The 115343-nt window shown below is 62.8% G+C and carries 102 protein-coding genes (2 of these 102 running past the window's edge); 46 read left to right on the top strand and 56 right to left on the bottom strand.

From position 1 onward, the window contains the following. Positions 1–817: the 5' portion of a succinate--CoA ligase subunit alpha gene (gene sucD, locus G4Y73_RS05110; RefSeq protein WP_164230126.1), read on the bottom strand. It extends 56 nt beyond the left edge of the window; the window shows 817 of its 873 coding nt (coding positions 1–817); the start codon lies at positions 815–817; the stop codon falls past the left edge of the window. Positions 818–828: 11 nt separating this feature from the next. Then, the gene (sucC, locus tag G4Y73_RS05105) at positions 829–1992 is read right to left on the bottom strand and encodes an ADP-forming succinate--CoA ligase subunit beta (protein ID WP_164230124.1); all 1164 of its coding nucleotides are present in this window, start codon (positions 1990–1992) and stop codon (positions 829–831) included. 230 nt (positions 1993–2222) lie between these two features. Between sucC and G4Y73_RS05100 the strand changes: the two genes are divergently transcribed. From G4Y73_RS05100 to egtD, 4 genes are read left to right on the top strand one after another with little or no spacing between them, the layout of a single operon-like run. Then, positions 2223–3875: an ATP-binding protein gene (locus tag G4Y73_RS05100; RefSeq protein ID WP_164230121.1), complete on the top strand. Its 1653-nt coding sequence runs from the start codon at positions 2223–2225 to the stop codon at positions 3873–3875. Positions 3876–3906: 31 nt separating this feature from the next. After that, on the top strand, positions 3907–5328 hold the full coding sequence (locus G4Y73_RS05095) for a sigma-54 dependent transcriptional regulator (protein WP_164230119.1): 1422 nt from the start codon (positions 3907–3909) through the stop codon (positions 5326–5328). Further along, positions 5328–6683, top strand: a complete 1356-nt coding sequence (gene egtB / locus G4Y73_RS05090; protein WP_164230117.1) for an ergothioneine biosynthesis protein EgtB — start codon at positions 5328–5330, stop codon at positions 6681–6683. Before G4Y73_RS05095 ends, egtB begins: the two co-directional genes overlap by 1 nt. Beyond that, on the top strand, positions 6680–7636 hold the full coding sequence (egtD, locus tag G4Y73_RS05085) for an L-histidine N(alpha)-methyltransferase (RefSeq protein WP_164230115.1): 957 nt from the start codon (positions 6680–6682) through the stop codon (positions 7634–7636). Before egtB ends, egtD begins: the two co-directional genes overlap by 4 nt. A gap of 675 nt (positions 7637–8311) precedes the next feature. Here the strand turns inward: egtD and G4Y73_RS05080 are convergent. From G4Y73_RS05080 to G4Y73_RS05055, 6 genes are all read right to left on the bottom strand, one after another. Continuing rightward, complete coding sequence (locus G4Y73_RS05080) at positions 8312–9508, bottom strand: heme biosynthesis HemY N-terminal domain-containing protein (RefSeq protein ID WP_164230113.1); 1197 nt, start codon at positions 9506–9508, stop codon at positions 8312–8314. Further along, positions 9505–10707 carry a uroporphyrinogen-III C-methyltransferase gene (locus G4Y73_RS05075; protein WP_164230111.1) on the bottom strand — a complete coding sequence of 401 codons (1203 nt, stop codon included), beginning with the start codon at positions 10705–10707 and terminating at the stop codon, positions 9505–9507. The genes G4Y73_RS05080 and G4Y73_RS05075 overlap by 4 nt, the downstream gene beginning before the upstream one ends. 45 nt (positions 10708–10752) lie before the next feature. Beyond that, positions 10753–11517 (bottom strand): uroporphyrinogen-III synthase, encoded by a 765-nt coding sequence (locus G4Y73_RS05070; protein ID WP_164230109.1) that lies wholly within the window; start codon positions 11515–11517, stop codon positions 10753–10755. A gap of 275 nt (positions 11518–11792) precedes the next feature. Then, a complete protein-coding gene (hemC, locus tag G4Y73_RS05065) occupies positions 11793–12707 on the bottom strand; it encodes a hydroxymethylbilane synthase (protein ID WP_164231208.1) in 915 nt (304 codons plus the stop codon). Then, positions 12707–13432: a LytTR family DNA-binding domain-containing protein gene (locus G4Y73_RS05060; RefSeq protein ID WP_346426827.1), complete on the bottom strand. Its 726-nt coding sequence runs from the start codon at positions 13430–13432 to the stop codon at positions 12707–12709. The genes hemC and G4Y73_RS05060 overlap by 1 nt, the downstream gene beginning before the upstream one ends. Continuing rightward, the gene (locus tag G4Y73_RS05055) at positions 13429–14109 is read right to left on the bottom strand and encodes an alpha/beta fold hydrolase (protein WP_164230107.1); all 681 of its coding nucleotides are present in this window, start codon (positions 14107–14109) and stop codon (positions 13429–13431) included. Before G4Y73_RS05055 ends, G4Y73_RS05060 begins: the two co-directional genes overlap by 4 nt. Here G4Y73_RS05055 and G4Y73_RS05050 point away from each other — a divergent pair. The 12 genes from G4Y73_RS05050 to G4Y73_RS04995 all read left to right on the top strand — a co-directional run bounded on the left by G4Y73_RS05050 (position 14108) and on the right by G4Y73_RS04995 (position 22720). Next, positions 14108–14269: a lipoprotein gene (locus tag G4Y73_RS05050; protein WP_164230105.1), complete on the top strand. Its 162-nt coding sequence runs from the start codon at positions 14108–14110 to the stop codon at positions 14267–14269. The genes G4Y73_RS05055 and G4Y73_RS05050 overlap by 2 nt on opposite strands. Beyond that, positions 14266–15132, top strand: coding sequence for a diaminopimelate epimerase (gene dapF / locus G4Y73_RS05045; protein ID WP_164230103.1), 867 nt, complete (start codon positions 14266–14268; stop codon positions 15130–15132). Before G4Y73_RS05050 ends, dapF begins: the two co-directional genes overlap by 4 nt. Next, entirely contained in the window at positions 15099–15779 is a 681-nt protein-coding gene (locus G4Y73_RS05040) for a DUF484 family protein (RefSeq protein ID WP_164230101.1), read from the top strand. Before dapF ends, G4Y73_RS05040 begins: the two co-directional genes overlap by 34 nt. Positions 15780–15786: 7 nt before the next feature. Then, positions 15787–16680, top strand: coding sequence for a tyrosine recombinase XerC (gene xerC, locus G4Y73_RS05035; RefSeq protein WP_164230099.1), 894 nt, complete (start codon positions 15787–15789; stop codon positions 16678–16680). Positions 16681–16913: 233 nt separating this feature from the next. Continuing rightward, positions 16914–17456, top strand: a complete 543-nt coding sequence (hslV, locus tag G4Y73_RS05030) for an ATP-dependent protease subunit HslV (protein ID WP_164230097.1) — start codon at positions 16914–16916, stop codon at positions 17454–17456. Between the two features lie 3 nt (positions 17457–17459). After that, positions 17460–18800, top strand: coding sequence for an ATP-dependent protease ATPase subunit HslU (gene hslU, locus G4Y73_RS05025; protein WP_164230095.1), 1341 nt, complete (start codon positions 17460–17462; stop codon positions 18798–18800). Between the two features lie 212 nt (positions 18801–19012). Continuing rightward, positions 19013–19831: an ABC transporter ATP-binding protein gene (locus tag G4Y73_RS05020; protein WP_164230093.1), complete on the top strand. Its 819-nt coding sequence runs from the start codon at positions 19013–19015 to the stop codon at positions 19829–19831. Next, positions 19828–20595 carry an MlaE family lipid ABC transporter permease subunit gene (locus tag G4Y73_RS05015; RefSeq protein WP_164230091.1) on the top strand — a complete coding sequence of 256 codons (768 nt, stop codon included), beginning with the start codon at positions 19828–19830 and terminating at the stop codon, positions 20593–20595. Before G4Y73_RS05020 ends, G4Y73_RS05015 begins: the two co-directional genes overlap by 4 nt. 8 nt (positions 20596–20603) lie before the next feature. Continuing rightward, positions 20604–21071: an outer membrane lipid asymmetry maintenance protein MlaD gene (gene mlaD / locus G4Y73_RS05010; RefSeq protein WP_164230089.1), complete on the top strand. Its 468-nt coding sequence runs from the start codon at positions 20604–20606 to the stop codon at positions 21069–21071. Next, positions 21068–21676 (top strand): ABC transporter substrate-binding protein, encoded by a 609-nt coding sequence (locus G4Y73_RS05005; RefSeq protein ID WP_164230086.1) that lies wholly within the window; start codon positions 21068–21070, stop codon positions 21674–21676. The genes mlaD and G4Y73_RS05005 overlap by 4 nt, the downstream gene beginning before the upstream one ends. After that, the gene (locus G4Y73_RS05000) at positions 21669–21989 is read left to right on the top strand and encodes an STAS domain-containing protein (RefSeq protein WP_164230084.1); all 321 of its coding nucleotides are present in this window, start codon (positions 21669–21671) and stop codon (positions 21987–21989) included. The genes G4Y73_RS05005 and G4Y73_RS05000 overlap by 8 nt, the downstream gene beginning before the upstream one ends. After that, complete coding sequence (locus G4Y73_RS04995; RefSeq protein WP_164230082.1) at positions 21986–22720, top strand: VacJ family lipoprotein; 735 nt, start codon at positions 21986–21988, stop codon at positions 22718–22720. The genes G4Y73_RS05000 and G4Y73_RS04995 overlap by 4 nt, the downstream gene beginning before the upstream one ends. A gap of 51 nt (positions 22721–22771) precedes the next feature. Here the strand turns inward: G4Y73_RS04995 and rpoH are convergent, their stop codons facing one another. After that, positions 22772–23629, bottom strand: coding sequence for an RNA polymerase sigma factor RpoH (gene rpoH / locus G4Y73_RS04990; protein WP_164230080.1), 858 nt, complete (start codon positions 23627–23629; stop codon positions 22772–22774). A gap of 388 nt (positions 23630–24017) precedes the next feature. Next, positions 24018–25322 (bottom strand): FAD-binding oxidoreductase, encoded by a 1305-nt coding sequence (locus G4Y73_RS04985; RefSeq protein WP_164230078.1) that lies wholly within the window; start codon positions 25320–25322, stop codon positions 24018–24020. A gap of 55 nt (positions 25323–25377) precedes the next feature. Between G4Y73_RS04985 and phhA the strand changes: the two genes are divergently transcribed. The 8 genes from phhA to G4Y73_RS04945 all read left to right on the top strand — a co-directional run bounded on the left by phhA (position 25378) and on the right by G4Y73_RS04945 (position 33759). Next, positions 25378–26178: a phenylalanine 4-monooxygenase gene (gene phhA / locus G4Y73_RS04980; protein WP_164230076.1), complete on the top strand. Its 801-nt coding sequence runs from the start codon at positions 25378–25380 to the stop codon at positions 26176–26178. Between the two features lie 2 nt (positions 26179–26180). Then, positions 26181–26519 (top strand): 4a-hydroxytetrahydrobiopterin dehydratase, encoded by a 339-nt coding sequence (locus G4Y73_RS04975; RefSeq protein ID WP_164230074.1) that lies wholly within the window; start codon positions 26181–26183, stop codon positions 26517–26519. Then, positions 26512–27465, top strand: coding sequence for a MoxR family ATPase (locus G4Y73_RS04970; RefSeq protein WP_164230072.1), 954 nt, complete (start codon positions 26512–26514; stop codon positions 27463–27465). Before G4Y73_RS04975 ends, G4Y73_RS04970 begins: the two co-directional genes overlap by 8 nt. Further along, positions 27465–28436, top strand: coding sequence for a DUF58 domain-containing protein (locus tag G4Y73_RS04965; RefSeq protein ID WP_164230070.1), 972 nt, complete (start codon positions 27465–27467; stop codon positions 28434–28436). Before G4Y73_RS04970 ends, G4Y73_RS04965 begins: the two co-directional genes overlap by 1 nt. Positions 28437–28441: 5 nt before the next feature. Then, positions 28442–30421: a DUF3488 and transglutaminase-like domain-containing protein gene (locus G4Y73_RS04960; protein ID WP_164230068.1), complete on the top strand. Its 1980-nt coding sequence runs from the start codon at positions 28442–28444 to the stop codon at positions 30419–30421. A 34-nt stretch (positions 30422–30455) separates the two neighbouring features. Further along, positions 30456–31019, top strand: a complete 564-nt coding sequence (locus tag G4Y73_RS04955) for a Slp family lipoprotein (RefSeq protein WP_164230066.1) — start codon at positions 30456–30458, stop codon at positions 31017–31019. 36 nt (positions 31020–31055) lie between these two features. Further along, positions 31056–31676: a transcriptional repressor LexA gene (lexA, locus tag G4Y73_RS04950; protein WP_164230064.1), complete on the top strand. Its 621-nt coding sequence runs from the start codon at positions 31056–31058 to the stop codon at positions 31674–31676. Between the two features lie 79 nt (positions 31677–31755). Then, positions 31756–33759 (top strand): prolyl oligopeptidase family serine peptidase, encoded by a 2004-nt coding sequence (locus G4Y73_RS04945; protein WP_164230061.1) that lies wholly within the window; start codon positions 31756–31758, stop codon positions 33757–33759. A 715-nt stretch (positions 33760–34474) separates the two neighbouring features. Here G4Y73_RS04945 and G4Y73_RS04940 read toward each other — a convergent pair. The 3 genes from G4Y73_RS04940 to icd all read right to left on the bottom strand — a co-directional run bounded on the left by G4Y73_RS04940 (position 34475) and on the right by icd (position 39575). Then, positions 34475–37402: a TonB-dependent receptor gene (locus tag G4Y73_RS04940; protein WP_164230058.1), complete on the bottom strand. Its 2928-nt coding sequence runs from the start codon at positions 37400–37402 to the stop codon at positions 34475–34477. Between the two features lie 109 nt (positions 37403–37511). Beyond that, positions 37512–38315, bottom strand: a complete 804-nt coding sequence (locus G4Y73_RS04935) for a nitrilase-related carbon-nitrogen hydrolase (RefSeq protein WP_164230056.1) — start codon at positions 38313–38315, stop codon at positions 37512–37514. Positions 38316–38321: 6 nt separating this feature from the next. After that, positions 38322–39575, bottom strand: a complete 1254-nt coding sequence (icd, locus tag G4Y73_RS04930; protein ID WP_164230053.1) for an isocitrate dehydrogenase (NADP(+)) — start codon at positions 39573–39575, stop codon at positions 38322–38324. A 91-nt stretch (positions 39576–39666) separates the two neighbouring features. Here icd and G4Y73_RS04925 point away from each other — a divergent pair, with 91 nt between their 5' ends. Further along, on the top strand, positions 39667–40344 hold the full coding sequence (locus G4Y73_RS04925; protein ID WP_164230051.1) for a hypothetical protein: 678 nt from the start codon (positions 39667–39669) through the stop codon (positions 40342–40344). Here G4Y73_RS04925 and G4Y73_RS04920 read toward each other — a convergent pair. Together G4Y73_RS04920 and G4Y73_RS04915 are read right to left on the bottom strand one after the other, a co-directional pair. After that, positions 40332–42575, bottom strand: coding sequence for a transketolase C-terminal domain-containing protein (locus G4Y73_RS04920; RefSeq protein WP_164230048.1), 2244 nt, complete (start codon positions 42573–42575; stop codon positions 40332–40334). The genes G4Y73_RS04925 and G4Y73_RS04920 overlap by 13 nt on opposite strands. Before the next feature lie 206 nt (positions 42576–42781). After that, complete coding sequence (locus tag G4Y73_RS04915; RefSeq protein ID WP_164230045.1) at positions 42782–43945, bottom strand: acyl-CoA dehydrogenase family protein; 1164 nt, start codon at positions 43943–43945, stop codon at positions 42782–42784. A gap of 118 nt (positions 43946–44063) precedes the next feature. Between G4Y73_RS04915 and G4Y73_RS04910 the strand changes: the two genes are divergently transcribed. The 3 genes from G4Y73_RS04910 (at position 44064) to G4Y73_RS04900 (ending at position 45286) form a co-directional block, all read left to right on the top strand. Further along, entirely contained in the window at positions 44064–44456 is a 393-nt protein-coding gene (locus G4Y73_RS04910) for a hypothetical protein (protein ID WP_164230042.1), read from the top strand. A 153-nt stretch (positions 44457–44609) separates the two neighbouring features. After that, complete coding sequence (locus G4Y73_RS04905) at positions 44610–44948, top strand: c-type cytochrome (RefSeq protein WP_164230040.1); 339 nt, start codon at positions 44610–44612, stop codon at positions 44946–44948. Further along, positions 44945–45286, top strand: coding sequence for a cytochrome c (locus G4Y73_RS04900; RefSeq protein ID WP_164230038.1), 342 nt, complete (start codon positions 44945–44947; stop codon positions 45284–45286). The genes G4Y73_RS04905 and G4Y73_RS04900 overlap by 4 nt, the downstream gene beginning before the upstream one ends. Positions 45287–45939: 653 nt before the next feature. On the opposite strand, the gene G4Y73_RS04895 is transcribed toward G4Y73_RS04900, so the two are convergent. From G4Y73_RS04895 to G4Y73_RS04785, 23 genes are all read right to left on the bottom strand, one after another. Beyond that, entirely contained in the window at positions 45940–46515 is a 576-nt protein-coding gene (locus tag G4Y73_RS04895) for a NifU family protein (RefSeq protein WP_164230036.1), read from the bottom strand. 46 nt (positions 46516–46561) lie between these two features. Continuing rightward, the gene (locus tag G4Y73_RS04890; RefSeq protein ID WP_164230034.1) at positions 46562–47620 is read right to left on the bottom strand and encodes an alpha/beta hydrolase-fold protein; all 1059 of its coding nucleotides are present in this window, start codon (positions 47618–47620) and stop codon (positions 46562–46564) included. 16 nt (positions 47621–47636) lie between these two features. Beyond that, complete coding sequence (locus G4Y73_RS04885; RefSeq protein ID WP_164230032.1) at positions 47637–49529, bottom strand: nucleoside-diphosphate sugar epimerase/dehydratase; 1893 nt, start codon at positions 49527–49529, stop codon at positions 47637–47639. Then, positions 49526–50548 carry a glycosyltransferase family 4 protein gene (locus G4Y73_RS04880; protein ID WP_164230030.1) on the bottom strand — a complete coding sequence of 341 codons (1023 nt, stop codon included), beginning with the start codon at positions 50546–50548 and terminating at the stop codon, positions 49526–49528. Before G4Y73_RS04880 ends, G4Y73_RS04885 begins: the two co-directional genes overlap by 4 nt. Next, entirely contained in the window at positions 50548–51717 is a 1170-nt protein-coding gene (gene lapB / locus G4Y73_RS04875) for a lipopolysaccharide assembly protein LapB (RefSeq protein ID WP_164230028.1), read from the bottom strand. Before lapB ends, G4Y73_RS04880 begins: the two co-directional genes overlap by 1 nt. Beyond that, positions 51710–51982, bottom strand: a complete 273-nt coding sequence (locus G4Y73_RS04870) for a lipopolysaccharide assembly protein LapA domain-containing protein (RefSeq protein WP_164230026.1) — start codon at positions 51980–51982, stop codon at positions 51710–51712. The genes lapB and G4Y73_RS04870 overlap by 8 nt, the downstream gene beginning before the upstream one ends. Before the next feature lie 7 nt (positions 51983–51989). After that, complete coding sequence (locus tag G4Y73_RS04865; RefSeq protein WP_164230024.1) at positions 51990–52283, bottom strand: integration host factor subunit beta; 294 nt, start codon at positions 52281–52283, stop codon at positions 51990–51992. Positions 52284–52351: 68 nt separating this feature from the next. After that, complete coding sequence (rpsA, locus tag G4Y73_RS04860; RefSeq protein ID WP_276207520.1) at positions 52352–54073, bottom strand: 30S ribosomal protein S1; 1722 nt, start codon at positions 54071–54073, stop codon at positions 52352–52354. Positions 54074–54158: 85 nt separating this feature from the next. Beyond that, complete coding sequence (cmk, locus tag G4Y73_RS04855; RefSeq protein ID WP_164230020.1) at positions 54159–54887, bottom strand: (d)CMP kinase; 729 nt, start codon at positions 54885–54887, stop codon at positions 54159–54161. Between the two features lie 113 nt (positions 54888–55000). After that, positions 55001–56296, bottom strand: a complete 1296-nt coding sequence (gene aroA, locus G4Y73_RS04850) for a 3-phosphoshikimate 1-carboxyvinyltransferase (protein ID WP_164230018.1) — start codon at positions 56294–56296, stop codon at positions 55001–55003. 3 nt (positions 56297–56299) lie between these two features. Then, positions 56300–57421 (bottom strand): histidinol-phosphate transaminase, encoded by a 1122-nt coding sequence (hisC, locus tag G4Y73_RS04845; RefSeq protein ID WP_164230016.1) that lies wholly within the window; start codon positions 57419–57421, stop codon positions 56300–56302. A gap of 186 nt (positions 57422–57607) precedes the next feature. Further along, the gene (gene pheA / locus G4Y73_RS04840; protein WP_240451131.1) at positions 57608–58753 is read right to left on the bottom strand and encodes a prephenate dehydratase; all 1146 of its coding nucleotides are present in this window, start codon (positions 58751–58753) and stop codon (positions 57608–57610) included. Further along, positions 58716–59789: a 3-phosphoserine/phosphohydroxythreonine transaminase gene (serC, locus tag G4Y73_RS04835; RefSeq protein ID WP_164230012.1), complete on the bottom strand. Its 1074-nt coding sequence runs from the start codon at positions 59787–59789 to the stop codon at positions 58716–58718. Before serC ends, pheA begins: the two co-directional genes overlap by 38 nt. Beyond that, positions 59789–61072, bottom strand: coding sequence for a serine--tRNA ligase (serS, locus tag G4Y73_RS04830; RefSeq protein WP_164230011.1), 1284 nt, complete (start codon positions 61070–61072; stop codon positions 59789–59791). The genes serC and serS overlap by 1 nt, the downstream gene beginning before the upstream one ends. 195 nt (positions 61073–61267) lie before the next feature. Next, entirely contained in the window at positions 61268–62551 is a 1284-nt protein-coding gene (locus tag G4Y73_RS04825) for an adenylosuccinate synthase (RefSeq protein WP_164230009.1), read from the bottom strand. A 34-nt stretch (positions 62552–62585) separates the two neighbouring features. Beyond that, the gene (gene hflC, locus G4Y73_RS04820; protein WP_164230007.1) at positions 62586–63449 is read right to left on the bottom strand and encodes a protease modulator HflC; all 864 of its coding nucleotides are present in this window, start codon (positions 63447–63449) and stop codon (positions 62586–62588) included. Position 63450: 1 nt separating this feature from the next. Further along, positions 63451–64605: an FtsH protease activity modulator HflK gene (gene hflK / locus G4Y73_RS04815; RefSeq protein WP_164230005.1), complete on the bottom strand. Its 1155-nt coding sequence runs from the start codon at positions 64603–64605 to the stop codon at positions 63451–63453. 106 nt (positions 64606–64711) lie between these two features. Next, positions 64712–65965, bottom strand: coding sequence for a ribosome rescue GTPase HflX (gene hflX, locus G4Y73_RS04810; RefSeq protein WP_164231206.1), 1254 nt, complete (start codon positions 65963–65965; stop codon positions 64712–64714). A gap of 50 nt (positions 65966–66015) precedes the next feature. After that, positions 66016–66258 carry an RNA chaperone Hfq gene (gene hfq / locus G4Y73_RS04805; RefSeq protein ID WP_164230003.1) on the bottom strand — a complete coding sequence of 81 codons (243 nt, stop codon included), beginning with the start codon at positions 66256–66258 and terminating at the stop codon, positions 66016–66018. Between the two features lie 26 nt (positions 66259–66284). Continuing rightward, complete coding sequence (gene miaA / locus G4Y73_RS04800; RefSeq protein ID WP_164230001.1) at positions 66285–67298, bottom strand: tRNA (adenosine(37)-N6)-dimethylallyltransferase MiaA; 1014 nt, start codon at positions 67296–67298, stop codon at positions 66285–66287. Next, entirely contained in the window at positions 67288–69048 is a 1761-nt protein-coding gene (gene mutL / locus G4Y73_RS04795) for a DNA mismatch repair endonuclease MutL (protein WP_164229999.1), read from the bottom strand. Before mutL ends, miaA begins: the two co-directional genes overlap by 11 nt. Before the next feature lie 189 nt (positions 69049–69237). Then, positions 69238–70548: an N-acetylmuramoyl-L-alanine amidase gene (locus G4Y73_RS04790; RefSeq protein WP_164229997.1), complete on the bottom strand. Its 1311-nt coding sequence runs from the start codon at positions 70546–70548 to the stop codon at positions 69238–69240. A 138-nt stretch (positions 70549–70686) separates the two neighbouring features. Next, positions 70687–71136 carry an Rrf2 family transcriptional regulator gene (locus G4Y73_RS04785; protein ID WP_164229995.1) on the bottom strand — a complete coding sequence of 150 codons (450 nt, stop codon included), beginning with the start codon at positions 71134–71136 and terminating at the stop codon, positions 70687–70689. A gap of 50 nt (positions 71137–71186) precedes the next feature. Between G4Y73_RS04785 and G4Y73_RS04780 the strand changes: the two genes are divergently transcribed. From G4Y73_RS04780 to G4Y73_RS04770, 3 genes are all read left to right on the top strand, one after another. Continuing rightward, positions 71187–72845 carry an acyl-CoA dehydrogenase family protein gene (locus G4Y73_RS04780; RefSeq protein WP_164229993.1) on the top strand — a complete coding sequence of 553 codons (1659 nt, stop codon included), beginning with the start codon at positions 71187–71189 and terminating at the stop codon, positions 72843–72845. 84 nt (positions 72846–72929) lie between these two features. Continuing rightward, a complete protein-coding gene (locus tag G4Y73_RS04775; RefSeq protein WP_164229991.1) occupies positions 72930–73394 on the top strand; it encodes a peptidylprolyl isomerase in 465 nt (154 codons plus the stop codon). A gap of 102 nt (positions 73395–73496) precedes the next feature. Beyond that, entirely contained in the window at positions 73497–76127 is a 2631-nt protein-coding gene (locus tag G4Y73_RS04770; RefSeq protein WP_164229989.1) for an HAD-IC family P-type ATPase, read from the top strand. Here the strand turns inward: G4Y73_RS04770 and G4Y73_RS04765 are convergent. Beyond that, on the bottom strand, positions 76124–77326 hold the full coding sequence (locus G4Y73_RS04765) for an MFS transporter (RefSeq protein WP_164229987.1): 1203 nt from the start codon (positions 77324–77326) through the stop codon (positions 76124–76126). The genes G4Y73_RS04770 and G4Y73_RS04765 overlap by 4 nt on opposite strands. A 196-nt stretch (positions 77327–77522) precedes the next feature. Here G4Y73_RS04765 and G4Y73_RS04760 point away from each other — a divergent pair, with 196 nt between their 5' ends. Beyond that, complete coding sequence (locus G4Y73_RS04760; protein ID WP_164229985.1) at positions 77523–79619, top strand: bifunctional diguanylate cyclase/phosphodiesterase; 2097 nt, start codon at positions 77523–77525, stop codon at positions 79617–79619. Here G4Y73_RS04760 and G4Y73_RS04755 read toward each other — a convergent pair. From G4Y73_RS04755 to G4Y73_RS04740, 4 genes are all read right to left on the bottom strand, one after another. Next, a complete protein-coding gene (locus G4Y73_RS04755; protein WP_164229983.1) occupies positions 79606–79983 on the bottom strand; it encodes a S4 domain-containing protein in 378 nt (125 codons plus the stop codon). The two genes, G4Y73_RS04760 and G4Y73_RS04755, sit on opposite strands and share 14 nt — an antisense overlap. A gap of 166 nt (positions 79984–80149) precedes the next feature. Beyond that, a complete protein-coding gene (locus G4Y73_RS04750) occupies positions 80150–80962 on the bottom strand; it encodes an ion transporter (protein ID WP_164229981.1) in 813 nt (270 codons plus the stop codon). Continuing rightward, on the bottom strand, positions 80946–82838 hold the full coding sequence (gene htpG, locus G4Y73_RS04745; RefSeq protein ID WP_164229979.1) for a molecular chaperone HtpG: 1893 nt from the start codon (positions 82836–82838) through the stop codon (positions 80946–80948). The genes G4Y73_RS04750 and htpG overlap by 17 nt, the downstream gene beginning before the upstream one ends. Positions 82839–82970: 132 nt before the next feature. Continuing rightward, positions 82971–84707, bottom strand: a complete 1737-nt coding sequence (locus tag G4Y73_RS04740) for a Zn-dependent hydrolase (protein ID WP_164229977.1) — start codon at positions 84705–84707, stop codon at positions 82971–82973. A gap of 123 nt (positions 84708–84830) precedes the next feature. On the opposite strand from G4Y73_RS04740, the gene G4Y73_RS04735 reads away from it, so the two are divergent. Together G4Y73_RS04735 and G4Y73_RS04730 are read left to right on the top strand one after the other, a co-directional pair. Continuing rightward, the gene (locus tag G4Y73_RS04735; RefSeq protein WP_164229975.1) at positions 84831–85784 is read left to right on the top strand and encodes a M23 family metallopeptidase; all 954 of its coding nucleotides are present in this window, start codon (positions 84831–84833) and stop codon (positions 85782–85784) included. Next, the gene (locus G4Y73_RS04730) at positions 85688–86140 is read left to right on the top strand and encodes a polymer-forming cytoskeletal protein (RefSeq protein ID WP_164229973.1); all 453 of its coding nucleotides are present in this window, start codon (positions 85688–85690) and stop codon (positions 86138–86140) included. The genes G4Y73_RS04735 and G4Y73_RS04730 overlap by 97 nt, the downstream gene beginning before the upstream one ends. An 85-nt stretch (positions 86141–86225) precedes the next feature. Here G4Y73_RS04730 and rplS read toward each other — a convergent pair whose 3' ends face one another. The 4 genes from rplS to rpsP all read right to left on the bottom strand — a co-directional run bounded on the left by rplS (position 86226) and on the right by rpsP (position 88187). Then, positions 86226–86597: a 50S ribosomal protein L19 gene (gene rplS, locus G4Y73_RS04725; protein WP_164229971.1), complete on the bottom strand. Its 372-nt coding sequence runs from the start codon at positions 86595–86597 to the stop codon at positions 86226–86228. A gap of 72 nt (positions 86598–86669) precedes the next feature. Continuing rightward, a complete protein-coding gene (trmD, locus tag G4Y73_RS04720) occupies positions 86670–87419 on the bottom strand; it encodes a tRNA (guanosine(37)-N1)-methyltransferase TrmD (RefSeq protein ID WP_164229969.1) in 750 nt (249 codons plus the stop codon). Then, complete coding sequence (gene rimM, locus G4Y73_RS04715; protein WP_164229967.1) at positions 87416–87925, bottom strand: ribosome maturation factor RimM; 510 nt, start codon at positions 87923–87925, stop codon at positions 87416–87418. Before rimM ends, trmD begins: the two co-directional genes overlap by 4 nt. 4 nt (positions 87926–87929) lie before the next feature. After that, complete coding sequence (gene rpsP, locus G4Y73_RS04710) at positions 87930–88187, bottom strand: 30S ribosomal protein S16 (protein ID WP_164229965.1); 258 nt, start codon at positions 88185–88187, stop codon at positions 87930–87932. A gap of 190 nt (positions 88188–88377) precedes the next feature. On the opposite strand from rpsP, the gene G4Y73_RS04705 reads away from it, so the two are divergent. Together G4Y73_RS04705 and G4Y73_RS04700 are read left to right on the top strand one after the other, a co-directional pair. Beyond that, a complete protein-coding gene (locus G4Y73_RS04705) occupies positions 88378–89412 on the top strand; it encodes a putative sulfate exporter family transporter (RefSeq protein WP_164229964.1) in 1035 nt (344 codons plus the stop codon). 14 nt (positions 89413–89426) lie between these two features. Next, positions 89427–90377, top strand: a complete 951-nt coding sequence (locus tag G4Y73_RS04700) for a homoserine kinase (protein WP_164229962.1) — start codon at positions 89427–89429, stop codon at positions 90375–90377. A 148-nt stretch (positions 90378–90525) separates the two neighbouring features. Here the strand turns inward: G4Y73_RS04700 and G4Y73_RS04695 are convergent, their stop codons facing one another. The 5 genes from G4Y73_RS04695 to G4Y73_RS04675 all read right to left on the bottom strand — a co-directional run bounded on the left by G4Y73_RS04695 (position 90526) and on the right by G4Y73_RS04675 (position 97647). Further along, positions 90526–92580, bottom strand: a complete 2055-nt coding sequence (locus tag G4Y73_RS04695; protein WP_346426826.1) for an NADPH-dependent 2,4-dienoyl-CoA reductase — start codon at positions 92578–92580, stop codon at positions 90526–90528. 83 nt (positions 92581–92663) lie between these two features. Further along, positions 92664–93596 carry a DnaJ C-terminal domain-containing protein gene (locus G4Y73_RS04690; protein ID WP_164229958.1) on the bottom strand — a complete coding sequence of 311 codons (933 nt, stop codon included), beginning with the start codon at positions 93594–93596 and terminating at the stop codon, positions 92664–92666. A gap of 53 nt (positions 93597–93649) precedes the next feature. After that, positions 93650–96292 (bottom strand): serine/threonine-protein kinase, encoded by a 2643-nt coding sequence (locus G4Y73_RS04685; RefSeq protein ID WP_164229956.1) that lies wholly within the window; start codon positions 96290–96292, stop codon positions 93650–93652. A gap of 3 nt (positions 96293–96295) precedes the next feature. Next, the gene (locus G4Y73_RS04680) at positions 96296–96868 is read right to left on the bottom strand and encodes an ECF-type sigma factor (protein WP_164229954.1); all 573 of its coding nucleotides are present in this window, start codon (positions 96866–96868) and stop codon (positions 96296–96298) included. Positions 96869–97167: 299 nt separating this feature from the next. Continuing rightward, positions 97168–97647, bottom strand: coding sequence for a GNAT family N-acetyltransferase (locus tag G4Y73_RS04675; protein ID WP_164229952.1), 480 nt, complete (start codon positions 97645–97647; stop codon positions 97168–97170). 188 nt (positions 97648–97835) lie between these two features. Here G4Y73_RS04675 and G4Y73_RS04670 point away from each other — a divergent pair, with 188 nt between their 5' ends. Next, complete coding sequence (locus G4Y73_RS04670; protein ID WP_164229950.1) at positions 97836–98600, top strand: hypothetical protein; 765 nt, start codon at positions 97836–97838, stop codon at positions 98598–98600. A gap of 249 nt (positions 98601–98849) precedes the next feature. Here G4Y73_RS04670 and G4Y73_RS04665 read toward each other — a convergent pair whose 3' ends face one another. Next, positions 98850–100982: an EAL domain-containing protein gene (locus G4Y73_RS04665; RefSeq protein ID WP_164229949.1), complete on the bottom strand. Its 2133-nt coding sequence runs from the start codon at positions 100980–100982 to the stop codon at positions 98850–98852. 271 nt (positions 100983–101253) lie between these two features. Between G4Y73_RS04665 and G4Y73_RS04660 the strand changes: the two genes are divergently transcribed. From G4Y73_RS04660 to G4Y73_RS04625, 7 genes are all read left to right on the top strand, one after another. Continuing rightward, positions 101254–102603: a nucleotide sugar dehydrogenase gene (locus tag G4Y73_RS04660; RefSeq protein ID WP_164229947.1), complete on the top strand. Its 1350-nt coding sequence runs from the start codon at positions 101254–101256 to the stop codon at positions 102601–102603. Between the two features lie 15 nt (positions 102604–102618). Continuing rightward, positions 102619–103494, top strand: a complete 876-nt coding sequence (locus G4Y73_RS04655; RefSeq protein WP_164229945.1) for a glycosyltransferase family 2 protein — start codon at positions 102619–102621, stop codon at positions 103492–103494. Next, entirely contained in the window at positions 103491–104615 is a 1125-nt protein-coding gene (locus G4Y73_RS04650) for a DegT/DnrJ/EryC1/StrS family aminotransferase (RefSeq protein ID WP_164229943.1), read from the top strand. Before G4Y73_RS04655 ends, G4Y73_RS04650 begins: the two co-directional genes overlap by 4 nt. A gap of 75 nt (positions 104616–104690) precedes the next feature. Then, positions 104691–105995, top strand: coding sequence for a polysaccharide pyruvyl transferase family protein (locus G4Y73_RS04645; protein ID WP_164229941.1), 1305 nt, complete (start codon positions 104691–104693; stop codon positions 105993–105995). A 1-nt stretch (position 105996) separates the two neighbouring features. Then, positions 105997–106710, top strand: coding sequence for a WbqC family protein (locus tag G4Y73_RS04640; RefSeq protein WP_164229939.1), 714 nt, complete (start codon positions 105997–105999; stop codon positions 106708–106710). A 631-nt stretch (positions 106711–107341) separates the two neighbouring features. Then, complete coding sequence (locus G4Y73_RS04630) at positions 107342–108358, top strand: glycosyltransferase (protein ID WP_164229935.1); 1017 nt, start codon at positions 107342–107344, stop codon at positions 108356–108358. 14 nt (positions 108359–108372) lie between these two features. After that, a complete protein-coding gene (locus G4Y73_RS04625) occupies positions 108373–109320 on the top strand; it encodes a sulfotransferase (protein ID WP_164229933.1) in 948 nt (315 codons plus the stop codon). Here G4Y73_RS04625 and G4Y73_RS04620 read toward each other — a convergent pair. Further along, positions 109311–110153 (bottom strand): polysaccharide deacetylase family protein, encoded by an 843-nt coding sequence (locus G4Y73_RS04620; protein ID WP_346426825.1) that lies wholly within the window; start codon positions 110151–110153, stop codon positions 109311–109313. The genes G4Y73_RS04625 and G4Y73_RS04620 overlap by 10 nt on opposite strands. A 195-nt stretch (positions 110154–110348) precedes the next feature. Beyond that, entirely contained in the window at positions 110349–111650 is a 1302-nt protein-coding gene (locus G4Y73_RS04615) for a flippase (protein ID WP_164229931.1), read from the bottom strand. A gap of 149 nt (positions 111651–111799) precedes the next feature. On the opposite strand from G4Y73_RS04615, the gene G4Y73_RS04610 reads away from it, so the two are divergent. Both G4Y73_RS04610 and G4Y73_RS04605 read left to right on the top strand, forming a co-directional pair. After that, complete coding sequence (locus G4Y73_RS04610; RefSeq protein WP_164229929.1) at positions 111800–112951, top strand: UDP-N-acetylglucosamine 2-epimerase; 1152 nt, start codon at positions 111800–111802, stop codon at positions 112949–112951. A gap of 417 nt (positions 112952–113368) precedes the next feature. Then, on the top strand, positions 113369–115333 hold the full coding sequence (locus G4Y73_RS04605; RefSeq protein ID WP_164229927.1) for a hypothetical protein: 1965 nt from the start codon (positions 113369–113371) through the stop codon (positions 115331–115333). Here the strand turns inward: G4Y73_RS04605 and G4Y73_RS14165 are convergent. After that, a protein-coding gene (locus G4Y73_RS14165) for a pilin (RefSeq protein WP_346426824.1) crosses the window boundary here: on the bottom strand, positions 115330–115343 show its 3' portion. The gene runs 409 nt beyond the window's last position; the window shows 14 of its 423 coding nt (coding positions 410–423); its start codon lies off the right edge, out of view; the stop codon is at positions 115330–115332. The two genes, G4Y73_RS04605 and G4Y73_RS14165, sit on opposite strands and share 4 nt — an antisense overlap.

Below are 115343 nucleotides of genomic sequence, written 5' to 3'. Positions count from 1 at the left end.
TCACACCAGCCTCTTCCAGCGCCTCGTACTTGGCCTCGGCCGTGCCCTTGCCGCCAGCGATGATGGCGCCGGCGTGGCCCATGCGCTTGCCCGGGGGCGCGGTTACGCCGGCGATGTAGGCGGCCACCGGCTTGGTGACGCGATCAGCGATGAACTCGGCCGCTTCTTCCTCGGCCGAACCGCCGATTTCGCCGACCATGATGATGCCCTCGGTCTCGGGATCTTCCTGGAACAGCGACAGACAGTCGACGAAACTCATGCCCTGGATCGGGTCACCGCCGATGCCGATGCAGGTCGACTGGCCCAGGCCCACCTGGGTGGTCTGAAATACGGCTTCGTAGGTCAGTGTCCCCGAACGCGAAACGACGCCGATCTTGCCCTTCTTGTGGATCTGGCCCGGCATGATGCCGATCTTGCACTCATCGGGCGTGATGATGCCCGGGCAGTTGGGCCCGATCAGGGTCACGTCGTCATAGTTGTTGAGCGCAGCCTTGACGCGCATCATGTCGAGCACCGGGATCCCCTCGGTGATGCACACGATCACGCGCACGCCCGCATCGGCCGCCTCGAGAATCGCGTCGGCGGCGAACGGCGGCGGCACGAAGATCATCGAGGCATCGGCCCCGGTTTCCTCGACCGCCTGGTCGACGGTATTGAATACCGGCAGGCCCAGGTGTTCCTGGCCGCCCTTGCCCGGCGTAACGCCACCGACCATGCGCGTACCGTAGGCGATGGCCTGTTCGGAATGAAAGGTGCCCTGGCTTCCGGTAAAGCCCTGGCAGATGACCTTGGTCTTCTTGTCGATCAATACACTCATTACTGGTTCCTTCAGGCGCCGGCCGCGTCCACGACCTTGCGCGCACCGTCATTGAGATCGTCGGCTGAAATGATGTCAAAACCGCTGTTAGCCAGCAGTTCCTTACCCTTGTCTACGTTGGTGCCTTCCAGGCGCACGACCAGGGGCACATCCATGTCGACATCCTTGACCGCGTTGATGATGCCCTCGGCAATGGCGTCGCAGCGCACGATGCCGCCGAAGATGTTGACCAGGATGGCGTCGACGTTTTCGCCGGCAAGGATGAGTTTGAATGCTTCCTTGACGCGCTCTGCATTGGTACCGCCACCGACGTCAAGGAAGTTGGCCGGCTCACCGCCGGCAAGCTTGATCACGTCCATGGTCGCCATGGCCAGCCCGGCGCCGTTGACCATGCAGGCGATATTGCCGTCGAGCGTGACGTAGTTGAGATCATGCTTGCTGGCTTCCAGCTCGGTCGGATCTTCCTGCGACTCGTCGCGCATTTCTGACAGGTCCTTGTGCCGGAACAGCGCGTTGTCGTCTGTATTGAGCTTGGCATCCAGAGCACTCAGGTCACCATTGCCGTCAATGATCAGCGGGTTGACCTCGATCAGGCTGATGTCCTTTTCCATGAACAGGCGGTAAAGGCCGTCCATGATCCTGACCAGCTGCCGGACCTGCTTGGCGTTGAGCCCCATGCGAAAACCGATCTGGCGGGCCTGGTATGGCATGAAACCGGCCGCGGTGTCGACCGGCACGGTGATGATTTTCTCCGGCGTTTCCGAAGCAACCTGCTCGATATCGACGCCGCCGGCGGCCGAGCCCATGAAAACGACCGACTTCTGCGCCCGATCGACCAGGGCACCGAGGTAGAGCTCCTGCTTGATGTCGGTGGCTTCCGCGACCAGTACCGAATTCACCGGCAGGCCACGACCGCCGGTCTGGTAGGTCTCGATGCTCATGCCGAGCATCTTGTCGGCGGCTTCGCGCACTTCCTCGAGGCTGGAGACCAGCTTGACGCCGCCGGCCTTGCCGCGCCCGCCGGCATGCACCTGGGCCTTGATTACCCACTCGCTACCGCCGAGCTTTTCAGCCGCCGCAACGGCCTCCTCGGCTGTAGTTGCCAACTGCCCGCGCGGTACGGGGATACCATACTGCTCGAACAGCTCCTTGGCCTGATACTCATGAAAATTCATGCTTGGAAAACCCGTTCTTTGGTTGGATGAATTCGAACCCTGAAGCCCGGCAACTACGCTGTAGCGGATTGGTCGCCGGAACCGGCGTATTCTGGATCATGCCAAGGCATTTATCAAACCGACTGATCGCTTATACTCGCGCGGGAGAGGACGAAAAAGGCCTTTTTCTCAATGCCCAGTGGAGTTCCGGGAATGTTCCCGCGCTGGATCCGGTACCGAAGGAGATTTAATTGAAAACGTTCGGTACATTGGTCGCCGATGAAGAGATCGTGGGTCGGGCTCTCCACTATCTCAACGGATTTCGCCTGGCAGCCGCGCTGGTCGCCCTGGTGGCCGCATTCAGCCCCCTGGCTGCCGAAATCGACGTCGGTTATCGCGTCATTCTCGCGCAGGCGGCCGCCCTGACCTACGTGTTCGCCGCGATCACCTTCATCATCCTGCGCGTGCGCAAAACGGTGTCGGTCGCCGAGTTGGCCTCGTTTTCGCTGATGACCGACCTGATTCTGATCGGCCTGATCCTGCATGCCTTCGGCGGCACCGAATCCGGCCTGGTCATTCTGCTGCTGTTCACGATCGGCATCGCCGGCCTGATCCTGGACCTGCGCACGGCCCTGCTGTTTGCCGCGATTATCGCGCTCGGCCTGCTGGCCGATGCCTTCCTGGCCCGGCACGGACCGGTTCAGGCCGGAATGCTGTTTCAGGCCGCGCTCTATGGTATTGGCGCGTTCGGCATTGCCATCGGCGCCTCCCTGCTCGGCCGCTGGGGCCGGGAATACAAACTTCTGGCCGAACGACGTGGCCTGGATCTGGCCAACCTGGGTCACATCAATGAACTGATCATCCACAAGCTGCGTTCGGGCGTACTGGTCGTCGATTCGCAGGACCGAATCCGCCAGATGAACGAAGCGGCCTGGTATCTGCTTGGCAATCCACCGGTCAGCGAACGCAACCTGCGCAAAATCGCACCCCCTTTGGCCGACAGGCTCGAGCGCTGGCGAAGCTCGGGCAAGACCGAGGACGAAGGCCTGCTGCTGCAGTCCACGCAGGCCGCCGTGGTGCCAAGCATGCTCACCATGCCGGGCATCCACGACAGCGACGCCACGCTGATCTTCCTCGAGGACACTTCGGTGGTGACTCGTCGGGCACGCGACCTGGCACAGGCCTCGTTGGCGCGCCTGTCGGCCAGCATCGCCCACGAGATCCGCAATCCATTGGGGGCGCTCAGCCACGCCGCTCAACTGCTCGAGGAATCCGATGAACTGAGCAAGCCCGACCGCAAGCTGGTCAACATGATGCTCAACCACGCCACCCGCATGAACGACATCGTCGAAAACGTGCTCAAGCTCTCCAGGCGCGAACGGGCACGCATCGAGTCGGTCAATCTGATCAGCTGGCTGCGCAAACTGGCCTCCGACTTCCGGCGCTACCACAAGCTTGAGCCCGGTCGCGTTGGACTGGAGTTGCCCTCGGCGTCGATCATGGTCCTGGTTGATGCCAGCCAGCTCGGTCAGGCGGTATGGAACCTGATGGAGAATGCCCTCAAGCATGCCGGCGGCGACGACCGGGAAGTCGTCATCACCCTGCGCGTCAGTCCGATTCGCGGACACCGTGAAATTGCGCTGGATATCATCGACAATGGTCCCGGAATCCCGCTGGAGAAGCGCTCGCAGGTGTTCGAACCATTTTTCACTACACACAAGCAGGGTTCCGGCCTGGGGCTTTACCTGGCCCGACAGCTCTGCGACGCAAATCAGGCCCCGCTCGAATATGTTCAGGTTCCCAACCGCGGCGCCTGTTTCCGGATTCTGCTCAGACGTCCGGAGTCGGGAACGATTTCTGCGGACGCCAAACCACAGACGCGCAAGGAACGGAAAGCCACATGATGCCGGCCGACTGCAGCAAGCGAGGATATCGATGAGCGATCTGCGTGCCCTGGTGGTGGACGACGAACCCGATCTGCGGGAGCTGCTCGACATGACGCTCACCCGGATGGGGCTCGAGGTCGACACCGCCGAAGACCTGTCGGCTGCACGCCGCCTGCTGTCGGAGGGCGGCAACTACGCCTTCTGCCTGACCGACATGCGGCTGCCCGACGGCAACGGTCTGAGCCTGATCAAGGAAGTCGCCCGCGATCATCCCGAACTCCCGATTGCCATGATCACCGCCTACGGCAAGGTCGACGACGCGGTCACGGCCCTCAAGTACGGCGCCTTCGACTTCGTGTCCAAGCCGGTCGATCTCGAAGTTCTGCGAAACATGGTGCGCACCGCACTCAAGCTTCGCAGCGAAGAAGACGAGAACGGGGAAGCGCGATTGCCGCGTGAGCGTGAGCGGGAACCGGCCCCGGTACAGTCCGCCACAGCGGGCACGCCGCGTGCGGAAAACCTGCTGCAGCAACGGCTGGTGGGCCGATCACAGGCCATGGACCAGGTTCGCCGGACGATCAACAAGCTGGCGCGCAGCCAGGCGCCCGTGCTGATCAGCGGCGAGTCGGGCACCGGCAAGGAGCTGGCAGCACAACTGATCCATGACCTCGGCCCGCGCGCCGACCGGCCCTTTGTCGCTGTCAACTGCGGCGCCATTCCGTCCGAACTGATGGAGAGCGAATTCTTCGGCCACATGAAAGGCAGTTTCACCGGCGCCGACGCCGACAAGGAAGGCCTGTTCCAGTCGGCCACTGGCGGCACCCTGTTTCTTGACGAGGTCGCTGACCTGCCCCTGAACATGCAGGTCAAACTGCTGCGCGTGATCCAGGAAAAGACCGTCCGGCCGATTGGCGGCCGACAGGAAATCAAGATCGACGTGCGCATCCTGTCGGCCTCGCACAAGACGCTCAAGCCGCTGGTCGAGTCCGGCGACTTCCGCAACGACCTCTATTACCGGCTTAACGTGATCGAGCTGCCCATGCCGAGCCTGCGCGAGCGCCGCGGCGACATTCGCCTGCTGGCCGAGCATTTTCTCAAGGTCATCGGCGAGCAGTGGGGTGAACCGCCACGCAAGCTCAACACCGCGGCCATGGATACCCTGCAGAACCACCGTTTTTCCGGAAACGTGCGCGAGTTGGTCAATATCCTGCAACGTGCCGTGACCATGTGCGAAGGCGATGAGATCACCGTCGAGGATCTCGACATCGAGCAGTCGGTACTCGACGAGGACAATATCGAAGTCAGCCCGCCGGAGGATCGCAGTCTCGACGACTACATGGAAGATATCGAAAGGCGTATTCTCGAGAAGGCGCTGGTCGAGGCCAAGTACAACAAGACCGAGGCCGCGCGCCAGCTGGGCATTTCGTTCCGCTCCCTGCGCTACAAGCTCAAGAAGTACGACATCGACTGATGAGCAGCCTGCGCCATCCTGGAGAACGCGACCAGCACAGCGCCGCGGTGGCCGCTGCACCGCTGTGCAATGGCCTGACGGCAGACGTGATCGATCGAACCTTGCTGGCCGATGACTTCCGCGCCGTGCGCCAAACCACCGAGTCGCTGGCCGCCAATCTCTCTCCCGAAGATCAGAACCTGCAGTCGATGCCCGAGACCAGTCCGGTCAAGTGGCACCGCGCGCACACCACCTGGTTTTTCGAGACCTTCGTACTCAAACCGCACGATCGTAACTGGCGTGAAATCGACCCGATCTGGAACTACCTGTTCAACTCTTATTACAACGGCGTGGGCGAACAGTATCCGCGGCCCCAGCGCGGCCTGATCTCGCGCCCGGACGTGGCCGAGATCGCCGATTATCGATGCCGCGTCGACGAGGCCATGCTTGAACTGATCGAGCATTCGGCCGAAGCCGGCTGGCAGGAGCTGGCCGCCATCATCCGGCTGGGCCTCAACCACGAGCAGCAACACCAGGAACTCATTGCCACCGACCTCAAGCACGGCTTCAGCCGCAATCCGCTGCATCCGGCCTGGACCGAGTGCCCGTCGACAGCACCGGCCGGAGCAGCACCCCTCGACTGGCTGGGCTTCGACGAACGGATTGCCGAGATCGGTGCCGCCGACGACGGACGCTTCTGTTTCGACAACGAAACGCCGCGCCATCGCCAGCTGGTCGAGGCCTTCGAACTGGCATCGCGTCCGGTGACCTGCGGCGAGTACCTGGCCTTCATGGAGGACGGCGGCTACGACGAGCCGGACCTCTGGCTTTCTGACGGCTGGGCCTGGCTGCAGGAATCCGGTACCCGCACGCCACTGTACTGGCGCAACGGTGAGGACGGCCAATGGTGGCTCTACACCCTCGGTGGCCTGCGGCGCGTCGACCCGCATGAGCCCGTCGTCCACGTCAGTTTCTACGAGGCCTGCGCCTATGCGCAGTGGTCCGGCGCCCGGCTGCCGACCGAAGCCGAATGGGAACTCGCCGCCACTTCGGCGAACCATCTGGACGGCCCGTTCGCCGACGACCGCCGCTACCACCCGTCCGCCGCCGATCCGGACCTGCCAAACGACACCCTGACCGGGCTATTTGGCAACGTCTGGGAATGGACCGCTTCGAGCTACGCTCCCTACCCGGGCTTCGAGGCCCATCCCGGCGCCGTGGGCGAATACAACGGTAAGTTCATGGCCAACCAGATGGTGTTACGTGGCGGCAGTTGCGCCACACCGGCCGGTCATGTCCGCGCGACCTACCGCAATTTCTTCTATCCGCCGGATCGCTGGCAGTTCAGCGGCATTCGTCTGGCACGGCGGCCGTGAGCGAAACCAGCGAGCCCGATGTCGATACCTTCAGGACCGACGTGATCAACGGCCTGTCAGCCAGACCGCGCGCCATTTCCTGCAAGTATCTTTACGACACCCGCGGCTCGGAGCTGTTCGAGCGCATCTGCCACACCCCCGAGTACTACGTCACGCGGGCAGATCTGGCCCTGCACGAGTCGCACCTGAACGACATCGCTGCCCGGATCGGTCCGGATGCGCATGTCATCGAGCTCGGTTCGGGCGCCGGCATCAAGACCCGACAACTGCTCGCCAGCCTGCATTCGCCCCGCGCCTACACGCCAATCGAGATTTCCGCCGCGGCACTGACCCGGTCCTCGCGTGAACTGGAAGCCGCCTTTCCCGACATCGAGATCGTGCCGGTCCAGGCCGACTACACGCAGCCCATACCCGCCGAGGCCTTCGCCCTGAATCCGCCAGCCAAGCGCCGTATCGTCTATTTTCCGGGATCGACAATCAGCAATTTCGAGTCCGACCAGGCCGTCCACTTTCTCCAACGCCTGGGCCGCATTGCCGGTCCTGACGGTGCGGTACTCGTCGGCGTCGACCTGGTCAAGCCGGCCGATCAGCTGATCAAGGCCTATGATGACGCCGATGGCGTCACCAGCGAGTTCAACCGCAACCTGCTCGTGCGTATGCAGCGCGAACTCGGCGCCGACATCGATCTCGAGGCCTTCACGCACGAAGCCCGCTGGAACGAAGCCCACTCACGCATCGAGATGCACCTGGTGGCTCGCCGTCCCACCACCATCGTGATCGATGGCCACCAATTCGCGTTCGAGGCGGGCGAGTCGATTCATACCGAGAACAGCCACAAGTATTCGGTTGAATCGTTTCAGGCCTTGGCAGCCCGGGCCGGGCTGCAGTCAGATATGGTCTGGTTCGATCCTGACGGGGTGTTTTCGATGCATTGGTTGGTTGCTGATGCCTGATTCCGGCGGCGCCGGGGCTTCCGCTAGAGTGGCTGATGCCACGGGTCGCCGTGGGGGCCTCGACAAGTCAACTTCTGTTTCGCCCGCCTGCTTCGCAGGCTGATGGCGAGTAACTTTTTTCCCGCGCGAAAAAAGTCACCAAAAAACGCGCTTAAAATCAGTCGGTTACGCCTCTAAAATCTCGCCGCCGAGTGGCTTCACAGACTGTGGCTGGGGCTTCGCTTGGGCCCGGCTGCGGAACATGCTGGCTTGCGATAACGCCTGCAGTGGCCCGCATCTCGCACTACGGCTTCGAGTGGCGTTCCACCCCCGATCTCTGTCCTAACCTTAACCGAAGCCGACCCCGATCGAGGCCGTGCTGTTTGGGTGCGGGCTACGCCAAGCCTTTATCGAAAACGCCATGTTTCACGACCGAGCACTAGCGAAGGCAAGAACGGTATCTCCGTTAAGCCCTGAAGCCATCTAGTCCTGCGGAACAACCGCGTCTTCTAAGAGCGCTTTTGGTTCCTTTTGTCGCGACTGACAAAAGGAACTCGCCCAAAGAGCTTGCGAAGCAAGCCGGGCGAAACCGCATTTGACGTGTCGAGGCCAGCCAGCCTGACGGTAGCAACACACTGCCCAGCGGCACACGAATCGATGAGCCAGCCTGCGAAGCAGGCGGGAACGCAATCCCGGCTACGCCGGATGCGACGGCGCCGGCAGCGGCTCCACTCCGCGTCCGTCCCGAAGCCGCAGGGCATTGCGATAACACTGCGCCGCGGCCTCCAGCTTGCCAGCCCGGTCGAGCACGCGGCCGAGGGCGGCATAGGCGCGGCTGTTGGGTCGTTCCCGCACGACGCGCTCGAGGCAGGCCTGGGCGCGATCATACTGTCGATCATCGAGATAGAGCAGGCCGAGGGTCTGCTGCAGGCCGATATGATCGGGATGATTCTCCAGCCAGCGCTCGCACTGGCGAATCCGGTGTGTGCGCTCACCCTCGTCGGCCGCTGCGTAGAGGGCCAGCAACTCATCGTCGGGCGCCTGCGCCAGTTCACGCTCGAGCAGATGCCCGGCCGCCGAGATCCGGCCCAGCTCGGCGGCACGACCGGCATAGGCTGCCACCAGCTCGCGCCGCTTGCGCATTTTGCGCGGCAGTTCCTTCCAGCTGGCGTCGAGGCGGTCGATGTCGATCGCGGCCGCCAGTTCTCGCCGCGCGGCCAGCACGGCCAGCTCTTCGGCACGATCTCGATCGACCACCCCGGCACGGCGTAACGCCGGGGTCAGCAGCCGGAGATCGCGCCAGCGCTCCAGCTCCTGGTAGCTTTCCAGCAGCAGGCGCAACACGCCCGTGTGTCGGGGCTTGCGCAGGTGCAGTTTTTCAAGCACGACCACGGCTTCATCGCTGCGGCCTTCGGCCGACAGCAGCCGGGCCCGCGCCAAGCCGGTCACGAAATGCCGCCGGCCGAAGCGGCTGTCCGCCTGCTCCAGCCAATGATCTCGGCCAACCCCGTCGCCGCGGCCCTGGGCGGCACGAGCGGCAGCCAGGTAACCGGCGGTCGAGTCTCGATAGCGCAGGGATTTCTGCAAGGCCCGCTCGGCACCAGGCCAGTCGCCCTCGGTCAGGGCGAGGAAACCCTTTTCAAGCTGACGCCGCGAGCGCTGCTCGCGCGCCTGTCGGACCATGCGACCCGGCATGCGAAACAGGCCCACCAGTGCAGATAAGCCGATCCAGATCAGCAGCACCGCGCCCGCCAGCGCCAGCGCCGACATTTCTATTCGCCAGGGCCCGAAATCGAGCCGGACGTAACCGGGGTCCTCGGCCAGCCAGGGGGCCAGCAGCGCCGTGGCCACCAGCGCGATCGCAACCAGGACAATGATCAGCAGCCGTTTCACGAGGCGTCCAGCTGCCGCTCGATCTCGTCCAGGGCGGCTCCCAGTTCAGGCCAGCGGGCTTCGTCCTTTACGTCGTCGGCGGCCTCGAGGCTCGCCAGCGCTTCGCTCACAAGCGGGTGCGAGACGTCGTAACCGCGTTCGATCAGCGCACGAGCCTGCGCCAGGTGCCCGGTCAGGGAATCGGCATCCCGGCGCTCGACCGCAACGCGGGCCGCCAGCAGGTGCAGGCGCAGCCGCTCGGCCAGGGTCTCGAAGACTGCGGGCGACAGTGCAGCCTCATCGCGCGGGCTGACCCGCACAAGCTTGCCCATCGACTGACGAACCCCTTGCCACCAGCTTTCGGTTTCCTCGATTTCCGCCTCGGGGGCAGACAATGCCTCCGATTCGGCACCGGGCCAGTCTGAAACCCCGTCCTCGAGCGCTTCGAGACGTTCGGACACCGCATCCCACTCCGGCAACTGCATGGATTCGAGTGCCGCCAGTTCGTCGGCCACCAGATCGCGCAGCCGACCGAGGCCGGCCCCTTCAGCGCCCTCCAGACGCTCGGACGCCCGGCGATAAGCCGCAACAGCCCCGGAACGATCATCGGCCAGCTCGGCTCGGGCCTGCCCGAGACGCAATAGGGCAGCGACCTCGATCAGCGCCAGGCGACGCTCGAGGCGCTCAAGATCAGGTGCGGACGACTCAGAACCGGTCGGCTGCTCATTGATGCGTTCTTCCAGTCGGTCGAAGCGTTGGTCAATCGTTGACGAAAGCGATTCGAGACGGCGCTCCTGATCGGCCATCTCATCGTCGCTTGCGCGCAGCTCGTCGCGAATCGACCTCAGGGCCTGGTCATGCGCCGACACGGTGTCCGCCAGTTCGGAATCGCGCCCGTCCAGGGCATCGAGCCGTGAACCGAGTCGATCGAGCTGGTCCGACAGGCTGTCGATACGCTCCGCCTCAGCCTCGAGTCGCTCCTGGCCGGGCGATTCATTCCCGGCAATCCGATCCTGCCACCACTGCCAGCCCGCCAGGGCCCCGGCGCCCAGGGCGAGCAGCACGGCCAGCCAGGCCACCCCCTGTCCGGATCGCGACGTCCGTTTCGCGCCGGCTGCACTGTCTTCGACCGGATCACTGTCGCGATCCTGGTTCACGGGTTCCAGATCGGAAGCCGATTCAGCTTCTTCAGAATCGGGCGCTTCATTGCGTTCAGTCATGAAGATTCACACGGACCAGGGATTTTGGTTTCGATGCAAACGAGATTAACGCAAATCGCGAGCCGATATCAGCCGGGCCAGGGTGCTGATCATGGCATCAGCGCTCGCGCCGGTCGCCAGTCGGCAGTGCTTGAACCCGAGTTCAGCGGCGTGGCGCGCAACCCGCTGCGATGGCGCGATCAATGGGGCGGCAAGCACCCGGCTACGCGCTGCCTGACCCAGTGCTTCGACCAGGCCGGCAACCGCCTCCCAGCTCGCTCCCAGCGTGACCAGCTGCCGCGATTGGCAGATTCTCTCGTCAAGGTCCTCCGGCAACGGACGGGACACGCGCGAATAGACGTGAATGCGTTCGACGCTCGCGCCGCGACGCTCGAGCACTTCCCCCATCAAGCCGCGCCCGCCAGCCGCGGCCAGAACCAGCACGTCCAGCCCCTCGACATCGCGCAACTCGGGCATGGAAAGCATGGCCTCACTGGTACCGTGCCGTTCCGGATAGACCACGTTATCGAGACCAAGCTCGCGCGCAACGGCCGCCGTCCCCTGCCCCGGAACGATCACGAGCGATCGACTGAAGCACGCGGCACCCACCAGGTCAACAGCCCGACGAACGGCTTCCTGGCTGGTCAGAATCACCCGGTCGGCCGGCAGCGCCGCGTTCAGGTCACTCGCCACAGCGGCAGAATCGGCCGGCCCCTCGAGCTGGAAAGGCGCGCATTCGAAAGGTTCGCAGTGGAGCTCGGCCACGCGCTCGACCAGCTGGCGAGCGGCCGGCTGGGTGCGCGTAACCAGGACGAGGATGGGTTCAGTCATGCGGTTTTCTTCGACCCATGACCGGAAAAGAAAAAGCCCGCCGAGACGGCAGGCTTTTCAAGGTTAGAATCCGGGCGTCTAGCGCAACCTGCCAAAGTGCTGGGGGCTTGCGTGTTGGCGTTGGCAGTAGGGGGACGCACCTCAACAAGTTGAGCCGTGGATGACGCCCGGAAATCAAATCGTCGCAATCCCGCTTGGGTTCCACCTTTTGAAAATACTCTGACACAGTTGCCAGGCGATGTCCAGCCGGAACCAACACAAAATTTCACGCGGCCTCAAAAATGTGATATAAGTCTCATTCCTCCCTTTTCCAGCAAAATCCGCGCGGCCTGCCGGCCGAGCGATTCGGCGTCTCCCTTGTCGCCAGCGACACTGGCATCGAGCACTTCGGTGCCGTCCGGACTGGCCAGGCGCGCATCAAGGCTGAGCTGATCGGCTTCCAGTCGGGCAAAGGCTGCCAGGGGCATGCGGCAATCACCACCCAGCTCGGCCACCACGGCCCGTTCGGCGGCCATGGTGACGACCGTTTCTTCACAGTTGAGCGGCCGCAACAAGCGGGCGACCTCGCGGTCTTCAGCGCGACACTGGACGACGATCACGCCCTGCCCGGCCGACGGCAGGAAGCCGGGCGGCTCGAGCGGCAAAACGTGCTGGCGCCTGATTTCCAGTCGCTGCAGGCCGGCTGCGGCCAGGATCAGGCCGTCGACCTCGCCGGCATCGAGCTTGGCCAGCCGGGTCTGAACGTTGCCACGGACCGGCACCACCTCGAGATGCGGACAGCTCGCCAGCAGCTGGCTCTGCCGACGCAGGCTGGCCGTGCCCACGCGCGAACCGGTCGGCAGGCTCTCCGGGGTGTGACCGTCGCGGGTGATCCACCAGTCGTGCCAGTCGGCACGCGGCAGGAAGGCTGCCAATTCGAAGGCTTTTGGCGATTCGGCCGGCACATCCTTGAGCGAGTGCACGGCAATGTCGGCCTCGCCATCAAGAATGGCGCGCTCGAGTTCCTTGAGGAACAGACCCTTGCCGCCAATCTCGGCCAGAGAGCGATCGAGGATTTCATCGCCGCGGGTGCTCAGCGGCACCAGCGTCACTTCGATCCCGGGATGCTGTTTACGCAGTTGCTCGGCAACGTGCTCGCTTTGCCACAGCGCCAGCAATGACTTGCGGGTGGCGATTCGGATCGGCTTCATCACTCGGGCAGCTCCGTTTCGGGTTTGTCATCGAGGGCCTGTCGCACCAGGGTCAGGTTGCGCCGGCTCACCGGTGGTCTGCAGTTGCAGCCGTCGAGTTCCACGCGCTCCTGCCCATCCGCGTCACGATAAAGCCCGCGCAGGTAACGGCGCGCCACCAGGGCCTTGCGATGGACGCGAATGAAGTGCCGGCCGAAGCGCTGCTCCAGCGTCACCAGGGAATCATCGACCAAGGCCTCGCCCTGGTCGAAGTGCACGACGGTGTACTTGTCTTCGGCGATCAGGGCGCGAATCTCGGACACCGGTATGGCAAGTACGCGCTCGCCCAGGCGGCTGCGCAAGGTCACTCCGGGGCCGAGCGGGCGATTGCGCGCGCGTTCCAGCGCCCGGGCCAGACGCTCGGCCCGCACGGGCTTGACCAGATAGTCCACCGCAGCCAGCTCGAAGGCGTCGACGGCGTATTGCTCGAAGGCGGTCACGAACACCACCGCTGGCGGCGGCGAGAGGCGACGCAGCCGGCGCGCCAGGTCGATACCGTCGATGCCCGGCATTTCCACATCGAGCAGCACCACGTCGGGCTGGTGGCTGCGGCAGGCATCGACAACGGTTTCGGCCTCGGCGATGCTGGCGCACACACTCGTACCCGCCAGGCCGTCGACCAGGCGTGCGAGGCGATCGCGGGCCGGCGGCTCGTCATCGACGATCATGACGCGCTGATCGCTCACGACCAGCGTTGTTCCAGCCAGCGATCAATGGCTTCGATCTCTTCGGGGCAAACCGCGTGCGGCATCGGCCAGCTCTGCCATTCGACGGCGCAGCCGGCCGCTTCCAGGTGTCGGGCGCTGTCTTTCCCGAGGCCGATCGGAACGATCGGATCCTGGCTGCCGTGGCCCATGAAGATGGGCGCGCGCAGCCCGGCCTGACTGGCCCAGTCCGCCAGCGAGCCGGCCTCGGGCAGGTAGGTCGAGAGACCAATCAGCCCGGCCAGCGTGGTCTTGCGTGCCAGTCCGCAACGCAGGGCAATGGCTCCGCCCTGCGAAAAACCGGCGAGCACCAGCCGGTCAGCCGCAATGCCGCCGGCCAGTTGCTCGTCGATCAGGGCATCGACCGCGGCCACGGAAGCGTGAATACCGTCCAGGTCGGAGGCACGGTCGATGTCGACGCCGCGGATATCGAACCAGGCACGCATGGCCATGCCACCGTTGATGGTGACCGGCTGCACCGGGGCGTGCGGGAAGATGAAGCGCACCGCGCGGCGGGCGGCGCAGTTGAGCTGCGGTACAATCGGCTCGAAATCGTGCCCGTCGGCCCCCAGGCCATGCAGCCAGATGACGGCATGATCGGGGTTTTCCCCCGTGTCGCGCACCACGCGTTCAAGTTTCGGTTCAGTGGAGTCGTTCATGCCTGCAAGTTTAACCGCCCTCGCCCGCTGCCTGTTGGTCGCGATGGTACTCGGCGTCAGCGGCTGCGGTCTCAAGGGGGATCTCTACCTGCCGGAAGCCGAACCGCCCGCAGCCGAGACACCCGACGAGGACCGCGAGGGCGAAGACAGCGGCTCATGAGCACACCGCACGCCCTGCCCTTCAGCAAGCTCGAAGCCCTGGGCAACGACTTCATGCTGGTCGACGCCCGCAGCCGCCCGTTTGATCCGGACGCGGCCACTATCCGGACCTGGGCCGACCGTCACCACGGTGTGGGCTTCGATCAGTTGCTGATCCTGCGCCCGGCAGACGACCCGGACCCGATCTGCCGGATCGAAATCCGCAACGGCGACGGCGGCGAGGCCGAACAATGCGGCAATGGCATGCGCGCCGTGGCGCTGTGGCTGCACGACCGCGGCGAGGCCCGCCATCACTTCGCGCTGGAAACGCTCGGCGGCCCGATTGAGATCCGCATGGACGGGCCCGATGTCATCAGCGCCTCGCTCGGCCTGCCCGATTTCACCCCTGCTGCGGTCGGCCTGCGACAGGTCGATGCCTTTCCCTGGCAGGTCGACGTCGACGGACATGCCGTCGAGGCTTACGGTGCCTCCCTTGGCAACCCGCATCTGCTGGTGCTGACCGACACGGCGCCTGACGCGGCCGACCTGGTCCGGCTCGGCGAGCGGCTGGGCAGACACCAATTGCTCGAACGCGGCGCCAATGTCGGCCTGGCCCGGGTCGAATCTCCCGATCGCGTCCTGTTGCGGGTTTTCGAACGCGGCGCCGGGCCCACACTCGCTTGCGGCAGCGGCGCAGCAGCGGCAGCTGCCATGCTGATCGAGCTTGGCCGCGTCGATTCACCGGTCGAGATCGTGCAGCCGGGCGGAAGCCTTGTAGTAAACTGGCCGGGAAATGGGCAGGCGATCAGTGCCACCGGTCCCGCCCGTCATGTGTTTGAAGGAGTCATCCCATGGCCGACCCGAAATCGCTCAACGACGAAGTGATCCTGGACTGGCTGTCGTCCCGTCCCGACTTTTTCGAACGACATCCCGAGGCCCTGGATGCCCTGGATCTGCCGCATCAGGCTGGCGTCAGTTCGCTCATCGAAGTACAGGTCGAGCGCCTGCGTCGCGAAAATCACCAGCTGAAAGCGCAACTCGAAACCCTGGCCGGCATTGCCGGTGAGAACGAGCGGCTGATGCAACGTCTGCATCAGCTCACGCTGGAAGTGATGACGGCCGATTCGACGCGTGAGTTCACCGAGCGCCTGATGACACGCCTGGCCGGCGATTTCGATGCCGTGAGCGTGCGCCTGCACCTGCTCGCCCCGCACCCGGCGCTGGAACAGGTCGAGGCTGTGACCACGCACGATGGCCAAGTGCCGGACTGGTTCGGGGCATTACTGGAGAGCGGCAAGATCGAGTTCGGACGTTTCACCCGCGCCAAGCTCGAAGTGCTCTTCCCCAACCGCCACGAGGCCATCGGTTCGGCGGCGCTGGTGCCGATCCGGGAGGTCGGCCTGCTGACCATCGGTGCTGACTCGGTCGAACGATTTCATCCGGGCATGGGAACCCTGTTCCTGGAATTGTTGGGCACCACCATCCGTCACCGCCTCGAACAGGACCGTTCCGACCAGCGCAAGCGGGCCTGATGTGCGATTGCAGGCGGCCATCACCGCCTTTCTGCGGCACGGCGCCGACGAGGCCGGGCTTAGCCCGGCCACCATCGAGGCCTATCGGCGCGATCTGACCGCCCTTGAGGCCTGGTGTCGCGAGCGCGATCTTGGCGAGGTCGAAGCCATCACCCAGGCCGATATCCGCGGCTTCGCCGCCAGTGAGCACCGCCGCGGCCTGAGCCCGCGCAGCATCCAGCGCCGCCTGTCGGGCCTGCGCCGCTTTTTCCGTCATCTCCGCCGCGAAGGCGTCGTCAGCGACGATCCCGTCCAGGGGGTACGGGCGCCACGGGTCCGGCGCAAGCTGCCGGAAGTGCTCGATATCGACCAGGTGCTGGCCCTGCTCGACATCCCCGAAGAAAACGAACTGGCCACGCGCGATCGCGCCATGCTCGAATTGTTCTACGCCTCGGGCCTGCGCGTCAGTGAACTCGCCGGCCTGACCTGGGACCGGCTCGATCTCGGCGAGGGCCTGGTTCGCGTGCTTGGCAAGGGCCGACGCGAACGACTCGTGCCGGTCGGCCGGCATGCCGTGCGCGCGCTTAAACAGTGGCAGCGTGTGCACGCGAGCGTCGCCGGGCTTCAGCAGCCGCGCATATTCACCAGCCTCAAGGGGCGCTCACTGGGCGTGCGGGCCATCCAGAAGCGTGTGGCCTACTGGTCGCAGCGCCAGGGCCTGGACCAGCGCGTGCACCCCCACCAGCTGCGTCACTCCTTCGCCTCGCACATCCTCGAGTCCTCCGGCGATCTACGGGCCGTCCAGGAACTGCTCGGCCACGCCAATCTTTCGACCACCCAGATTTACACCCACCTGGATTTTCAGCATTTGGCGAAGGTGTATGACGAGACGCATCCGCGAGCCAAAAAGAAGAGCTCGTAAATCTCAAATATCAAGCACCAATTTTCAAACAAGAACCAAATTCCAATGATCAATGGACATAATGGTGCTTAACCCGTCGACTAAGCCCATTTCGGACATTGAAAATTCTGTCATTGAGCTTTGTTTGAAAATTGGTGCTTGGAATTTGGTACTTCCCGCTTCCCGTCTCCACCTTGCCCCATACCACTCGCATCCCCATGTTTCCCCCTCACCCATCGGCAGCGAGTCGGTCCATGGAGCAGTATCACGGCACCACCATCGTTTCAGTTCGCCGCAACAAGCAGGTGGTCATCGCCGGTGACGGTCAGGTCTCACTCGGCAATACCATCATGAAGTCCAACGCGCGCAAAGTGCGGCGCCTGTACAAGGGTCAGGTCGTGGCCGGATTTGCCGGCGCCACCGCCGACGCCTTCACCCTGTTCGAACGCTTCGAGTCGAAGCTCGAAATGCATTCGGGCCATCTCACGCGTGCCGCCGTGGAATTGGCCAAGGACTGGCGAACCGACCGCATGCTCCGGCGCCTGGAGGCTCTGCTGGCGGTCGCCGACCGCGAGGCCTCGCTGATCATTTCGGGCAACGGCGACGTGATCGAGCCCGAAGAAGGCCTGATCGCCATCGGCTCGGGCGGCCCGTTCGCACAGGCAGGAGCCCGTGCCCTGCTACGCCACACCGAAATGGATGCCGAAGCCATCTGCCGCGAAGCATTGACCATCGCCGGCGAGATCTGCATCTACACCAACCATAATTTCACTATCGAAACGCTCGAATCGGAATAAGCCATGTCGCAAATGACGCCCCGTGAAATCGTCCAGGAACTGGACCGGCACATCATCGGCCAGAAGGCAGCCAAGCGGGCAGTGGCCATTGCCCTGAGAAACCGCTGGCGCCGCATGCAGGTCGACGAAAAGCTGCGGCCGGAGATTACGCCCAAGAACATTCTCATGATCGGCCCGACCGGCGTGGGCAAGACCGAGATCGCTCGCCGACTGGCCACCCTGGCCAAGGCCCCCTTCGTCAAGGTCGAGGCGACCAAGTTCACCGAAGTCGGGTACGTCGGCAAGGATGTCGAATCAATCATCCGCGACCTGGTCGAGGTGGCGGTCAAGATGGCGCGCGAAGAGGCCATGACGAAGGTGCGCTCACGTGCCGAAGACGCTGCGGTCGAGCGGGTGCTCGACATCATGCTGCCGCAGAAGACCACCAGCGGTTTTGCCAACGCGCCCGAAGAGCCGGCCGAGACCTCGTCGGAAACGCGACGCAAGATGATGAAGAAACTGCTCGACGGCGACTTCAACGAACGCGAGATCGAAATTGATCTCGACCAGAACCTGGGTGTGGAAATCATGGCGCCGCCGGGCATGGAAGAGATGACCAGCCAGCTCCAGCAGATGTTCTCGAGCATGTCCGGCAACCGCAAACAGCGGCGCCGCATGAAGGTCAAGGATGCCATTCCCGTGCTCGTGGAGGAAGAAGCCGCGCGCATGATCAACGATGAGGAAGTCAAGCAGCAGGCAACGACGATGGCCGAGCAGAACGGCATCGTCTTCATCGACGAGATCGACAAGGTTGCGCGCCGCGCCGGTGGCGCGGGTTCCGGAGAAGTCTCACGCGAAGGCGTCCAGCGCGACCTGCTGCCGCTGGTCGAGGGCTCGACGGTCAACACCCGTTACGGGCCGGTCAATACCGACCACATGCTGTTTATCGCCTCGGGCGCTTTTCATGTCGCCAGGCCCTCCGACCTGGTACCGGAACTGCAGGGGCGCCTGCCGATCCGGGTCGAACTGCGCGCCTTGTCCGCCGACGACTTCGAGCGCATCCTGACCGAGCCCGACGCCAGCCTGACCGAGCAGTACACGGCACTGCTGGCAACCGAGGGGGTGGACCTGGAGTTCACCGAGGACGCCGTCACCCGGCTGGCCGAGATCAGCTTCGCGGTCAACGAATCGACCGAAAACATCGGCGCCCGCCGCCTGCATACGGTCATGGAGCGGCTGCTCGAGGAAATCTCCTACGTCGCGGCCGATCGCTCCGGCGAGAAGGTGGTCATCGATGCCGAATATGTCGACCGCTATCTTGAGGATCTGGCAGGAAACGAGGACCTGAGCCGTTATATCCTCTGAGCCGCGGTTGGTGAGAGTTTAGAAGAAACCGCAGATTGCGCAGATTTACGCAGATTTTCAATATTCCAATCACTAATCTGCGTTCATCTGCGTCATCTGCGGTTCCAAAAACCTCCTGCCCACGCCGAGCACAAGCTTTCTGGAACTGGCAGCCTAAACTTGTGCGCCTCTTCGCGGTCGGATCACACACGCGTCGGGACAATACGAACAACATGACGGAGACTTCCACCACAGCCATCGCCTTGCGCAGCGTTTCCGTGCGCCTGGGCGGGCGCCCCATCCTCGAGGATCTCGATCTCGAGATCCCCGCCGGGCGCGTGACGGCCATCATGGGCCCCAGCGGTTCGGGCAAAACGACGGTGTTGCGCCTGGTCACCGGGCAGCTCAAACCCGACAGCGGCGAGGTCTGGATCGGCGATACCCGCGTCGATCAACTGGGCGCAAAAGCGCTGGGACGGCTGCGACGCAATATCGGCGTTCTGCTGCAAAACGGCGCCCTGTTCACCGACCTGACCAGCTTCGACAACGTCGCGTTGCCACTGCGTGAGCACACCGAATTGCCTGAATCCCTGATCCGGCGGCTGGTGCTCATGAAGCTGGAAATGGTCGGCCTGCGCGGCGCGGCCGAACTCTACCCGGCCGAGCTTTCCGGCGGCATGAAGCGACGCGTGGCCACCGCCCGCGCGATGGCGCTCGACCCGCGCATCATGTTCTACGACGAGCCCTTCGCCGGCCTCGATCCGATTTCGCTCGGCGTGTCGCTACGCCTGATTCGCGACATCAATGGCGCCCTGGGCACAACCAGCGTGGTCATCACTCACGACGTGCGTGAAGTCGCCCATCTCGCCGAGTACGCCTGCATCATCGCCGACCGCCGGCTGATCGCCGCCGGCACGCCCGAAGAACTGTCATCCAGTGACGATCCGCTGCTGCGCCAGTTCATGCAGGGCGAGCCCGACGGACCGGTGCCGTTTCACTACCCGGCCCGCGCCATCGATGAAGAATTGCTGGCCAGCGGAGGCAAACGATGAATTCCGAACAGAACGGCACGGTCCTGACGGCGCCGCTGCGCGAGTTCGGGCGAGCCGGCCTGTTCCTGCTCACCGCCTTCTCGCGTATGCGCTTTGGCCGCCGGCAGCTGGCCGAGGCGTTGCGCCAGGTCTACTTCGCGGGCGTGCGCTCGCTGGTGATCATCGTCATCAGCGGCTTTTTCGTCGGCCTGGTGCTGACCCTGCAGACCTATGACACGCTGACCCGCTTTGGCGCCGCCGACGCCGTCTCGACCGTACTGGCCCTGTCGCTGTTTCGCGAGCTGGGCCCGGTACTGGCCGCGCTGCTGTTCGCTGGACGGGCCGGCACCTCGATCACCGCCGAGATCGGCCTGATGAAGGCCACCGAGCAGCTCGACGCACTCGACCTGATGGCCATCGACCCGATGGAGCGCATCATCCAGCCGCGCCTGCTGGCCGGCGCGATCGCCCTGCCCTGCCTGGTGCTGATCTTCAATCTCACCGCCCTCGTCGGCGGCATTTTCTTCGCCGTCTTCCTGATGGGCAGCGACCCGATCACGTTCTGGGCCAACATGCAGTCGTCCGTCGAACTGCTGCGCGACTTCGGCGGCGGCATGCTCAAGGCGGTCTGCTTCGGCTTCGTCGCCGCCTGGCTGGCCGTATGGTTTGGCTGGTCGGCCCGACCCACCAGCGAAGGCGTGGCGCTGGCTACCACGCAGACGGTCATCGCCACCGCCATTGCGGTGCTGGTCCTCGACTTCATTCTTTCCGCATTCATGCTCTGAGAGTCGACATGAAATCATCCCACCAAATCGAACTGACCGCCGGCGTCTTCCTCCTGCTGGCCGTGGCCGCATTGATCTTCCTGGCGCTGCACGCCACGGATCGCGGTGTGGTCTCGGGCGAGAGTTACGAGCTGCAGGCCGGCTTCTCCAACGTCGGCGGCCTGAAACCGCGCGCCACCGTCAGCATGGGCGGCGTGGCCATCGGCATGGTCGAGGCAATCGACCTCGACCCCGAAACCTTCGAGGCGAAGGTGACGATGCGTATCAGCAGTGAGTACGACAACCTGCCCGAAGATACCTCGGCTTCAATCCTCACCAGCGGCATCCTGGGAGACCAGTACATCGGTCTGGAACCGGGCGGTTCACCCGAAGTGCTGGCCGACGGCGACCGGATCCTGATCACCAGCTCGGCCATGGTGCTCGAGCAGCTTATCGGCCGCTACATGTTCAACAGCGACAGCGAAGGAGAAGAATGATGCGTACTCTACTGCTCGTCCTGACGATGCTCATCGCCAGCCCGCTGCTGGCCGAAACTGACCCGGTGAAAGTCATCGAATCGACCAACGCCGAGCTGGCGGCTCTTATCAATGAGAACCGCGAGCGCTACCGCGAGGACGCGCCATCACTCAGGCAGGACATCAAGAACGTGCTGATGCCCACCATTGACACGGTCTATTCGGCCCGTCTCGTACTCGGACGCCACGGCCGCGGTCGCGAACGCTCGGAAATCGAGGCCTTTGCCGAGGCGCTCGCCAACCAGCTGCTCGATCGCTACGCCACCGCACTGCTCGACTACAACCTCCTCGAGCGCGTCGAAATCCTGCCCTTGACCGGTGACAACACCGAGCGGGCCACGCGCGTGCGTACCCGCGTCCAACTCGACAACGGTGATCGGGCGCCGGTGGACTATGTTCTGCGCCAGACTGACGAAGGCTGGAAGGTTTTTGACGTGATCGTCGAAGGCATTTCGTACGTCGCCACCTTCCGCTCGCAGATCGACCAGGAGATTCGCCAGACCAGCTTCGAAAGCCTGCTCGAGCGGCTGGAAGCCGGCCAGTATCAGGTCGAAGTCGATGACTGATCAGCAGCACTCGAGCATCCAGCTGAGCGGACACCTGACCGTCGGCGAGGTCCCGGCAGTCCACGCGCGCTGGCACAATCGCTTCGCCAGCGATAGCCCGCCGGAACAGGTTGATCTGGCCGCACTCGAAGCGGCGGACTCGAGCGCACTCGCCCTGTTGCTGGAATGGCAGGCCCTGGCCCGCAAAAGTGGTCGAAGCGTGCGGTTCGAATCACCCCCACCGGCCCTGGTCACGATTGCCAGACTGACGGGCGTGGGCCCCATGTTGGGCTGGGCCGATACAGACAACGACGAGTCGGAGAAAGAGCGATGAAAGGCAAGCTTTGCATCGTCGTGACAGCCCTGCTCCTGCTGGCCGGCTGCGCCACCACCGCACCGCCGGCGGAAGAACGCCACCCGCGGGATCCCTGGGAACCCTACAACCGCAATATCTTCGTGTTCAACTCGGCGATCGACTACGCCCTGATTCGCCCGCTGGCCAAGGGCTACGGCAAGATCACCCCGGAACCCGCAAGACACGGCATCCGCAACTTTTTCACCAACATCCGTGCGCCCGTCGTGATCGCCAATCTGCTGCTCCAGGGACGGCCGGCGGATGCCGGCACCCAGTTCAAGCGGTTTTTCGTCAACACCACCTTCGGCCTGGGCGGGCTGCTGGATTCAGCCTCTTCGGTCGGACTCGAAGCGTTTGACGAGGATTTCGGCCAGACCATGGCCGTATGGGGCTGGGAAGACAGCCGCTTTGTCATCCTGCCCTTGCTGGGGCCTTCGACCCTGCGCGACGGACTCGGTCGGGTCCCCGACGGTTACGCCGACTTCGTCTGGCGCTGGACCATTGAAGAGACGACCTATGCGCTGATCGGCCTGAATGTCATCCAGGTTCGCCACAGGATGCTGCCCCTGTCCGAGGATATCGAATCAGCCTTCGACCCCTACAGCTACATGCGCGACGGGTGGTTGCAGCGACGGCGCCATGCCATCACCAACGGCGAGGACGGCCTGCCGGACTACGAGTCCTACATCGACGAAGATTGGGAAGAGTAGCTGGGGCGTGCGCCCAAGCGGCCGCCGCACGCGCGGCGGCCCAAAACAAGGTCAGGCCTCGAAGCGCGCCTTGAGCTTCTTCAGCGCCGCGGCTTCGAGCTGGCGGATACGTTCAGCCGAAACCTCATACTTGTCGGCCAGCGCCTGTAGGGTGGTCTTGGGATCCATCAACCAGCGCGACTGGATGATGTCACGCGAACGATCATCGAGGTTTTCGATACCGCCGAACAGCAAGTCGTGATGGTGCTGTTCCCAGTCCTCGGCCTCTGCCACCTTGTCGGGCGAGGCCGACAGGCCTTCAAGATAGGCCGCAGGCGCCATGTAGGTGGACTCATCATCATCGTTGGACAGGTCAAAGCCGACGTCCTGGCCCGACAGACGCGATTCCATTTCCATGACCACCTCGGGCTTGACCCCGAGATCCTCGGCCACGGCATTGACCTCTTTCTGGTTGAGCCAGCCCAGACGCTTCTTCTGTCTGCGCAGGTTGAAGAACAGCTTGCGCTGGGCCTTGGTGGTGGCCACCTTGACGATGCGCCAGTTGCGCAGGATGAATTCGTGAATCTCGGCCCGGATCCAGTGCACGGCAAAGGAAACGAGACGTACGCCCTGATCCGGATCAAAGCGCTTGACCGCCTTCATCAGGCCGATATTGCCTTCCTGGATCAGATCGCTGATCTGCAGGCCATAGCCCGAATAGCCGCGCGCCACGTGAACCACGAAGCGCAGGTGCGACATGACCAGCATGCGCGCCGCGTCGAGATCTTCCTCGTCACGGTAGCGACGGGCCAGGCTCTGCTCCTCTTCCAGCGTCAGCACGGGAATGCGGTTGACCTCCTGGATATAAGCATCCAGCGAGCCCGTTCCGGCTGGTGCCAACAGGTGGCTTGGTACGAGATCCTTGCCCATGAATTCCTCCTTGAACTCTACGCTGGATTATACCAAAACGAGCGATCGAATTCGAATCAGGAACGATTTGGTACTTTTTTATGTCTCGGCTATTCTGACCCGGGCTGGTGACCCGAAGTTCCCGATATTGGGGCGGGCCGCAAGGGCATCAAGCGAAGATCGCAACCGGGGATTGCCGCGCATAAAAAAGGCGGCGCCAAAAGCGCCGCCTCAACCCCCAGCAGCCCCGGGCGGGACCCCTGGGTGCGCCCGTACCAGCAAACGGGCGGACCTGCCAAGTTCTCGAGGTTTAGTGTGGCAAAGTCGACAGCGATCCGTAAGCGGCAGAATGTCCCGACATTCGGTAGGAAAATTGCCATGCCATGTAGGAAATTTCCTAAAAGTCGTGCTATTGCGAGCGCAGCCGGCGATCCTTCCAGGCGTCCCGCAACTGCGCCCGCCAATAGATCAGCTGCCCGACCAGTCGACCGGTCACCCCTCCGGCCCAGCGCGGCGGCCAATCGCTGAACTCATCCAGGCGCTCGGGCTTGCCAGTCAAGGCCTCGGCCAGGATCGCGCCGGCCAGGGTGGTCGGAGCCATGCCGTGCCCGCCAAAGGCCAGGGCATGCCAGAGCCCCTCGGCCGTTCGGCCCAGCAACGGCATTTCGTGCCTGGCATAACTCATCCAGCCGCCCCAGGCATGATCGAAACGAACGCCTGAGAGTCCGGGAAACACCCGCTCGAGGTCGCGCCGCATCAGCCGGCGAATGGCCCCCGGCGAGCGGGCCGCCATCGAGATGCGACCGCCCCACAGCAGTCGTGAGTCCGGCAGTGGACGGTAGTAGTCAAAGGCAAAGCGCGTGTCGTAAACGGCGACTCCGCCCGGCAGGAATGCGTCGAGCCGCTCTCCCAGCGGTTCGGTCACGGCCACATAGGTCGCCACCGGCTGCAGGGCACGCTGCACCGTGGGTACCAGGCGGCGGTCGTATCCGCCAGTAGCCAACACCACCTCGTCGGCCACGATCCGGCCTTGCGGGCATTCGATGCACCAGCCCGCGCCCTGGCGGCGGATCGCCCTGACCGGCGATTGTCCAAAGACCTGACCGCCACCCGCCAGGATCGCGTCGGCCAGCCCACGGATGTAGCGCAGCGGTTGGAAGTGGAAGCTGCCCGGCTCGAGCAGGCCGCCACCGTAACGCGCCGATCGCACGTAATCGGCCATCGCGGCTCGTTCGACCGGCTCGAGATCAAAACCGAGATCCCGCTTCATGCGTCCGGCCCAGGCGGACAGGACCTCCGGCTCGTCAAACCAGTCGGCCAGCAGGACACCGGCGTCGCTGACCTGGCATTCGATGGCGTAGCGATCGATTCGCCCCCTGACACGAGCCACGGCATCGCGGGTCCAGCCGTGCATCCGGGCGGCGCGCTCCCGGCCGATCTGGGCCAGCAGGGCGTCGCCGGCCAGTGAATAGCCGGCGAACACGAAGCCGCCGTTGCGCCCCGAAGCGCCGCCGCCGGGCTCGAGCGCGTCGACCACGACCACTCCCCGGCACCCTTTCTCGATCAGTTCGAGCGCCGTCGAAATGCCGGCCAGACCGGCGCCGACAACGGCCACTTCTGCACGCACCGTACCGGCAAGGACGGGCCAGGCGCGCGCGCCGGCTTCGACCTCGTACCAGCTCTGACCGGGCCAGCGATTGGCGGGTGTCTTCATGGAAAAAACGCCTTCGGGTGATAAGATAAACGGATCAAGTTTTCAGGAGGTACTCATGGGCAAGTCAACCAAGTACGAAGCCAAGGTGCCGGACGAAAACGGCATCATCCCGTACACGGATGAAGAGCATAGCGTGTGGCGCGACCTGTATGCGCGCCAGATCGAGGTCATCCAGGGCCGGGTCTGCCAGGAATTCCTCGACGGACTGGAAATACTCGATCTGCCAACCGAGCGTATCCCACAGCCCGGCGAGGTTTCGAAGGTGCTGCGCGAACGCACCGGCTGGGAAGTCGCCCCGGTACCCGCGCTGATCAATTTCGACCGCTTCTTCAAGCTGCTCTCGGAAAGGAAGTTTCCGGCCGCCTCGTTCATCCGCTCGCGCGAGGAAATGGACTACCTGCAGGAGCCGGATATCTTCCACGAAATCTTCGGCCACACCACCATGCTCACCCACCAGGCCTTTGCCGACTTCACCGAAGCCTACGGCAAGGCCGGTGTCATGGCCTCGAAGAAGGAGCGCGTGTTCCTGGCGCGGCTGTACTGGTTTACGGTCGAGTTCGGCCTGATCGATACGGCCAAGGGCATGCGCATTTACGGCGGCGGCATCGCGTCTTCGCCGGGTGAGACGGTTTACTCGCTCGAAAGCGACAAGCCAATGCGGCGACCCTTCGATCCGATTGATGCGCTGCGTACGCCCTATCGAATCGATATCTTCCAGACCGTTTACTACGTGCTCGACCAGATGGATGACCTGTTCGACCTGGCCGGCGAGGACCTGCTGGCTCTGATCCGCAAGGCGCGCGCGCTGGGCCAGTTCGAACCCACCTACCCACCCAAGACCAAGGAAGCAGCCTGACCATGACCGACACCCTGACCGAGAAAAAATGCGTTCCCTGCGAAGGTGGCACGGACCCGCTCGATCGCGACCGCGTCGAGCAACTGCTATCGCAGATTCCGGGATGGCAGGTCGATGACGACGGCAAGAAGATTTTCCGCCGCTTCGAGTTCAAGGGCTTTTACAAGACCATGGCCTTTATCAACGCCATGGCCTGGATCGCCAACCAGGAAGGCCATCACCCGGATTTCGAGGCCGGCTACAACTTCTGCCTGATTCATTTCACCACCCATGCCATCGAAGGCTTGAGCGAAAACGATTTCATTTGCGCGGCCAAGGTCAACGCCCTGCTGGATGAATGAGCCGCTCGTCACCGACCGGGCACCGGCGTCGCTGGCCGAGCCGCTGGCGGCCGCCCGCGCCCGCGTCGCCGAGATCATCGTCGACAAGGGCGAGGTCATCGATCTGGCCTTCTCGGCCCTGCTCGCGGGCGGTCACCTGCTGATCGAGGATCTGCCCGGCGTTGGCAAGACCACCCTGGCACAAGCGCTTTCGATGGCTGTCGGCGGCAGCTGGCAACGCATCCAGTTCACCAGCGACATGCTGCCGGCCGACATCCTCGGCGTTTCGGTCTTTCGACGCCAGGATGAACAGTTCCAGTTCCGGCCCGGCCCGATCTTCGCGCATGTCGTCCTGGCCGACGAAATCAACCGGGCCACGCCGAGGACCCAGTCCGCCCTGCTCGAGGCCATGTCAGAGGGACAGGTCACGGTCGACGGTCACACGCATATCCTGCCGCGACCGTTTTACGTTATCGCCACCCAGAATCCGCTCGATTTGTCCGGCACCTACCCGTTGCCCGATTCCCAGCTCGACCGCTTCCTGCTGCGCACCCGCATCGGCTATCCATCGGAACGCGAAGAGCGGCGATTGCTGACCGAACCCGACCGCCGCCGCATGCTCGAGCAGTTCGAACCGGTGCTCAATCCCGAGCAGGTCATGCAACTGATCGAGCTGGCCGCCACCCTGCACGTTTCCGAGCCCGTGCTCGACTATATCCAGGCCCTGGTCGCCGCCACCCGCAGCCATCCGGAAATCAAGGCCGGACTGTCGCCCCGCGCCGCCCTGGCCCTGGTCCATGTAGCCCGTGCCCACGCGCTGGTCATGCAGCAGGACTTCTGCCTGCCCGACAACGTGCAGGCGATCTTTCCGGCCCTGGCCGGCCACCGGCTGCAACCAATAGCGGAGGCTTCAGCCAGTGGCGACGACGTGGCACGCGCCATCCTGGAGTCGACCCCGGTGCCGTGATGGCGCACGTCAAGGCCGACCCTGGCCGCGGCAGGGGCGCCCTGGTGGCCCTGCTCGATCGCTGGCTGAAACGGCGTACCCGCCTAGACCTGCCCATCACGCTGGGCTACCGGCAGATCTTCATCCTGCCCACGCGCTTTGGCTGGATGCTGGGCCTGCTGATGGGTGCAATGCTCGTTGGCAGCCTCAACTTCAACAACAACCTCGGCTTGCTGACCACCTTCATCGTTGCCGCCGTAGCCGTCAACAGCATGCTGCTGGCCTATCGCAACCTGCACGGTCTGAGTATTCGTCGCGGTAACGCGGCACCGGTGCACGCCGGTCGGCCGCTTTGCTACCGCCTGAGTCTCACCCAGAAAGACAATCGTCCGCGTCCCGACCTGGTGGTTCGAGCCGGACCGCGCCTGGCCCGGCTCGATCTGCCGGCCGCAAGTGCCGGCGAAGCCCGTCTGAACCTGCCCACCCACCACCGCGGCTGGCAAGCGGTCGGCCGCCTGCGCGTTGAAACCACCCATCCCCTGGGGCTGTTCCGGGCCTGGTCCTGGATCGAACCGTCGGCACCCTGCCTGGTCTGGCCACAACCCGCCGAACAGGTGCCGCCCCTGCCCGAACACGGCACCCCCCGACAGGGCAGCCAGGCACGGCAACGCGACGAAGGCGAAGAGTTTCACAGCTTGCGGCAATGGCGCGAGGGCGACCCGCTGCACCGCATCGCCTGGAAGGCCACCCAGCGCCATCAGACCCTGCTCTCGCGCGAGTTCCGGGAGGAGCGGTCGCGCGAAATCTTCCTCGATCTCCAGCGCACACCCGGCCGCGATCTTGAGGAACGAATCCGCATTGTCACGGCATGGATCCTGCGCGCACACGCCGAGGGCCGCAGCTGGTCGCTGAAGCTCGGTACAAAAACGCTGGGACCGGCTGGCGATCCGCCCCATCTGCGCGAATGCCTGCGGGCACTGGCCGAGTGGTGACGACGATGGGTGATCGCTTGCCGTTGACGGCTGTTGCCTGGACCCTGGGCGCATTCCTGGTGGCAGCCATCCCCCACTTGCTGGCCATGCCACAGGTGCTTGCCGGGGTCGTCGTCGCGGCCTGTATCTGGCGTCTGCTGGCGTCACGATACGACTGGCGCGCGCCGCCTGGATGGCTCCGCGTCACGCTGACGCTGGTGGTGATTGCACTGCTGCTTGTCAGCTATGGTGGCGAGTGGGGCCGCCGCTCGGCTACCGGATTGCTGTGCCTGATGCTGGCGGCCAAGATGATGGAACTCTGGCGAATTCGCGACCTGCGCCTGGTCGCTTCGGTGTCTTTCTTCCTGGTCGCAACCCAGTTCCTGTTCAACGAGCGACTTGTCTATCTCGGCTACCTGCTCGCCGGTGCGCTGGTGGCGATCTGCGCGCTCTACAGCATCCAGGCCGTGGAGAGCGGTCATCGCCGGGCGCCGGGTGGCAGCCGCAGCATTTTGCGCAACGGTGCCGTGATGCTGCTGGCCGCCGTGCCGGTGGCCCTGGTGCTGTTCGTGACCTTCCCGCGGCTGGCGCAACCGCTCTGGGGCCTGCCCGATGAGGTAATGGACGGGCGCACCGGACTATCCGACAGCATGTCACCAGGCGCGATCGCCAACCTGTTCGCGGACGATTCCCCGGCCTTCCGGGCCGAATTCGGCGACCGCCCGCCACCGCGCGAGCAACTCTACTGGCGCGGGCCGGTGCTCTGGCGCTTCGACGGCGACACCTGGGAGCAGGCATTTCTGCCCACTCGGGTTCCCGCCCGTCCCGTACCACCAAGCCGCGACGACTACCGCTACAGCGTTCAGCTCGAACCCCACGAGCGCCACTGGCTGTTCGCCCTGGACTACCCGGTCAGCGCGCCCGAGAACGCCCGCATCTCGCTCGATTTCCAGATTACTAGCCGTCATCCGGTAACCACCCTCAAGCGTTACGAGGTCCGCAGTAATCCGGAATTCACCGACATGCCGGAGTTGTCTGACCCCCTTCGCCGGCTGGCCCTCGATCTGCCCGGGGACCGCAATCCACGCACCCGGGCCATGGCGCGCGAACTCCGCGCCCGCTTCGACGACGACCGGGAGCTGGTTGCGTACGTCCTCCGCTGGCTGAGCGAGGAACCCTTCTTCTACAGTCTCGAAACCTCGCCGCTGGCGCGCCATGGCGCCGACGAGTTCCTGTTCGATCTGCGCACCGGCTATTGCGAGTACTACGCCTCCGCCTTTGCCGTGATGATGCGCTTTGCCGACATTCCGGCACGCATCGTCACCGGCTACCTGGGCGGCTACTGGCAGGAGAACGGTGGCTACATGCTGGTGCGCAATTCCGATGCCCACGCCTGGGTAGAAGTGTGGCTGGACGGTAGCGGCTGGACCCGGGTCGACCCGACCGCCGCGGTCTCTCCAGAACGCGTTGAAAGCGGCTCGCAAAGCGTCAGCGGAGCGCGCGACGGGCTGTTCGAGTCTGAGTGGCTACGCGACCTGCGCAACCGCTACGACCGACTGCAGTACCTGTGGAACAACTGGGTCCTGGGCTTCGATTCCGACCGTCAGCGGCGCCTGATGCAGTGGTTCGGCCTGCCGGAGGTCTCGCGCACCGGCATGGCCCTGATCATGATCGCGGCTCTCGCGCTGGTCGTATCCGCACTGGCCTGGGCCTGGCTGGGTTATCGCCCGCGCGCAGCCGATCCGGTTCAGCGCGCCTGGCAACGCCTGTTGGTCCGAATGGCGCGCCGGGGGCTCGGCAAGCGCGCACAGGAATCACCCCGGGACTGGGTAGAACGTCTGGCACCCCGCATCGACCATGCCGGCGAGTTGCAGGCACTGGTCGACGACTACTGCAGGATTCACTATGGTCCGGGCACGAATCGATCACAGCAACAGCAATTTATCGAACGCAGCCGCCGGTTTCGACCACGGCGCACTGAACCCCGCGGGGCCACGGTCGTCTAATGCGTTGGACGCATTGCCAGGGAACCCTTTCAGAATGAACACTCATTTCCCCTCGAAACGATTCGGACTCCTGATCGCCGCCACTCTCCTGCTCGCCGGCGGCTGTGCCACCGTGCCGGAACCGCTGGAAGGTTCCTTCGCTCAAATCACCCCGGAACAGGCGGCCGATCAACACGTGGGCGACCAGGTACGCTGGGGCGGTCGCATTGTCGATACCCGCCCGGGCAGCGAATCCACCTGCATCGAAATCCTCGACCAGCCGCTCGATCGTTACGCCCGGCCCATGGCCAGCGATCAGGCCGAGGGGCGCTTCCTGGCCTGCCGCCAGGGCTTCGAGGATCCCGCCATCTTCGAGAGCGGTCGCGATATCACCGTCATTGGCAGGCTGACCGGCTTCGTCGAGGGCCGGATCGGTGAGTTCACTTATGTCTACCCGCGGGTTGCAGCCGACACGCTCTTCCTCTGGGCCGATCGGCCCCACGACTTGCTCTATCGCGATCCGCGCTGGTATCACGACCCATGGGGTCCTTATCTGCACTATCCCTGGTACTACGGCCCCCGGCTGCGCTTCTCGAGCCACATCGTGATCCACCGATAGACAACGCAGCGCACTGTTTTTTGATACAGTCAGGCGATGCAGTTGACGGCCCGGCAACAGGAGATTCTCGACTTCATTCGTGCGCGAATGCGCGATGAAGGCCTGCCGCCGACGCGCGCTGAAATCGTCGAGCACTTCGGTTTTGCCTCGCCCAACGCGGCCCAATGCCACTTGCGCGCGCTGGCCGCACATGGCGCGATCGAACTGCGCGCCGGCACCGCCCGCGGCATCGTGCTGCCTGAAGGCCCTGAAAACCTGTCGGGCGACGATTCGCGCAGCCTGAGCGTGCCCCTGATCGGCCGTGTGGCCGCCGGCACGCCGTTGCTGGCGATAGTCAACCAGGAAGACGAAGTCCGCCTCGATGCTGCCCTTTTCAGGCCGCGTCCCGATTACGCGTTGCGCGTCAGTGGCGACAGCATGACCGGCGCCGGAATCGAGCACGGCGATCTACTGCTCGTGCACAGTACCCCCGACGCCCGCCCGGGACAGATCGTGGTGGCCCGCATCGACGATGAAGTCACCGTCAAACGCTATCGGCGGCGCGGCGGGAACATCGTTCTCGCAAGTGAGAATCCGGGCTACCCCGACATCCAGGTCTCCAGCACGCGAGCATTCGCCATCGAGGGTCTGGCCGTCGGCAGCTTGCGCAGCTTCTAAGCCTGCGCACCGCATTCGGCGCTCGCGTAGAATGCCTATCCGATAGTCCAAACACCGCAGCAAAGTGAGGCTCTTACAAATGATCCGGATCATTCTGGCGGCAATCGCGGCCGCATTCCTTGTTTCACCGGCAAGCGCCAAACCCATTCCGGCCGAAGCACTGGCCAAGGTTCCCAACATCCAGTCGGTCTCGATGAGTGTCGACGGCGAGCAACTCGTCGCCATCGTCGCACTGCCGGGCTCCGACAACCGGGAAACGGCCCTGGCCACCTGGGATCTCGACAATATGGATGAAGGCCCGCAGATCACGCCCAGCGGCGACCGCATGAAATTCATCGCCGCCAGTGCTCTCAAGTCCGATCGCCTGCTGGTCATCGGCCGCCAGGAGTGGACCGGGCGACTGGGAGGCTGCGGCGAGGGCAATTTCTCGGGCGCCACCCGCACCTTCGTCAGCAAGGCCTATCTCACCGACGTCGAGCACAGTGAATTCGAGGAAGCCTTCGCCAGCAACGTCCGCAGGCTCGGCGTGAGCCAGGCGACCCAGCGCTGTCTCGAAATCGGCGGCGAAGCCTCTCTGGTGAGCACCCTGCCGCTGGACCCGCACAAGGTCATCATTCGGCAGATCAACGGACTTGCCCTGCAGGGCAACTTCTACCGCTACGACCTGCGCACTGGCGATACCGAGCTGCTGGTCCGCTCGAACGCAGGCAGTACCCCCGGCCTTTTTCATCCCCGGACCGGTGAAGTGCTCACCCGCACGGAGATCGAGGGCGACAGCAAAGGCTACACGCAGCGCATCCTGATCCTCAACCAGGAATCGGGCGAGTTCGAACGACATGACAAGCTCTCGACCGATCTGGCCAATCGACATTCCGTCGATATCGTCGGTATCGACGAGGCCTCCGGCAAGTACTACGTGCTGACCGACCTCTTTTCCGATCAGGTCCAGGCCTGGATGTACGATCCGGCCAAGCGTGAATTCGATCAAGAACCCCTGCTCAGCCATGGTGAATACTCCATCAGCGGCCTGGTATTCGGCAATCAGCCCAGCAATTTCAACCAGGTCATCGGCTTCCGACTGGCCGGCCCCTCGGTCCAGACGCAATATGTCCATCCGGATTTCCGCGCCATCCACCAGGGGCTCAAGCAAGCCTTTCCCGAGCAGAACATCTCCATCAACGGCTACAACGATGACCTGTCGACCGTGCTGTTCACGACATCCAGCCACAAGCACCCGCCCGCCTACCATCTGCTGCACGACCGCCAGCAGGTGCAGTCGCTGGGCAGCCAACGGCCCTGGTTCGACTCCGATGAAGTCGGTGAACAGCGCTGGGTCACCTACGAGGCTCGCGACGGCATGGAAATTCCGGGCATCCTGGACCTGCCCGTCGACTGGGAGGAAGGCGACGATCCCCTGCCGACCGTCATTCATCCACACGGCGGCCCCTGGGCGCGCGACTTTACCGGCTGGGACGGTTCGGGCTGGGTCCCCTTTCTGACCTCGCGCGGATTTGCGGTCCTGCGTCCGCAGTACCGCGGTTCGGCCGGACTCGGACGGGAGCTGTGGCTGGCCGGTGACCGGGAGTGGGGCCAGGCCATGCAGGACGACAAGGACGACGGCGCCCAGTGGCTTGTGGAGCAGGGCATTGCCGATCCGGACCGCCTGGTCATTTTCGGCTATTCCTACGGTGGCTTCGCCGCCGTGGCAGCCACCGTGCGCGAAGACAGCCCCTATCAATGCGCCATTGCAGGAGCCCCGGTTTCCGATCTCGGCCGGCTGGGCACGACCTGGAGTGAAAACAGGCTGCAGCGCATCCTTCAGGGCCAGACTGTTACCGGCATGGACCCCATGCGCAATACGGAGAAGGCCAACATCCCGATCCTGCTCTATGTCGGCGATCGCGATGTGCGCACACCCGCATTTCACGCCGAGAACTTCTACAAGGCGGTCCAGGAGCACGTCCCGGCTCGCTTCAAGCTGATCGATGACATGCCGCACAGCATGCCCTGGTACCCGCGTCATCAGACCGAGACGCTGGAACTGATCGAGAACTTTCTCAACTCTGTCTGCCTGGCCGACTGAGCACACGCTCCCGCGGGCCCGGCACCGCCGGCGCCCGCGCCCTTCCCGGCAACAAAGACCACCCGCTCTGCCACGGCAGAGCGGTTTTTTTGCTCCCATGCCATCTCTTGCCAACCGGATATTTGCGAGATCCCGGCTCAGGGCCGGGATGACCCCGCTTGTCGTACCAAAGGGGACGTATGAAACCTGCCATCCTGGAAAGTGCGTGTTGAACGGGGCACACCAAACCTGTCATCCCGGAAAGCGTGTTCAGAAATGGGGCGCACCAGACGTGTCATCCCGGAAAGCGCGAAGCGCTTATCCGGGATCTCGCACCCTTCTGCTCAAATAGTGGCCTGCTGTGCCTGAAATGCATCCATATCGATACACAGGGCGGTCGGTGGAGTCAATGCCACGACCTCACCGACGAGCCCTGCATCACCGTGGTCCGGGCGATCCACGAAACCACTCACCCGAGCCCCGCAGCGGTGCCTGGTACCGAAGTAAGGTCTTTACCCATCACGCCAGCTGACCACTGACCACCGCTACTGCATGGCAGGGCCTGAGAAAGGCTGGGTGAAACGCTTGGGGCGTGAATCAGAGGCACGGGGCCTCGACGCGACGCTGCGATCCTGAGGGGACCGGACCGAGTCACGGTGTCTTGGCAAGGCGGGAATACGAGACAAAAAAAGGGCGGCGCAGTGCGCCGCCCTGAAGAGTCTGATTGATCTTTCTATCAGAACAGGAAGTTGATGCGAGCGTAAGCGGTGCGTCCACGCAAATCGTACTGGGTGGCCGACAGCGGAATCTCACCGCGACGTGCTGCCACACCACTGGAGATGCGCGGGGGGTTCTGGTCGAACATGTTGCGCACACCGAGCAGGAACGTCCAGCGGGGCTGCTCGTAGAAGACCGAGACACCGTGATACCAGGCACTGTCGGCTTCGATTGTGCGCTGTGCACCTTCGAATCCGAAGTAGGTGAAGGTTTCGTTGACACCCAGCGACTCGTTCGAGGTCTCACGCACGTAGTCGGTGAACCAGGTATAGGTCAGATCACCGCTGCTGAAGGCCACACGGGAGTTACCGACCAGTTTCGGTCGTCCGATCGTACCTACACGCTCGACCGTTTCGAAACCGTCGGCTACACCCGGATCGAACAGCTGCTGCACGTCCTCCAGGACCCAGGTGGCATTGACTTCGGCCACCAGGTCGCCGGTCGCGAACGCGTGGTCAAAGCGCACGGTGGTGTCCACACCCTTGGTGAACTGGCGGTTCACGTTGATGTAGGAGTCACGCACTTCGGTAATGGCAAACGGACGGTCCGGATGGTCACCCGGGTTGCGGTCGAACAGGTTGCAGAAGTTGTTCGGGAAGACCGGAGCGCCGTAGCAGCCGCCGACGATCGAACCGCCACCGAGCTGACTGACCTGATCGTTGACTTCGATCTCGAAGTAATCGACCGCCAGGCTGAAGTCCACGAAAGTCGGCGTCAGGATAAAGCCGAGGGTTTCAGCCGAAGAGGTTTCCGGCTCGAGAACACCGAGGCCGCCACCACTGACAATCGTGGCCGAGATCGGATCACCCGGGAAGTCCGACGGTATACCTACGGCGGCACAGTTCCTGCGGATGTTCTCGTTTGAACTGTCACCCCACTCGATGCAGGGATCGATGGCCAGCTGACCCGCAAAGGCCGTCTGGTCGGCCAGGAACAGCTCGAACAGGGCCGGCGAACGGTAAGACGTACCCTTCGAGCCGCGCAAACGCAGGGACGGGGTCATCTGCCAGTTCAGGCCCGCCTTCCATACCACGTCGGTGCCCGAGGAATCGTAATCGAAGCTCCGGACCGAACCGTTGAAGGTCAGCTCTTCAAAGAAGGGTCGACCGGCAAGGATCGGAACCTCGATTTCGCCGAAGATTTCCTTCACGGTGTCATCGCCCTTGGTTCGACCGGCGGAGCTTTCGCCCCACAGATCGCCGTCCAGCGTAAGCTGACTGGGCTGGTCATCGATACTGAAGGTGCGGTACTCGACACCGAGGGCTGCACCAACAGGGCCAGCCGGAACATCGAACAGATCACCGGTGATGATGCCGTTCAATACGAACTGGTCGTAGATGGTGTTGCCAGTGTGGTTAGCGCCAACGGCATCAATCAGCTGGTCCATGCAATCGCCGCTGAGGAAGCAGGGATCGAAGTAATTGACGTCCGGACCATCCGGGTCGAACTGGATGTCGCCGGAACGCGACGCGACGATGGAGTTGCGCGTGTAGTCGCCATCCGAGTAGGAGTACGAGGTATCAAGCGACCAGGTCCAGTTGTTGCCGAAGTTCAGATCACCCTGCAATCCGGTCGCGAAATAGTAGAAATCGACCTGGACATCCGTGTTGGACGGGTACGGCATGACCGGCAGGGCAATCCCCGACGGCACGGGTGAAAAGAACGTATCGTTGCCCGGATACTGGAACGACGGAATCAGCGCCGTGGTACCGCCGGTCAGCGGGAAGAACTGACGCCAGCCGCGGGCTTCGGTTTCACGCCGCGTGGCCAGCCACTCGGTGTTCCACTCGACTCCACCCAGGAAATCCAGGTCAAAGTTGGAGGAAGCATAGAAGCTGCTGCGCTCCTGTCGGTTGATGGCCGTGGCCGAACCAGTGAACGGGAAGTTCAGCCAGTCTTCGTAGAAGGCATGCGGGCTGTTGGCAAAGGTGCCGTTCTGGCGCGGACGATAGCCCGGCATCAAACCGATGGTCACTCCATCCGGTGACGGAATGTAACGATCACCGAAGACCGCATCGATGGCGGTATTGGCATACAGGTTGGGGCAGTTGGCCAGTTCGGTCCCCTGCAGGGTCGAACGGTCGCGGCGATCGAGCCAACGGCCTTCGCCGTCGGTGATGCGATCACGGCCGCAGCGCAGGAAGTCGCGCTCACCAACCGTCAGGGATTCACGCAGCTGATATTCGCCGGCAAATACAATGCTGCCGGAATCGAAATTCAAGCCATACGCGCCCGAGACATCGTAGGTTTCGCCGCCACCCTCGAGCGGAACGGCCGCGCGAACGCTGAGTTCGGGGCTGTCCACCGAACGGCGGGTAATCACGTTGACGACACCGGCCACGGCATCGGAACCGTAAATCGAGGACGCGCCATCCTTGAGAATTTCCGCGCGCTGAATGATCGACGACGGAATCACGTTCAGGTCAAATGCGCCGACCTGGCCACGGGTACCGGCCGCACCGGGGCGACGGTTATTCAGAACCACAAGCGTACGCTGGGCGCCGAGACCGCGAAGCGACAGGGTGTTCACGCCCGTGCCGCCCTCGACCACAAAGCCGGCAAACTGGTTGTTGAGCTGAGTCGAGCCGGCAGCGACACTGGAGCTCTGCAGGAATTCGGCGGTATCGACCTGACCCATCTGCACCTGCGTGTCGGCCGTAATGACCTGAATCGGCGAGGCGGAGGTGAATTCGTCGCGGCGAATCAGCGAGCCGGTAACGGTCACTCGCTCCAGCTCATCGACTTGCTCTTCCTGTTCTTCCGCAGCGGTTTCCTCGTCGGCATCCTGGTCCTGCGCCCAGACCGGGGCGACAGCCAGACCCGCAGATGCCAGCAAGGCCAGCCAGGTGGCCGTCACCAGCTTCTTACGCTTGAGTAAAGACATCATTTAACCCTCTTGTTACGAAAACGTTACGCGATTATAGCTTCCACCCCTTGGGGGAACAAGCGCAACCGGGAAGACTTAGCATTTTTTTTACTAAGCTGGCGAAACCTTATCAGGACCGTTCGCGCTCGACAAGCGAAAATTCATCCCGATCAGAGAGGAATGGCAGGCGCTGGCGCAGCTCACGCAGCCGCGTCCCATCGAGCGATGTGCGCCCGCAGCTCTCGGCATACCCCAGTTCGAGCAGGCGCGAGCCGTCCGGCCCCCGCACCACGCTGTCACCCTGGTAGTCGAGACCATTGCCGTCACGCCCGCAGCAATTGAGGCCGATGACATAGGCCTGGTTCTCGATCGCCCGGGCCTTGAGCAGGCTGCGCCAATGCTCGGCACGCGGCGCCGGCCAGTTGGCCACAAACAGCTGGACGTCGAAATCGCGGTCATTGCGACACCAGACCGGAAAGCGCAGGTCGTAGCAGATCTGCAAATCGATGCGCCAGCCACGCCATTCGGCCACGACCGGGCCCTTGCCCGCGGTATAACGCTGATCCTCGCCGCCGTAGGTGAAGCGGTGGGACTTGTCGTAAAGGAACGGTTCGGCGTCGGGCGGCATGAATACCAGGCGGTTGAATCGCCTGCCCTCGCCATCGGCAATGACCAGGGAGCCGGCCACTGCCGCTTGGCGCGCCCGGGCCTGCTCACGCATCCAGGCAACGCTCGGGCCGTCCATGGTCTCGGCCTCGAGGCCTTCATCGCCGAGAAATCCGGTGGTGAAGGTCTCGGGCAGGACGTAGAGATCACAGCCCGGCTGGCTGTCCATCATCGCCGCCAGGCGGCGGCGATTGGTTTCCGGGTCCTGCCAGGCCAGGTCGGCCTGGAGCAGGCCGACCTCGAGGCTTTGGGCAACGGGCGTTGCCATGGCCGATCAGGCCTTCCGGATGGCCTCAACCAGGGCGTCGGCGAAGCCCGAGGTCTTGACCTCGGTGGCATCGTCGCGCTGGCGGGCGAAGTCATAAGTGACCGTACCGCCGACAACCACCTTCTCGAAAGCTTCCTCGATCAGGCGGCCGACTTCCGGCCAGCCGATATAGTCGAACATCATCACGCCGGAGAACAGCAGCGAGGACGGGTTGACCTTGTCCTGGCCGGCGTACTTCGGCGCGGTGCCGTGAGTGGCTTCGAACACCGCCACGTGGTCGGCCATGTTGGCGCCCGGTGCGATGCCGATGCCGCCGACCGAAGCGGCGGCCGCATCGGAGAGGTAGTCGCCGTTGAGGTTCATGGTCGCCAGCACATCGAACTCGCCCGGACGCAGCTGCAGCAACTGGAACATGATGTCGGCGATGCGGTCCTTGATGACGATCTTGCCCTCGGGGCGCTTGCCGTCGTGCTTGTCCCACAGCTCGTCCTCGGTGATCGTCACCTCCCCGAACTCTTCGGCAGCCAGCTCGTAGCCCCACTTGCGGAAGGCGCCCTCCGTGAACTTCATGATATTGCCCTTGTGCACCAGGGTCACGGACTCGCGCTCGTTCTCGATCGCGTACTCGATCGCCTTGCGCACCAGGCGCTTGGTGCCGTACTCGGAAATCGGCTTGACGCCCAGGCCGGCGCCCTCGAAGAACTTCGCGCCCATTTCCTCGCGCAGGAACTTGGCCAGCTTTTCGTTCTCGGCCGTGCCCGACTCGAATTCGATACCGGAATAGACGTCCTCGGTATTCTCGCGGAAGATCACCACATCGAAGTCTTCGGGCTTTTTCATCGGCGAGGGCACGCCCTGGTAGTACTTGACCGGTCGCACGCAGGCATAGAGGTCGAGGGTCTGGCGCAGGGACACGTTGAGCGAACGAAAGCCCTCGCCCACCGGGGTCGTCAGCGGACCCTTGATGGCCACCGTCAGGTCCTTGATGGCTTCAAGTGTCTCGTCGGGGAAGTAATCACCGTCGTAGATGCCCGCCGCCTTCTCGCCCAGGTAGAGCTCAGCCCAGTGCACCTTGCGCTTGCCGCCGTAGGCCTTCTCGACCGCGGCATCCCAGACCTTCAGACAGGCCGGCGTGATATCGACACCGATGCCGTCGCCTTCGATGTAGCCCAGCACCGGCTCATCGGCGACGACCAGTTTGCCGTCTTCGACGCGAATCTTCTCGCCCGAATCGGGCATTGAGACGTGCTTGAAACCCATTTTTCGTCCTCTTAACGCGAAAGCGACTAGTTTACCATCGCTGAACGTTCAGACACTGCCGGACATGGGATCGAACGGGGACAGAAGGAGCTTGTGGCCGGCCGCCGGCGTTCTGACTTTATCGGTACTGCTGCACCTGTCGCTGCTGCTCTTGCCGCTACCCGGCCCCGACCTCGATGAAACCCCAACCGAAGCCCCCACCCTGCGCGTAGATCTCACTGCCCGGCCGCCCTCGCCTCCCGCGACAGAACCGGACCCCCCGGCCCCGGAGCCGGACGAGCCCGATCAGGCCGTCGCGGAGGAAATGGCGTCAGCGGACGAGGCGCCGGAAGTACCGGCGACCGATTCGCCACCGCCCGAACACGCCGATACCACGGCCTCACCGAATCCCCGGGCAATCCGGGGACAGTTGCTGGCCGTTGCCCGCAAAATGGGTCGTGAAAGCGAAGCAACCGACGATAGCGGGGACCTTGAATTCGGAAGCGTGCCCGAACTGCCCTCCCAGCCGGGCTGGCTCAATCAGTACACCGGCCGGGTGACGCCATCGCTTGACCGCTGGCAGGGCAATGACGGCAGCCACAATGCGCGTGTCGTCACGGCCAGCGGCCAGGTCGTCTGCGTACGGACCCGCGCGCCCACCAGCGCAGAAATTTTCAACCCGTGGATGTCCGTGGCCGTACCGATGGCAAGTTCCTGCGGAAGGGAAAGGCCCCGGCCGGTGGATCGGTCGGATCCCTGGCGCCGCAACCCCCCGACTCAGGCCGACTGAAGCGCCGAACGGCAGCTTGCCAGCAACTCCTGCTCGGTGGCCAGCACCAGGTTGGCGGCATCGCCAAGCGGGATGTAGCAGTCGGCCCCGGTCAGGCGCCGGACCGGTCGATTATGCATCCCGGCCTCGACCAGCGCGGTGACCACCGCCTCGCCGATGCCGCCATCGGGACGGCCCTCGTCGAACACCACCACCGAGCGACATTGACCGGCGTGCTGCGCGATCGCCTCTATATCGAGCGGCTTGAGCCAGCGCAGGTCGAGTACGCGAACGGCAACGCCGGCCGACTCCTCCAGTTCGCGCGCGCATCGCAGCGCCATGGGCACCCCGTTACCGAAGGTCACGACCAGCAGGTCGGTGGCCGACTCGTTGTACACACGCGCTGCGAAGGGTCGCAGAAACTCGCCGGGCGCCGGGTAGGGAAAGCTCCACTGACCGTCATCCTTCCGGTACAGGTCCTTGGTCATGTACAGCGCAATCGGCTCGAGAAAGGCCGAGACCCGCCCATCGACCCTGGCAAGAGCGGTCAGGGTCCGTAGCATCAGCACGGCGTCGTCGCCGCGCGACGGGCAGCCGATGATCAGGCCGGGGATATCGCGCAGTGCAGCCATCGAGTTGTCGTTGTGGAAATGCCCGCCGAAACCCTTCTGGTAGCCCAGGCTGGCGATGCGCATCACCATCGGATTGCGAAACTGCCCGTTGGAGAAATACTGCAGTGAACAGGCTTCGCCGCGAATCTGGTCGCAGGCATTGTGGAAATAGGCCAGGTACTGGATCTCGGGAATCGGCAGGTAACCCATGGTGCCGTAGCCCTGGGCCAGGCCCAGGATGGTGGTCTCGTCGAGCAGGGTGTTGAACACCCGGCGCGGCCCAAAACGCCAGGCCAGGCCCTTGGTGACGGTATAGACCCCACCCTTGCGCGCCACGTCCTCGCCAAAGACCAGCGCCTCGGGATACTTGATCATCAGGTCGGTCAATGCCCGGTTGATCTGCACCGCCAGGTGCTTGGCCGGCTGGTGTTCGGGCAGCAGGCGCTCGTTGCCGAAAATGCGTTTGCGCGCATCCAGTGAGGGCATGCGACGGGCTTCCTCGGCGACCGCGTCGGGCGTCAGCGGTGCCAGCGGTCGCATCACTTCCTCGCGCGTCGTGATGCGCCCGGCGCCATCGGCCCGGTCGGCCTCGGCCAGGCAGCGTTCGGCCAGCGTCCGGTAGCGCTCGCGAATCTGGACCGGCGTCATCAGCCCGCGGCCGATGACCGCCTCGGCCGAAAGCTTGAGCGGATCCCTGGCTTCGACCGCTTCCAGCTCGTGACTGGGCCGATACTCGATCTCGAAATCGGTGCCGGCATGGCCCATCAGGCGCGTGGTCTTCAGGTGCAGGAAGGTCGGCCGGCGACGACGGCGGCAGGCATCAACCGCCCGGGCGACCGCGTCGTGGGCTTCGACCAGGTCCAGGCCATTGGCGTAGTGGTAATCGATACCGTGGCGAGCACGCATGCTGTCGGCCACCCAATTGGTCGGCGTCGGCACCGATATGCCGATGTCGTTGTCTTCGCAGACCATCAGGATCGGCACCGGCAGGCTCTGGTGGCGCGACCAGGCACAGGCGTTGATGGCCGACTGCGCCGCGGCATGGTTGAGACTGGCGTCGCCGAAACTGCACACCACGATGGCATCGTCAGGCACCGGAAGATCGTGCTGCCCGCCAGAGCCGTTGGCGATCGCCAGCGCGGTGCCGACCGCCTTGGGCAGGTGGCTGGCGATGGTCGAGGTCTGCGGCAACACCCACAGGTCACGCCGGCCCCAGACCTTGTGACGACCGCCGGAAGCCACATCGTCACGCGCCGCGGCAAAACTCAGGCAGGTGTCAAGAATGAAGTCCAGGCCCCTCTTCTTGCGGTAGCGTTCGGCCATGAAGGCGCCGGAACGGTAATGCAGAAAGGCCGGGTCGGTCTCCCGGGTCAGCCGGCCGACCAGGGCATTGCCCTCGTGCCCGGACGAGCCGATGGTATAGAAGACCTTGTTCTCCAACCGCTTGATGCGCGCCATCAAGTCGATCTGGCGCGAAGTCATCTGGCTGTCGAACAGCTCGAGCAGATCGGTGTTGGGCATCCCCGGCCGATCGAACACCGGCACGCGCCCGTCCTCGATGGCATCGAGGTGGTCGAGGAAGTTGCGGTCGACGACTTCGGCGCGATTTATTTGACGGGAAGTAGAAGGATTACTGGCCATGCTGCAAAGAGTCTTTAAATTATTGTCCACAGATGAACACAGATAAACACAGATAAAAAAGCAAATCACTCAAAAAACAGAGACAGAGACAGTCGTTCTGGAATTGACAATGAATGCACGACCTCCCCGCGAGACGAACGCCCCCGAGAAGAATTGTTTATTTAAATCTGTGTTCATCTGTGTTCATCTGTGGACAGATTGTTTTTTCAAAACGCGCTATGGCCGGTCAGTTCGCGCCCCACGGCCAGCTGGTGAATGGTCTCGGTGCCCTCGTAGGTAATCACCGATTCCAGGTTGAGGGCATGACGGATGGCCGCGTACTCCAGGGTAATCCCCGCCCCGCCGAGCAGGTCGCGGCAATCGCGTGCGATGTCGATTGCCATGCGCACATTGTTCCACTTGGCCAGCGAAATCTGTGTCGGATGAATACGCCCGGCATCCTTGAGCTTGCCCAGGCGCCAGGACAGCAGCTGGGCCGAGGTGATGCGCCTTGCCATGTCGGCCATGCGGATCTGCGCGCTCTGGGTGGCGGCGACCGGACGCCCGAACAGCTCGCGTTCCTGGCTGTAGTCGAGCACTTCGCGCAGGCAGGCGACGGCCGAACCGATCGGCCCCCAGGTAATGCCATAGCGCGCCTGGCTCAGGCACGACAGCGGCCCTTTCAGGCCGGTCACACCGGGCAGGCGATTGGCATCGGGCACGCGCACATTGTCGAAGTACAGCTCGGAAGTGACCGAGGCCCTGAGCGACATCTTGGCGTGAATATCGCGCGCGGCGTAGCCGTCAAAGTCCTTTTCGACGATAAAGCCCTGCACACCGTCGTCGGTCATCGCCCAGACGATGGCGATATCGGCAACCGTGCCGTTGGTGATCCACATCTTGGCGCCGTTGAGCACCCAGTCATCACCGTCGCGTTTCGCCCGGGTCTTCATGTTGGCCGGGTCGGAACCGCCGTGCGGCTCGGTCAGGCCGAAGCAGCCGATGACCTCGCCAGCCGCCATCTTCGGCAGCCAGTGCTCCTTTTGCTCCTCCGAGCCGAAGGCATGGATGGGATACATGCACAGCGAGGACTGCACCGACACGAAACTGCGCAGGCCGGAATCGCCGCGCTCGAGCTCCTGGCAGATGAGTCCGTAGCTGACTGCATTGAGACCGGCACAGCCGTAGCCTTCCAGACTGGAGCCCAGCAGCCCCATGTCGGCGATTTCGGGAATCAGCTCCGAGGGAAAACGCCCTTCCTCGAAACACTTCGGAATCAACGGCAGGGCCTTTTCATCGACGAACCGCGCCACGGAGTCGCGGATCATCCGCTCTTCATCGGTCAGCAGGTCGTTGATTTCGTACAGATCGAGGGGATCGAGTGAGCGCATTTGATGTCAATATCGGGTAGAGTTGAGAGACAGGCGCATTGTACGTGATCGGACCGGGAAGGACGTCATGTCCGGACGGGCCGAGAGCCCCAAGAGCCTTTCGACACGGAGGTGGACCATGAAACATCGCATCGCCATTGTGACCGGCATCGTCCTGGTCGCCGTCTTCCAGTTTGCCCTTGCTGCAAATCCGGCGCCCGCCAAGGCGCGGGTACTCGGCTATCCGGCGAATCAGGTTCAAAACCTGTTCCAGATTCAGTTCACGGCCATCGACGGCGAAGATATCGTCCCGCGCAAGCGGCTTAACCTGGACCCCGGCACCTACACACTGACCGCCCGGATTCCGGCCGAATACACCGAGGCGAAAGTCGGACAAAGCAAGCGCAAGTGGACGGAAGACGTCGACTTCGAACTGACGCTCGAGGAAGGGCACATTTACCGCGTCCGCGGCAAGTGGAACCGCAGCGACCTCGAAACGCCTTACGAACTGGTGATCGAAGAAGTTCGCTGATCCGTTCTTTCAGCAACCTGGTCACCGGCCCCTGCCCGGCCGACCGGGCCCGCGGCGGCCAGGTCGGCGCCCCGATGCACGCTCGAAAGTTCCACCCTGGCAAACGGGGTGGGTATAATATGCGATTGATCAATATCTCACTGGCGAAGTTCCATGCTGAAGCGAATCCTTGTCGTTGCCTTCGCGGCAATGCTGAGTCACGGCGCGCTTGCCCAAAGTCAGAATGACGGGGACCCCGAGCGCGGTAGCGAGATTGCCTACACCTGCTTCGGCTGCCATGGCGTGCCCTGGCAGCAGAATGTCTATCCCACCTACCCGGTGCCGAAAATCGGCGGCCAGACCTACGGCTATATCGTCTCGGCCCTGGAAGCCTATCGCGCGGGGGATCGTCAGCATCCCACCATGCAGGCACAGGCCAACACGCTGAATGACCAGGATATTCGCGACATCGCCGCCTATTTCGTCAGCCTGAGCGAAGGAGACGATTCATGAAGTACCTCGCCCCGACTGTCGCCCTGCTCTTCATCCTGATTTCCGGCCAGACGGCCCTGGCGGCCGGCAATCCCAGCCGAGGGCTGGAGAAATCCCAGGCCTGCCAGGCGTGCCACGGCAAGAACGGTAACGAGGCCGTCGATCAGAACACCCCGATCCTCGCCGGCCAGCACGCCGGCTACCTCGAGTACGCCCTCAAGGCCTATCGCTCCGGCGATCGCCAGAATGCCCTGATGAACGGCTTCGCCGGGGATCTGAGCGATCAGGACATCGCCGACCTGGCAGCCTGGTATTCCCGGCAAGAGGGGTTGGTTACGCCGGTGATTGGCAATAAATAGCCCGCCTGCTTTGCAGGAGCTGGATTGGCTGACGCCACGGGTCGCTGTGCGAGCCTCGACAAGTCAACTTCTGTTTCGCCCGGCTTGCTTCGCAAGCTCTTTGGGCGAGGTACTTTTGTCGCTTGCAACAAAAGTACCCAAAAGTGCGCTTAAAAGACGCGGTTGTTCCGCAGGACCAGAAGTCTCCAGGGCTTAACGGAGATACCGCTCTTGCCGTCGCTAGTGCTCGGTCGTGAAACAGGGCGTTTTCGATAACGCCTGGGCGTAGCCCGCACCCAGACAGCACGACCTCGATCGGGGTCGGCTTCGATTAAGGATGGGACAGACCTCCAGGGCAGGACGTCACTCGAAGTCGTTGTGCCAGACGCGGGCCGCTGCATGCGTCATCGCAAGCCAGCATGTTCCTCAGCCGGGCCCAAGCGAAGCCCCAGCCGTAGTCTGTGAAGCCGCTCCGCGGCGAGATTTTCGAGGCGTAACCGCCTGCTTTTAAGCGCGTTTTTTGGCTACTTTTTTCGCGCGGGAAAAAAGTTGCCCGCCATCAGCCTGCGAAGCAGGCGGGCGGAACCGCTTTTGACTTGTCGAGGCCCGCACAGCGACCGGTGGCGTCAGCCAATCCAGCGCCAGCGACCACCCCAGCGCCAGCACCAAAAAACTCAATAGTAGGGATTGTCGCCACTGGCATGATCAGTGGCATCCACCACCTCCCGCACCTCAGGCACAGCCTGACGCAACGTCGTCTCGATTCCCTGCTTGAGGGTCACGTCGACCATGCCGCAGCCGTGGCAGCCGCCGCCAAACTGCAGCACGACGTCGTTGCTTTCGGTGACTTTCACCAGGCCGACGCTGCCGCCGTGGGAGGCGACCATGGGGTTGATCTTCGTTTCCAGCACCCAGGCGACTCGTTCTTCCAGCGGCGCATCGTCGGCCGGTGCCCTGCCCTTCAGGCCGGGGGCCCGAATGCACAGTTCACCGCCCATGCGGTTGGTCTCGAAATCGATCATCGCGCCGTCGAGGGTCTCGGCCGATACCTTTTCGACGAACAGATGGAAGGTCTGGCAGTCCACATCCTCATCGCTGTCGGCCTGTTCGCCCGGGCCGCAGTAGGTCAGCTCGACGTCAGCCGAGGGCGTGCCGGGGTTCATGACGCGCAGGCGCAGGTTGGTGCCGTCGGGCTGCTGGCCGAGCAGATCGGAAAAATAGTCGCGTGCGGCAGGGGTTACGGTCAGCATGAAGAAAAATCCGGTTACGGGCGTGTGGTAGAAATGTGCCGGCGCATCAGCCGGCTTTCAACCGCTGCGACAGCCAGGGCAAGCTGTGGTCATAGCGCCAGTCAATGCCCGAATGCGTGCCGTCGAACTCTTCGAAGTGGTGCGCAATGCCGGCATCGTTGAGGGCCCGGTGCATCTGGCGGGTGCCGAACTGGATGAAATACTGGTCGCGGCTGCCGGCGTCGATCCACAGTCCGCTCAGTTCGGCCAGGGCCTCAGCCTCTCTGGCTGCGCGCCGGGCCGGATCGAAAGCCAGCCAACGCTGCCAGACTGCCTCGTCGAGTTGGCAGGTTTCCAGGTCGAACGGCAGGCGCAGCCCAAGAGGCGCCCCGGGTTCGGGCGAGTAGCTGGCCGCCAGGCAAAGTGTCATGAGGGTATGGAAATGACTGCCCGAAGGCCGTTTGGCGCGCCAGAAGGCCCGCACGAACGCTTCGAGATTGCCGTCGAATCCGTCCAGCACGCTGGCTGCAAGCGGGAAATCGCGCAGATAGACGCGATCGAAGCCGGCGTCACCGGCGTGGCTGGCGACGGCCGCCCAGTGCCCCGGATGCGACAGGCTCAGGTGCAGCGCACCGAACCCACCCGAGGACTTGCCGAATACCGCCCGGGCGGCGGGCTCGGGAATGGTTCGAAAGGCACCGTCCACGGCCGGGATCAATTCCTCGATCAAGTAATCGGCGTAAGCGCCCATGGCCGAGGTATTGACGTATTGGTTGCCGCCCAGGCTGGTGTAGCAGTCCGGGAAAACCACGATCACCGGCGGCATGTCGCCGGCGGCAATCAGGCGGTCGAGTCGCTGCGGCAGATTCTCACCGTGGTTGCGCCAGTTGACCTGGCCGGGACCGGCGTTGGTGTAGGCGGCCAGGCACCACAGCACCGGGTAGTGGCGGTCTTCCTGACGATCGTAATCGGCCGGGAGATACACGGGGTGTCTGCGATATGTGGGGTCGCCCAGCGCATTGCCGGCCAGCAGCTTCGAATCGTGCTCGAGAAAGCTGAGGCGCCCCTGATGTTCGACCGGCCCGGGGCGCAGTGAATTCCGGCCGCTTGTGCCCTGCTCACTCATGCCGGAGCCTGCCAGCCTACCCGGTCAATGGAATGACGCGGCGATCGCGACGCGGCACCTTGCCCAACTCGGGCACCAGTTCGAGCAGAATGCTTCTGAGTTCGTTGTTGTCGTAGCGCAGCACGGCCGCCTCGGCGCGTTTGAGCCGGGCGTCGATGCCGTCCAGCCCCTGGCTGGCACCGCGCGACAGGAAAATCTTCTCGTGCGCGGTCTTGGCGTAGGACTCATCCTCGTGGAACAACTCCTCGAACAGTTTTTCTCCCGCCCTCAGGCCGGTATAGACAATCTCGATATCGCGCCCCGGCTCCTTGCCGGCCAGCCGGATAAGCTGCTCGGCCAGGAAGCTGATGCGCACCGGCTCACCCATGTCGAGCACGAACACCTCGCCACCGCGACCGAGCACGCAGGCCTGCAGGATCAGCTGGCCGGCCTCGGCAATGGTCATGAAGTAGCGTGTAATTTCCGGATGGGTGACGGTCACCGGTCCGCCGTTGCGGATCTGCTCGTTGAACAGCGGCACGACCGAACCGGTCGAGTTGAGCACATTACCGAAACGCACGGTGATGAAGCGCGTGTCCGAAATCTGGTTGAGGTGTTGTGCATACAGCTCGGCAATGCGCTTGGTCGCGCCCATGACGTTGCAGGGGTTGACCGCCTTGTCGGTGGAAATCAGGACAAAAGTACCGACCTGGTAGCGCACCGCCGCATCGGCCACGCGCCGAGTACCGACGACGTTGTTGCGGAACGCCTCGCGCACCTGATTCTGCAGCATCGGCAGATGCTTGTAGGCGGCCGCATGGAAGATCACCTCCGGCCGGGCCCGCTTGATCACGGTCTCGACCGTGGCCGAATCGCACACGTCGCCAAGCACGGTCTCGATCACCAGGTCACGGAACTCCGACCGAAGCCGGTAATCGATGCTGTAGAGATTGAATTCGCTGTTGTCGAGCACGACCAGGCCGGCCGGGTCCAGACGGGCGATCTGGCGGCACAGCTCGGCGCCGATTGAACCCCCGCCGCCGGTGACCAGCACGCGCTTGCCGGTCAGTCCGGCGCGGATCGACTCCCAGTCGAGCGACACCGGCTCACGCCCGAGCAAGTCATCGATGGCCACTGGCTTGAGGTCATCGAAACGGGTCAGCGTAGCGCCCAGTTCCTTGATCGTTGGAACAGTCCTGAATTCCAGACCGGCCCGCTCACAGATCTCGACGACGCGCTGCATCTGGGCGTTGGTCGCCGACGGAATGGCAATGGCTGCCATGTCGAGGTCGGCCTCGCGTGCGATACGCGGCAGGCTTTCGATATCGCCCAGAACCGGCGCCCCGTCGATTTCCGCATTGCGGAGTCTGCGATCGTCGTCGAGAAAACCGACCACATCGAAGCCGCCTCGTCGACGAAGCTCCGGCAACAGCAGACGGCCCGAACGGCCGGCGCCAAGGATCACGGTACGCCGGGTATGGCGCCGGCGATGCACTTCCAGACGCATATCCTTGAAGACGCGGTAGGTCAGTCGGGGCACACCCAGGTTGAATAGCAGTAATGCTGGGAAGAGCCAGACCATCAGCACCAGCAATTCCAGCGGCGCTTCGAGAACCAGCAGGACCGCCGCGCAGGAAACCGCGGCAAGAAACGCGGCACGCAGCAGGTTACCCAGATCAGGCAGACTGGCGAAGCGCCACACGCCTCGATAGAGTCCGGCGCGCCAGTGCAGAAAGCCCTGCAGCATGAGGATCAGGTTGACCTCGAGCGCCAGCTGCTGCCACTGGATGCCATTGCCATCGAGCAACCACACCGCAGCCAGCCGGGCCAGTGTCCACGCCAGGGCCACCATGATCAGGTCATGGACGACGACCAGCGCACGCATGTTCAGGATCGCCCCGCGTTTTTCCGGCTGTTCGCTCACACTCATGCCTTGTCGTTATTCGTCGTCGCGGTCCGCTGGACAGCCCACCAGGCGCCCAGTAGTACTGCCGCCAGCCCGAGGGCCAGTGCGGTGTCGAGGTCGGGACGACCGGACGCAACGGCCACCACCGGCAACACCACGAGCACGTTGACCAGCATGTACCCCCCGAGTACCCGACCGTGGCTGAAGCCCAGATCAAGCAAACGCTGGTAGGCGTGCTGCCGGTGCGCAGTATACCACCGCTCCCCGCGGCGAACCCGCGCCACCAGGGTCGCCGTGGCGTCGATCACGAACAACGAGGAGATCATGAAACTGATCCAGACACTGATCGACCCGCTGACCGCGCCGAACACCGCCATTGCGCCGACCAGCGCACCCAGGGCCAGCGAGCCGGAATCGCCCATGAAAATGTGCGCCGGCGGACGGTTCCAGACCAGGAAACCGGCCCAGGCACCGGCAGCAGCCATGGCCAGAAGCGCCAAACCAGGCTGGTCGGCAGCGTGAAACAGGCCGGCGCTGACCAGCCCCGCCCAGACCCCCTGACCAGCCGCCAGCCCGTCGGAACCATCCATGAAATTGTAGAGATTGATCAGCCAGACCACGGCAAGGCCACCGAGCAGGCTCCACAGCCAGACGGCTGAGACGCTGTGGCCGAAAACCGTGATCGACTCGATGCCACCGACCAGCGCCAGAAGCCCGGCCGTCGCCACCACCTGGAGCGCCAGGCGCCAGGCGGGGGACACCGCATGCCGGTCCTCCAGCCAACCAACGGCGGCCATCACCAAAACCAGTGCCATGATCTCCCGTCCGGCCGGATAAAGTTGCGGCCAGAACAGCCAGGTTACGGTCAGGGCGGCGACAACTGCCACGCCACCGCCGCGGGGCGTCGGCGCGGCATGACTGCGCCGCGCCTCCGGCAGGTCGAGCAGCTGCGCGTGCAGCAGCCAACGTCGAATCGGCCAGATCAGCCCGGCCGAAACCAGTGCCGCCAAACCGAACAGCCACCAGCCGGAGCCCTCGGGCATCACTCGCCGAGCACCCCGGTGATGGCTCGCGTGGTATTCCAGCGCCGGCAGCTCGGACACAGCCAGTGCCAGGAACCGCTGCTGAAGCCACAGTGCTGACAGCGGTAGATCGGCTGGCCCTCGAGCAACCGGTGCAGGATGTCCTGGATCAGCTCCGGACCGACCTCGTCGAGACTCACCCCCTGCCGGTAGACCAGGTCGATGAGATAGTCCAGGCCACGCACGGTCGGGCGTTTCGACAAGTGGGTCAGCAGGAATTCCACGGCAGCCTGCGGGTTGGATCCGGCCTTCAGCCGGGCCAGGGCCAGGATGGCAGTCGTCATGGGGCTGCGCTCGACCAGAGCCTCGAGCCACTCCTCGAATTCCTCCATTTGCTCGGCCCGCCGATGGCTCTCCAACAGGGGCTCAAAGGCAAAACTGAGGCAATCCGGGTCGAGTTCGCAGGCCTGGCGGAAAAGCTCCGAGGCATCTTCCCACTCGCCGTCGAGCGCAGCGATTTCACCCTGGATCAGGCGCGCCCGGGCGCTTTCGGGATCGTAGCGGCGCGCCTGGCGCAGCGCCTGCCGGGCTGGTTCGACCTCGTCCTGGTCCAGGTGCCGGCGGGCCACCTCACAGTAGAAATTCGCAATCAGGTCGGAAGCGCTCTCACCGTCGACCCGGCGCAGGCGGCGCGCCTGCGCGATCGCCTTTTCCCAGTCCTTTTCCTGCTGATAGATGTCGAGCAACTGGCGAACGGGCCGGGCATGCGAATCGTCATGATCGAGCAGATCGGAGAACAGATACTCGGCACGGTCGAGCAGGCCCGCCTGCATGTAGTCCTCGCCCAGCTCCATCAGCGCCTGCGAGCGTTGCTCGTCGGTCAGGCCCGGCCGGGTAATGATGTGCTTGTGGAAGCGAATGGCCTTGTCGATCTCGCCACGGCGACGAAACAGGCTGCCGAGCGCCAGGTGTGTTTCGACCGTGTCGGGATTGACCTCGACCAGCTTGAGGAAGACTTCGATGGCCTTGTCGGGCTGCTCGTTGAGCAGGAAGTTCAGGCCACGGAAATAGTTGCTGGAGAACGCATGATTCTTCTTGCGGCTGAGCCGCGCGCTCTGACGACGCGCCAGGTACCAACCGCTGGCGGCGGCCAGGGGCAGAAGCAGGAACAGCAAAACCAGCTCAGGCATTCCGATGGTCTGCCAGGTCGGTCCCCTTGTCTTTTCGTTGACTCCTGCCGCGACGGAAGCGTCCCGGCACAATGAACAGCAACCAGGCCAACAGCAAGCCGAGCAGGATGCCCGCAGCCAGGGCCAACAATACCAGCCCGCCCAGCGGTAGCGTGAACTGGCCGAAGACCAGATCCAGTGCTACCGGCTCGGCATTGAGAACACCGAGGACCAGGCCGGCGACCGCGGCCAGCAGTATGAAAATGATCAGAGTCCAGCGGAACATGCGCCCGTCAGTCCGACGACGGGTCGAGGTTGACTCGTTCTCTCAGGGCCTTGCCCGGCTTGAAATGCGGCACGTACTTGCCCGGCAGGGCAACCGATTCGCCGGTGCGGGGATTGCGCCCCATGCGGGGCGGACGATAGTGCAGGGAAAAGCTTCCAAATCCGCGAATCTCGATCCGCTCCCCTTCCGACAACGCACGGCTCATCTGCTCGAGAACACAGCGTACCGCCAGCTCGACGTCGGACTGGCTGAGGTGGTTTTGCTCCCCGGCCATGCGTTCGATCAATTCGGATTTTGTCATAGCCGCTCCCCGTGCGGTGCAGAGCCGGCGCCATCACGTTGCGATGGCACCGGCGCCACGATGCCGTATCAGTCGTCCTTGTTTTCCAGCTGTTCCTTGAGCAGGTCGCCCAGCGTGGTGCTGCCGCCGCTCCCGGAACGCTTGTACTGGTCGACCGCGTCCGCCAGCTCGTCGTCATCCTTGGCCCGGATCGACAAGGTCAGGTTACGCGACTTGCGGTCGAGGGCGACGAACTTGGCTTCGATCTCGTCGCCTTCCTTGACCACCTTGGTGGCGTCGTCGACGCGCTCCTTGGCCAGGTCGGAGGCCTTGATGTAGCCGTCGACGCCGTCAGCCAGCTCGACCACGGCACCCTTGGGATCGACTTCCTTGACGGTGCCGGTCACGATCGAACCACGTGGATGTTCCGCCATGTAGGTGGCAAACGGATCCTGCTCGAGCTGCTTGATGCCCAGCGAAATGCGCTCGCGCTCCGGATCGACGGCCAGCACGGTGGCTTCGAGTTCCTCGCCCTTGCGATAGTTGCGAATGACTTCCTCGCCCGGAGTCATCCAGGAGATGTCGGACAGATGCACCAGGCCGTCGATGCCGCCTTCCAGGCCGATGAAGATGCCGAAGTCGGTAATCGACTTGATCGCGCCCGAGACCTTGTCACCCTTGTTGTGGGTGGCGGCAAAGGCTTCCCAGGGGTTCGGGGTGCACTGCTTCATGCCCAGCGAGATGCGGCGACGCTCCTCGTCGACATCCAGCACCATGACCTCGACTTCCTGGCCGACATGCACCATCTTGGCCGGGTTGGCGTTCTTGTTGGTCCAGTCCATTTCGGAAACGTGGACCAAGCCTTCGACGCCATCCTCGATTTCGACGAAGCAGCCGTAGTCGGTGATGTTGGTGACCTTGCCGAAGATGCGGCTGGTCGGCGGATAGCGGCGATCGATAGCTTCCCAGGGATCGTCACCAAGCTGCTTGAGACCGAGCGAAACGCGCATGCGCTCGCGGTCGAAGCGCAGCACGCGCACTTCCAGTTCATCGCCGACGTCCACGACCTCGGACGGATGGCGCACACGCTTCCAGGCCATGTCGGTGATGTGCAGCAGACCATCGATGCCACCCAGGTCGAGGAATGCACCGTAGTCGGTGAGGTTCTTGACCACACCCTTGACCACTGCGCCCTCGGTCAGGCGTTCGATCAGGTCCTCGCGCTCGGCGGCATATTCGTGTTCGACCACTGCGCGGCGGCTGACCACCAGGTTGTTGCGACGACGGTCGAGCTTGATAATCTTGAACTCGAGGTCCTTGCCCTCGAGATAGGCGGGGTCGCGCACGGGCCGAACGTCGACCAGCGACCCGGGCAGGAAGGCCCGAATACCGTCGATGTTGACCGTGAAGCCACCCTTGACCTTGCCGGAAATCTGACCGATCACGTTGTCTTCGCTTTCATGAGCCTGTTCAAGCTTGGTCCAGACCCGGGCCCGCTTGGCCTTCTCGCGCGACAGGCGGGTTTCGCCGAAACCGTCCTCGACGGTATCCAGCGCCACTTCCACCTCGTCGCCCACTTCCACTTCCAGCTCGCCATCGAGCTTGCGGAACTGGTGAATGGGAACGATACCCTCGGACTTCAGTCCGGCATTGACGACGACCACGTCGTCTCGGATATCGACAATTCTGCCCATGACGATCGCACCGGGGCGAAGGTCCTTCTCGGCAATACTCTGTTCAAATAGTTCGGCAAAGGATTCGGTCATTACGCTTGGTTCTTCCTGCAAGATCTGCGCGGCGTTAGCATTCAAGGTCCGCTTTCTCTCTTGGTTTCCGCGTCACGAAAGACGCTCGTGAAAAAATCCGACCTCCGCACACGCGGGGCCGGTACTCGACTCAATTTTTCTCTTCGCGACCCAGTCGTTCCTCGACCAGGCCGAGCAGTCGCTGCACCACCTCGTCCAGCGCCAATTCGGTCGAATCGACAACCACCGCATCATCGGCCGGAACCGTCGGCGAAACGGCCCGCTCACGATCGCGGCGGTCGCGTTCGGCGAGGTCGCGAAAAAGACGGGAGAATTTAACACTTTCTCCTTTTTCTTTCAACTGTTTATGCCGCCGATGCGCACGTTCCTCGACGCTGGCGTCGAGAAATACCTTGACCGGGGCATCGGCAAACACCACCGTGCCCATATCGCGCCCGTCCGCCACCAGGCCCGGTAACTGCCGGAACTGCCGCTGCAGCCCCAGCAGGGCGCGCCGCACTTCCGGCTGGGAAGCCACCTGCGAGGCCATCAGGGAAACCGCTTCGCTGCGCAGCCTCTGGTCGACGGGCACGCCGTCGAGCAGCACGGCAATTCCGTCCTTCCCCGGTTCGAAGCGCAGGTCCAGCCCTTCACACAGGGCCACCAGCCCCGCCTCGTCCCCGGCATCCACGCCGCGATCGAGCGCCGCAAGCGCCACCGCCCGGTAAACCGCGCCGGAATCGAGCAGATGCCAGCCCAGGCGCTCGGCCACAGCCGCGGAAACCGCGCCCTTGCCGGCACCGGAGGGGCCATCGATGGTGAGGACCGGCGGTTCGCCGGTGGTTGGCTGGTTGGCTGGTTGGCTGGTTGGCTGGTTCACTGGATTCTGTTGGCTTGTTGGCTTGTTGGCTTGTTGGCTTGTTGGCACGCGATTATAGGCCGACTCCACCTGCGGCTATTATCGAACTAGCAAACCAGCCAACCAGCCAACGTTCACTTCCATTCCAGTTCCGCCCCCAGACCCCGCATGTCGTCGACAAACCCCGGATAACTGGTCCGAATCCAATCAGCATTGTCGATCACCACCGGCCCCTCTGCCACCAGGGCCAGCACGGCCAGGCTCATGGCCACGCGGTGATCGCCATGGCTGTCGACTTCGCCGGCGCAAATCCGGCCACCGGTGATGACGGCCCCGTCGTCGAGCTCTTCGACTTCGACACCCAGCCGCGCCAGTTCACGGCACATGACGGCGATGCGATCCGATTCCTTGACCCGCAGCTCGCTGGCACCGCGGATCCGCGTGCGACCCTCTGCCGCAGCCGCCAGGGCCATGATCAGGGGGAACTCGTCGATGGCCAGTGGCACGAGGTCGGGGGCAATATCGACGCCGTGCAAGACTCCGGCGTCGACCCTCAGCCGACCCGTCGGCTCGCCACCTGCCGTCTGATCCCCGTCGATCCTGAGCCCGGCACCCATGGCCCGAACGATATCGATCACGCCGCTGCGCGTCGGATTGAGGCCAACGCCTTCCAGTTCGATCTCCGAGTCTCCGACCAACAAACCGGCCCCCAGAACGAAGGCGGCAGAGGACAGATCGCCGGGCACTTCGATGCGAGTACCCGTCAATTCCTGCCGTCCGCGAATGGCCACGCCTGGCTCACCGTCGTGCAGGATCGCCCCGAAGGCCGGCAGCATGCGTTCGGTGTGATCGCGGCTTACGCCCGGCTCGAGCACGACGGTGTCGCCTTCGGCAAACACCCCCGCCAGCAGCAGGGCCGACTTGACCTGCGCGCTGGCAACGCTCAGTGCGTGCCGCTTGCCGGACAGGTTCGAAGGCTTGATCGCCAGCGGCGCATGCCCGTCGTCGCTGGTAATCCTTGCACCCATGTGCGCCAGCGGCTCGATGATGCGCGCCATCGGTCGCCGCGACAGCGACTCATCTCCGGTCAGCGTGACCCGCTGGCCGATCAGGTCCGGGTGACCGGCCAGCGCGCCGGCCAGCAGGCGCATGCCGGTGCCCGAATTGCCCAGATCGAGGGCTTCTGACGGTGCGCAAAGCGAACCGCCCTGCATGCGGATGATGCCATTCGATTCGTCGATGCGCGCACCCAGCTGCTGCATGGCCGACAGCGTCGCGCGCGTATCGGCACTGTCGAGAAAACCATGAATCTCGGTCTCGCCGGCGGCCAGGCCGCCGAGAATCGCCGCCCGGTGCGAAATGGACTTGTCGCCCGGCGGTCGGTAGACGCCGCGCAGTGCCCGCTCCGCGGGATTGATAACCAGCCGCATCGACTAGAGCACTTCGGCCAGGGCAGCGAGCAATCGCTCGTTCTGCCCGGACGTGCCGATGGTGATGCGCAGGTAGTTGTCCAGGCCGTAGTTGCCGACCGGACGCACGATCACGCCGCGCCTGAGCAGAGCCTCGTTGAGCTCCGCGCCGGGCCGATCGAATCCGACCAGCAGGAAATTGGCGGCCGAGGGAATGACCGTCAGGCCCAGATTCTCGAACCCTTCCGTCAGTTGCTGCATGCCGGCACTGTTCATGCGCCGGGTCTCGGCGATGAACTCGTGATCGTCGAGTGCCGCGCGCGCGGCCGCCAGGGCCGGTGCGTTGACGTTGAAGGCCGGGCGCACACGGTTGAGAAGATCGGCGATACCCGGATTGGACAGCGCATAACCCACGCGCAAGCCGGCCAGGCCGTAGGCCTTGGAGAAGGTGCGGGTAACGACCAGGTTGGGAAACTCCTCCAGCCAGGTCGAGGCATCCCCCAGCGTGTCGGACTCGGCGTACTCGGTGTAGGCCTCGTCGACCACGCAGATCACATGCGGCGGCAGCGAGCCGATGAAATCCTTCAGGCGGTTGCCGTCCAGCCAGGTGCCGGTGGGATTGTTCGGATTGGCGACGAACACCAGTCGGGTCTTCTCCCCGACCCGCTCGAACAGGCCACGCAGGTCATGCCCCAGCGGCATCGTGGGATGGTCGGCCGGCAGTGCCGGGGCGATATTGGCCTTCGCGCCCACCATCTGCGTGGCGATCGGATAGACCGCAAAGGCGTACTGCGAAAACACCGCTTCCAGGCCCGGCTGCAGGAAAGCCTGCGCCAGGAAAACCAGCACATCGTTGGAACCGTTGCCAAGCGTGATGGCCTCGACCGGCACGTCGTGCTTCGCGGCCAGGGCCTGCTTGAGATGAAACCCGTTGGCGTCCGGGTACAGCCAGACGTCGTCGAGCTCGGCCCGCGCAGCCTCGATCGCCTTCGGGCTGGCGCCGAGCGGATTCTCGTTGGAGGCAAGCTTGATCGAGTCGCTCACCCCGTACTCGCGCTCAAGCTCGGAGATCGGCTTGCCCGGCAAGTAAGGCTTGAGCTCCCGCACACCCGGCGCGGCCAGGTCAGAATAGTCTCGCTGTTTCATTCGGCTCTTTTAGTTTGCTAAGTGAGTTTTTGTAACCGCAGATTTCACAGATTCTCGCAGATTAGAAAAATCTTCATTTGTTGAATCGCTGCTTGCTGGATTGAAAGCCTGCGAGGGCGAGATCGCGTAAATGCCGCCCCTGAAGGCAAATTCAAAAATCTGTGCAAATCTGCGTAATCTGCGGTTTCACGAAGATTCATCCCGCTCGCCCGGCAACCGCCCCACGACCGCGCGCGGATAGCAGCCGAGGATGCGGACCTGGGCGGCGCGGGTCTCGATTTCGGCCAGGGCTTCCTTCAGGCCCGGGTCATCCACGTGCCCTTCCACGTCAATGAAAAACACGTAGGCCCAGCGGCGCTCACGCGATGGGCGCGACTCGATGCGGGTCATGTTGACGCCGTGCTTCGACAGCGGCTCGATCAGTCCGAACAGCGCGCCCGGGCCGTCCAGGCCGGCCACCATCAGGGTGGTCTTGTCCTCGCCCGAGGGCGGCAACAAATCGCGCCCCAGCACGAGAAAACGCGTCGTATTGTCGGCGTGATCCTCGATATTGGCAAACATCACGGGCAGGCCGTAGATCTCGGCCGCGTTGCGACCTGCAATCGCGGCGGCATCCGGCGCATTGCGCACGCGACGCGCTGCCTCGGCATTGCTCGAGACCGCAATCAACTCGGCGTGCTCCAGGTGACCGGCCAGCCACATGCGGCACTGCGACAGCGACTGCTGGTGAGCATAGACGCGCTCGATCTCTTCGAGCGAGCGGGCCTTGGTCAGCAGGTGCTGGTGAATGCGCAACTCGACCTCGGCGGCGATGCGCACATCCGAATGCATGAACATGTCCAGCGTGTGGGTGACCACGCCCTGGGATGAATTCTCGATCGGTACCACACCGAAGTCGACCTCGCCCCCCTGCACCCGCCGGAAAACCTCATCGATGCCCGTCTCCGAACTGGCGCTGACCGAGTGCCCGAACTGGGTGAATACCGCCTGCTGTGTAAACGTGCCCTCGGGACCCAGGTAGGCGACGCGCAGCGGCTCCTGCTGGGCCAGGCAGGCCGACATGATCTCGCGAAACAGCCTGAGCATGACCGAGTCGGCCAGCGGGCCGTCATTGCGTTCGATCACGCGACGGAGCACCTGGGCCTCGCGGTCGGGTCGGTAGTAATCGCCCGGCGTCGCCGACTCGCCCTTGGCGGCGCGCACCGCCTGTGCCAGGTCGGCCCGTTCGGCAATCAGGGCCTGGATCTGCTGGTCGAGCCGGTCGATCTGCTGTCGAACCTCGTCGAGGTCGACTTTATCCGTACCGTCGCTCGAATTCCCGCATGAAGTCAACGAGGGTCTCCACCGCATCTAGGGTCTGGGCATTGTACAGACTCGCCCGCAGACCGCCGAGGGCGCGATGGCCTTTCAGGCCGTACAGACCGGAGGCCTCTGCCGCTTCGACAAAATCCGGCACCAGCGCCTCATCGGCCGGCCAGAACGGCACGTTCATGACAGAACGACAGTGCTCGGCTACAGGATTGGACCAGAAATCCGAATCGTCGATCGCCCGGTAGAGTGTTTCCGCCTTGACCCGGTTGCGCTCGGCGATTACTTCGAGCCCGCCGCGGTGCTCGATCCAGCGCAGCATCTCCAGCGCCGTGAACCAGGCCAGGCTGGCCGGGGTGTTGTAAAGGCTCAAGTCCTTCACCCAGGTCCGATAGTCCAGGAACCGCGGCAGCGTATCGGGTACGCGCTCGAGCAGGTCGTGGCGAATCAGAACAACGGTCAATCCGGCGATCCCCAGATTCTTCTGCGCACCGGCGTAAGTCAGGGCGATATCGCGATAGGGATACGGCCGGGAGAGAAACTCCGAGGACAGGTCGGCGGCCAGCGGCACGGCAGCCTGGGGCGGCTGCTCGTACTGCAGGCCGTGAATGGTCTCGTTGCCGGTGTAGTGGAGGTAGGCGCAGTCGCTCGGCAGATGCCCCATCTCGGGCAGGTCGGTAAAACCACTGTCCTCACTCGAACCGACCACCTGGGTGCGGGCCACGCGCTCGGCCTCGGCCAGGGCTTTCTTTCCCCAGTGGCCGGAAATCAGAAAGGCGGCGGTGCGATCGACGGCCAGGTTCATCGGCAACTGCGCAAACTGGCCGTTCGCTCCGCCGTGCAACAACAGTACGGCGTGCTCCTCACCGATGCCCGTCAACTCGCGCAGGCGCTGATGCAGCTCCTCGGCCAGGGCCGTGAACCGCGGCCCCCGATGCGAGATCTCGGCGATCGAGGGCGCGCCGTCACCCGACGGTGCCAGTGCGTCGGCCAGGCGCTCACGCACCTCGACCGGAAGCATGGCCGGGCCGGCGGAGAAGTTGTGGATGGAGTGTGCCATCAAGCCGAGGCCGACAAGACTTCAGCTCCCCCCATATATTGCCGCAAGGCCGCAGGCACGACCACCGACCCATCCCGCTGCTGGTAGTTTTCCAGAACGGCGACCAGGGTGCGGCCGACGGCCAGGCCGGAGCCGTTGAGGCTGTGGACCAGTTCGGGCTTGCCGGCTTCGGGATTGCGCCAGCGCGCCTGCATGCGGCGGGCCTGGAAATCGCCGAAATTCGAGCACGAGGAAATCTCCCGATAGGCCTGCTGGCCGGGCAGCCAGACTTCCAGGTCGTAGGTCTTGCGGGCGGAAAAACCCATGTCGCCGGCACACAGCGTCATCACCCGGTACGGCAGCTCGAGTGCCTGCAGCACTTTCTCGGCATGGCCGGTCAGTTCCTCCAGCCCGGCATCCGAATCCTCCGGCCGCACGATCTGCACCAGCTCGACCTTGTCGAACTGGTGCTGGCGGATCATGCCGCGCGTGTCCTTGCCATAGGCGCCGGCTTCGCGGCGAAAGCAGGGGGTGTGGGCAACGAACTTCAGCGGCAGATGGTCGGCATCGACGATTTCGTCGGCGACCAGGTTGGTCAGCGGCACTTCGGCGGTGGGAATCAGGTAGCGCACCGGGTCATCGTCGATGATGAAGGCATCGTCGGCGAATTTGGGCAACTGGCCGGTGCCCTGCATGGCCTGGTCGAGTACCAGGTAAGGCACATACATCTCCCGATAGCCATGCTCGGTGGTGTGCAGATCGAGCATGAACTGGGCCAGCGCCCGGTGCAGGCGCGCGACCGGTCCGCCCAGCACGGCGAAGCGGCTGCCGGAGAGCTTGGCGGCACGCTCGAAGTCGATGCCGTCGAGCGCCTCGCCGATTTCGACGTGATCCCTGGGCTCGAAATCCAGCTCCGTCGGCTCGCCAAAGCGGCGCGCCTCGGCATTGTCGGACTCGTCATCGCCATCGGGCACGTTATCGTCCGGCAGGTTCGGCATATCGAGCTGCACGCGTTCGAGCTCATGGCGCAATTCATCGAGCTCCTCGCTGGCCGCCTTCAGCTCTTCGCCGAGCTCGCCAACCTTTGCCAGCAGCGGCTCGATGTCCTCACCCTTGGCCTTGGCCTGCCCGATCGACTTCGAGCGCCGATTGCGCTCGGCCTGCAATTCCTCGGTCCGCGTCTGCAGTTCCTTGCGCCGCGCCTCGAGCGAAGCGTAGCTTTCGATGTCGAGGTGATAACCGCGGCGCGCCAGCTTGGTGGCGACGCCTTCAAGATCGTGTCTGAGTAGTTGCGGATCAAGCATTGGAGCTTCTCTTCAAGCGTTGTCTGTCTCACGCCAAGGCGCTAAGGCGCCAAGGACGCAAAGAAATGAAATTGTATCGCTTCAGGCGCAACCCCCCCAATGACGGGTGCCAGCGACAACAGTTCACTACATCCGGTCTTCTTTATCTTGGCAACCTTGGCACCTTTGCGCCTTGGCGTGAACCAAAGCTGGCAATCACCCCGAGAACGGGTGCTGCAGGATGACATGGGCGTCGCGCTCCGGCCCCGTGGATAACATATGCACCGGCGCCTCGATCAGTTCCTCGAGGCGCTCGAGGTAGGCGCGGGCCTCGGCCGGCAGCTTGTTCTGGTCGGTCAGCCCCTGGGTCGAGCCGTCCCAGCCCGGCATATCCTCGTAGATCGGCGTGGCGCGTTCCCACTCCTCGGCGCCGACCGGGAAGCCCTCGACGCCGTCGTACTCGACACAGATGCGAACGCGTTCGAAGGCGTCGAGCACGTCGAGCTTGGTGATGCAAAGACCGGTGACGCCGTTGATCCGCACCATGCGCTTGAGCGCCACGGCATCAAGCCAGCCGCAGCGACGCGGACGCCCCGTGGTGGCACCGAATTCGACCCCCCGCTCGGCCATCATGCGACCGTCGGCGTCGTGCAATTCGGTCGGGAACGGTCCGGAACCGACGCGCGTGGTGTAGGCCTTGGTGATGCCCAGCACGTAGTCGATATCGCCCGGACCCACGCCGGTGCCGGTCATGACACCGCCAACGGTGGTGTTCGACGAAGTCACGAAGGGATAGGTGCCGTGGTCGATGTCGAGCAGGCTGCCCTGGGCACCCTCGAACAGCAGCGCCTTGCCGGCGCGCCGCATCTCGTGCAGTTCGCCGGTCACGTCGGCGAACATTGGCCTGAGCTCGGCCCCCATCTCGGCGGCCTCGTCGGCGATGCGCGCACCATCGACCGGATCGGCCTCGTAGTAGCGGGTCAGCAGGAAATTGTAATAGTCGATCACGCCGCCGAGCTTCTGCTCCAGGCGATCGGCGTCGGCCAGGTCGGCCAGGCGCAGGCCCAGGCGCGACGCCTTGTCTTCGTAGGCCGGTCCAATACCGCGGCCGGTCGTACCGATGGCTTTCTTGCCGCGTGATCGTTCGCGCACCCGGTCAAGGGCCTCGTGGCAGCCGAGGATGGCCGGACAGGCCGGCGATATGCCCAGCCTGGAACGCACCTCGATGCCCTTTTCCTCGAGGCCGCGGACCTCGTCGATGAGCGCACGCGGAGCAACCACGACCCCATTGCCGATCAGGTTGCGCGCACGCTTGGTCAGTACGCCGGAAGGAATGACATGAAGTACGGTCTTTTCGCCGCCCACCACCAGGGTATGGCCGGCATTGTGCCCGCCCTGGAAGCGCACCACGGCATCGGCCTCGTGCGCCAGTAGATCGACGATCTTGCCCTTGCCCTCGTCGCCCCACTGGCTGCCGAGAATCACGACGGATCGAGACATTGGATATCCCCGGTGGAAGGACCAGGCCGGCGGCCTAGTCCTGCTGCTGCTGATCGAAGTAGCGGAAGAACTCCGAATCCGTGTCCATCAACATGACGTCGTTCTCGGTGCCGAAGCTCTGCTGGTAGGCCTCGAGACTGCGCCAGAATGAGTAGAACTCGCGGTCCTGATTGAAGGACTGGGCGTAGATACGCGTGGACTCGGCGTCGCCCTCGCCGCGCAAAATCTGTGCGTCGCGCTCGGCATTGGCCAGCAATACCCGCACCTGGCGGTCGGCGTCGGCCTGGATGCGCTCGGCTCGCTCGCGGCCGAGAGAACGCAATTCATTGGCGTACTCCGTCCGTTGCGTTTCCATGCGGTTGAATACCGAGCTGAGCACCTCGTCGGTGAGCTCGATCTTCTTGATCCGAACGTCGATGACGTCGATCCCGAAATCCTGGAATCGCTCGTCAGCCCGAACGAGCAGATCTTCCATCATCTCGCGGCGCTGTTCGGACACCACTTCGCTCAGGGTCCGCTGCGCGAACTCGTCACGCAGGTCGTTGCGAATCAACTCGGACAGACGCGCCCGGGTGAATGTCTGGTCACCGCGGGTGGCCACGTAGAAATCACGCGGGTCGACGATCCGCCACTTGACGTAGTAGTCAACTTCAACGAATTTCTGCTCGGCAGTGTTCATCTGCTCGGGCCGCATATCCATCGTGATGATGCGACGCTCGAACTTGCGCACGTTGTTGATGAACGGCATCTTGAGATGCAGGCCGGGCTCATAGTCGGCCCGCACCACTTCACCGAGCCGGAACTTGATGGCGTACTCGGTTTCCTTGACGATGAACAGGCTGCTGATGCCAATCACCAGCGCCAAGATCAAACCAACGGGTACGAGAATCCTCATCATCTCAACGGCCCTCCCTGCCAGTGCGGCTGCGCGGATCACTCTGGCTCGAGCCGGAGCCCTGCTGGTTCTGCGGATTCATCAGCGGCGCCGGCGCCGTCAGCGCCGGATTGCCGTCGCGAATCTTGTCAAGCGGCAGGTAGATCATGTTATTGCTTGAATCGACATCCATCAGTACCTTGGCGGCACGCCCGTAAACCCCCTCGAGGGTTTCGATGTAGAGGCGTTCGCGGGTCACTTCTGGAGCCTGTTCGTATTCTTCGAGAAGCGCCAGGAAGCGATCGGCCTCACCGGTGGCCTGGGCAATCTTGGCTTCGCGATAACCCTCGGCTTCCTCGATGATGCGTGCCGCCCGCCCGCGGGCTTCCGGTACTTCCTGGTTGGCGTAAGCCTGGGCTTCGTTGGCGAAACGGATCTGATCCTCACGCGCCCGAACGACGTCGTCGAATGCCTGGCGGACCTGGGACGGCGGCCGCACTTCCTGCAGGTTGAACGAGGTGATCTCGATGCCCGAGTCATAGCGTTCGATGATTTCCTCGAGCAGTTGCTGTGTATCCAGAGCGATCTGGCCACGGCCGATCTCGAGAATGAAGTCCATGTTGTTGGTACCCACGATCTCGCGGATCGCACTGTCAGCAGCATGTGCCAGTGACACTTCGGGCTGGTTGACGTTGAACAGGAACTTCTCGGGCTCGAACACGCGGTACTGCACCGCGTAGGCCAGGTCGATCAGGTTCTCGTCACCGGTCAGCATGCGGCTGGAGTTCTCCAGCGAGCGCACCCGGCTGATGTCGACAGTGAGCACGGTCTCGACCGGCGCCGGCAGCGTAACCTTGAAGCCGGAATCGAGCGTACGGTGGTACTCGCCGAATCGCAGCACGACACCACGCTCGGATTCGTCGATGATATGAATCGAACTCCACGCCACCCAGATCAGGGCCAGCACGACGATCAGGCCGATGATCGGCGCAAAAGAACCCCCGCCGGAACTGCCTCGCTTGCCGTCACCACCATTGCCTCCGCCCATGATTTTCTTCAGGCGGCGCTGTACGTTGGCAAATACCTCGTCGAGGTCCGGCGGCTGCTGGCCGTTGCCTCCTTTCCAGGGATCGCGGTCACCGCCACCGCCGCTTCCGCGTCCGGGTTCATTCCAGGGCATCGATATCTCCGTAGATTGCGCTGTGCTGGTCGGTCGAGCCTTTGGCTCATTCCGTCAGCCGGCACCGAAACGACCGGCAGGATGCCGGCACGATCGGGTACGCCGGCTAGTTTAACAGGAGTTGTTCGGCCAGTTGACCGTCGTTGCCCTTCATTCGGGCCAGCCGGCGGGCATCTCGCTGGTCCAGATCGACATCCAGGCTGCTGCTGCCGTCGGCCTCGATCTGTTCGCTGCGCACCACGCCCAGCTCGAACAGTCTCGACCGCAGTCGCTGACCATCGAGCGGCAAGTGGATCCGGCGGCGAATGCGGCCTTCGGCGAGCAGTTCGTGAAACGCTGTCGCCAGGTCCTCGAGCCCGTCGCCACGCTCGGCCGAAACCCAGACCGCGGTGATCCTGCCGGCCGCATCGCGCTCCAGCCCGGCGTCGCGCTCGGTCAGGTCGACCTTGTTGAAGACCTTGAGCATCGGCAATTCACCGGCGCCGATGTCGTCGAGCACTTCCTCGACCACCGCCTGCTGCTGCAGGCGATCGGGATCGGCCGCGTCGATCACGTGCACGATCAGGCTGGCCGACAGGGTTTCCTCCAGGGTCGAACGAAAGGCCGCCACCAGTTCATGCGGCAGCTCGCGGATGAATCCGACCGTGTCGGACATCAACACCGGCGAACCGGCCAGATCTTCGATCCGCCGGACGGTCGGATCGAGGGTGGCGAACAACTGGTCGCGCGCCATCACCTCTCCGCTGGTCAGTCGATTGAACAGCGTCGATTTGCCGGCATTGGTATAGCCGACCAGGGCCACCAGCGGCACGTCATTGCGCTTGCGCGCACGGCGTCCCTGCTCCCGCCGTTTCTGGACCTTTGCCAGGCGACTGGTGAGCTGGCGAATGCGAATGCCGAGCAGTCGGCGGTCGGTTTCGAGCTGGGTTTCGCCGGGCCCGCGCATGCCGATACCGCCACGCTGGCGTTCAAGGTGGGTCCAGCCGCGAACCAGGCGCGTCGACAGGTGCCGGAGCTGGGCCAGCTCGACCTGCAGCTTGCCCTCGTGCGAGCGGGCACGCTGGGCAAAGATGTCGAGAATCAGCGTGGTACGGTCGAGTACGCCACACTCGAGCGCACGTGCCAGGTTACGCTCCTGCACCGGACTCAAGCGGGCATTGACCAGCACCAGTTCGGCGCCGGACGCTTGCATGCGATCGCGCACCTCGTCGACTTTGCCCGAACCGACCAGGAACTTCGGGTCGGGCGCATCGCGTGGTGAGAGCACCTCGTCGACCACCCTCAGGCCGGCCGAGCGCGCCAGCAGCCTGAATTCCGTTTGCGAGGCCTCATCCTGGCCGGGCCCGAAGACGGGATGCAGAAGAAGCGTGGTGGTGGCTCCGCTGGCGACAGCGGGCGCAAAATCTTCAATCAGGGCTGCTCATCCTCCGCCTCGTCATCACCGATGTGCACGTTGCGAGCCGGCACAATGGTGGATATGGCGTGTTTGTAAATCATCTGGCTGACCGAGTTCTTCAGCAGCACCACGAAATTGTCGAACGATTCGATCTGGCCCTGCAGCTTGATGCCGTTGACCAGAAAGATCGATACCGGTACACGTTCGCGGCGCAGGGCATTAAGAAACGGATCCTGCAACGACTGACCCTTTGACATTTCACTCTCCTTCGAACGGGATGTTCTTATTGGCGCATATAGTAGTTATGGGGTCGACGCGAGGCAGTCCCGGCCGAGCGGCCGGCGCACCTGAAAAACTCACCTACCTGCCTGAAAATCAACTCGATTGTACGGTCTCGCAATGCATCATGCCAGAGCGTTGCCGGCAAGCCACGAAGCGACGTCAACTGACGCTTGGCCAACTGACGGCTGGCCGCCAGGGCTTTCGGCCGCCAGCGCGATACCGGCTCACCGGCTTCCAGCCCGGCCCAGGCCTGACGATAGCCGACCGACTTCATCGCGGCGTGATCGCCACTCAGGCCGGGGCGCTGCCGCAGGTGCTCGACTTCATTGACGAAACCCTGTTCGAGCATGACATCAAAACGCCGCTCGATACGCTCATGCAATATATGGCGATCGTGCGGCGTCAGCACAAGACGCAGCGCTTCCAGCCGCGGCAAGCGATTGCGCGAGTGATGGGCGCTCGGCCCCTGCCCGGTCAGGCGCAGGATTTCAAGGGCGCGCTGGATGCGCTGAACGTCGGCCGGACGAATCGCAGCCGCCGCCGCGGGGTCGTGCCGTCGGAGTTCGGCATGCAGGGTCTGCCAGCCATGGCGTTCGGCCTCGGCCGCGATTTCGGCGCGCAAGGCCGGATTGGCCGGCGGCATCGGATCGAGCCCGTAGAGCAGCGCCCGGTAGTAGAGCACCGTTCCGCCCACCAGCACCGGCCAGCGGCCGGCGGCATGAATGCGGCGGATCTCGGCGGCACAGTCGGCCGCGAACTCGGCCGCCGAATAGGTCTGCTCGGGATCGCGAATATCGACCAGGGCGTGTGGATAACGCTTGAGCGTGTCCGCGTCGGGCTTGGCCGAGCCGATGTCCAGGCCACGGTAGACCTGGGCCGAATCGACGCTGACCAGTTCGACGTCGAAGCGATCGGCCAGGGCGAAGGCGGCGGCGGTCTTGCCGGCCGCCGTCGGGCCCATCAGGAACACCGCCGGCGGCAACTCGCGCTGCGCTGTCTGCCCGCTACTGTCCACGCAGGAACAGGCGATCGAGCGACTGCATGTCGAGCTGCACCCAGGTCGGGCGGCCGTGGTTGCACTGATCAGCCCGCTCGGTGCGCTCCATGTCACGCAGCAGGGCGTTCATCTCGTCGACGGTCAGACTGCGATTGGCGCGCACCGAGCCGTGACAGGCAATGGTGCTCAAAAGCTCGTCGAGCACGCCGTCGATGCGCTGACTCTGGCCCAGCTCGACCAGGTCGGCGAGCACGTCGCGCACCAGCCGCTGGCCGTCGGCTCGCGCCAGCAGCGCGGGCACGGCGCGAATCACGACCGATTCGGGCCCGGCCAGGTCCAGCTCGAAGCCGAGTCGCGCGAGACCTTCGAGGTGGGCTTCCAGGGCCTGGCCTTCGCGTTCGGAGACCGCGATCCGCTCCGGTACCAGCAAGCGCTGGGAACGTACGCGCTCTTCGCGCCAGGCCTGCTTGAGTTGCTCGTAGACGATACGCTCGTGGGCGGCATGCATGTCGACCACGACCAGGCCGTCGGCGTTCTCGGCCAGTACGAACACGCCATGAATCTGCGCCACGGCAAAACCCAGCGGCGGAATATCGGTGTTGCTGTCATTCAGCGGCCGCGGCGCACGCGCCAGCTCGGCATAGCGCGACACGCTCTCGGCCACCCCGAGCCCCAACCCGCCCTGGCTGCCGCCGTGTTGCAGGCCGTCCGGTTGCGGCGCGATGGCATGGGCCCGCGATAGCGCCGCCGACTGCGCCGCTTCACCGCCCGGCCGCGTGCCCGACAGGGCGTGGTGGATGGTCTTGAACAGGAAATCGTGCACCAGGCGCCCGTCGCGGAAGCGCACCTCGTGTTTCTGCGGGTGCACATTGACATCGACACGCCGCGGATCGAGTTCGAGCATCAGCGCGAAGGCCGGATGCCGGCCGTGGAAGAGCACATCGCGATACGCCTGGCGTACGGCGTGTGCGACCAGGCGGTCGCGTACCAGGCGGCCGTTGACGAAGAAGAACTGCAGGTCGGCCTGGCTGCGCGAAAACCCGGGCCGGGCGATCCAGCCGCTCAGGCGCAGGCCGGCGTGTTGCTCATCGAGCGCGATGGCTTCTTCCATGAAGGCCTCGCCGCAAACGGCAGCCACTCGACGGTTGCTTGCGGCCTGGTCGGCCGCCGGCGCGAGCTTGCGCAGCACACGGCCGTCATGGGCCAGTTCCAGTGCCACGTCCATCCGCGCCAGCGCCAGGCGCTTGAGCAGATCGTCAATGTGTCCGAACTCGGTGCGTTCGGTGCGCATGAACTTGCGTCGCGCCGGCGTGTTGTAGAACAGGTCACGCACCTCGATTACCGTGCCTTCGGGCATGCCCGCCGGCCGGATCTCACCCACGGCGCCGCCCTCGACCTCGACTTCGAAGCCGCTGTCGCTGCCGTGCACACGTGAGGCCAGGCGCAGGCGCGAGACCGAGGCGATCGACGGCAGGGCCTCGCCGCGGAACCCGAGCGTGCCCACGCCCTCGAGATCATCGAGTGACTCGATCTTGCTGGTGGCATGCGGGGAAAGCGCCAGGCCCAGTTCGTCACGCGCGATGCCGTCGCCGTCGTCCGAGACCCGAATGCGCCGCGCGCCGCCCTTCTCGATTTCCACCCGAATGCGCCGACTGCCGGCATCGAGGCTGTTCTCGACCAGTTCCTTGACGATCGAGGCCGGCCGCTCGATGACTTCACCGGCAGCGATCTGGTTGACGAGATGGGTGGGCAGCTTACGGATCGGCATGCGCCGTAGTTTAACCAATGGCGCCTGCAGTTATGACCCGCGCGAAGATGAAACCGCAGATTTCGCAGATTTGCACAGATTCAAGAACGGATCGATTTAACTGATTTCCCGGACTGTCTCAGACTGATGAGCAGTTGGGTCTTTCAAGAGCGCAGTATCAATCTGCGTCAATCTGCGTAATCTGCGGTTTCAAGAACCGGCCGGGATCACCAGCACGGCACCGGGATGGATGACGTCGCCGTCGAGATCGTTGGCCTGGCGGATGCGCGCCACGCTGGTCCGGTACTTCTGCGCGATCACGCCCAGGGTGTCGCCGCGCTGGACGATATGCTGATCGCCGCTGCGGTTGGCGGCAATCCAGGTGCCCTGCGGCGCGGTAGCGTAGAAATGCTGGCGTACACCATTGACGATGGCCTGGGCGATGCGGCCGCGATGGGCGGCGCTGCCGAGGTTGGCCTCATCATGCGGGTTGCTGATGAAACCCACTTCCACCAGTACGCTGGGTACATCCGGCGAGCGCAGCACGACGAAATTGGCGCGCTCGACCCGATCGCGATGGCGCTTGCCGACCCGGCCGATCTCATCGAGTATGGATTCGGCCGCTCCGGCGCTGTATTCCATCGCCACCGACTGCGACAGATCGAGCAGGACTGAACTGAGCACGTCGTCGCCACGCTCGAGCTTGACGCCACCGATCAGGTCGGCGCGGTTCTCGCTCTTGGCCAGCAGACGCGCCGCCTCGCTCGAGGCCCCGCGACGCGACAGCACGTAGACCGAACTGCCGCGTACGCGCCGATCGCGGAAGGCGTCGGCATGAACCGATACGAACAGATCGGCCCGGGCCTCACGCGCCCGGGCAAAGCGTTCCTCGAGCGGAATGTAGTAATCGCCGGTGCGGATCAACACGCCGCGCATCCCGGACTGCTCGTTGATGCGTTTTTCGAGTTCGCGTGCGATCGCCAGCGTGACATTCTTCTCGTAACTGCCGGCGGCACCGATGGCGCCGGGATCCTCGCCGCCGTGACCGGCATCGATGGCCACGATCATGTCGCGCTCGCCGTCCATGGCCGAGCGCACCGCTTCGCGGACTCGCTCGTCGGGCGACTGCGCGTCCTCGGGATAAAGATCGACGACCAGGCGATGACCGTACTCGCCGGCCGGCGCGAGCAGGAAGCTTTGCGGCCGGGCCCCATCCTCGAGGTCGAGCACGACGCGCAGGTCATGTCCGTTGCGCACGCCGTGGCGCACACTTCGAATCACGCCGCTGTGCTCCTCGTCGAGCAGCAACTCGCGGCCCAGGTCGGCCCCTTCTATATCGATCACGATCCGGGCGGGATCATCGAGGGTAAACAGGCTGTATTCGACGCGCTGGTCCAGATCGAGCACGGCCCGGGTACTGTCGGGACCGGCCCACACGCGCAGGTTGCGCACCTCACCGGCCGTGGCCGTGACGGCCACGATCGCGAACACGATTCCGATCAGGAATTTCAACACTGGCATGCTTGGCAACGACCCCATGTTGCAGGCTTGTGCCAATCATGCAACGGAAAATAAATTTTTTCAAGCCAAATCGGAGAGTTGCAAAAACTTCCAAGAACTGGCTTTGGAAGGTGGGCGCAAGCCCCGGAAATGACCTTCTCAGGCTGGAACGATGCGCAGATCCAGCAGCTTCGACAGGTTCTTTCGGCGCGCCGGCAACAGGATGTCGCCCAGCGTGTAGCCGTCGAGTACGGCCAGGAAGGCCGTACGGGCCTCGTCGAGCATACCGGCCAACGCACAGGCCCGGGTAATCACGCATTCGTTGTTGGGCCGCATGCACTCGACCAGGCCCATGTCCGGCTCCATCGCGCGCACGATCCGCCCGACGCTCAATTCCTCGGGCGCGTGGGCCAGGCTCAAGCCCCCGCCCACTCCGCGCACCGATTCAACGAACCCCTCGGCGGCAAGCTGCTGGACGACCTTCATCAGGTGATTGCGGGAAATCCCGTAGGCTTCGGAAATTTCACGAATCGTGCAACGGCGATCGTCGTGCAGCCCGAGGTAGATCAGGACGCGCAACGAAAAGTCGGTGTACTGGGTCAGGCGCATGGTGAGTGGATTTTAACCCGATGGTCGGCAATTTTTATATAGTAGAGAGAATGAATAATCCACCCGTGAACCCGCCCGCACCGACGCACACGGTCTTCAACCAGCCCGAAGCGCTCGTCGACTACAACCCTTTCGATACCCATCCCGCACTGCAGCAGTCGCTGGAACGGGAAGGCGGCGAAGCTTTCGTCGATCAGGTCCGCGAGTTCGCGCAAGTTGCAGCGAGCGAGATCGGTCCGCTGGGATTCGACGCCAACGAGTTCACGCCGAGGCTGCGCAGCCACGATCGCTTCGGCCACCGCATTGACCAGGTCGACTACCACCCCGCCTACCACCGCATCATGAAAATCAGCCTCGGCCACGGCCTCGGCAGCCTGACCTGGACCGGCAAGCCCGGCGCACGCATCGCCCGCTCGGCGATGATGTTCCTGCACAACCAGTTCGAAGCCGGCACGATGTGCCCGATCACCATGACCCATGCGGTGATTCCGGCGCTGCGCCTGCAGCCGGAGGTAGCCGAGGTGTGGGAACCGCGCGTGATGGCATCGGCTTACGACGCGCGCTTTCTGCCGCCGGACCAAAAGCACGGCGCAACGCTCGGCATGGCCATGACCGAAAAGCAGGGCGGCTCGGATGTGCGCGCCAACACCACCCGGGCCACACCGCTGGCATCGGGTGGGCCCGGCGGAGAGTACGAACTGGTCGGCCACAAGTGGTTCTGCTCGGCACCCATGTGCGACGCCTTCCTGACCCTGGCACAGACCGATGAGGGATTGAGCTGCTTCCTGGTACCGCGCTTCCGGCCCGACGGCTCGATCAATCCCTTCCACATCATGCGGCTGAAGGACAAACTGGGCAATCGCTCGAACGCCTCGGCCGAAATCGAGTACCCCGGCACCTGGGCGCAGTTGGTGGGCGAGCCCGGCCGCGGCGTGGCCACCATCATCCGCATGGTCGCCGAAACCCGCCTGGATTGCGTCATCGGGTCGGCCTCGCTCACCCACAAGGCCGTGGTCGAGGCCATTCACCACTGCCGCGGCCGCAAGGCCTTCGGCAACCACCTGATCGAGCAGCCCGCCATGGCCGGTGTGCTGGCCGACCTGGCGATCGAATCGGAAGCGGCCACCGCACTGGCGCTGCGGCTCGCCGGCCTGTTCGAACGCGCCGGAGGTGGCGACGAGCAGGCTGAGCTGCTGGCAAGAATCGCCACGCCGGTGGCCAAGTACTGGGTGTGCAAGCGTGCCGTCGGCGCCATCAACGAGGCCCAGGAATGCCTCGGCGGCGCGGGTTATGTCGAGGAATCGATCCTGCCGCGGCTCTACCGCGAAGCCCCCGTCAATGCCATCTGGGAAGGCTCGGGCAATATCCAGTGCCTGGACGTGCTGCGCGCGGTCGCGCGAGAGCCGCGCTGTCTGGAGGCCTTCATTGCCGCGATCGAACCTCATCACGACGCTCACCCCGGCATCGGAAAGCGCCTCGATGCCATCACCGCCGACCTCGGCAACCCTGACAGCGCCCAGGCCCATGCCCGGCGGATCAGCGAGGCCATGGTGTTGTGCTTGCAGGCCGCCATTCTGCTTGAGGCCGACAGCCCGCTGGCCGAAGCCTTTTGCCGAAGCCGCCTTGAAGCGGCCGGTGCCGGGCTGTTCGGCACCCTGCCGGCAGGCATCGACACGCGCGCCGCCATCGAGCGCACATTCCCGGCCTGAAAAGGCCTTTCGCGGGGGCGGTTGAAAGCCTCCGCGCAACCCTCCATGTTAGTCTGTTCACCAAACATCGACAGCAGGATCAACATGGAAATTGCGAACAATACCGTCGTCGCCATCGACTACACCCTGACCGGAGACGACGGCCAGGTCATCGACACCTCCGAAGGCCGCGAGCCGCTCGAGTACTTGCACGGCCACCAGAACATCATTCCGGGCCTCGAGAAGGCGATCGAAGGCAAGGCCGAAGGCGAAGAGCTGGAAGTGGCCATTCCGCCCGAGGAAGGCTACGGCCCGTATCGCGAAGACCTCATCCAGGACGTACCGAAGGAAGCCTTCGACGGCGTCGACAAGGTTGAACCGGGCATGAGCTTCCGCGCCGAATCCAATGCCGGCCCGATGACCGTCACCGTCAAGGAAGTCGGCGATGAAACCGTCACGGTTGACGGCAACCACATGCTCGCCGGCAAGGTGCTCAACTTCAAGGTCGCCATCAAGGGCGTGCGCGAAGCCACCGAGGAAGAGATCTCCCAGGGCACCGTCGCGGCCTGAATGGGCGAGATCCGAAATTGAACGAATGAAGGGCTTCCCGCGGGAAGCCCTTTTTCGTTGCGGGCCAGGGATTCAAGCTGCCGGTTTGGTTATGATCCAGCGATGAAACCCTGGCACACCCTGACGCCGGCCGAGTCGCTCGAAGGCTTGCAGTCCTCAAGCCCCGGCCTGACGGCCGAAGAAGCCGCTCGCCGCCTCGCGAAAGACGGCCCCAACGCCCTGCCTGAGAGCCCGCGCCGGCCCTGGTGGCGCCGCCTGTTGGCGCAGTTCCACAACGTCCTGATCTATGTACTGATTGCGGCAGCCCTGTTGGCCGCGACACTGGCTCACTGGGTCGATGCCGGCGTGATCACGGCAGTGGTCATCATCAACGCGATCATCGGGCTGGCCCAGGAAGGCAAGGCCGAACGCGCCATGGAGGCGATCGGCCGGATGCTGGCGTTGAAAGCCAAGGTCCGGCGCGACGGGCGCTGGCAGACCATTCCGGCGGCGGAACTGGTCCGCGGAGACATCGTGCGCCTGGGCGCAGGCGACCTGGTGCCGGCTGACCTGCGCCTGCTCGAATCGCACGGCCTGCGGATCGACCAGGCCGCCCTGACCGGTGAGTCAGTGCCGGTTGGCAAGACCGTCGAAACCGTCGAAGCACAGGCGCCGCTGGCCGACCGGCGCTGCCTCGCCTATTCCGGCACGCTGGTCGGCGGCGGACAGGGAACCGGCGTGGTCTTCGCCAGCGGCAGCGACACGGAGCTGGGCCGAATCAGCAGCATGCTCGAGACCGTCGAGAACGTGACGACGCCATTGCTGCGCCAGGTCAACCGTTTCGGTCAAATCCTCTCGGCCGTGCTGGTTGGCTTTACCGTCCTGGTCATCACCCTTGGCCGTGTCTTGCACGGACTGCCCCTCGACGAGGGGTTTCTGGCCGGCGTGGCGCTGATCGTCGCCGCCATCCCCGAGGGCCTGCCTGCGATCATCACCATCACCCTGGCGGTCGGCGTACAGCGCATGGCTGCACGTCAGGCCATCATCCGCCGGCTGCCGGCGGTCGAGACCCTGGGTTCGGTCACCACCATCTGCTCGGACAAGACCGGCACCCTGACCCGCAACGAACTTCACGTGCGCCGCGTCCTGACGGGCATGGGCGATTTTTCGCCCGAATCCCTGCCGGCCGATTGCGACGCCGTTCGGGCGCTGGCCGAGGCGGCCGTGCTGTGCAACGATGCCGAGTTCGGCGGTGACAGCAACGATCCCATCGAACTCGCGCTCCTCGACCTGGCGGCCCCGGCGGCTATCAAGATCGACGAAGTGAGGCATGCCTCACCGCGAACGGCGCTACTGCCCTTCTCCTCTCACCGCAAGCTGATGGCCACCGCACACGGCGAGCGGCTGATCATCAAGGGTGCCCCCGAGACCGTGCTCGAGCGCTGTTCGCATGTGCTGGGAGCCGACGGCATGGAACAACTGCTTGCCGATACCTGGCGCACGCGGCTCGACGACCTGGCTGGCGACGGACTGCGCATTCTCGCCCTGGCCGAACGCCATGCCGGGACACCCATCGACTCGATCGACGATGAACACACCCTGGGCAAGGACTTCTGCCTGCTCGGCCTGGTCGGGTTCGCCGACCCGCCGCGCGCGGAAGTGCCGCAATCGATCCGCGCCTGTCGCGAGGCCGGCATCCGAGTCAAGATGATCACCGGCGACCATGCCGTCACGGCCGGATCGATCGCGCGCGAGCTCGGACTCACCAGCGGGAACACCGTTCTCACCGGACCGGAACTGGATCGGCTCGACGATGCCGAGCTGGCTGAGCGATCGGCGTCGGTCGACGTCTACGCGCGCACCAGCCCGGAACACAAGCTCAGGCTGGTCACCGCCCTGCAGGCCCGTGGCGAAGTGGTGGCCATGACCGGCGACGGTGCCAACGATGCACCGGCACTCAAGCGCGCCGACATCGGCGTGGCGATGGGCATCAAGGGCACCGAAGCGTCACGACAGGCGGCCGAGATGGTGCTTGCCGACGACAACTTCAGCACCATCGCCGCCGGCATCGAGGAAGGCCGCGGAGTCTACGACAACATCCGCAAGGCCGTGCTGTTCATTCTGCCGACCAACGCCGCCGAGGCCCTGGTCGTAGCGCTGGCCGTACTGGCCGGAGTGACCTTGCCGATCACGCCGGTCCAGATTCTGTGGATCAACATGGCCACGGCTGTCACCCTCGCCCTGGCATTGGCCTTCGAACCCACCGAGGGCGACGTGATGCGTCGCCCGCCGCGTCCGAGGTCGGAGGGCTTGATCACCGGATTCGTCGCAGCTCGTATCCTCTGGGTCGGCCTGGTCCTGACCGGCGCGACTTTCGCCCTGTTCCAGTGGAGCGTAACCGGAAGCGGCGACGAGGCCCTGGCGCGCACGCTGGCGGTCAACCTGCTGGTTGCCGGCGAAATCGTATACCTGTTCAACTGCCGGCGGCTTTTTGCGCCCAGCCTCACCCGCGAGTCGCTCGGCGCCAACCGCTGGGCCTGGTTGATGGTGGCGATCCTGGTCGTCATGCAACTCGGCTTCACCTACCTGCCAGCCGCGCAACTGATCTTCGGCACGACCGCGCTGGAGGCCGGGCACTGGCTGCTGATCGGCGCATTGGTCGTCCCCTTGCTGTTGGCCGTGGAACTGGAAAAATGGCTTTGGCGCCGGTTCACAGCGGATGGCGGCGACGACCGGCCGGAAGTTTCCGCCTAGGCCGACTGCGGCCGCAATCGTCCGGCGATCACCAGCGGCGCGAACAACACGTAGACCAGGCAGACGCCGCCAATGGTTTCCAGCGCGACGTCGCGCTCGAGCAGGCCGCCGAGCAGGACGGGGCCGGCCGCCGTGGAAAGCACCATGAGCGAGGCGTAGACACCACGGATCATGCCCAGCCGCTCGGTGCCGAACAGTTCGACCCAGACAGCACCGCTGACCACCCCATTGATCCCGGCCGTCAGACCAAGCCCGGCAAACATCACCCACATGGCCGGTGCAGACGGCAGAATGCCGAGCGCCGCCACGCCCAGGCCGAGCGGAAGCAGGTAGAACCGAAGCAGCGTGCAGGCGCTGAACCGATCAATGAGTCGGCCTCCGGCAAATGCCGCAACTCCCTGCATGGCGGCAAACAGGACAAACCCGGACGCCACCGCCGGGAGCGACCACGCCAGGCGTTCGGCGAGCGAGCTCTGGTGAAGGAACAAGGCGGTCACGACCAGCGGCGAGACCAGCACGACGGCAAGAACCCGCAGAAACCGGCCGTGGACGAACAGTTTCCGGCGGGTCAGCGGACCCGTTGGATTCGACGCGGTTGTCGTTTCACTTGCCGGCTCGCGTCCGCTCAAGGGCCGTGCCAGCGTGACAAGCAGCGGCACGGCTACGAAAACCAGTGTCGCGGCGGCCAGCCACCAAACCTGTCTCCAGGCCAACCAGCCCATCAGCCCGGCCACGAGCGGCGGCAGCGAGGCCTCGCCGGCGATGAATCCGTAACTCGCCATGGCGACCGCACGGCCGCGGCGCTTGACCGCGTAGCGGGCGGCGGCCACCACGGCCAGATGGCCAGCCAGGCCCTGACCGGCCAGGCGCAGAAGGACCAGCCCGATGAACAATCCAGCGATACCGGGTGCAAATCCGACGAAGGTGGCGCCAATGGCCAGCAAAATCATCGTCACCACAATGGCGCGGCGCAGGGTCAGGTAGTCGGCTATCGCGCCCAGCCAGAACATGCTCAGGCCGCTGATCAGGGTGGCCGTGCCGTAGAGCGTACCCAGGCCCGATTCACCCAGATTGAAGTCGGCGCGAAAGTCCGCGCCGAACAAACCGATGTAAAAGGTCTGCCCGAAGGAAGAACACAGCGCAGCCAGGAAGGCAAAGCGTCCGGCCGGGGGGATCCCCCGGGGGGTCGTTTCACTCACACCGGCAAACCCCGTTGCATCGCCGGCGGCAGGATATGTTGGAACAGCTGCGTCATGGCGGTGCAGTTTAGGCCATCGCAGAGGCTGATTGCTTTAAAGTCCACGGCAGACTAGTATCGGCAGCCATGCGGCTCCCGGACCATGCAAGTTTGCCGAGACCATCGGCACCCTACCCCTGTGTCCGCCCGGAGCGGGCATGCTGACGCTCCCCGATTTTTCGAACCCCATCGACCAGGACCTGCTGGGCCAGGCGATCGCCCGGGCACCGATGGGCTTCATGCTCTTCGACCTGCGCGGACGACTGCTGCAGGCCAACCAGCGCGTCGAGGAAAGACTCGGTTACTCAAAAGAGCAACTCGCAGGGCTGACCCTGCGCAAGCTCGACTGTGAACTGTCCGATGCCGCGCTCGATGCCCTGCTTGAACGGCTCGCCGACCGGGTCGGTGATCGACCCGAGATTCTGCTCACGCAGCACTGTGATGCCCAGGGTGAAAGCTTTCCGGTCGAGGTCCGCCTGGCGGCGATTGAAATCGACGGCCGGGCGTGCATCGTCATGCTGGCCACGGCGATCACCGACAGCCTGGCGGCCGAACGCCAGTTGCAGGAAAAGGAACGGCTGTTCAACCAGGTCTTCCACGCATCCGAAGACGCCATCCTGCTGCTCGCCGACGACCACTTCATCGATTGCAATGAAGCGGCCGTGCGCATGCTCGGCTGCTCTTCGAAGGCAGACATCCTGCATACCCCGCCCTGGAGCCTCTCACCTGAGCACCAGCCGGACGGTCGGCTCTCGACCGAAAAGGCCCGCGAGGTGATCGAGCTGGCCTACCAAAAGCACTTTCACCGCTTTGAATGGGTGCACCGGCGCGGAAATGGCGAGGATTTCCCGGTCGAAGTCACCCTCACCCTGGTGGAATTGGCCGGTCGGCAGATCCTGCACGTGATCTGGAACGACATTACTGAACGCAAGGCTGACGAGAAGCGGATCGAGGCGTTGGCCCGCTACGACATGTTGACCGGGCTGCCCAACCGCCGCCTGTTGCAGGAGAATGCCGCAAGAGCCATCGCTGCGAGTGCCCGCACAAACCGCCCGGTCGGAGTCATGTACATGGACCTCGACCGTTTCAAGGACATCAACGATACCCAAGGCCACGAAACCGGCGACCGTATGCTCGCCGAGGTTTCCGCGCGGCTCAGGACCTGCCTGGACGATGAACATAGCGTGGCCCGTCTGGGCGGCGACGAATTTGCCTTTGTCCTGCCCGACACCGACATCGTCAGCATGCAGGCGCTGGCCGCTCGAATCGTCGAAATGATGGAAGAGCCGTTCACGATCAACGGCATCAGCACCCGCATCGGCGCCAGCATCGGCCTGGTCAGCTACCCGGAGCACGGTCGGGACCTGGCCGAGCTGCTCAAGCACGCGGACATTGCCATGTATCGCGCCAAGGAATCACAGGAAGGCTGGTGTCTGTTCGCGCCGGAGCAGGCCTTCAACGTGCTCGAACGAGTCAATCTCGAACGCGAGCTGCGCGAAGTGATTGCCGAACGCAAGCTGAGCTTGCACTACCAGCCCATAATCGACGCGCACACGGGCCTGCCCTGCTGTGTTGAAGCGCTCGCCCGCTGGCCGCGACTCAACGGCGAGTTCGTGCCGACACAATTGTTCATCAACATGGCCGAAACGACCGGGCTGATTCAGCCCCTGAGTGAACTGCTGCTGGAAACGGTTTGCGAGCAGGCACGCGAATGGCGCCGCCAGGGTCTGGCGATCCCGATCGCAGTCAATCTGTCAGCGCGCGAACTGCAGGCACCGGACCTGGCCGACCGTGTCCTGGCCACGCTGGAGCGTTACGGCCTGGACGGCTCGGCGCTGGAACTCGAAGTCACCGAAACCACAGCCATGAGCCACGCTTTCGACACGGTGGCCACGCTCTCCCGACTGAAGCAACAGGGCATCCGCATTTTCATCGACGATTTCGGTACCGGCTATTCCTCGCTGAGCCAGCTCAAACGCCTGCCGGTCGATGTCCTCAAGGTCGATCAGAGTTTCGTCCGCGACATGGTCAGCGACCCGGCCGATGCCAAAATCGTCGAGACCATCGTGTTGCTGGCTGGCGCCATGGACCTGCAAACCGTGGCCGAAGGCATCGAGACCGAAGCCCAGTTCCGGGCTGCGCGCAGGCTCGGCTGCGATTTCGTCCAGGGCTATCTGTTCGCCCGTCCGGCCAGCGCCGCCGACATCACCCCCCTGCTCGAGCGCGGCCGCTTCGAACTACCTAACCCCGGTTAAAGCGACGCAACTGCCGCCGCTCCCGCTTGTCCGGGCGGCGCGACGGCCCCTGCGCCGAACCCGCCAGCTTGCGCTCCTCGGCGCGCTGCTCGCGGGCCTTGAGACTGGCTTGCGTCTCGCGATACATGGCCTGGGCCAGGGGTGCAGAAACGCGCCGCTCACCGATCTGCTCGACCACCACCTCGAAGCGAATCTCGCCCTTAGTCACGCGCAACCGATCCCCGCAGCGCACCAGGCGCGAGACTTTCGGCGAGGCATCGTTGATTTCAACCTTGCCGCCCTTGATCGCCTGCTGGGCCATCGCGCGCGTCTTGAAGAAGCGCGCAGCCCAGAGCCATTTGTCGAGTCGTACTGATTGGGACATAAAGATTGATGGAACCGCAGATTTCGCAGATTAACGCAGATTACGAATAAAACTAAGATGACTGATGGAACGAGATCGTCAGGATCGTTTAACAAAGAACGCGAATCTGTCCAGATTACCGTTTCTTGCTTAAGTCAATCTGCGTAAATCTGCGCAATCTGCGGTTTCAATCACTCCCACCTTCAAGACGCTTCAAGCGATCGTTGATCGAGCGCAGTTCGGCGAGCAGCTGGCGGCGTTCCAGGTCTTCCTCATCCTGGTGGATCGACTGGGTGGCCGTGACGATGATGGCGATGAACAGGTTGAGCACCATGAAGCTCGAGACCAGGATGAAAGGCACGAAGTAGGCCCAGACCCACGGCGAGACTTCCATCATCGGCCGCGCGATGCCCGATGACCAGGACTCCAGTGTCATGATCTGGAACAGCGAGAACAGGCTCGCGCCCAGGCTGCCCCAGTAGTCCGGGAACTGCTCGCCGAACAGCATCGTGCCCATCACGGCAAACACGTAGAACACCAGTATCAGCAGCAAAGCCGTCCAGCCCATGCCCGGCAATGCGCGCAGCAGTGACTCGATGATGATGCGAAGTTTGGGCACCTGCGACAGCAGCCTCAAGACGCGCAGCACACGCAATGCTCGCAGGATCTCCAGGGGCCCGGATGTCGGCACCAGGGCAATGCCCACCACCAGGAAATCGAACACGTTCCAGCCGGAACGGAAGAAGCGCGGACCGAAGGCGATCAGTTTGAGCGAGATCTCGACGATGAACACGCCGAGTATGGCTGCGTTGGCCGCAAGCAACACATCCCCGACGCGGTTCATGACCGACGGCGAGGTCTCCAGGCCGAGGATGATCGCGTTGACGATGATCAGCGCGATGATGAAGCGGCTGACACCACGGCCCTCGACCCACCGACCCAGCCGCTCGCGCCAGCCACCGGCGGGGGCCAGCGCCTCGCCGTCAGGCCGAGGCGGCATGATCGTCGTCCGAGTCCTTGTCCTTGCCCAGCGCGCCGACCAGCAGGTCGTTGACGCGCTTCACGTAGGCGGCCGGATCGGCCAGCTCGCCGCCCTCGGCCAGCAGGGCCTGGTCGAACAGCAGCTGCGAGAATTCTCCGAAGCGCTTGTCGTCGCTGGTGTCGGCCATCAATTCGAGCAGCGGATGACCGGCGTTGATCTCCAGGTCGGGCTTGGTTTCGGGCACTTCCTGGCCGGCCTGTCGGAGCATCTTCTGCATCTGCAGGCTCATGGCGTCTTCGTCGCTCACGATGCAGCCCGGCGAATCGGTCAGGCGCGAGCCGGCAACGACATTGCCGACCTGCTCACCCAACACCTTCTTGATGCGCCCGGCCAGCTTCTTCGCCGCCTCGTCCGGCTCGGCCTGGTCGCCGCCGAGATCCAGCTTGCCGCTGGCCACCGACTTGAGCTGCTTGCCCTTGTACTCGTGCAGGTGGGCAACCAGCCACTCATCGATACGGTCGGTCAGCAGCAGCACCTCGATGCCGCGCTTGCGGAAGGCTTCCAGGTGCGGCGAATTCTGCGCCACCTTCAGGCTGTCGGCGGTCAGGAACCAGATGGTGTCCTGGCCCTCCTGCATTCGTTCGATATACGCGTCGAGGCCGACCGATTCATCTTCGGACTTGCTCGAGGCGAAGCGCAGCAGCGAAGCAACCCGCTCGCGCTGCTCGAAGTCCTCGATCACGCCTTCCTTGAGCACGCTGCCGAAAGCCTTCTGGAACTTGTCCCAGGCCTCGCCACCCTCGCCGGCGAGCTTGTCGATCAGGTCGAGCGAACGCTTGATCACCGCCGCGCGGATTTTCCTGACCAACGGATTGTCCTGCAGAATCTCGCGCGAGATATTGAGCGGCAGGTCGGCCGAATCGATCACGCCGCGCATGAAGCGCAGGTAGCGCGGCACCACCTGCTCGGCGGCATCCATGATGAACACCCGCTGGATGTAGAGCTTGACGCCCTCGCGCTCGTCGCGGTTGATCAGCATGTCGAACGGTGCCTGCGACGGCAGGTAGAGCAGCATGCTGTAACGCTGGTTGCCCTCGACGTGGTGATGCGCCCAGCTCAGCGGCTTTTCCGAATCACCGGTCAGGCTGGTGTAGAACTCCTGGTAGTCCTCGTCGGAAATCTCGGACTTTGCCCGTGCCCACAGCGCCTTTGAATCGTTGACCGTTTCCGGCTCGTCATCCTTGCCGGCCTCGGCCAGGCGAATCGGGAAGGCGATGTGGTTGGAATAGTGGTGAATGATGCGCTTGAGCTGCCATTTCGAGAGCAGGTCGGTGTGATCCTCGCGCATCGTCAGCACAATGGTCGTGCCCGGATCAGCGCGTTCGATCGTTTCGAGCTGGTACTCGCCTTCGCCGGTGGAGGTCCAGCGCACGCCGTTCTCGGCCGGCTCATCGGCGCGACGGGTCTCGACGGTGACTTCGCTGGCGACGATGAAGGCCGAGTAGAATCCGACACCGAACTGGCCGATCAGCGCGGCGTCCTTCTGCTTGTCGCCCGAAAGCGAATCCAGGAACTGCTTCGTGCCCGATTTCGCGATGGTGCCGAGGTTGTCGATGATCTCCTCGCGATTCATGCCGATGCCGCGATCGGCGACCGTCAGCGTGCCGGCTTCGGCATCGAAACTTACATCGATCGCCAGGTCCTGGTCGGCGCCCTTGAGGCTTTCGTGGGTCAGCGCCTCGAAGCGCAGCTTGTCACTGGCATCCGAGGCGTTGGAAATCAGTTCACGCAGGAAAATCTCGCGATTGGAGTACAGCGCGTTGATCATCAGCTTGAGCAGCTGATGAACCTCGGTGTCGAACCGGCGGGTTTCCGGGGCGTTGGCTTCACTCATGGCAGCTTCGTTCGCGATTGACTGGACTGCTCACGAAGTGGGCGCAAACGCGTCGTCTTTCAAGTCGGAAGCCACCGGAAAAGTGCGAGATCCCGGATAACGCCTGCGGCGTTTCCGGGATGACAGCATGTCCTAGTCGGTGCCTAGTCCCAATACGTCCTTTCCTTGGCGGAATTTCACATCCACCGGGATGCCGGCTTCATCGATGCGGTCGAGATCGGACTGCAACTGCTCGCCGATCACGCCCAGCTCCTCGAGCATGCGGCCGGCCTTGAGGTAGTCGCCGTCGCCCTGCAGCATCAGGATTTCGCGCGAGAGTGCATCGACCGCCTCGCTGAAGCGATCGGGCACGACGCGATAGTGTCCGTTCTCGTCACGCTCGAAGGCGCCGAAGTCGCGGAAGTAGTTGAAGCGCAGCATGTTGGCCCGGCCGTGGGCACTGGAAGCACCGAAGCGCACCGAGCGGAAGATGCCGGCCAGGAAGGTGACGTAGTAGTCCATGATGTCGCCCTCGATCTCGCCGGCCTCGTGCAGTTCACGCACCATGTAGAGCCCGAGCACATCGGCCTTGCCTTCCTCGTGCGGACTGGCGTGCTCCCTGAGTGCAGCACGCACCGTACCCTGGCCGGCCACCAGGTTCTTGATGCCCAGGCCGTGGGCGACCTCGTGGAACATGGTATTGCCGAAGAAGGCGTCGAAGTTGACGTGTTCGCGCTGGTCCTCGGCGATGACCACCTCGGCAATCGGCTCGAGGATGCGGTCGAACTTGGCCCGCATGGCGTTCTTCAACTGCGAGCGGCGCGTGCCCTGGGCCAGCTGCACTTCCTCGTCGTTGGGCAGGTTGACGGCGATGGTCTTCGAGCCGGCATTGGAATCGCCGGCGTAGTAGACCACGTCGTAGGCATTGAGCTCGGCATTGCTGCCCGGCTGTTCGGCCTTGTAGGGATCCGGTACCGGCAGGTTGCGCTGCAGATCGGGCAGGAACTCGGCAAAGCGCGCCAGGCGCTCGCTCCACTCGAGATCCTTGATCAGCACGTAGGACGAAAAGGCGGCCTTGTAGCCGTAGCGCTGATCCTCGTAGGTCTCGATCGGGCCGAAGATCAGGTCGACCTTGTTGTCCTTGACCTCCAGCCATGCCCGGTCGGAGGCCTGATAGCGGTCGGTACCCAAGGCGCTCGCACGCGATCTGAGGTAGCGTGCAAAGCTCTCGTTCTCGGCCAGCCCGGCGGCGCGTTCCAGCAGTTCGGCGGCTTCGGCCAGCTGATCGGCGTAGAACTCGTGATAAGGCACCACGGTGAGTTCACCGTCGTCGTTGCGGCGAATCAGCGTGTAGAGATCAGCCTTGCGCATGTCTCCCAGTGACTCGAACTCCGGGTGGGTCATGTCGGCCGGGTAGAAATTGGCACCGGCGGGCTTTTCGCCATAGCCGGGCACGAACGGACGGTTGTCGGCCAGGCGATCCCAGGGCCCGTAGTTGATCTCGGCAAATTCGCGCGTGGCCTCGTCATCGATCTCCTCCAACAGGGCCTCGCGATCGCCAAAGGCCTGGTGCCAGAACAGCTCGTCCATGATCAGGCTGGCATCGATCAGCACCGCCACCATCTCGCGCTGGCTGTCGCTCAGATGCGACAGGTCGGATTCGAGCGTGAACTCCGAATAGATTTCCGGTCGCGGCTCGGCCAGAGTCTCAGGTTCGTCTTCTTCGTCGGATGCGGCGCGCTCGGTCTGTGCAGACGACTGTTCGTCAGCCTGCTCAGCGGCCGGCTCGGAACGGGCGCTTTCGGCTGCGTCGTCGGGCGCACCCGCGTCGTCACCACTGCAGGCGGCCAGCAGCAGAATCGGCAGGAACACAATCAGGTACCTCAACATGGCACTCACTCCGGCAAAAATGGGAATGCCGATATTCTAACGCGACATTTGCATCATGCCGCCGGGCCTCGCATAATGACGGGCCTTTCGCCCGGCCCGACTAAAGAAAACGACAAACAAGGCATGCGGCAAGACTATTCAATCACAATTTCCAGCCATCGCGGTTCGCAACATTTCACGCTTGGCCAACGGACACAGCGCCTCATCGCCGGAGCGACGGCCGGGCTGGCATTGGCGTTCATCGGCGGCGCACTGGCCATCGTCCTGCTGTCCGGCCGGGTGGGCGAGCTGGATCGGCAGGTTGCCGGCTTGAGCGGTGACAATCAGCGCATTCAGGCCGACAACCAGCGCCTGACAGCCGAAACCGGCCGACTGCAGGACCAGCTTCGGGAACGCCGACGCGAACTGGCCGCTCTCGGCGGCGAGCTGGGCCGGATCGAGACGCTGGTGGGCCTGCAGCCGAACGACGAGCAGCCCCTGGCCCAGCGGATCGACGTTGCCGGTCGCACCGCCTTCCAGCGGCAACTGATGCTGCGCTCCATTCCCAGCGGCTTTCCGGTCGACTCGGGCCTCGTCACCAGCCGTTACGGCATGCGCCAGCATCCGATCCACGAACAAGAAAGCCTGCACGGCGGCGTCGACCTGCGCGCCAAGCGCGGCACGCCCATTCACGCCACCGCCGACGGCGTGGTCGAATGGGCCGCCCTGCACCGCGACTCCGGCCTCGGCAAGATGGTCAAGCTGGTCCACAATTACGGCTTCTCGACCATCTTCGGTCACCTTGACGAAATCGCCGTCGAAAGCGGCAGTTACGTCAAGCGCGGCGAATTGCTGGGCTATTCGGGCAACACCGGTCAGTCGGCCGCGCCCCATCTTCACTACGAGGTACGCTACCTGCAGCGTCGCCTCGACCCCTCACCCTTCCTGCGCTGGTCGCTGGAAGAATTCGACGTTCTGTTCAGCGAGGAGGATCGCGTTCAATGGGAATCCTTGACCGAAATCGTACGCACGGCAGCGAACGTGCCGGAAACACCGTTGTTGCAGCAGGTACAAAGCTTGTCGGCGACCTCACCCTGAGCGATCACCTGCACATCGACGGTCATATCGAGGGCACGATCCGCTCCGAGGCTGAAATCGCCATTGGCGAGCAAGGCCGGGTCGAAGGCGAAATCGAAGCCGAGCGCCTCTATGTCAGCGGCAGTTTCGAGGGCAGCATTTCGGCCCGACGGCTGGAGATTGTTGCCGGCGGCCGGGTCCAGGGCGATGTGGTGGTCAGCGAACTGGTGATCGAGCCCGGTGGGCAGTTCAACGGCAACAGCCGGATTCGTGAACAGGAAGCGGGATCACCGCGGCAGCTGGCGCATGAATCCAAGACCGCAAAGCCGGCCGACAAGGCCGAAAAGGACGATCAGGCGGCAACCGTGAGCGGCTGAAGCGCCGAAATCATGCGGGCACGGCGCCCAAACGAAAAAAGGCCAGCTCGAAAGCTGGCCTTTTTTCTAGCCCTGGTACCCGGTATCAGGCGCGGGCGCGGCGGCCCGAGCTGGAAAGCTTTTCCTTGATGCGCGCAGCCTTGCCTTCGAGGTCGCGCAGGTAGAACAGCTTGGCGCGACGCACCTTGCCCCGGCGCTTGATCTTGATCGACTCGATCAGCGGGCTGTACGTCTGGAAGACACGCTCGACGCCGGTGCCGTGAGAGATTTTTCGCACGGTAAAGGCGGAGTTGAGCCCGCGGTTGCGCTTGGCGATGCACACGCCTTCGAAGGCCTGCACGCGCTCACGTTCCCCTTCACGCACCCAGAGATTGACCACGACCGTGTCGCCGGCGGCAAATTCCGGAATCTCGCGCTCGGTCTGTTCCTTGTTGATTTCGTCGATGATGTTGCTCATGACTGCGTTCTTCCCGATTGAGCGTGACAGCCCCTTCGCGGGGCAAATAAGCTGGCCATTATAACGTCGTTTTCAGCGCTTGTCTCGCCCGGATTTGGAAAATTCGGCCAGCAGCGCCTCTTCGTCCGGGTCGAGCTCGCGCGTCTGCATCAAATCCGGCCGGCGCCGGCGGGTCCGATCGAGGGACTGCGCCCGACGCCAGCGCTCGACGCGGGCATGGTCACCGCTGAGCAACACTTCCGGCACCGTCTGGCCACGCCAGGTTTCCGGCCGCGTGTAGTGCGGGCAATCCAGCAGACCGTCGGCGAACGAATCCTGTTCGGCCGACTGTTCATGGCCCAACACGCCCGGCAGCAGGCGCACAACCGCATCGATCATCACCGCCGCCGCCGGCTCGCCGCCGGAAAGCACGAAATCGCCGATCGACCACTCCTCGTCGACCAGTTCATCCATCACCCGCTCGTCGATACCCTCGTAGCGTCCGCACACCAGAATCAGTCGCTCGCGCTGCGCCAGGGTCCCGACCCCGGCCTGATCCAGCCGCCGGCCCTGCGGTGAAAGGCAGGCCACCGGCGCCTCGGCACCGTCAGCGCGCGCCGCCTCGATGGCCTTGGCCAGGGGCTCGGGCCGCATCACCATGCCGGGCCCGCCGCCGTAGGGGCGATCGTCCACGCTGCGGTGCACACCGCTGGCGTAGTCGCGCGGATTCCAGCAGTGCAGCGCCACGCGCCCGTCGGCCAGCGCGCGGCCGGTCAGGCCCAGGCCCTTCAGGCTTTGGACCCACTCGGGAAACAGGGTGATGACATCGATGCGCGAGATCATTCCGACTCGGTCCATTCCAGCGGCCAGTCGACGGTAATCCGGCCCTCGGTCAGATCGACCTCGCGTACGAATTCGCCGCTCACGAAGGGAATGAGTACCGGTGAGTCCCCGTCGATTTCCATCACATCGTGGGCGCCGGTTTCCAGCATTCGGGCCACATGACCATAGACGTGGCCCTCGAGGTTGACCACCTCGAGGCCGATCAGGTCGTGCCAGTAGTATTCGTCTGCTTCGGGTTCGGGCAGCGCCGAGCGCGCGACGCGGATGTCTGTTTTGCCAAGCGCAGCGGCTTGTTCGGGCGTATCGACATCACGCAGTTTGGCCACCAGCCGGGGACCCGACCGATGCCACTGCTCAACTTCGATGGATTGGCCGTCGCCGATCAACCAGGGCTGGTAGTCGAAGATGGCGACCGGCGGCCGGGTGTCGGACCAGATCCTGACCCAGCCTTGAACACCCCAGGGGCCGTTGAATCGGCCGACAAGGACCGATTCGTCTGCCGACATGGGTTCAGGCCGCCGACTGGGCCCGGCGTGCTTCGTTGGCCAGATCGCGAACGCGTTCGGAAATCTGCGCACCCTGGCCGAGCCAGTAGTCCACGCGCTCGACATCCAGGCGCAGGCGCTCGTTCTGACCGCGCGCGACGGGATTGAAGAACCCGAGGCGCTCGATGCTGCGACCGTCACGGGCGTTGCGGCTGTCGGTTACCACGATGTGGTAGAAAGGCTGCTTCTTGGCGCCGCCCCGGCTCATGCGAATCTTGACCATGTTCTCTCCTGAATCGCGCCGGAACCATTCCGGTTCCGATGCTTGGCAATTGCTTAATTCGGCAAACCCGCAATTTTAGCCGAAGAAACGCCGAAAGGAAAGCCCGAAACAGCTCTGGAAATACGATTGCAGCCGGCCTTCCCGCTTCGACTATCATGCCCGAAGTTTTCAACGTCTGCATGCCCCTGCCGTGACCGAAACACTACGCTCCCGGATACCGGGCCTGGCCCTGGCCGCTGTAATTGCCGCCGGCGCCTGGCTCATCGTCCGCCTCATCGCCCTGCTGCCACCGCCGGTGGGCAGTCTGCCGCTGTCGATGATGCTGGTGGCCATTCTCGCCGGGCTGGCGCTGGCCGCTCCGGTCAACCGGCGCCCCGGGCTCGAACCCGGCCTGGCCCTGGCCCGCGGCATCATCCTCAAGACCGCGGTGGCCCTGATCGGCCTGCGCCTGAGCCTGGCCGACCTCGGCCAGCTCGGCGCCCAGGCCTGGCCGCTGGTACTGCTGGTGGTCGCCACGGGTCTGCTGGTCACCCTGTTGCTGGCGCGACTGGCGGGTGCCGGCCCGCGCCTGGGTATCCTGCTGGCCGCCGGCACCTCCATCTGTGGTGCTTCGGCGATTGCTGCCACCGCGCCGGGGCTCAAGGCGAAAAGCGATGAGATCTGCTACGCCATCGCCTGTATTGCCCTGATCGGCCTCACGGCGACCGTCCTCTATCCGTGGCTGCTCGAGCGGCTGTTCGAGAGCCCCGAAGAGATCGGTTTCATCCTGGGCGTCGCCGTGCACGACACCGCCCAGGTCACGGCCGCGGCCGCCCTGCACGAGCAGGCCTGGGACGCGGACGGCACGCTGGTGGCCGCCACGGTCGCCAAGCTGATGCGAAACGCCGGCATGCTGATCCTCATCCCGGCCCTGGTCTGGTTCTACACCCGTCGCCACGAAGGCGGCTCGGCCAAGGTGCGCCTGCCGCTTTTCATCGTCGCCTTCATCGCGCTCTCGGGCGCACGCAGCGGCATCGATGCCCTGCTCGGCCCCGACCACGCGCTGTGGAATGACATCCTGGCGGTCGTGGCCCAGGCCTCGATGTTCGCCTTCGCCATGGCCATGACCGCCCTGGCCACGACGGTCCAGCCCTCGGAACTCAAGGCGCATGGCTGGAAACCGGCGGTCGCGGCCGTGGCCGCGGCGGCCGTGATGTTCGGTGTGGCGGTGTGGTGGATGAATTAGGGGCAGCAGAACTGATGACAATCGATCGAACGGCAACGGCATCCGCAACGGCAACCGCCCTCGCCCCCGCCTGCATCGGCAACGTCGCCGTCGGCTTCGACCTGCTCGGGCATGCGATTGAAGGCCTGGCCGATCGCGTAACCGCCCGGCGCGTGGACAAACCCGGGGTGCGCATCGTCTCGATTGCGGGGGTGGCCACCGAACTACCCACCGAAGCGGACGACAACACCGCATCGCGCGCGGTGCGATCCCTGCTGGCCGCCCGGGCACCGGATGCGGGCATCGAATTAACCATCGACAAGGGCATTCCGCTGGCTTCGGGCCTGGCCGGCTCGGCCGCCAGTGCAGTGGCTGCGGTGGTCGCCGCCAACGCCCTGCTCGACCGCCCGTTGGCCCAGCGCGCACTCTACCGGCATGCGCTGGAAGGCGAACGTGTCGCCTCCGGCGCCGACTGCGGAGACAACGTCGGCCCGCAATTGCTCGGCGGCCTGGTGCTGGCCGCCGGCGATGACCTGATCCGCATTCCCGTACCCGAGGGCCTGACCGCGGTGGTGGTACGCCCCGACATGAGCATCGAAACCCGCCAGACCCGGGCCGCGCTGGAAGCCCCATTCGATCTTGGCCTCATCACGGCCGCCCAGGCCAACCTGGCGCGGGTCCTGGCCGGCTGCTACGCCAACGACTTGGGATTGATCCGCAAGGGCCTCGAAGACGTGCTGGTCGAACCACGACGTGCCGGGCTGATCCCCGGATTCGAAGCAGTCAAGCAGACGGCGCTCGATCACCAGGCCCTGGGCGCCAGCCTTTCCGGCTCGGGCCCCAGCATCTTCGCCTGGTTCGCCAGCGCCCCGGAAGCCCACCGCGCCGCCCCGGCCATGGTCAAGGCCTTCGAGCAGGCGAACCTGGCCGCCACCGCCCTCATTTCCCCGGTGGATGCACCGGGAGCAAGGCTGGAGCCAGATTAGCTACGCGGCCAAAAGCACCCAATGTCATCCCGAAATTTGCGCAGCAAATATCCGGGATCTCGCACCTGTCCGGTAGCAATCAGCCAGGCCGTGCCGAACCGAAGCATGCGAGGTCCCGGCTCAGAGGCCGGGACGACACCTTTGAGTCTCAGAGCCCGGCCGCCACGCGCGTGCCTTCGTCAATCGCGCGCTTGGCGTCGAGCTCGGTCGCGATATGGGCGCCGCCGATGAGGTGGACCTTCGCGCCGGCCGCTTCCAGCGGCTCGACCAGTTCGGTGCGCGAAACCTGGCCGGCGCAGATGACGATGTTGTCGACCGCGAGCACCTGGGATTTATCGTCGATGCGGATGTGCAAGCCGTCGTCGTCGACGCGCTCGTAACTCACGCCACCGAGCATCTTCACGCCGTAATGCTTGAGCGAGGCACGGTGAATCCAGCCGGTGGTCTTGCCCAGGCCCTTGCCGTGCTTGGTCGTCTTGCGTTGCAGCAGGTAGACCTCGCGGGCCGGTTCGCCGAAGTTCGGCTCGAGCCCTTCGACCCCCCCGCGGCGCTCCAGGGATTGGTCCACGCCCCACTGCTCGAAAAAGTCCTCGGGCCGAACCTGATCGGGATCCGGCCGGGCCGGCACATCGCCATGGACCAGGAACTCCGACACATCGAAGCCGATGCCGCCGGCGCCGATGACCGCCACGCGCGGGCCAACCGGCTTGTTGTGCAGCAGCACATCGATATAGCCGAGCACCGAGGAATGATCCTGGCCGGGAATCTTCGGATCGCGCGGCAGCACCCCGGTGGCGATGATGAATTCGTCGAAGTCTTCGGCGACCGGACCTTCCACATCGACCGGCGTGTTCAGGCGCAGGTCGACACCGGTGAGCTTGATACGACGGCCGAAGTACCGCAGGGTCTCGACGAACTCCTCCTTGCCGGGAATGCGCTGGGCCATGTTGAACTGCCCGCCGATGCGGTCCATGGCCTCGAACAGCACCACTTCGTGACCGCACTCGGCGGCGGTGGTGGCCGCCGCCAGCCCGGCCGGGCCGGCACCCACGACCGCCACGCGCTTCTTCTGCTTCGCCGGCCGGATCAACAATTCGGTCTCCCGCCCGGCGCGCGGATTGACCAGGCAACTGGCCTTCTTGTTCTCGAACACGTGATCGAGGCAGGCCTGATTGCAGGCAATGCAGGTATTGATCTCGTCGGCGCGGGCCGCGCGCGCCTTGTTGACCCATTCGGCATCAGCCAGGAACGGCCGCGCCATCGACACCATGTCGGCATCACCCCGGGCCAGCACCTCCTCGGCGGTGTGCGGCATGTTGATGCGGTTGGTGGTCACCAGCGGAATCGAGACCGTGTCACGAAACTTGCGCGTGACAAAAGTGTAGGCCGCGCGCGGCACCGAGGTGGCAATGGTCGGAATGCGCGTCTCGTGCCAGCCGATGCCGGTGTTGATGATGCTCGCCCCGGCCGCCTCGATGGCCTTGCCCAGTTCGACCACCTCTTCCCAGCTGTTGCCGTCGGCGAGCATGTCGAGCATGGACAAGCGATAGATGATGATGAAATCGCTGCCGACCGCCTCGCGCGTGCGCCGGACGATCTCCACGGCAATGCGCATGCGGTTTTCAAACGCCCCGCCCCACTCGTCCTCGCGCTTGTTGGTGCGCGGCACCAGGAACTGGTTGATGAAGTAGCCTTCCGAGCCCATCACCTCCACGCCGTCGTAACCGGCATGCTGCGCCAGCTTCGCTGCGCGCACGAAGTGCCGAATCTGCTTCTCGATACCCCTGGACGACAATGCCCGGGGCTTGAACGGATTGATCGGCGCCTGGATTGCCGAAGGCGCGAGCGAAAACGGGTGATAGGCATAACGCCCGGCGTGCAGGATCTGCATGCAGATCCGCCCATCGGCCTCGTGCACGGCATCGGTCATACGGCGATGCCGGCGCGCCTCGAGCCGGTTGGTCAACTTCGAAGCCAGCGGCGCCAGCGAGCCGCGTCGATTGGGTGCGATGCCGCCGGTCACCATCAGACCCGCCCCGCCCTTCGCGCGCTCGACGAAATAGGCGGTCAGCTTCGGCCAGTTCCACACCCGGTCTTCCAGCCCGGTATGCATCGATCCCATCAGGATGCGATTGGGCAGGGTCACGTGCCCAAGGTCGAGCGGGCGGAAGATGTTCGGATAGGCGGTGGAGGCTTCGGTCACGGCGTACCTTGGCGTATGGGGAAGCACTATTATGCCTGTCGGCATGTTGGCTTGTTGGCTGGTTAGCTGGTTAGCTAGACCAGCTAACCAGCCAACCCTTCACGCACCTTCGCGCCGCTGACTTCGGCCAGCTCTTCGTAAAGCTCCCGCTCCCGGTCGGATCCGGGCTTCGGAACGACGACTTTGAGGTTGACGATCTGATCGCCGGCGGGCTTGCCGGGCAGGCCACGGCCTTTCAGGCGCATGCGCTTGCCGCTCGACGAACCGGCGGGAATGTTCATGGTGACCTTGCCGCCGAGCGTGGGCACGCGGACTTCCGCGCCCAGGGCCGCTTCCCAGGGCGCCACGGGCAGGTCGATGATCACGTCGCGCCCGTCCAGTTCGAACAGCGGATGCGGCGCGATCTTGACTTCCATGTAGAGATCGCCGGCCGGGCCACCGCCCATTCCCGGCTCGCCCTGGCCGGACAGACGAATCCTGCGCCCGGGGGTAACACCGGCCGGGATGTTCACCTCCAGGTCCTGGCGCTTGCCACCTCGATCCAGGGAGATGCGGCGCTTGCCGCCGTTGAAGGCGGTGTCGAGGTCGATCTCGACCGTAGCGTTGACATCACGGCCCTTCGCACGCACCCGCTGGCGACCACCGCCGCGCATGCCGCCGAGACCGCCGCCGAACAGCGACTCGAAGAAATCGCTGAAATCGCCAAACCCCTCGCCGCCACCAGCGCCGCCGGCGCGACCTGCGTCGCGGAAACCACCATGCCAGCCCGGAGGCGGTTTGAAGTCGTCACCGCCACGCCATCCGCCGGCACGCAGTTGATCGTATTCCTTGCGCTTGGCCGGATCCTTGAGTACCTCGTAGGCCTCTCCGAGCTCCTTGAACCGGTCTTCCGAATCCGATTCCTTGTTGCGGTCGGGATGATACTTGCGCGCCAGCTTGCGATAGGCGCGCCGAATCTCGTCCGCCGAGGCACCCTGTTCGACGCCCAGCGTCTTGTAGTAATCCTTGAATTGCATGCCTTGGCTGCCTGAAAAGTCCTATCGGATCAATGAGGGTGGCAGCCCGAAAGTCAAGTCTTGTCCAACTGGTCGAACCACGTGACGACGGGATGCTCGGGGTGCATGGCGGCGGCCAGTTGCTCCACCAGCTGGCTCAGTTCCGGCTGATCATCTCCGGCAGCGTCTGCTGCCGCGATCAAGGCCTCGGCCTCGGTCAGCCGCCAGCCACCCAGGCCCGCCGCCTGGCGCAGATTCAGACACTCCTCGGCCTGTTCGCCGGCCGCATCGTAGCGCCCGCGCTCGAGTTCGAAGCGAGCGCGCTCACAGGCCACGGCCGAGGCCACCGAGCGGGCCGCGCCGCCTGCCGCCTCGGCATCGGCACTGAGTTGCTCGTAGTCGGCCGGATCGAAATCCAGGTCCAGGCGACGCTCGACGCCGAGCAGGGCCAGGCGTGTCTGCAGGCTGTAGGGGTGATGCTCGCCGAGCAGGCCGGTCATGAGTTCCTCGGCCTTTCGATAATGTTCAAGCGCGCGTTCGAAATTGCCGCGGGCCTCGGCCAGTTCACCCCGGCCGAATCGGGCCGCAGCGTAATCGGGTGTGTCGTCGCCGATGAATCGCGCGAAGGTCTCCGCGGCCTGCTCGAGCTGGCGCTCGGCCGCTTCGTAATCACCGCGCACCACCAGCAAACGCCCGAGCGCAAGCCGGGCCGCGGCCATCGCGGCCGAAGGCCCGTATTGCTCACGACGAATCTCGATGACTCTTCTGAGCCGCTGCTCGGCTTCATCGCTGCGCCCGATCCGGTCGAGCACGGACGCCAGGTTGGCCATCACCGACAGCGCATCGCTGGAATCGTCGCGACCCAGGGCCAGCCACAAGGCCTCGGCCGCCTCGAGATGACGGGCGGCCGCCTCGAGATCACCACCGATCAGCAGGGTAATGGCCAGGTTGTTTTCGGCGCGCGCCATCAGGGGCCGCGGCCCGGCCGAGACTTCCAGTGCCAGTTCGCGGGCACGCCTGAGATCACTGACCGCCGCTTCGAACTGCCCGGCATCGCGCCGCAGTCGGCCGAGAATCTGCAAGCCATCGGACAATCGGGCCGGATGGGTGCCGGGCAGTGCTTCGAGCATACCCACCGCCTGCTCGGCCAGTTCAAGCCCCTCGGCGATGCGACCGCGACGATGGTGAACCTGCGCCATGTCGAGCAGGGCAATCGAGTGCAGCAGGGGATTTTCGCTGCCGGCATCGCCGCCGGCAAAATCGGCCAGCAGGGACTCGGCCGAAGCATAGTCGTTAAGGGCGATCATGATTTCGCCGAGCACGGCATTGACCTGCTGGCGCAGATCCGGATCCTCGGCCAGCCACTCACCGGCCACATCGGCCGTGCGATCGAGCAGTTCGCGCGCGGTCATTTCCTCGGTGTCATCGGCCAGGCTGCCGACCTCACGAAACAGCAGGGTCAGGTGTTCGCGCAGCGCATTCGAGCGCGCTGCCTCGGCCTGCGCCAGGTCGCGCTCGACCGACGCCACCCGGGCCTGCCAGCCCACGCCGCCCACAGCCGCGATCAGTATCGCCAGCGCCACCCCGCCCAGCACTGCGCCGACGGTATGCCGGCGCGCCCAAAGCGCCATGCGCTCGGGCAAACGCACCGCACGCGCGCGCAGCGGCCGATCGGACTGCAGGCGCCTGATCTCCAGCGCCAGCGCGTTGACGGTGGCATAGCGCTCGGCCGGATCCGGATGCGTGGCGCGATCGATGATGGCCTGCAGATCACGCCGGCGCCGATAGCCACGCCAGGCCTGACGCATCTGATCCGGCCCTCCTCTCCCGGGCGCATGGCCGTAGGTCAGCCAGTGCAACAGGGCGCCCAGGCCGTAGATATCAGCCGCAGTCGAAACCGGCTCGCCTTCCATGACCTCCGGCGCGGCAAAACCCGGCGTGAGCGCCGTCGGCAGTTCGTGCTGGCCTTCGCGATCGAGCAACCGCGCCACGCCGAAATCCAGCAGGCAGACGCGGCCGCTATCGGTGACCTTCAGGTTTGACGGCTTGATATCGCCATGGACGATCAATTCACGATGCGCGGCCAGGACGGCATCGCAGGCTTCGACAAACACCCGCAGGCAGTCGTCGACCGATGCTTCCTGGCCCCGGCACCAGTCATCCAGCGTCTCCCCGTCCACCCAGTCCATGACCAGGTAGGGCCTGCCGTCGTCGGTGAGGCCGCCATCGAGCAGGCGCGCAATACCGGGATGGCTCAGATGGGCCAGGGTCTGGCGCTCGAAGGTCAGCAGCCGGGCCAGGTCATCGCTGTGGGTACGAATCAGCTTGACCGCCACCTGCATCTCGAAGGTACCGTCGGCGCGCTCGGCCCGATAGACCTCGCCCATGCCGCCCGTGCCGATGCGTTCGATCAGTCGCCAGGGACCGAGCCGGGTTCCGGGCTCGAGCGAACAGGCATCGGAGTGAACGCGCGCTTCGAGGGCATCACTGGCCAGGTGGCGGGCGCTGTCGTCGAGCATGCCGCCCGGTTCTGTGCTGGCCGCGGCCAGGCGCTCGAGCCAACTGGCTATGCGGGGAGCGCGACGCCGGCATTCGGCCAGCATTTCACGACGATCGGAATCGGAGCGATCGAGCAGGTCGTCGAGCAATCGATCGAGCAGCCGGCGGCGAGCCGGCGTCAGACGTCCCCGCGGCTTGTCGCTACCGGCTTCGGCCACGTATCAACCCTTCATTTCGACCAGCAGCCAGGCACGGGCGCGCTCCCAGTCGCGCTGCACGGTGCGCACCGAAACATCGAGCATTTCGGCGATCTCTTCGGCCGTCTGGCCGCCGAAGAAACGGGCGATGACCACCTCGGCCAGGCGCGGGTTGGCTTCCTCGAGCCGGGCCAGGGCCTCGTCGATCATCAGGACGGTTTCCTCGCTACCACCCTCGGCCAGTTCCTCGTTGAGCTCCAGCGGTTTCTGGCCGGAGCCGCGCTTGGCTGCCAGCTTGCTGCGGGCGTGGTCGACAATCAGCTGGCGAATGGCCAGCGAGGACAAGCGCTTGAGGTGCATCCGGTTGCGGATGTTCTGATCGGAGGCATGGCGCAACTTGAGAAAGGCCTCGTGCACCAGCTCGGTGGTTTGCAGCGTCGGCGTGGAACCGAAGCGAGCCTGCTGGCAGCGCGCCACCTCACGCAAATCATCGTAGATCAGCGGCAGAATCCGGTCGATGGTATCGGGCTGATCGCGCAGCTCCGAGAGCAGGCGCGTTACCTCACCTTCCGAAATGACCTCCTGCGATGCTGACATGATGGCAACCGGATTCTCGTTTTTATGGAGATCAGCAGTGTGCCACATTCTTGCTTAACCGGCGATTAAAGGCCAAGGGTCGTCCCGCAATTCCGCCCCCTTGTCGTCCCGGAACTCGCGCCCCCCTGTCGTCCCGGAATTCGTGCCCCCTGTCGTCCCGGAATTCGCGCCAGCGAATATTCGGGACCTCGCACACATCCAGCGGTAATCAGTTTGGCCGTGCCCGCCGAGCCGTGCGAGATCCCGGCTCGGGGGCCGGGATGACCAGAGTAAAGGCGGCCGGGATGACAAGTAGTACGCTACGCCAACTGCTCCAACGCCCGCTCATCGAGCCGGAATACCGTCCAGTCACTCAGCGGCTTCGCGCCCAGGCTGTGGTAGAAATCGATTGCCGGCTGGTTCCAGTCGAGTACGCTCCACTCCATGCGCCCGTAGCCGCGCTGGCGGGCGAGGTCGGCCAGGTGGAGCAAGAGCGCCTTGCCGATGCCGCGACCGCGATGGCTCTCGCGCACGAACAGGTCCTCCAGGTACAAGCCGGGCCGGCCGACGAAGGTCGAGAAATTGCGAAAGAACAGGGCAAAACCGACCGCTTCGCCCTGCCACTCGGCAAACACGCACTCGGCCACCGCGCCATCGGCGAACAAGGAATCGGTCAATAACGCCGGCGTGGCCTCGACCTCGTGCGCCAGCTTTTCGTATTCGGCCAGCTCACGAATGAATTCGAGGATCAGGGCTTCATCGCCGGGCCGGGCGGTGCGGATCTCAAGTGCGTTTTCCATCAGTGAATCCTACCAATTCCCGGTTATGTGCGATACATCACAGTGTTACTGACCCCCCAACTGCTATATTGGAAGCTCGATCGGCCCGAGGCGCCGGTCACGAGATGAAGGGGACTCGTCGTCCGGCATCCTCGCCAGCCTGTACCGGCTGATCGAATTGTATCCATTCGACCAATGAGGACGACGACATGAAACACCAGCACCCCTTCCGCCTGCTCAAGGCGATAACCGCACTCTCCCTGCTGATGTTGACCGGCATCGCTCTCGCCCAGCCATCCGGCGGCCCGCCCGGTGAACCCGGACCACCCGGTGGTGACGATGGGCCTCCCTGGGGTGGACCACCGCCCTGGGCTGGTGAACCCGGTCCCCCACCGCATGCCGGCGGCGGTGACGACGATGAAGAGGAAGGCAGCGAGGACGAAGGCGGCATTCCGGACTTCTGTTCCGGCGGACCGCAGCCCGGCGGGCCCGACGGCCAGGCCGGCATGTCGAGCATTGCCCACCTGAACTTCTCGCAGAAGGACCCCGATACCGGCGAAGCGATCGAGGACGGCGCCTGGGCGCGCGTCATGTATCGCTGGATGGCACCGATGTGGGATTTCGTGTTCAACGCCCACGCGCTGCCACCGGGCGAGGATTACACCTTCGTCTACGTCCCCGAACCACTGGGTGAAACCGAAGGCGTGATCTGTTTCGCGACCGGCACCGTCAACGAAGACGGCGACCTGCATCTCGAAGACGCCTTTGACATCGATACCGACCTGCCGGCCGAAGGCGACGCCAACGAGGACGAGGCCACCCTGGCCCTGGTTCCCACTGGTGACGTCGACTGCGAAGCCGGCAGCATGAATGCCTGGAACCCTGCCGACTACGTGATGGCCGATGAAGGCATGTTCTACGTCGATTCCGACCTGGAAGACGAAGAAGAAGAGGAAGAGGAAGGCGAAGGCTGATCAGACTCTCCATGCGGGCAGCCCACCGGGTCGCCCGAAAGCCACGCCAACCTTAAAATGCGTGAGTCCCGGCCCCGGGCCGGGACGATCCTACCTTTACCTGCCATCCTGGAATTCCACCCGATTGTCGTCTAGGGATTCGCGCCAGCGAATATCCGGGGCCTCGCAGGCATCCGGTGGCAATCAGTTCAGCCGTGCCCGCCGAACCGTGCGAGATCCCGGCTCAAGGCCGGGATGACAGTCTTCCCCCTACTCCACCAACGTCGGCCGGCCGAAATACCAACCCTGGGCATAGTCACAACCGAGCGAGCGGATAAATTCCGCCTCGTCGGCCGTCTCCACGCCCTCGGCGGTGACTTCCATCCCCAGGTCGTGAGCCAGGCTGGTCACCGCCCGGACGATGGCCGCACTGGCGTGGTCGTTCTCGATCTGTCGCACGAACATGCGATCGATCTTCAGACGCTGGGCCGGCAGCCGTCTCAGGTATCCCAGCGAGGAAAAACCCGTTCCGAAGTCATCGATCGCGACGCTGATTCCAGCCTGTCGCAGCCGATCGATCTGGTCAAGCGCAAGGGTGCCTTCACCAAGAAAGGCACGCTCGGTCAATTCAACTTCAATGCGTTCGGCGCCCAGGCCGCAGTCCTGGGCAAGATCGACGAGACGCTTGCAAAACGACCCATCCTGTAACTGGCCGGGCGCCACATTGAGCGCGAGACTGACGCCGGGCATATCGGCGACCGCCAGCATGGCCCGACGATAGACCTGTTCACCCAGCGTGCCGATCAGGCCCCGCTTTTCGGCCATGGCCACGAATCGGTCCGGAGACAACCACCCGTCTTCCCAGTGATACCAGCGCGCCAGCGCTTCCACCGCGACCGTCTTGCCGTCTGCCAGCGACACGATCGGCTGCAACGCCACCTGAATCTGCTCACTTTCAATGGCGGTGCGCAGTTCCGTTTCGAGATATCGACGCGCGCGGGCCGCCTCGGTCAGTTCGCGCGAATATCGCCCGACGCGCCCCGGCCCCTGGGACTTGGCGTTGTAGACCGCCGCATCGGCATGGCGAATCAGATCCTCCGCCGTTTCGGCATCGCATGGAAACATGCTGATACCGATCGACATGGTCATGCGAACCTGCCGATCACTCAAGTGCATCGGTGCATTCATGGTCTCGCAAATGGCCTCGCCAAGCGCCTCGGCCTGTTCGCGAACGCGCGGCCCGCGAAGAATGGCCAGGAACTCGTCGCCACCGATGCGACCCAGCATGCCCTCACCGTTGACCAGCGTCTTGAGCCGGTTGCCCACTTCCTGGAGCAGGCGATCGCCCGCAGCATGGCTCCAGGCGTCGTTGATGTCATTGAAGTTGTCGAGATCGAGATAGAGAACGGCCAGCCCTTCGCGGGCGGATACCGCCGCCGTCAGCTCATCGCGCAGCGTGGATTGCAGATGGGCCCGGTTGGGCAATCCGGTCAGGTCATCGTAGTAGGCCAGTTGCGTCAGCTTTCGCTCGAGCTGGCGCCGGTGCGTAACCAGCCGCGCAAAACCATGCCAGATGATGCTGCCGTCGGGCAGCTTTTCCGGCCCGGAATCGATTTCGATCCATTCGATGGCATCGTCGGTGCGGGCGCGGCCCACGGGATACATCCGCAGTTCCTGGGAGAAGGGCTTCATGGTCTCGGCGCTGCGCTCGAGCGCCTGCATCACGCGGTCCGAGTCGGCCCCGTGGATACGATCGAACAGCGGACTGGCATCCTCCGCCACGTCCGAGTAGTCCAACCCGAATACCTGGTGGAACTTGGCGCTGGCGTAGGGGAACCACAGCCGGCCGGATTCGTGGTCGCGCTGCAACTGATAGACGGTCCCCGGCACATGACTGGCCAGGCGCTCCAACTGGACGCGCTGCCGGGCATGTTCGGCCTCGACTTCCTTCAGCCGTGAGACATCCATGGCCACGCAGGCGATCATCTGTTCGCCGTCGAGTTCGACCAGCTGATTCTGGAAATGATGCAGGGGGCTCGCACCCGCTTCGGTCGACACCGATGTATCGACCGTCGAATACGCTTCGATCAGGCACTTCTCCAGGGCCAGTTCCATTTCCACGCGATCGGAGTCGTCGAACATCTCCAGCACGGACATGCTGCTGATCTTCCTGGAGTTGAAACCGGTGAGCTTCTGCAGCCGCCGATTCCACAGGGTAATTCGATACCGGGTGTCGACCAGGAAGAAGATCCCCGGGATGGCATCGAGCAGCATGCCCGCAATTTCGCGATCCTGGACACGGTCCCACACGGCCTCCACCGAGTCGAACATGTCGTCGCTGATCGGCTTTTCCGACCGCTCTGCTCGGCGAGCAAAACGCGCCAGATCTTCTACATTGCTCATGCCCCTCACTCCCTGAATGGCAGGCCTCAAGCAGAAAATAGCAGATTGTGATGGGAATCACAAAACTTTTTTTCAAATTTTTTGATCAGTCTCAGTAGCCTACTGACAATACTGAATGCGGAGTCTTGGAACTTTCCCTAACCTGCCCGGCCCCTGGACATGCCCGTCGTGCGCCCCCCGCGAAGTTCGGGCGAACTCAATTGGGCAGCCTGTAGCGCCCGCGGCATTTCTGTCATACTTTTGACTGTTTCGCGAGCCACCAGGATGCCGAATGCCAAGCCCCCTGCCCGATCCGAATGCGGCACATATCGCAGTCATCGGCCTGGGCTACGTGGGCCTGCCGCTGGCCGTGGCCTTCGGAAAGCGCCAGCCAACCATCGGCTACGACGTCGACGAGACCCGCATCGAGCAACTTTCAGCCGGCCACGACCCGACCCGTGAAGTCTCGACCGAAGACCTGGCCAGCGCCGGGCAACTGAGCTTTGCCCGCAAACCGGAGGAAATGGCCGACTGCCAGGTCTACATCGTCGCGGTGCCGACACCGGTGGACCAATACAAACAACCCGACCTGAGCCACCTGCAAGCCGCCTGCACCACCATCGGCGCCGTGCTCAAACCCGGCGACACCGTCATCTTCGAAGCCACCGTCTACCCCGGCTGCACCGAAGAAATCTGCATCCCGATCCTGGAGAACCAAAGCGGCCTCGAATGCGCAACCGGCAAAGCCGCAGGCGAGCCGCCCCAAACCAGCCAACCAGCCAACCAGCAAACCAGCCAACTCTTCTTCGCCGGTTACAGCCCCGAACGCATCAACCCCGGCGACACCGCCCACAGCCTCAAGAACGTGGTCAAGATCACCGCCGGCGCCACCCCGGAAGCCGCCGATTTCATCGACGCCCTCTACAACAACATCGTCGAAGCCGGCACCCACCGAGTCAGCTCGATTGCCGTGGCGGAGGCCGCCAAGGTCATCGAAAATACCCAGCGCGACCTCAACATCGCGCTGGTCAACGAACTGGCCCTGATCTTCAACCGCCTGGGGCTGGACACCACCGAAGTGCTCGAAGCCGCCGGCACCAAGTGGAACTTCCTGCCCTTTCGACCCGGCCTGGTCGGCGGCCACTGCATCGGCGTTGACCCCTACTACCTGACCCACCGCGCCGAAGCCGTCGGCTACCACCCGGAGGTCATCCTGGCCGGCCGCCGCATCAACGACGGCATGGGCCGCCACGTGGCGCGCGAGCTGGTCAAGCAGATGATCCGCAAGGACATCGATACCCGCGACGCCCGCGTGCTGATCATGGGCCTGGCCTTCAAGGAAAACTGCGCCGACATCCGCAATACCCGCGTGGTCGACATTGCCGACGAGCTCGAAAGCTACGGCATCGAAGTCGACCTGCACGATCCCTGGGTGGAAGCCGAATACGCCCGCCACGAACACGGCGTCGCGCTGGTCGAAAACCCGCAAGATGCCCACTACGACGGCATCGTCATCGCCGTCGCCCACGACTGCTTCAAGAACCAGGGCATCGAAGCCATCCGACAACTGGCCCGGCCGCGCCACGTCGTCTACGATGTGAAGGGCGCCTTCCCGACCGAAACGACCGACGCGAGGCTCTAGGAACCACGAGTGACCATGAACAATAACCCCGAAATGATTTCGGTCATCATCCCGGCCAAAGACGAAGAGGGCGCCATCGGCCAGGTGGTCGAAGGCGTGCGCCAGCACCTGCCCGAGGCCGAGGTCATCGTTGTCGACGACGGCTCGACCGACCGTACCGCCGAATTGGCCAGGGAAGCCGGCGCCAAAGTCGTCCAGCACCCGCACGCCCTGGGCAACGGCGCGGCCATAAAACGCGGCGCGCGCAGCGCGGAAGGCGACATCCTGGTTTTCCTCGACGGCGACGGCCAACACGACCCGGCCGACATCCCCCGCCTGCTCGAACGCATGCAAGCCGGGTATGACATGGTCGTCGGCGCCCGTGCTGGCGCCAAATCACACGCCAACTCGGCCCGCCTGGCCGCCAACGGCGCCTACAACATCGTCGCGTCGATCGTCACCGGGCACACTATTCCCGATCTGACATCCGGTTTCCGCGTTGCCCGCGCCCAACTCTTCAAGAAGTTTCTATACCTGTTGCCGAATGGGTTTTCGTATCCCACCACGATTACGATGGCGTTCATGAGGTCGGGCTATTCGGTAGATTTCGTCGCAATCGACGCACGAAAGAGGGAAGGCAAGAGCCATATTCGGCCGATTCGCGATGGGCTCAGGTTTTTGGTGATCATCTTCAAAATTGCGACGTTGTATGCACCACTGAAACTCTTTTTACCTGCCAGTCTTGTTTTCTTCTGTACAGGCCTTGCCTATTACGGATACACCTTTTTTACACAAGCACGTTTTACCAACATGAGCTTACTGCTTTTCAGTGCCGCGGTAATCGTCTTCCTGATCGGGCTGGTATCGGAACAGATAACCGCACTGAACTACGCAAGTGCAGACAAAAAATGAAGAAGAAAGAAGAGCCATTGTTTGTCACCCGCCCACAGCTCCCGCCGCTCGAGGAGGTGATGCCCTATCTCGAGGAAATCTGGCGCACGCACAGGCTAACTAACAAGGGCCCGTTCCACGAACAGCTCGAGGCCGCCCTGTGCGAATACCTTGGAGTCGAGCATATCTCGCTATTCGCCAATGGAACGCTGGCACTGGTAACGGCGATGCAGGCCTTGCGGCTCAGTGGCGAAGTGATCACGACCCCGTACAGTTTCGTCGCAACGGCCAACGCGTTGCTATGGAACGACCTGACGCCCGTGTTCGTCGATGTCGATCCGGTTACGCTCAATCTCGACCCGGCTCAGGTAGAGGCGGTCATCACGCCCAAGACCAGCGCCATCCTGCCTGTGCATGTTTACGGACACCCGGCGGATGTCGACGGTCTCCAGGACATCGCCAACCTATACGGCCTACGCCTGATCTACGACGCCGCCCACTGTTTTGGCGTCGAAGACGAGGGTGGCAGCATTCTGCGCCACGGCGACCTTTCCATCCTGAGTTTTCACGCTACCAAGGTTTTTAATACATTCGAAGGGGGTGCCATCGTTAGCCCTGACGCCAGGACCAAGCAACGCATTGACTACCTCAAGAACTTCGGATTCGCCAACGAGACCACTGTCGTCGCCGCCGGAATCAACGCCAAGATGAATGAATTCCAGGCGGCCGTGGGGCTCGCACAGCTCAATCATATTGACCAGGCCATTGCGGATCGATCCCGCATCGACTCCCTTTACAGGAAACAGCTGGCCGACATTCACGGCATCCATTGCCACGCTCCATCGACAGCCAAACGGCATAACCACGCGTACTTTCCGATCTTCGTCCAGAACGACTATCCGCTAACCCGAGATCAACTGTACTTCCGCCTACGCGACGATGGCATCCACGGAAGACGGTATTTCTACCCCTTGATTCCAGAATTCCCCATGTACCGACACGTTCCAGGCATTGACCGGAACGAGTGGCGCATTGCGCACAACGCGTCGGAACAATCAATCTGCCTACCGATATACCCAAAACTCGCAGAATTAGATATTAAGAGAATCACCACAAGAATTGCTTCATTGGCGTCAGGTTGAATTTGCGCGGACGTTGATCGAGAAAATGCCATTAACTGCAAGCATCTTCTAACTCAAACTCTAAGGCACATTGCAATGAATATTCTAGTCACAGGCCAATGTAGCTTGCACTGGGGTCGAATGGAGTTTGGTAACATAGGAAACTACTATATTATTGAACCCTTTTTTCGAGAACTAAAACGAACCTTCCCCACTGCAAGCGTGAAAACGACTCTTCAAATGTCGAAACGTTTTTGCATAGCGGAACAAATCACGGTATTACCAATGGAGCTTTACTTCGGCTGGACTGAAACGGACCTCCAGATAGCGAGAAGGGAAGCCTCCATTGCCAACAAATATCACCAAACAGGCCACATTGAAGACACAACCCCCTATCTAGAGGCCCTACACTGGGCTGACATGGTCATTGACTTCAGCGGTGACATATGGGGCGATAACGCCAATCTGATTAGCCCAGACAGGTTTGAAGTTGGTCTCTTAAAAGACCAAACAGCTCAATTGATGAATAAGAAGACAGCCATGTTAGCTGGATCACCAGGCCCGTTTGGAGACGAGAAGCTAAAGAATCTTGCAAAACGCGTTTACGCATCATTTGACCTAGTAACAAACCGCGAGCCCCTTAGTACAAAACTGCTACACGACGAAGGCTTTGATTGCTCTAGAACTCGGACGACCGCATGCCCCGCCTTTATCTTCAATCCGGCAAAAAAGGATAAAGTGGAAAAAATTGTCAAAGGTCTCCAGAATACCAATGATGATAACCAGGCGCCAATAGTTGGTTTTACAATCTGTGGCTGGAATTTTGAAGAAGGCCCCTTCGACAAGTGGCCACGCCAAGATGAGGACTACCAAACCTTCGTCGAATCAATCGAGCACTTGGACGCAGTTCTAGGTGCTAAAGTTTGCCTATTTTCTCACTCAAATGGATTTGATCCGCCTCCGTCCACTTTTGAACTCAAACATGGTCGAGACTATCCGATTATCAAAACCCTCCAAAAGATTCTAAGACGGAGAGGAATAGCGAAGAACGTGATTACGTTAGACGGCATCTATAGTGCCTGGGACACAAAGGCAATTATAGGATCGATGGATATGCTTGTAAGCGGACGGGTACATGCAGCTGTAGCAGCCATTTCGCAGCACGTTCCAACGGTTATCATTGACTATGGACACGAACCCAAAGCTCACAAGCTAAGAGGGTTTGCGATGGTAGCAGGCGTTGAGGACTATTTGGCAGACCCCTCATCACCTAATGACATCAAGACAAAGATCCAAGATTGCTGGAGAAATGTCATCGAATACAGGGAGTTCTTAGAATTTCATATACCAGCGGTCAAAAAACAGGCGGAACTGAACTTCGAACTACTAAAGAGACTCTGAAATGCAGCATAATTGCCGAGTAGCAATCATGCAGCCATACTTTCTCCCCTATTTGGGATACTGGCAAATCATGAACTATGTTGACACATTTGTAGTTTATGATGACATCCAGTTTACAAAGAAGGGATGGATACATAGAAACAGATATCTGAATAATGGCAAAGACCGCTTTTTTACTCTGCCTTTAAAAAAAGACTCAGACTACCTAGATGTACGTGATAGAGAAATCTCTACCAATTGGCCACGAGATAAGCAAAAGCTCTACAATAAGATTAAAGGAGCTTATGCAACGGCCCCTTTTTTCAATGAGGGAATGACAGTATTCAACCGCTGCATTCAATGCGAATCACAAAACCTCTTCACTTTCTTACTTCACTCTATACACGTTATTAAATCTGTGCTTGATATAACGTCAAACATAGTAACGTCGTCGAACATCGGTAGTACAAAGCACCTCAAAGGGCAAAGCCGCGTTATAGAAATATGTAGAAAAGTCGGGGCAGATGAATACCTCAATCCGATCGGAGGGAAAGAATTATACAATCGGGAAGCGTTTGAGGCAGATGGAATAGCGCTAATATTTCATGAAGTGGGCGAAGTCAGCTATAAACAGTTGAACTCGGCCTATGTTCGCAATCTCTCCATAATTGATACAATTATGTTCAATGGCATCAATGGCACCAAGGCTCTCCTCCCCGCTTTTCGATTGTTATGAAAGGCTTGGTGATAGTTCAGGATCAGTCTGCCGAACGCATACTACGTTTCCTTAGTGCTTTGGATCATGACTTCACGCCTCCTTTGAGTTCACGAGTTAATTTGGACGAATACTCAAGGAAACTTTCACGTTACGCAAAAAATTTATTCGCGTCCACCGGGAATGCAGATGTTGGCCACGCTGCTTTTTATTCGAATGACATACAGGAAAGATTTGCATTTATTTCTTCAATTGCTGTGACAGAGCAGTACCGGGGAACGTCACTTGCCTCAGATCTACTGGATGCGGTGATCCTGGAATGCAAGCTCGACGGAATGCAATCAATTTGCCTCGAGGTGGCCCCCTGTAACGCAAAGGCAATCAGCTTTTATCAAAGCTTCGGATTTAAAAGGATAAAATACAACTCAATGAAGCTAAAATTGCGCGCCCGTTAAGCGGCATTAGTCATCCACAGGTAGTTTCCAGTCAGGTTTTCGAGGTCAGACTGTCAGTGGTGTACTTACGCCCTGCCTGATTTGAATCCTCGACCCTATCGCGACCAGCTCAAAATGACTAATCCAATTTTTTTGGTAGGAATGTAGGTAATGATGTTTGTACATACAAGGTACAGCACATTGGAGAGTCTTCCAAGATGGCTAAGAATACTATTGGGGCAGCTATGAAAGGACGGACACCCACCGTCTCAATACTCTGCCACACCTACAATCATGAGCCGTTTATTGGTCAGGCGCTGGAAAGCATGCTGATTCAGAAGACGGATTTTCCTGTAGAAGTCATCGTGCATGACGATGCGTCGACGGATGGTACGGCAGCCGCCGTTCGCGACTTAGCCATTAAACACTCAGGGCAAATACACCCCATCCTCCAAGAGACTAATCAATTTAAACGAGACATGCGCCCATCACGCTTCACGTTTCCTCATGCAAATGGGGAGTTTATCGCCCTATGCGAGGGCGATGACTACTGGTGCTGCCCCTATAAACTGCAGAGACAGGTCGATGCTCTGCGTCGATACCCGGAGGTGGATCTGTGCGTCCACTCGGCCCTGCGCCTATCCGTACGCAGCGGAAAGCAGAAGAGGCATTTTTACTACGGTCCCAAGGAACGTATAGTTCAACCAGAAACAATCATTGCGCGCCACAACCAATTTGCACCGACCGCTTCCATGCTGATGCGGGCAAATGCCGCTCAGAGCCTGCCAGACTGGTTCTTCAATGACCCTGGACTTCCTGTTGGCGATTTCTTCATCGAAGCCATCCTGGGGCGCAAAGGTGTTTTATATTTGCCGGATGCGATGTCGGTTTATCGTAGAGACGTACCCGGTTCTTACACTAATTCGTTCCGGAACTCGCGCGGTGAAGCGCTCGAGGAGCGGCTAAAGCGAATGCTGTACTTCGTTGAGAAGCTGCGAGGCATGAAGGGTATCCCGGAGCGCGCTCTGGACCAACGCCTTTCCTACGTCCGGCTCAACTATGCCCTACAGTTTCTAAGCACCGGGGATCGTGATCGTTTCATCCGCACGAGTCGCAATGTTCGCCTAGAGGGACATAGTGGCCTACAGGCTGCCTTGAGCGCGATGAGACGAAGCCGGATGGCTTTTGAGGTCGGTCGTCGCACCTTTCAGGTTCACCGATATTTTAAGGACTAAGGATCCAGAATTAAGTGGCTAATCAACTGCGTTTTCATGCCCCCGTGATGATTCTTGGCGCGCCACGATCCGGCACATCCCTATTACATCGCATCCTGCGTGGACAACCGGGCTTTGTCTCGACGGCCAGTGAATCGAGACCCGTATGGGAGCCACTGACAGAGCCATCCAAACATGGCTGGACCGGCGAGAGGGCGCCAGGAGATATCAATTCCGGGGACATCGACAGGCTGCACCGTCAGCTGGCCAGGCTCGCTCTGCCCGCCGATACCTGGAGACGGGCGGACGCCCACGATATCGTCACGAAACAGCAGAACCCGATTCTCTCCCGTTGGGTGCTACGTCCCGGTTATCGCGCCCTGGTCATGGCCCGGGGATTGCGCTGGCGCTCCACACTAGAATCCCGGCTGGTGGATAAGTGCGTGCACAGCAGCCTGTGGCCGGAACTGCTGGAGATAGTCTTCCCGGATGCCCGGTATATCCATATCGTGCGGGATCCCGCCGATACGATGCGCTCCATGGTGAGCGGGTGGCTCAACCCCGACCGATTCTTTACTTGGAAGCTCCCGCAGCAACTATCCATTCCCGACTACCCATTCACTCACTGGAACTTTCCGCTGCCACCGGGCTGGCAGTACATGCGCGATCGCCCCTTGGCCGAGGTGGTGGCGTTTCAGTGGCGCGCGATGCAGGAAGGCATTCTTGGGCTGGAGTCCCGCACGCCGGACAAGCGCTTCCTGCGCATTCGCCTCGAAGATCTCAACGCGCGGCCACGAGAGACCATCGAACAGATCGCAACGTTCTTGGAACTTCCGTGGTCAGAGTATCTGGAAGCCTTTGCAAGGGCGGTCCCAATCGTTAATGCCGAAGGCAAGCATCAGCCGCCCGAAAAGCTCGCGATCACTGTCGATGAGGCCCTACCCTCCATCCGGAGCACGGCCCGGCGACTGGGCTATGACTGACGGCCATTCGCGAGGAGGCGATGTCCGGCTTCCGCACAGGTGACCACTTCGTAGCCCCGTTCGAGGACCAGCTCAACGATCCGCTCGAAGAGCCCGGCAGCGTGACGCCCCGAGTAAAAGGGGTGGTCATACAAGCACAGGTAGGGCCGTCGATCGACGAGCGTTTTGTCGAGTTCTTCCAGCGCGGCTTCGTCCGTTAGACCCGCCGCCTTATGGCTCTCCAGATACCCTGCCCCACCGGGCTCTCCGGCAAGGGTGTTGGGCACGGAAGCAATGTCACCGGAAGGTGTCCTTAGCTTCTCGGGCACCCCACGCTCGTCCCGGGTATCCGCGATCACGACAAACCCCTGAGAGGCGAGAGTATCCGCCAAACAGGGGGGGGACGTCCACCCCGGTGAGGCAAACGAAGTGACGGCCCAACCAGCCGCCTCCTCCAGGCAAGCCTTGCCCCAGGCCACCTCCGCGGCAACCCGATGCCGGCTCCATTGGCAAGCATGACGCTGCCAGGTGGCGTGGTTGTGCCCTCCGTGCAGGCCCACCTCGTGGCCACCGTCGATTATTCGGCGCACCATTGCCGCCTGTACCGGAAGAGTGCGCGGGTTTCTCGCCAGCAGATACAAGGTTTCGCCAAGCCCCAGCTTCTTCACCGAACCAAATGCCGGTGCACGCTGGCTCTTTCCGCGTACTGCCATCCTGGCTAGTGTCTCTCGCAGCAGGAGTGCGCGATCGATCGCCCGTCCAGGATTGACGAAAAAAGTCAGCGATACGCCATGCCGTTCCGCGATCTCACACAACGGCTCCACCCCTTCGCGAAGGCAAAGCTCAGTATCCACATCAAAACGAAATATCGCTTGGGAATTCAAAACTCAACCTGCAGTTACCAAATCCACTCGATGTGCAACATACTACAGGCGAACTTCAGGATAAGCACCCTTTACGAACATTGGGGCCTGGTGGCGAGTTCATTAACGCTACGCTGCCAGAGAGCCAAACACCCTGAGCCCGTTTTACCCCAATGCCGAAACATGTCAGAAAGCCGAACAACGAATCTTTAGCCGCCAGCGCGCCACGAGCCACAGCCAGACATTCCAGAACACCAAACTCATACTGGTAGCAATCGCTGCGCCGATCACACCTAACGGTGGAATCAGCAACAGATTGAGCACAATGTTGACAACGGCGGCTACAGCTACAGCCCGGCTAACTTCACGCTCATGACCAGTCATATTCAAAACCATGCCGGTGGCACCAAATCCAGCATTCGCAACTTGGCCCACCCCAAGAATGAGTAATGGCCACAAGGCGGACGCATAGCCCTCGCCAAAAAACGTACTAAGAAGCCAGTCACCAGATAAAATAAATCCTAGGCAGATTAGCAAAGCGAAGACCAGCGCTGCCTGGGCCAGTCGGGTCACGAGCCTCTGTAACTTTACATAGTCGCCTTGTGCATAAAGCTTAGCTACGAACGGTGCCGCTGCCGTATTTAATGCAAGCAGCGCAAGCGAAACAATCAACGCCCCTTGCGCCGCCAATCGATAGACCCCGACATCCACCGTGGCCGCCATCAACCCCAACATGAGCACATCGGCATGACGCATGAACTGCTCGGCCCCCTCGGTGAAAGCCATGGGCCAGGACGATCTCAACCAGGCCCCATGGTGATAAACAGGCTTGGCCAGCTGTATTGGCCACGGACGGTAGCGCCGCAGCAACAAAGCGCCTACCAGAAATGCCATCAACGATACAATGAACATGAGCGCCATTGCGCCGTCTGGAGAAAGCCCCTCATCCGATAAAATCATCACCGCTGCAAGCAACACCACCATAAGCGTAGGTCGCAGAACCTGTTCCGGAATCACGCCAGCCAATGTATGGCGTAACCCGCGCAAGCTGGCCGACCTAATGGCCCCCAACGCCATCACGGGTATCAGCGCAAACCCCCATGGCAGTGCTTCCCTGAGGGTTTCGCCCTTTGCCCAGCCTGCCCACACACCCAATAGTCCGACTAAGGCGACAAACAGCGAAAGCGCCAAGACCACACCATTTGCCCAGCACCAGACCCCTCGTACAGCCCCCCAATCACCGTTGCGTTGACCGCGAACCGTTTCTCGCACAACCAATGAAGGAAGCCCTAGCCGAACAGGTACAGAAACAACTGCAATCAGGGCAAAGACGAATGCATATACACCGTAACCCGCCGGACCCAGCAGACGTGCGAGCAATACGACCACCACGAGTCCCAGCAAGACTTCGGACACCCGAGCCAGCAGACTTCCGGCGCCGCCCCGAAGCAACTGCGCAGCCAGACTTTCACCTTGCCACTGCCTCATGCTCGGTGTCCCTCCACGCTCCTTATTGCCCGGCAAGTTGGCATTTCCTCCATATCACTGCCCCGGTCTGTGGCGGCCTAGGTACATTCGCCATGGTACGCTATCGGCCGGGCATAAGCTCTTCTCAATAGGTCAGGAAGCAGGGATCGATGTCAGTCAGTCCATGCCAGAAGCCGCGCATCGTCGCCATCCTCGGAACGCGGGCCCAGGTAATCAAGATGGCTCCCCTTCTTGCCTCGTTTGAACACCGTCACATTCCCTATCGACTACTGATGACCGGGCAACATCAGGAGACCATCGACGAGTTGCTCGACGAATTCGGCATCACTACGCCCCGGGAGGCCCTGTATGAAGGGCGGGAGATTAAGGGCATAGCCCAGGCTACATTTTGGCTGGTCCGTACGGCCTGGCGCCTATGGCGACGGCGAGCGAGCTGGGCGCCCAGCCCCAGGAAACATACCGTGGTGTTGGCACACGGCGATACCTTCACGACACTACTTGCCGCATTCGTCGGCCGTATCACCGGCACCACAGTTGCCCATGTCGAGAGTGGCCTGCGTTCCTTCAACTGGCGCCATCCGTTCCCCGAAGAAATCACGCGTCTTCTCGTCCTGGGCGTTGCCGACATCGCTTATTGCCCGGGTACCTGGGCATGCAGAAATATTAACCGCCGGCGGGTTGTTATCGTAGACACCCAGGCGAACACAATCCTTGACGCGCTACGCATCGCGCTGGATAGACCGCATACCGCTCGCAGCGATAGTGACATCCCATACGCCGTAGTTTCCGTTCACAGGTTTGAAAACCTCTACTCCCGAGAACGCATGAGGGTCATTCTGGATACTGTTGATAGGCTGGCACAACGATTGAACGTAGTCTTCGTCCTGCACCCCACAACCAAAAAGCGTCTCAGCGAGTTGAACAGCCTAGAGGATCTGCAGCGAAATCCGAACATCGAATTACATTCGCGCATGACCTATGTCCCATTTATGCAGCTAATAGCACACTCGCGACTGGTGATCACCGACGGTGGAAGCAATCAGGAGGAACTATCCTATCTCGGCATCCCGACGCTGCTGATGCGAATGGCCACTGAAAGGCAAGAAGGGTTGGATTCTAACGTAGTACTCAGCCGTTTTGACCCCGAATGCATTACACGGGCAGTCGAAACCGTCGACACCGATCCGTCACGACAAACCATAAAGCTGCCGCCCCAATACCCGGTCGACATCATCGTAGATGATTTGCTGACAAGACTCCCTGAGTCTAAACTTCAGGGTGCCCAGCGAGGAGAGGGCTAAACATTATAACGACTACCTTGAATAGCGTTGGGTAAAATCACTCTCCCATTCATTTCGATTCCAGCGGTAAAACATTTGCTTTCGAGCGCTCAGGCCGTCTTCTCCGATTTCAAATACAGAGCCGCGGACAAAGTGGACTTCGTCTGCTTTAGAGACACCTCTGAACCTCAGCATGAGGCCACCTCAGGGCGGATCCCGTCGACTCGATGGCCCGATCAGACGGCGGCTTGTGGTGGTCCTGTTGTTAACACCTCCACCTGAATGTGGATCCTAAATGTGGGTGTACTTCCTAGCGAACTGGACATTCCGACCGTACTCCGTTCATAATTTCGCAAACAGGAAAACTTTACCTAATAAGCAGGTGAGCGGACCATAACCCCCAATTTCCACTACAACCGCCCAACGCAATAATCAAGAATGTCTAATTCAAATTCCTTATCCACTTACGACTCGCTGAGTTGGGGTGTTTTATGCTTCGCCATTTTCGGAATTCTCTTAACAGGAGCATTGTACTTACCCGGCCTTGGAGGCACATTTCACTTCGACGACAGACCCAATCTGGAAGGCTTGGAAGATGTCAAGGATTTTACGTCGGCACTCCTTTTCGCATCAACCAATGAGTCAGGGCCACTTGGTCGCCCAGTCGCGCTGGCGAGCTTTTTGCTGGAGTCCGACTCATATCCAGATGACACTCATACATTCCTTCGAACGAATATTCTGATCCATCTGATAAACGGCATCCTTGTATTTTTCTTTACCAGGAAATTGTTGCAGGCGGCAGATGTTGACAGCTCGCAAAGCCAGTGGGTTGCGCTTGTGGCAGCAATTCTTTGGACCATACTTCCAATACATGCCGCCACGGTACTTCTAGTTATTCAACGAATGACCCTGTTAAGCACCACATTCGTGTTACTCGGCATTACTGGTTATCTGTACTCCAGAAGCGCTTCGAGCGTTTCCCCCATATTCCGCTTGACGCTGATGACTACCTGGCTCTTTTTTGCTGGCCTACTCGGCGTATTCACTAAGGAGAACGCGGCTGTTCTACCTGCGCTTACGCTGGTTATGGAACTGACCTTGCTCAAGCGTCCATTTGATAACCAAAGGCTCTTATGGAGAACATGGATCGCGCTATTCCTAGCGCTCCCGACAGTACTCATATTTTCATATCTGGCGTTCAGGCTTCCCTACACTCAGCCGGCTATCGACTTTCGGGGGTTCAGCGGCAGTGAAAGATTGCTCACGCAATCTTGGGTGCTATGGGACTACATTCGGCAAGCTTTTTTACCCTCAGCCCTCAACATACACGCGTTTTATGATTCCGTTTCCGCGAGCAAATCTCTTTTTGAGCCCAAGGTGGCAATTAGCCTGAGTGCTTGGATTTTGGTCAGTGTCCTCGCCATTTGGCTGAGAAAGGCAGTTCCATTCCTCGCCTTTGGCGTGTTCTGGTATCTAATAGCGCAATCCATAGAGTCAAGCACGATTCCCCTTGAACTTTATTTCTCGCATAGGAGTTACGTGCCGCTAATCGGTTTGGCGATTTTGTTGGGATGGGCGATCCACGCATCCTGGTTGAGATTTCAAAAGGCTGCAATTTTCGGATTTTCTGGATATTTTCTTATTCTGGCATTCGTTTTATTCAATACTTCATCTATCTGGGGAAAGCCGAGACTGGCGGCAGAGATATGGTATGGACAACAACCTGAGTCTCCACGTGCGACAGGATTTCTTCTGGAACAGTATGTTGATGAAAATGACTACCCGGCTGCATTAAAGCTTCTGAAGAGGAAGTCAAGTGATCCGGATCAAGGCTATCTCTATGAAGTGCAACGATTAGCGCTTCATTGTATTTTCAGGCAGAGACCTGTACTTGATATAGACATTGGTAATTTGGTTTCACGAATCCAGTCGGGCGAATTCACCCACGCCTATACCGACGCAATTGAAAAACTGGCTGATACCCACCTAAGTGGGGACTGCGATCTGCTTGAACTTGAAGATTTGAGACGAATTACGGTAGCCCCATTTGAGAATGATGGTTACGCAGCGTCCAGGTCAGCACGGCATGCGCTTCATAAACTAACGGCTCGACTGGATATTGCTACTGGTATCAGCGGTTCGGCAGTGGACCACCTTATGCGGGCCATTGAGATCCGACACGATCCGTCTGCAGCTAGGACAATCTTCAACATTCATTCGGCAAACGGGAATAGGCAGGGAATCCACCAACTTGTCGAAATGATGCGCTCAGAGCCTCCAAGAAATCCCGTTACACGAAAGCTGTGGCTAGACCTTGCAGACTTCTTTGAGGGCCAGATGAAAAAAGCCCCTGCGAGTGCAGGGGCTCTAAGTGTTGATAGTCCGCTATTGAGTAGCTTTTAGCGGCATTCAG

The organism is Wenzhouxiangella sp. XN201, assembly GCF_011008905.1.
GTDB lineage: Bacteria > Pseudomonadota > Gammaproteobacteria > Xanthomonadales > Wenzhouxiangellaceae > Wenzhouxiangella.
This window is presented reverse-complemented; position numbering and strand designations above follow the sequence as displayed.

What these genes read in the sequence shown, in the direction of transcription:
- G4Y73_RS04675 (WP_164229952.1), bottom strand. Translation starts at nt 97,647, where the DNA reads ATGGAAAACGCACTTGAGATCCGCACCGCCCGGCCCGGCGATGAAGCC.
- G4Y73_RS04825 (WP_164230009.1), bottom strand. Translation starts at nt 62,551, where the DNA reads ATGTCTCGATCCGTCGTGATTCTCGGCAGCCAGTGGGGCGACGAGGGC.
- G4Y73_RS04615 (WP_164229931.1), bottom strand. Translation starts at nt 111,650, where the DNA reads ATGAGGCAGTGGCAAGGTGAAAGTCTGGCTGCGCAGTTGCTTCGGGGC.
- G4Y73_RS04905 (WP_164230040.1), top strand. Translation starts at nt 44,610, where the DNA reads ATGCTGAAGCGAATCCTTGTCGTTGCCTTCGCGGCAATGCTGAGTCAC.
- G4Y73_RS05050 (WP_164230105.1), top strand. Translation starts at nt 14,108, where the DNA reads ATGCCTGCAAGTTTAACCGCCCTCGCCCGCTGCCTGTTGGTCGCGATG.
- G4Y73_RS04935 (WP_164230056.1), bottom strand. Translation starts at nt 38,315, where the DNA reads ATGGCAACGCCCGTTGCCCAAAGCCTCGAGGTCGGCCTGCTCCAGGCC.
- hisC (WP_164230016.1), bottom strand. Translation starts at nt 57,421, where the DNA reads ATGAAACAGCGAGACTATTCTGACCTGGCCGCGCCGGGTGTGCGGGAG.
- hslV (WP_164230097.1), top strand. Translation starts at nt 16,914, where the DNA reads ATGGAGCAGTATCACGGCACCACCATCGTTTCAGTTCGCCGCAACAAG.
- lexA (WP_164230064.1), top strand. Translation starts at nt 31,056, where the DNA reads ATGCAGTTGACGGCCCGGCAACAGGAGATTCTCGACTTCATTCGTGCG.
- G4Y73_RS05075 (WP_164230111.1), bottom strand. Translation starts at nt 10,707, where the DNA reads ATGACTGAACGCAATGAAGCGCCCGATTCTGAAGAAGCTGAATCGGCT.
- G4Y73_RS04640 (WP_164229939.1), top strand. Translation starts at nt 105,997, where the DNA reads ATGCAGCATAATTGCCGAGTAGCAATCATGCAGCCATACTTTCTCCCC.
- rpoH (WP_164230080.1), bottom strand. Translation starts at nt 23,629, where the DNA reads ATGGGCAAGGATCTCGTACCAAGCCACCTGTTGGCACCAGCCGGAACG.
- hflC (WP_164230007.1), bottom strand. Translation starts at nt 63,449, where the DNA reads ATGATGAGGATTCTCGTACCCGTTGGTTTGATCTTGGCGCTGGTGATT.
- icd (WP_164230053.1), bottom strand. Translation starts at nt 39,575, where the DNA reads ATGGGTTTCAAGCACGTCTCAATGCCCGATTCGGGCGAGAAGATTCGC.
- G4Y73_RS04665 (WP_164229949.1), bottom strand. Translation starts at nt 100,982, where the DNA reads ATGAGCAATGTAGAAGATCTGGCGCGTTTTGCTCGCCGAGCAGAGCGG.
- G4Y73_RS04975 (WP_164230074.1), top strand. Translation starts at nt 26,181, where the DNA reads ATGACCGACACCCTGACCGAGAAAAAATGCGTTCCCTGCGAAGGTGGC.
- G4Y73_RS04870 (WP_164230026.1), bottom strand. Translation starts at nt 51,982, where the DNA reads ATGTTCCGCTGGACTCTGATCATTTTCATACTGCTGGCCGCGGTCGCC.
- G4Y73_RS04885 (WP_164230032.1), bottom strand. Translation starts at nt 49,529, where the DNA reads ATGAGTGTGAGCGAACAGCCGGAAAAACGCGGGGCGATCCTGAACATG.
- G4Y73_RS05095 (WP_164230119.1), top strand. Translation starts at nt 3,907, where the DNA reads ATGAGCGATCTGCGTGCCCTGGTGGTGGACGACGAACCCGATCTGCGG.
- egtB (WP_164230117.1), top strand. Translation starts at nt 5,328, where the DNA reads ATGAGCAGCCTGCGCCATCCTGGAGAACGCGACCAGCACAGCGCCGCG.
- G4Y73_RS04970 (WP_164230072.1), top strand. Translation starts at nt 26,512, where the DNA reads ATGAATGAGCCGCTCGTCACCGACCGGGCACCGGCGTCGCTGGCCGAG.
- G4Y73_RS05070 (WP_164230109.1), bottom strand. Translation starts at nt 11,517, where the DNA reads ATGACTGAACCCATCCTCGTCCTGGTTACGCGCACCCAGCCGGCCGCT.
- hfq (WP_164230003.1), bottom strand. Translation starts at nt 66,258, where the DNA reads ATGTCAAAGGGTCAGTCGTTGCAGGATCCGTTTCTTAATGCCCTGCGC.
- G4Y73_RS04655 (WP_164229945.1), top strand. Translation starts at nt 102,619, where the DNA reads ATGAACAATAACCCCGAAATGATTTCGGTCATCATCCCGGCCAAAGAC.
- G4Y73_RS04900 (WP_164230038.1), top strand. Translation starts at nt 44,945, where the DNA reads ATGAAGTACCTCGCCCCGACTGTCGCCCTGCTCTTCATCCTGATTTCC.
- G4Y73_RS04865 (WP_164230024.1), bottom strand. Translation starts at nt 52,283, where the DNA reads ATGACAAAATCCGAATTGATCGAACGCATGGCCGGGGAGCAAAACCAC.
- G4Y73_RS04700 (WP_164229962.1), top strand. Translation starts at nt 89,427, where the DNA reads ATGACAATCGATCGAACGGCAACGGCATCCGCAACGGCAACCGCCCTC.
- G4Y73_RS04940 (WP_164230058.1), bottom strand. Translation starts at nt 37,402, where the DNA reads ATGATGTCTTTACTCAAGCGTAAGAAGCTGGTGACGGCCACCTGGCTG.
- G4Y73_RS04985 (WP_164230078.1), bottom strand. Translation starts at nt 25,322, where the DNA reads ATGAAGACACCCGCCAATCGCTGGCCCGGTCAGAGCTGGTACGAGGTC.
- G4Y73_RS04740 (WP_164229977.1), bottom strand. Translation starts at nt 84,707, where the DNA reads ATGTTGAGGTACCTGATTGTGTTCCTGCCGATTCTGCTGCTGGCCGCC.
- G4Y73_RS05000 (WP_164230084.1), top strand. Translation starts at nt 21,669, where the DNA reads ATGACTGATCAGCAGCACTCGAGCATCCAGCTGAGCGGACACCTGACC.
- aroA (WP_164230018.1), bottom strand. Translation starts at nt 56,296, where the DNA reads ATGCGGCTGGTTATCAATCCCGCGGAGCGGGCACTGCGCGGCGTCTAC.
- G4Y73_RS04790 (WP_164229997.1), bottom strand. Translation starts at nt 70,548, where the DNA reads ATGCCAGTGTTGAAATTCCTGATCGGAATCGTGTTCGCGATCGTGGCC.
- G4Y73_RS04650 (WP_164229943.1), top strand. Translation starts at nt 103,491, where the DNA reads ATGAAGAAGAAAGAAGAGCCATTGTTTGTCACCCGCCCACAGCTCCCG.
- G4Y73_RS04630 (WP_164229935.1), top strand. Translation starts at nt 107,342, where the DNA reads ATGGCTAAGAATACTATTGGGGCAGCTATGAAAGGACGGACACCCACC.
- G4Y73_RS04920 (WP_164230048.1), bottom strand. Translation starts at nt 42,575, where the DNA reads ATGGCCAGTAATCCTTCTACTTCCCGTCAAATAAATCGCGCCGAAGTC.
- rpsP (WP_164229965.1), bottom strand. Translation starts at nt 88,187, where the DNA reads ATGGTCAAGATTCGCATGAGCCGGGGCGGCGCCAAGAAGCAGCCTTTC.
- phhA (WP_164230076.1), top strand. Translation starts at nt 25,378, where the DNA reads ATGGGCAAGTCAACCAAGTACGAAGCCAAGGTGCCGGACGAAAACGGC.
- hslU (WP_164230095.1), top strand. Translation starts at nt 17,460, where the DNA reads ATGTCGCAAATGACGCCCCGTGAAATCGTCCAGGAACTGGACCGGCAC.
- G4Y73_RS04760 (WP_164229985.1), top strand. Translation starts at nt 77,523, where the DNA reads ATGCTGACGCTCCCCGATTTTTCGAACCCCATCGACCAGGACCTGCTG.
- G4Y73_RS04960 (WP_164230068.1), top strand. Translation starts at nt 28,442, where the DNA reads ATGGGTGATCGCTTGCCGTTGACGGCTGTTGCCTGGACCCTGGGCGCA.
- G4Y73_RS04730 (WP_164229973.1), top strand. Translation starts at nt 85,688, where the DNA reads ATGGGAATCCTTGACCGAAATCGTACGCACGGCAGCGAACGTGCCGGA.
- rplS (WP_164229971.1), bottom strand. Translation starts at nt 86,597, where the DNA reads ATGAGCAACATCATCGACGAAATCAACAAGGAACAGACCGAGCGCGAG.
- G4Y73_RS04910 (WP_164230042.1), top strand. Translation starts at nt 44,064, where the DNA reads ATGAAACATCGCATCGCCATTGTGACCGGCATCGTCCTGGTCGCCGTC.
- G4Y73_RS04610 (WP_164229929.1), top strand. Translation starts at nt 111,800, where the DNA reads ATGTCAGTCAGTCCATGCCAGAAGCCGCGCATCGTCGCCATCCTCGGA.
- G4Y73_RS04945 (WP_164230061.1), top strand. Translation starts at nt 31,756, where the DNA reads ATGATCCGGATCATTCTGGCGGCAATCGCGGCCGCATTCCTTGTTTCA.
- sucC (WP_164230124.1), bottom strand. Translation starts at nt 1,992, where the DNA reads ATGAATTTTCATGAGTATCAGGCCAAGGAGCTGTTCGAGCAGTATGGT.
- G4Y73_RS05005 (WP_164230086.1), top strand. Translation starts at nt 21,068, where the DNA reads ATGATGCGTACTCTACTGCTCGTCCTGACGATGCTCATCGCCAGCCCG.
- G4Y73_RS04780 (WP_164229993.1), top strand. Translation starts at nt 71,187, where the DNA reads ATGAATAATCCACCCGTGAACCCGCCCGCACCGACGCACACGGTCTTC.
- G4Y73_RS04955 (WP_164230066.1), top strand. Translation starts at nt 30,456, where the DNA reads ATGAACACTCATTTCCCCTCGAAACGATTCGGACTCCTGATCGCCGCC.
- dapF (WP_164230103.1), top strand. Translation starts at nt 14,266, where the DNA reads ATGAGCACACCGCACGCCCTGCCCTTCAGCAAGCTCGAAGCCCTGGGC.
- G4Y73_RS04915 (WP_164230045.1), bottom strand. Translation starts at nt 43,945, where the DNA reads ATGCGCTCACTCGATCCCCTCGATCTGTACGAAATCAACGACCTGCTG.
- G4Y73_RS04880 (WP_164230030.1), bottom strand. Translation starts at nt 50,548, where the DNA reads ATGCCCGAGGGCTCCGGCTGGTGGCTGTTCGGTTTGGCGGCACTGGTT.
- G4Y73_RS04895 (WP_164230036.1), bottom strand. Translation starts at nt 46,515, where the DNA reads ATGCTGACCGTAACCCCTGCCGCACGCGACTATTTTTCCGATCTGCTC.
- G4Y73_RS04645 (WP_164229941.1), top strand. Translation starts at nt 104,691, where the DNA reads ATGAATATTCTAGTCACAGGCCAATGTAGCTTGCACTGGGGTCGAATG.
- G4Y73_RS05015 (WP_164230091.1), top strand. Translation starts at nt 19,828, where the DNA reads ATGAATTCCGAACAGAACGGCACGGTCCTGACGGCGCCGCTGCGCGAG.
- G4Y73_RS04755 (WP_164229983.1), bottom strand. Translation starts at nt 79,983, where the DNA reads ATGTCCCAATCAGTACGACTCGACAAATGGCTCTGGGCTGCGCGCTTC.
- mutL (WP_164229999.1), bottom strand. Translation starts at nt 69,048, where the DNA reads ATGCCGATCCGTAAGCTGCCCACCCATCTCGTCAACCAGATCGCTGCC.
- G4Y73_RS04605 (WP_164229927.1), top strand. Translation starts at nt 113,369, where the DNA reads ATGTCTAATTCAAATTCCTTATCCACTTACGACTCGCTGAGTTGGGGT.
- rimM (WP_164229967.1), bottom strand. Translation starts at nt 87,925, where the DNA reads ATGTCGGCAGACGAATCGGTCCTTGTCGGCCGATTCAACGGCCCCTGG.
- serS (WP_164230011.1), bottom strand. Translation starts at nt 61,072, where the DNA reads ATGCTTGATCCGCAACTACTCAGACACGATCTTGAAGGCGTCGCCACC.
- mlaD (WP_164230089.1), top strand. Translation starts at nt 20,604, where the DNA reads ATGAAATCATCCCACCAAATCGAACTGACCGCCGGCGTCTTCCTCCTG.
- G4Y73_RS04735 (WP_164229975.1), top strand. Translation starts at nt 84,831, where the DNA reads ATGCGGCAAGACTATTCAATCACAATTTCCAGCCATCGCGGTTCGCAA.
- G4Y73_RS04660 (WP_164229947.1), top strand. Translation starts at nt 101,254, where the DNA reads ATGCCAAGCCCCCTGCCCGATCCGAATGCGGCACATATCGCAGTCATC.
- htpG (WP_164229979.1), bottom strand. Translation starts at nt 82,838, where the DNA reads ATGAGTGAAGCCAACGCCCCGGAAACCCGCCGGTTCGACACCGAGGTT.
- G4Y73_RS04670 (WP_164229950.1), top strand. Translation starts at nt 97,836, where the DNA reads ATGAAACACCAGCACCCCTTCCGCCTGCTCAAGGCGATAACCGCACTC.
- G4Y73_RS04770 (WP_164229989.1), top strand. Translation starts at nt 73,497, where the DNA reads ATGAAACCCTGGCACACCCTGACGCCGGCCGAGTCGCTCGAAGGCTTG.
- G4Y73_RS05055 (WP_164230107.1), bottom strand. Translation starts at nt 14,109, where the DNA reads ATGAACGACTCCACTGAACCGAAACTTGAACGCGTGGTGCGCGACACG.
- G4Y73_RS04775 (WP_164229991.1), top strand. Translation starts at nt 72,930, where the DNA reads ATGGAAATTGCGAACAATACCGTCGTCGCCATCGACTACACCCTGACC.
- lapB (WP_164230028.1), bottom strand. Translation starts at nt 51,717, where the DNA reads ATGCCTGAGCTGGTTTTGCTGTTCCTGCTTCTGCCCCTGGCCGCCGCC.
- G4Y73_RS04995 (WP_164230082.1), top strand. Translation starts at nt 21,986, where the DNA reads ATGAAAGGCAAGCTTTGCATCGTCGTGACAGCCCTGCTCCTGCTGGCC.
- G4Y73_RS04890 (WP_164230034.1), bottom strand. Translation starts at nt 47,620, where the DNA reads ATGAGTGAGCAGGGCACAAGCGGCCGGAATTCACTGCGCCCCGGGCCG.
- hflK (WP_164230005.1), bottom strand. Translation starts at nt 64,605, where the DNA reads ATGCCCTGGAATGAACCCGGACGCGGAAGCGGCGGTGGCGGTGACCGC.
- G4Y73_RS04680 (WP_164229954.1), bottom strand. Translation starts at nt 96,868, where the DNA reads ATGTCAGCATCGCAGGAGGTCATTTCGGAAGGTGAGGTAACGCGCCTG.
- serC (WP_164230012.1), bottom strand. Translation starts at nt 59,789, where the DNA reads ATGGCACACTCCATCCACAACTTCTCCGCCGGCCCGGCCATGCTTCCG.
- hemC (WP_164231208.1), bottom strand. Translation starts at nt 12,707, where the DNA reads ATGAAGCCGATCCGAATCGCCACCCGCAAGTCATTGCTGGCGCTGTGG.
- G4Y73_RS05020 (WP_164230093.1), top strand. Translation starts at nt 19,013, where the DNA reads ATGACGGAGACTTCCACCACAGCCATCGCCTTGCGCAGCGTTTCCGTG.
- G4Y73_RS04965 (WP_164230070.1), top strand. Translation starts at nt 27,465, where the DNA reads ATGGCGCACGTCAAGGCCGACCCTGGCCGCGGCAGGGGCGCCCTGGTG.
- G4Y73_RS04750 (WP_164229981.1), bottom strand. Translation starts at nt 80,962, where the DNA reads ATGCCGCCTCGGCCTGACGGCGAGGCGCTGGCCCCCGCCGGTGGCTGG.
- G4Y73_RS04785 (WP_164229995.1), bottom strand. Translation starts at nt 71,136, where the DNA reads ATGCGCCTGACCCAGTACACCGACTTTTCGTTGCGCGTCCTGATCTAC.
- trmD (WP_164229969.1), bottom strand. Translation starts at nt 87,419, where the DNA reads ATGATCTCGCGCATCGATGTCATCACCCTGTTTCCCGAGTGGGTCCAA.
- G4Y73_RS04690 (WP_164229958.1), bottom strand. Translation starts at nt 93,596, where the DNA reads ATGCAATTCAAGGATTACTACAAGACGCTGGGCGTCGAACAGGGTGCC.
- G4Y73_RS05040 (WP_164230101.1), top strand. Translation starts at nt 15,099, where the DNA reads ATGGCCGACCCGAAATCGCTCAACGACGAAGTGATCCTGGACTGGCTG.